The following is a 115,343-nucleotide window of genomic DNA, read 5'->3' as shown; positions in this document are numbered from 1 at the left end:
ATCTATACAAAACAGGCTTTTTTTGTGATAGGTAAGACATACATTTTCTAAAAGAAATAATTGTTTCAGAGCATAAAAAAAGATAGATGGTTTCCCATCTATCTCTTTGTTAATCTTTAATTTTTAATTGTCACAATGGCAGCTACGCCGTAATATACCGCTCTTGATAATTCTGCTTGTCCGGATATAGAAGCTGTAACAAGGGATCCACCACTTGCCGAAAAATATTTTGCAGCTTCTAACGGAATACCATCTTCTTTCACATCAATATGTGTTCCATCTTGCCAGTCTATTTTCTGCATTGTTGCTGAAAAGTCCCCAGTCACTTTACCAATTTCCTTACCATTCATCTCTAAAAATATCCATTCCCATTTTGTTAAACTTAGTACTTGTTTCAACTCTCCAATTTTCTTTCCATTTACACTATAAAATATATAGAAGTTACGCACGCCCATCTTCTTTTGAACACGCAGCAACCTTTCTCCCGATTGATTATATAAATAAAATTGTTGCTTATGTAGTCCCTTAAAAAGAAAAGAAAGTGCACCTTTCCATATACTTTGAATAACGGAATTATACTCTTCTTTTAAAAACCCTACTGCACTGCCATCTAATCCAAAGTACGTTATTACTTGAAATACCCCTACCTCTCTACGAACAACGAACTTTTGTTGTTCAAATAATCTAGAGCTCCCTATATTACAATTATCCTGTCTAAGCATTTTTGCTCTTCGTTTTTCTATAAAACTATATATTAGTAATCCAAACGCTGGTAGCAAAATACCTATTAATTTCAGAATTTCTTTATCTGAAGTGAATATTGTTCCTTTTTTATATTCCATAACTAATCCAATTACAACGATAATCCATACAATGATAGCTATAAACAAAGTTCGTTTCGCATTGCGTGCATGATGCTTATGTATACTCATAAACCTCCCCCTTTTCCATTTATTTCATTATCGCACCGCACATATATTTCCTCAATGCAAAAAAAACTATCCAAAAGGACAGTCTTTTACACTTCTATATTTCGTAACATCGTATAAATGTCGTTATTCACTTTACCAAATGATTTAATGTTATTTTGAATGTTAGATAATAAAACCACATATACACTACCATTTTTACTAAAACCATTTAAGCAATTCCAACCTGGCATTACACCGTGATTTGAATAGCTTCCTGGATCTACATACCAGCCAAATCCATAATCCTTTTTCACGGCTGTAAACATTTGATTATAACTCTCTTTTGAAATTAATTTTCCAGAAAAGAGTGCTTCATTAAATAAATATAAATCATGCGCGCTCGTATATATATCACCACAACCATATAGTTGTGACATGCTCGGAATATTAGGTGTTGTCATATTGTTATTCACTATTTTATAACCCGTTGATGGGAATCTTGTTTGTTCCAACGCTGTACCGAAACCAGAATGTTTCATACCCGCAGTCGCAAAAATATGTTGTTTTATATATTCTTCGAGCGACTGTCCACTTACCTTCTCAGCAATGTAAGCAAGTATAGAGTAGTTCGAATCTGAATACTTCCATTTCTCTCCTGGTCCTGCAATACGCTTTTGGTTTCCTATTCGTTTTATCAACTCTTCATGAGAAATATCTTCTTTTCCCTGCTCATACTCTGGAATCCCTGATGTATGTGTTAATAAATGTTTTAGCTGAATGCTATTACCTTGCGGAAAATCTGGAATATACTTTGCAACCGTATCCTCTACTTGCAACTTATTTTGATCTTTGAGTTGCATAATAGCCGTCGCTACAAATGCCTTTGAAATAGAGCCAATATAAAAGGTCGTCTCTGAATTATTCGGCACTTGCTTCTCTTTATTAGCCATGCCGTATCCTTTATTCACAAGAACTTTCCCATTCTTCACAATAACAGCTGTCCCACTAAATCCCATGCTCTGTAAATATTGATCCAATTGAGCGTTTTCATTAATTTCTTGAGGCGGTCCCTCAGCAGGTTTCTCTATAACTTGCGCCTGTTTTATCTGTTCTTCCTGTTCTTTTTGTTTTCTTTGTTTTTCAGCTTCTTGCCTTTTCACTTCTTCTATCTTTTTTATCTCTTCTTGCTTCTTCATTTCTGCTGCTGCTTTTAAAGTTTCCTCTTTTTTATTATGCGCAACAATTTTTGTATACATGAAATATACAAGTGAAAATAGTAGGACGAGAATGATTGTTCTTTTTATGTATACAATCGGACGACGTACTTTCCCATTAACAGTATTTTTTTCCTGATCCATGATTACCTTTTTCCCCTTATTTACCGATAATTTAATTCATCTACACAAGACTTTCTCCAAATCATTTCAATAGATTATAGACATTCCATTCTATGTCATCCCTACTTTATCACGCGCTGAACATATTACCAACCTATATGTATAAAAAAGAAAAAGAAAATTTACAAAAGTAAGATTCCCTTTAAAATTTCAACATAATAAAAGAGGATATCCTGTAAAAGACTGGTGTTATCAATCTTTTTGGATATCCTCTTATCTAACTATTTATACGTGTTTTTTCATATCATCGGCAACAGATTCAACATTTGTACCTACGATAACTTGTACACTTGTGTTACTTAATTTCATAACGCCTTTTGCACCTGCGCGTTTTAATGCTGGTTCATTTACTAAACCTGCATCTTTCACTTGTAAGCGTAAACGCGTTGCACAGTTATCAATAACTGTTAAGTTTTCTTTTCCGCCTAAAGCTGCTACGTAAGTTTCGCCAATTGAACCTGCAACTGGTGCATCACCCTCTTCAGCTAACTCATCGTCATCTTCACGACCAGGAGTTTTTAAGTCGAACTTCTTAATTAAGAAGTAGAATACTACGAAGTAAATTGCTGCGTAAATTAAACCGATTCCTGCTAGTAACACTGGTTTTGTTGCAATACCAAAGTTTAAGAAGTAATCAATTGCACCGGCACTAAATGTGAAACCATCGTGAATGCCAAGTGATGTTGTTACGAATAAAGATATACCTGTTAACACGGCATGAATACCATATAATAATGGTGATAAGAACATGAATGAGAATTCAATAGGTTCTGTAATACCAGTTAAGAATGAAGTTAATGCTAGGCCACCTAACATACCTGTAACCATTTTACGTTTTTCTGGTTTAGCAGCTGCAATCATTGCAAAACATGCTGCTGGTAAACCGAACATCATAACTGGGAAGAAACCAGTCATAAACATACCTGCTGTTTTATCCCCTGCAAGGAAGCGAGCGATATCACCATTTACAACATTACCTGCTGCATTTGTAAAGTCACCAAATACGAACCAGAAATATGTGTTCATTACATGGTGTAAACCGATTGGGATTAATAGACGGTTTAATAAACCAAATAGACCTGAACCAACTGCACCTAAATTAACAATTCCATGAGCTAATGCATCGATACCATTTTGAATTGCTGGCCAAATTTGTGCGAATAGAATTCCTAATATTAGCATTACAACCGATGTAACAATCGGAACAAAACGTTTTCCAGCAAAGAAACCTAACCATTCTGGAAGTTTAATTTTATGGAATTTATTATAAAGGAATCCTGCTATAACACCGACAATAATACCACCTAAAACTTTCATATCCACTTTAGTCGATAATTCGGCTGCCTTAGATACTTGTGTCATTGTATCTGCAAGCTTAGATGGATCTACATTTGCGCTATTTCCTATTAAATCTTGGACTTTACCTAATTTATCTTGTAATTCTGCAGTAGAATATCCCTTACTAAGTGCATCAATACTGTTTTTCATAACTAGATAACCAATTGCACCTGCAAGACCTGCTGCACCACTACCATCAACTGAAAGACCGATTGCAATACCAATTGCAAAAATAAGTGCTAAATTATCAAAAACCGCTGCGCCGGCCTGTGCCATAACAGGAATATTAAATACATCTGGTTGCCCTAAACGAAGCAATAATCCTGCTGCTGGTAGTACGGCGATTGGAAGCATTAACGCTTTACCAATACGTTGTAAAAACTGCAACATCTTAATTCCCCCTATCAAATTTATGAAATCGTTATCATTATAAGTACGCTTTAGAAAACGCTTTCTATTTACATAACCATAATAACATATAGTTGTATAGATGTGTAGTTTTTATTTCCGAACTTTTTATGGATAAATCTCCTATTTCCAAACTGTTATATAAAAGGAAAATTTTCCTTTTATAACACGGAATAATCGAAACTGAAGACTCACTATAGAACATTCAACTTTCGTTTTATCATTCCACTTTTTCATGTTATTATTTATTTCCGAGCATATCGGGAAAAGTAAACTTAGCTAATTCTAAATAGGAGCGTTGGTACTATGCAGTGCATTGAAACAAACAACTTACAGCAGTTGTTAGAACAAGTAAAACCATATACGAAAAAAGGAAAACTTGCTACTTATATCCCCGAACTAGGAAATGCAAATCCAAATGATCTAGGGATTGCCATTTTCCATAAAGAAACAGAATATATCCATGCTGGTAACTCACAAACACTATTTACTCTTCAAAGTATTTCTAAAGTAATTACACTTGCTCTTGCCCTTTTAGACCGTGGTGAAGAATATGTATTTTCTAAAGTTGGAATGGAACCAACTGGTGACCCATTTAATTCTATTATTAAGCTTGAAACAACAAGTTCTTCCAAGCCTCTTAATCCAATGATTAATGCGGGTGCATTAGCTATTACAAGTATGCTAGCTGGTAATGATAACGAGGAGAAGATGGAACGCATTCTTCAATTTGTGCGTGATATAACAGACAATCCTACTATTAGTTATTCTTCTAAAGTTGCCACTTCTGAATTAGAAACAGCTTACTTAAACCGTTCTCTTTGTTACTATATGAAACAAAATGGCATCATCGATAACGATATTGAAGAACTTATGGATTTATATACGCGTCAATGTGCAATTGAGGTTAACTGTATCGACCTAGCACGTATTGGTTTAATCTTTGCAATGGATGGATATGATCCTTATAAAAAGAAACAGATCATCCCTAAACATATTACGAAAATTTGTAAAACATTTATGGTTACTTGCGGGATGTATAATGAATCTGGTGAATTTGCAATTCGTGTTGGAATCCCTGCAAAAAGTGGTGTAGCGGGCGGCATTTTCGGCTGCGTAAAAGGCGAAATGGGAATCGGTATTTTCGGACCAGCTTTAGATGCAAACGGAAATAGTATCGCTGGTTTTAAAATTCTTGAATTACTTTCTGCCCAAGAAGGTTGGAGTATGTTTTAATTTAGAAGTTATCCTGCTATATTGGCAGGATTTTTTATTTCACAAAAAATCCGTTCTACTAGGCATCAACACAATTCAAAAAAACAGTAATAAAAGTTCTCTTTATTATGCATATTTGCTCCCCCCTCCTGAATAATATAGTACAACCTAGCGCTGTATGTGGAGGTGTAAAAGATGAAACTCATATTTCAAATGGAGAAACAACCTGTTCTCGAAAAAACAATTCTTCTTTTTATATTGAGTATTGTAGAAAGTTTGAAACTAAAAGTTGTTTCACTCGATGAATCTCACCGATACATATTCAATTTAGAAGTGCTTGAACTATTAATGGATCGGAATATCGATGATCAAGTATTAGAACTTATTCATTTCGGAATGGGACTTGAAGACATTTACCATGTACTTCCCGAAGAACTTGAGCATAGTATTGAAGAACTGAAATGGCTTTGTATTCAAGTTTTAAGTGAGTACAGTATGCATGATGAAGAATGTGCACAACTAATTGAAGATATACGCTAAAAAGCACCTATGCAGGTGCTTTTACTTTTTTAAACCTTTTTACACCAAAGATTTGTATAATACTTACAATCTTTCATTACCGTGAAAAGATTTCACGTCGATATATGCAATTTTTTAGTGTATTTCCAAGGAAATACTCGAATACTGTTTTCCCTATCCTTCTTACAACAATTGATCAATTCCAATAAGAATTAATAACACACCTGCAATTATAGTTGCCCATTTCCCTAAGTATTCAGCTAAAAATCTTTTACCAACATACGTAAAACCACTAATACAAATAAAACTAAAAACTCCAGAAATACATGCCGTAAGCCAAAGATTTAAATTTGTTACTCCAGCATCAAATCCACCTGCAATATTGTTTATGGACAATGCAACTCCTAAAACAATTGCTTCAGAAAAACTAATTGTTTTAGAACCATCAAAATCTGCTTTTTCTGGATCACGTAAAACCCCCATAAGTACACTACTATCTTTAGATTCTACGGTATCTTTTTGACTCAAGAAAGGCTGACATAAAATAAACACCCCGATTATTCCTAAAACGACTGCTCCAATAATGTTTGCTGTGAACTCTGAAATAAATAATGCGATCCAATTCCCAAAAAATCCAGCTAGTAAAGTAAATAAAAATCCAAAAAATGCGATGATAAAATTGTTAAGCCACGAAATTCGAATTTTACGAATGCCATATGCAATCCCAACACCTGCATTATCTAAATTAGACGCAATCCCGATTAAAAAAATTGAAAATAAACCTGCCGTACTCATCGTACAGTCACCCCTTTTCTCACTTTTCGTTGCATATTATGAAAATGTTGAGCAACTGTGCCTGTCTGTTTCATATACTTGTAATAAATGCTCAACATTTTTTCAACGATAGACAATAGAAAAGGAGTGCCTACATTATGCCCAATGGAAATCCAAATGAGCGGCTCGGTAAATTAATAAAGAAACTGTTAAAGGAGCGTGCTCTATCTATGCGCCAACTAGGAACACTTACAAATATTGATCCTGCAACAATTTCAAGAATAATTAATGGCAAACAACAACCGAAGCAAAACCATTTACAAAAATTCGCAAACTGTCTACAAGTTCCACCGCAATTATTACTTGATGAAATGTACCCTAACTCTCCACACATAAATAAGGAAAAAGCAGATATGTACACATCTCTCGATACAATTCAACAAACATTACAATCCTCTAACCTATTCGACTTCGAATACACAACAACTCGTGTAAAACAAGAACTTGAAAATTACGAGCGCTATGCTCAAACTACTGAAGGCGAAAAACGTATTCACGAGAGTTTCAAAAGTAAAATAGAACAAATTGATAGTGCTGGTCCTTTCATTGAGCAATTAACAAATATGTACCAACAATTTTGTACAGAAACCATTTCAACCGAAGAGCGTGCAATTATTGGCGGTGCCTTACTATATTTCATTTTATCAACAGACATTATCCCCGATTATCTTTTTCCAATCGGCTATTTAGATGATGCGATTGCCGTTGAATTAGCTAAAGAGAAATTAATTGAAATAAAACGAAAAACATAGAAAAATAAAGAACTATTTCAGTTGTTTATTTTCAACTCTGAAATAGTTCACTAAAAAAGCGTACAAGTACATACCTGTACAATTTCAATATACTAATCTATTTTTTTGTATGACACCATTCATATATGAACGCTGTTATTACTTTTGTAAATTCAATTAACTGCTCAACTTCAACTTTCTCATTTATTGAATGAGCTTCTTCTAATGTACCTGGTCCGTAAATAACAGCTGGAATGTTAAACTCACTAAACCATCCGCCATCAGTTACCGTTGCTGACATATCTAAAATTGCATTTTTAGATAAAATAGATTCATGTACTGAACTTAGCGTTTTGACAGCAACATGTTCGCTATCTACTTCTAAAGAAGGAAAAATTTCGCCACGATCCACAATCATTGATTCTCCGCCCCACTTAAATTGTGGTGGGTTCTCTCTTAACCATGGATCTGCTGCTGCCACTTTTCCTAAATACTCTTCTATTTCTTCTATTATTTGTTCATGCGTTTCATTTGGATAAAAATGTACGGTTATCCACAATCGGCACTCATCCGCAATAAATGCCGCATGACGTCCTCCTTCAATAACAGCTGGATTAATTGTTGTTGTTCCAGATGGATAGCCTTCATATGTTTTCATGACTGCCCAATGACGCTCTAATTCTTGTAAGCTTTGGACAATCTTCATCATTTTCTCAATTGCACTCGCTCCAAATAGACGTCCTCCAGCATGGATCATTTGTCTACGTGTTGCATCATGAAACGTTTGCGGGCTTTTCACTGTAATCCATCCAGTAATTACGCCGCCCTGCCCTTGCATATGTAAATTACTTGTATCAACTACTACTGCAAAATCAGCATCATAACCACGCTTACAACATTGAAGTGTCCCTGCTTCTCCTACTTCTTCGCCAATTACCGATTGAAAAATTAAATCTCCAGGCAATTCAATCCCCACTTCTTCTAAAAGCTGAATAGCAAATAAGGCTCCAGCTAGTCCACCTTTCATATCTGCCGCGCCTCTCCCAACTAACCAACCATCTTTTATAAACGGCTCAAACGGCTTTGTTTCCCACGGTTCGTCCTTTGATACTTCTGCAACATCTATATGTCCATTAATAATGAGACTTTTATGTGACTCACTTGCTGTCCCCTTTTTCACTCCAACAACATTCGGATCATTTGGATATACATCCCATTTATCAATACTAAAATTTCGTTTTTTTAGAAACTCCGCAACAAATTCTTGCGCCCCATTTGTATTTCTTGCTGGTGGTGCTGGTGTTTCAAAACGAATTAAAGTTTTTGTAAGTTCTAGTAGCTCCTCTTTTCGTAAATCAATCTGTTCTAATAGCTGTGAAACTTCTCGATTCATTGCTAATTCCCCTTTGCATACGTAGTATGTTTCCAGCTTTATTTTTACAAAAAAAGAGACTGTTTACAATCTTACAGTCTCCAAATTAATCACTATTATAAACTTTCTAATTCGGTTGTATTTGTCTTTTCAGTATGTTCTACTTTACTTCTCTTATTTCTAGTAGCACGATAAAACAGTAAACAAACAATCATAAATGGAATACCACAATACAATGCCATTCTTTGTTCTGGAATAAAAGCCATAGCTACAATTACTGTTAAATTTAACACTAAAGCAAGAATTGGAACAAATGGATACAGTGGTGTTTTAAATTTCAAATCCTTAATATCTCCCCCTTGCTTCACGTATGTCCTTCTAGCTAATAGGTTAGATAAAGCAATAGATGCCCAAACTAATATCGCTCCAAACCCAGCAATAGAAAGAAGCCATAAATAAACTGTATCTTCCGCATAAATACCTGATAGTAATGAGAGACACCCTACAAACGTACTTACAATCAATGCATAAATAGGAACACCGTTTTTAGATAACTTACCAAAAATCGGGCTAATCATTCCTTGATTAGACATAGACCATAGCATACGGGAAGTTGCATATAATCCTGAATTCGCAACTGATAGTACAGCTGTAATAATAACGAAATTTATAATATCAGCCGCATAAGGAATACCAATTTTATCAAATACAACTACGAATGGACTTTCTATCACTCCTGCTTGCTGCCAAGGAAATAGTCCCGCAAGAATAAAAATAGATAGTACAAAGAAAATAAGTATGCGCCAAACTGTATTATTAATTGCCTTCGGGATAGTTTTCTCTGGATTTTCACTCTCACCAGCTGCAATACCAACTAGTTCTGTTCCTTGGAAGGAAAAATTAACTGCAATCATCGTAATTAAAATGGCTGATAACCCATTTGGGAACAATCCACCATAATCAGTAAAGCTAGAAAACATCGGCGCTGGTTCATTTCCTTTCATATCTAAAAAACCAAACATTGCTGCCCCGCCCAAAATGATAAATGCAATAATTGTAATTACTTTAATACTTGCAAACCAGAATTCAACCTCCGCAAAACTTCTTGAAGATAACGCATTAATAACAAAGAGCAATACGGCAAACACTACGCACCAAATCCATGATGATACATCTGGAAACCAACGTTTCATTAATATACTAACTGCAATTAATTCAATGCCTATCGTAGCCGTCCAGTTTAGCCACGACATCCATCCCACTACATAACCCGCTGCAGGTGAAATATGTTTTGTAGCATATGTTTGATACGATCCTGCATCAGGCATCGCAACCGCTAACTCTCCAAGACAGAGCATCGTTAAATACATAACAAATCCACCGACAAGATACGCTACAATCGCTCCTCCAGGTCCAGCTTCATGAATTGTATAACTGGATCCTAAAAAAAGCCCAGTACCAATAACCCCTCCGAGTGCAATCATAAATATGTGCCGACTTTTCAATTCTCTTTTTAATCCCTGGTTTTGATCCATCATATAAATCCCCCCTTTTCACTTTGCAAACCCATTTAATGTAAGCGTTTTTAAAATTCTTCATAGTAAAAATAATTATTTAAAAGAGCAAAAATACATACTACTTATATTAATCACTACCTGTTATTAAAAGGTCATCCCTCACTGTTATTAATAGTTTTTGATCAGCGATAGCTTGTCCTTCTACCACTTCTAATGATTCGATATAACCACTGATTCCCACTTTAATTTCCACCTGCTGCTTATCTATTGTTTCAATTAACGCTAATTTTTCCCACTCATATACGTAAGAACTTTCAGTAACAAATAATTTCTCTACTTTCCCGTAACAAGGACTATACACGCCTTCTATAACCGTCTTCACTTTATAAATTCCTCCCTCTTATTAATTGAAACTGAAACGTTGCATACACTATAAAGATTCATAATCCCCCTACTCTTTAAATTTAGAGATCTTAACTACTATTCATGCAAAATACGTACCAACCTCAATACCTATGTAAAATTAGTATTTCTTACGAAAAAAATCTGCATAACCGCAAAAATTTTCTATCATTTGAAAATTTTTAAGAGAAAATAGCAAAAAAATTTTGCGATTTTATGAGAATTTTAATAAAATTATAAAAAGTCAGTCTTCATAGGGTATAACGAGGAGAAGATAATACATGCATACAGAAGAAATCAATTTTAAAAAGATTATTGAAATGAATGTGCTATACGAAACTTTACTCAATGAACTAGATATTGGGATCCATATTATTAATGAGGAAAGTAAAACGATTATCTATAACCGTAAAATGATGGAAATTGAATCAATGGATCGCTTAGATGTGCTAGATAAAAATCCTTTAGAAGTATTTGCATTTGAAGAAAATAAAAATAGTACTCTTATAGAGGCTTTAAAACTTGGAAAAACAAACAAAAATATAAAACAAACGTATTTTAACAATAAAGGACAAGAGATTACGACGATTAACGATACTTTTCCTATAATAGAAAATGGAAAAATTAAAGGCGCTATTGAAATTTCAAAAGAGATTAGTCATTTAAAGCAAACAATGAAAACGAACCTTTCTCGAAAACAAAATACTAAGTTTACCTTTGATCACATAATTGGTGATTCTAGAGCTATTCAATCGGTCATTACAGAAGCAAAGAGAGTAATACGTACGCCATCCTCCATACTTATCATCGGGGAAACAGGGACCGGTAAAGAGCTATTTGCGCAAAGCATCCATAATGAAAGCCAGCGTTCAACAAAACCATTTATTTCGCAAAACTGTGCCGCTATACCAGAAACCTTAATGGAAAGTTTACTATTTGGTACAAATCGAGGTGCTTTTACAGGAGCAATAGATAAACCTGGTTTATTTGAAGAGGCAAATGGGGGAACTTTGTTATTAGATGAAATCAACTCATTAAGCCCAGCACTTCAAGCTAAATTGCTACGGGCTATACAAGAAAAAACAATACGAAGAATCGGAGGCACACAAGAAAAAGAAATTGATGTTCGTATTATAGCAACTATTAATGAAGATCCTCTTGAAGCCATAGCACACAATCGATTAAGACAAGACTTATATTACCGATTAAGCGTTGTTACTTTATGTCTTCCACCTTTACGGGAACGAAAAGAAGATATTGCATATCTTGTTCAACACTTTATTGAAAAATACAATATCCAATTTGATCTTAGCGTAAAAGATGTAGATTTAAACGTAAATAACTTCTTCTATAAATACGATTGGCCTGGTAATGTGAGAGAACTAGAACATATAATTGAAGGCTCCATGAACTTAATAGAAGATGAAGATATCATTACAGCGTTCCATATGCCAACGCACTTTCGCGAACTAGCAAAAAAGGAACTGAATATGCAGACTCCGCTAACTAGTCACAATACTGATACGCCACAAACTTTAAAACGTATAATCGAAGAAGTGGAAAAGAAATATATCCATCAAATTCTTAAAGAAAATAAAGGTAATATCTCACAAGCCGCAAAATTTTTAGGATTGAGTAGACAAAACTTACAATATCGAATTAAAAAATTGCACTTACACATATGAAATGAATCTTTCTCCAAGTGTAAAGAAACTGGTAAAATATGTTATAATAAACGTATAATATGCTAGAAAGGGGCAATGTATATGAGTAATGATAAGAAGTTGAAGTTATTACACTACTTAGGTCTTTTCCCTACCATTCTATGTATAATGCTATTCATTGATATGAGCAGCTTTCCTCATGCAAAGCTCTTAGGCACAATTAGCGGCTCCTTTGCAGCTATTATGCTTGCTGCTTTTTGGAATTTGAAGCTACGTATGAAGAAAGAGAAATCTTCTTAATTTCAGAGTGCAAAAAAATCGAGCCTTATCAGCTCGATTTTTTTACTTATTATTAAAATTCAACATTCTCCAAATACAATCCACTCGCCTCAGCAAGACAATTAATTTGATTACGTTGTTTTTCCTCTAAAATGTTTGGAATTGCGTCCGCCTCTAATTGCCCTAATCCAACTTCAATTAATGCTCCAACAATTTTCCGCACCATGTTATGAAGGAATCCGTTACCACTTACTCTAATTTGTACAAATCCTGATTCTTCGGAAACATCAAGTGTATACACTTCTCGAACCATAGATTTTTTCTTAGACTTTGCATTTGAAAAGGCAGTGAAGTCATGTGAACCAACTAAATGTTTCGCAGCTTCTTTCATGCTTTTCACATTTAATTGTTTATTCACGTGCATGCTGTATTTACGCATAAATGGGTTCGTATGCTCTTCATTCCAAATTTTATAAAGATATGTTTTTGCTTTAGAATTGTAACGAGCATGGAAACGATCTGGTACTTCTTCTACACTCGTAATACTAATATCATTTGGTAAATATTGATTTAAATACTTTTTTACTTTATGTTCTACTAACTTCTCATCACTTTGAAAGTTAGCTACTTGATTCAAAGCGTGTACACCAGCATCCGTTCTACTACAGCCGATAATTTCAATTTCTTTTCCGACCATTTCAGATATTATACTTTCGATTTTCCCCTGAATCGTATTGTCATTATTACCAAGACGTTGCCACCCTTTATAACGCGCACCATCATATTGAATCGTCAATTTATAATTGTTCATTATATTCTCCTTACTTCCATTCGCTAAATAAAATATACCCTCACATAGCTCCTGCTTTGTGAGGGACATATCCTTATTGAATGTTACTTTCTAACAAGTTTCACTACATTTTCTACATGCGCAGTATGCGGGAACATATCAACTGGTTGTACATACTCCACTTCATAGCTCTCCATTAATGTTTCCACATCACGTGCTAATGAGGAAGGGTTACAAGACACGTAAACAACTTGTTTCGGTTTCACTTTTAAAATCGTTTCAAGTAATTTATCATCACAACCTGTACGCGGTGGGTCGACAACAATGACATCTGGACGCCAGCCTTCTTTTACCCACTTTGGTAACCATTGTTCCGCTTTACCAGCTTCATACTTTGCATTTGTGAATCCGTGGCGTTTTGCATTTTTCTTTGCATCTTCAATCGCTTCTGGAATTACATCCATACCACGTACTTCCGCTGCATCATTCGCAAGCCAAAGTCCAATCGTACCGACACCACAATACGCATCCACAATCTTCTCGTTTCCTGTTAAAGCAGCTGCTTTTTTCGCTTCATCGTATAAAACAACTGTTTGTTCTGGATTTAATTGGAAGAATGCGCGTGCTGATAATTCAAATGATAAATCACCTAGTGTTTCTTGAATTACTTCTTTTCCAGCTAATTTAAATGTTTTATCACCGAAAATAACAGATGTTTTACGCCAGTTTACGTTTTGCATAATTGATTTAACACTTGGCATTTGTTTTTGCACTTCTGCGATAAATTGATCTTTATTTGGTAATTCTTCTTTTGTTGTAATAAGTGTGACTTGCACTTCCCCTGTTTGAACTGCAGTACGTGTCACAATTGTGCGTACTAAACCTTTTTGTTTTTTCTCATTGTAAATAGAAACATTTAATTTTTCTAATATACGTCTTACAACTTTTGTCGCTTCATTCGTTGCTTTATGCTGAATCATGCAATGAGAAATATCAATTAACTGATGTGAGTTTTGCTTATATAACCCTGTAATAACCTTTTCGTCTTTACGCCCCACTTGCAATTGACTTTTATTACGATAATGCCATGGATTTTCCATACCAAGCGTCGGACGAATTTTCTCTTCCAGACTGTTATTCATGTACTTCTCAAATGCTTGTACAACGATATCACGCTTTTGATTTAATTGTTCTTTATAATCTAAATGCTGCAATTGACAGCCACCACACTCCTCATATACTGAACATGGTGCTTTCACACGATGTGGTGAGGATTTACGAACTTTTTTCACTTTCGCTTCAGCGAAGCCACGCTGAATTTTCGTTGCTTCAGCAACAACTTCTTCTCCTGGTAATGCCCCTGGAATGAAAACAACTTGTCTCTTAAAATAACCAACGCCTTCTCCGTTAATCCCAAGACGTTTAATTGTCACAGGAAACGTTTGACCAACTTCCAACTTACTCTCTTGTTGCTTTTGTATCATTATTACACCTCTACTCTATACTTTTCCATAAATATAACGCTGCATAACTGCAATATGGTTCACACTCTTGTTTCACTTTTTCTAAAAATGCATCATCAGGCTTATTATCTAATTGAAATACACCTTGCACTGCGCGCTGAATTCCAATGTCTGCTTTTGGAAACATATTTTTCCGACCAAGCCCAAACATTAAAAAGTTTTGCACTGTCCATGCTCCAATACCCCTTATTGGTAACAATTGTGCCGATACTTCTTCTTCTGTTTCGTTTTGTATCCTTGCTAAATCTAATTTACCGCCTACAATATGTTTTGCTAATCCTACTATATATTCGGCTTTTCGCTGACTAAACTTCTGCTCTCTCAATTCTTCTATTGAAATGTTTGCTACTCTTTCTGGTGTTGGGAAAAAGAAAACGCCGTTCTTCTCTGTCCCATATCGTTTTACAAATTGATCTGTTAGCACAGTAGCAAATTTCAAATTTATTTGTTGATGAATAATACAGCGAAGAAGACAAGCGAAATAATCAAATTCTAAAATAATTGGAGTATAAGCATATGTTTCAAATAGTGGACGTAATGATGTGTTTAAAAAATGATTTTGTATATTTTGAAACGGTTCATTCCAGTGAAAAATGGATTTCATTCGTTTCATTACTTTCTCTTGATCTCCTGCCTGACTAGAGATCCAAAACTGTGGATTTTGAACAGTACCAATCCCTTGCAAACGAACAACAATCTGTTCTTCGTCTATAAAAAGCGGGACATAAATTACTTTCTCGTCTAATTGAATAACGTTTAACGGGTCGAAAGATAAACGCTTTAGTACTTCCTCAAAATGGTACGGATATTCTAACGTAACATGTTCGCTCCACATACGTTTCCCCATCCTTTTTACACATCATTATAGCATGAGAAAACCGCAAGCATACATGCTTACGGTTGATTGCTTTTTACTAAATCATCTAGGCTTTTAAAATGATACCCTTTCTCGCGCAAATCATCAATGATTTTCGCAAGTGCTTCTGCATTATCTTTTGATATTGCATGAAGTAACAAAACAGATCCTGGATGAATCATAGTCATTACATTATTATGAGCGTATTGCCATCCTCTTTGCTGATCTACTTTCCAATCAAGAAATGCAAGCGACCAAAACACGTTATAATATCCCATGTCTTTCGTAAGCGCTAGCGTTCTTTCACTAAACACGCCTCGCGGAGGGCGTACATATTTCACTTCTTTTTGCCCAGTAACTTTTTTAATCTCTTCCGTTACGCTCGTTAATTCTTCACGAAGTTTTGCATCATTTACTGTTGTAAAATCTGGATGACTCCAAGAATGATTACCAATAATATGTCCTTCATTTTTCATTCTTAATAATAAATCTTTTTGTGTTTTTATATAATGTCCCGTCACAAAGAAAGTTGCTGGTACTTTTTTCTCCTTCAGTACATCTAAAATCTTTCCTGTATATCCATTTTCGTATCCATTATCAAATGTTAAATAAATATCTTTTTTCTTCGTATCTCCTAAATAAAACCCACCATTTTTTTGTAGTAATTCTGTATATAGTTTCCCTGCATCTGGCACCGTTTCATTTTTAGGACGTGGGATTCCCCAGTTATGTGGTGTATTCGTATAAGCAAATGTTGAAACTGGAACAAGTGCCATCATAATTGAAAAAATGAGACCTATATATAACCATTTATATTTCATAAATAGTCTCCTTTCCATATATAATCGTACCTGTAGTTTCTGTTTCCCTGCTTTCTTTCATGCTGAACATGTTTTTCTATATATACCAAAAAAATGCACCTCGAATAATTCGAGATGCACTTCTCTTTACTTAAATACAGGTTCTTTAAAGCTCGCCAATTTTTCAAGTGATGTTTTATCAACATCAGCATGTAGACTTTTACCATGAGAATCCATCGTTACAACTGCTTTAAAACCATCGATACGTAAATGCCACATTGCCTCTGGGATACCGAATTGTAAGAAATCAACATCTTTCACTTCTTTAATACATTCAGCATAATATTGCGCTGCACCACCAATTGCATTTAAGTACACACCACCGTGTTCTTCTAAAGCTGCTAATGTTTTAGCACCCATACCACCTTTACCAATTACAGCACGAATACCGAACTTTTTCATAATATCGCCTTGATATGGCTCTTCACGAATACTTGTCGTTGGACCTGCCGCTTTAATTTGCCAATTATCATTTTCATCTTTCACTACAACTGGACCACAATGATAAATAATTTGTCCCTTTAAATCTACTGGACAATCGTTATCCATTAAATGTTTATGAATCGCATCACGTCCTGTATACATCATGCCGTTAATTGTAACAACATCACCAACACGAAGTTCACGAATTTGCTCTTCTGTAATTGGAGCTTGTAATACGATTTCACGCTGCTCTGTTTGTTCTTGCGCAGTTTCTTGTTGAAGTGTATCTTCACCTTCCTGGTACAACCAATCCATAATTTCACCTGTTTCAGGATGAATTGTTACACCAAGACGACGATATGCCCAACAATTATACGCAACAGATACGTAGAAGCTCGCTGGCAAACGATTATATACTCCAATTTTGCAACCTAATAAAGTTGTTTCTCCGCCAAATCCCATCGTACCAATGCCAAGCTTATTCGCATTCTCTAATACATACTCTTCAAGCTTGTGTAATTCTGGAACTGGATTTACATCATCTAATGTACGGAATAATTGATTTTTTGCTAATTCGTAACCTGATGTGCGGTCTCCCCCGATACCGACGCCGATTACTCCTGCGCTACACCCTTGACCTTGCGCTTGATATACTGCATGAAGAAGGCATTTACGAATTCCTTCTAAATCACGCCCAGCTCGTCCAAGTCCTTCTATTTCACAAGGCAGGCTATATTGAATATTTTTATTCTCACAACCGCCGCCCTTTAAAATTAAACGTGCATCAATGTAATCTTTTTCCCATTGTTCAAACTTAATAACAGGTGTACCTGGTCCTAAATTGTTTCCGCTATTGTCTCCAAAAAGAGAATCAACAGAGTTTGGACGAAGTTTACCATCTTTTGTCGCCCGCTCAAGCGCACTATAGATAGCTTCCTTCAGTTTTAATTGATTCACACCAACTGGTGTATAAATTTTAAACGTTGGCATCCCTGTATCTTGGCAAATTGGCGAGATATTATCATCTGCCATTTTAATGTTATTCGTAATTGTGCCAAGTGCCATCGCCGAACGAGTTCCTGCATTTTCTCGTTCTTTCGCTTGTTGAATTGCGCGACGAACATCTTTCGGTAAGTTCGTTGACGTTTCAACAATTAGTTGATACATGCTTTCTTGAAGCTTTTCCATTGTTACTTCCCCCTCAATTGTGAACGCTACCAAAACGTTATGAAATGAAAATTCCATTGTTATACTCTTCAGCTGTTTATTTATTTCACGCCATTAAAGGTTAAATGAAATTTTTCACAATTTAATTATACCTTTTTTTCTATATTCCTTCTATTATCCGTACAGAAAAAGGCTGCCAATTTTGTAGTGGCAGCCTTTTTAATATATTATTCGTCTTTTTTAAATTGCTCACATTTCAGTTCTAATTCATCTAACATTGCAAGAAGACGATCTACATCCTCTAATTCTACCTCTTCTGGTTCAATCGTATCAATTACTTCAATGAACATATTTAAACGTTCTTTCAAATATACTAGTTGTGAATCTTTACCTTGAATTGCTTTTCCCATGAAGGCACTCTCCTTTTAATTCGAGTTGCTTTTATTATACCGCAAAAATGATTGCTATGGGCATGTAATTTCATCAATTTCGTCACAGTAATTCATTATAATGTAAACCCTCTCTCTTTTTTCACAAAAAAGTTTCACTTTATAAAAAGCACATATTCTTCTATTATAGAGAATGGACAAATTGTTATTTCAATAGTCAAAGGAGTATTTCATATGACGATATCACAAATAATGAAGCCGATTACTCCTTCTTACGATCCATGGGAAGCGTATATGGACCTTGAAGAGTACGGCAAACTACTATTAACAAACGTTGAGTTTACAACGACGACGTTATGCAATATGCGTTGCGAGCATTGCGCTGTTGGTTACACATTACAGCCGAAAGATCCAAACCCGCTTCCGATGGAGCTTTTATTAAAACGATTAGATGAGATTCCTCATTTACGTTCTTTAAGTATTACAGGCGGAGAACCTATGCTTTCAAAAAAATCCGTCGACAACTATGTAACACCACTCTTAAAATACGCCCATGAACGAGGCGTTCGCACTCAAATCAACTCAAACTTAACTATAGATTTAGCACGTTACGAACAAATTATTCCCTACTTAGATGTATTGCACATTTCACATAACTGGGGAACAATCGATGACTTCGTTGAAGGCGGATTTGCAATGATGGAGCGTAAGCCTACTTATGAACAGCGCGCTAAATTATTTGAAAGAATGATTACAAATAGTAAAGCTCTATCAGAGGCAGGTGTACTCGTATCAGCCGAAACTATGTTAAACAAACGAACTCTACCACATATTGAACATATTCACCGTCAAATCGTTGAAGAAATGGGCTGTAAACGTCATGAAGTTCACCCGATGTATCCGAGTGACTTCGCTAGCACACTTGAAATTTTAACAAAAGAAGAAATTCGAAATGCAGTTGAACATTTATTAGAGATCCGTGATGAAAATGTGTGGATGTTATTCGGAACATTACCTTTCTATGCATGTAGTGATAATGAACACGATTTAGCTACACTAAAGAAATTACATGAAAGTAAAAATGTAACTGTCCGCAATGATCCAGATGGTCGTTCTCGTTTGAACGTAAATATTTTCGATGGAAATATTATCGTGACCGACTTCGGTGATGTCCCGCTTCTAGGTAATGTACAAACAAATACACTACAAGAAGCTTACGACAAATGGTGTGACTCAAAAACAGCAAAATCATTAAGTTGCCATTGTCCTGCTGTGAAATGCCTTGGACCGAATGTTCTTGTAAAAAATAGCTACTATCCAAAAGAAGATTTCTTATCAAAAACATCAAACATTATGTTATAAATAAAAAACGTCAGCTTATAGGCTGACGTTTTTTATTTCATTGTGCATGCGATGAAGAAACAAATTTAAAAAATAAATGATCATGAATTGGAATAGCGGCTCCGATTCCTTGAGATGTAATATTTTTCACGACAAGCTTTTTTTGATTCCCTTTTAACACAAGGTAGACTTCTCCAAATGTTACTTTTCCTTTTTCATTTACTGCTGGTGTATACGCATATAAATATCCAAGTTGACTTGGACTAATATTATAAACACGCTCATGTCCGGTACCATAACCAATGGTTGTTTTAAATGAAAGTGGCAATTGTACTTTTTCAAGCGCTTTTAGAAGCATCATTTTTTTCACATCTGTAGTATCTTTCATATCTGCTGTTAAATCACCTTCGATTGTCTTTTGGGTTTCTTGCTTATAGCGAAGTGGGTATAAGCGATCCCCTCCGCGATTATCATATACATTTCGATTTACTTGCTTATATTCCCAATTAATCGATGTGTCTATTGACTCATAATTTAATGCCCATTGTCCTAAATAAATTTTCGCTCGGTACCCTACTGCAAGCGGTGCATTCGAAATTGTCGTTTCATTAAACATTCGAATTAAATCTGGGTTTTCAATTTTGATATTTGCTGTTTTCAATAGTTCTTGCGCAAACTTACTTGGCTGTAAACGCGGTAAATCTTGTGCATCATTTGGAAATGTATTATCCTTTGAAATATTTAAAACAGATGAAGGCATTTTTACTTCTACCGTTGTCTTTGCAAAACTACTGTTAGGAAATAATAAAATAAACGAGACCATGGTTGAAAGACATATGCTGTATACTCGTTTCACCTGTCTGGCTCCTTCCTATGTAAAGGTATATAAATTACTGTATTTAGTGTTTTCCCTCTGAAGCATTGTTATCCCTATTTTTCATAATAAATAAAAACCAATTCCCATAATGACATACGCAGCTAATAAAGTGCCTCCTTCAAACCAGTTTGTATCCCCATCATTTGAAATAGCAATAGTTAAGAAAACAGCTGTAATCATGGAAACAAGCTCTGGTATTGTAAATACTAACGGCATCTTTTGTGCAAAAAACATCGAAAGAAGTACTAAAACAGGAGCAACAAACATGGCGATTTGTAATGTAGAACCTACTGCAATTTCTACTGCGATATTTACTTTATTTTTATATGCCATAATAATCGCAGATGCATGTTCTGCTGCATTACCAACAATTGCAACGATAATAACCCCTATAAATAACTCTGACCAGCCAAACGACTTTGCGACCGTTTCAAAAGTATGTACGAGTGCCTCTGACACATAAGCAACTGCAAGTGTTGCTATCGCTAAAATGAGTAGCGCTTTACCTTTGGACCACTCTGGCTCTTCCTCATGCGCTACTTCATCACTTTTATGTTGATATACACCGCGGTGCGTAACTAACTTAAATAGCAATGCAGCAAGATACATAATGATCATGATAATAGAAACACCAATACTTAATTGATACGTCTTTCCAGCATCCATCTTCATTGAAAAAATCTCTGGAATAACAAAAGCTACGACAACAGCAAATATTAATAAAGCTGAATTATGTCTTGCATCATAAACATTGAAACTTTGTCTTTTATACTTAAGGCCACCTATAAAGAAGGATAACCCTCCTACCAGTAATAAGTTTCCAAGTACAGAACCAGTTAAGGAAGCTAAAACAACTTCTGTTAATCCTGCCTGGAGTGCATAAATTGAAATGATAAGTTCCACGGCATTACCGAAAGTTGCATTTAATAAACCACCTATCCGAGGCCCAGAAACAATTGCTAAACTTTCTGTCGCCCTCCCCATAAAACCAGCTAATGCAATAATAGTAATGCAGTATACAGCAAACATAATAGTTTGTGGCCAATGAAGTGTTTTTCCGATTACAGAAAGTGGTACACCTATAAGCGCTACTATGAGAAATATTTTATTAAACATGCTTTTCATCCTTCCATCGTATGTATTTCTCCTCGATATTATTATTATTCATCTCCTAACTTGTCCGATTTCATCACAATTACGTTTAAAAAATCGGATTGAAGAAAACAGTATGAAAGATATTTAAATTATCTTGTCCAGACAGAAAAAATTATGAATTATGAAAAGAGGCAAAAAATATGCACTTAAAAGAAAAAATCGCAACTATTATTCAAGGTCAACGCACTGGTGTATTATCTACTGTACGTAACGATAAGCCACATAGCGCCTTTATGATGTTTTTCCACGAAGATTTTGTACTATATGTTGCAACAGATCGAAATTCAAAAAAGATAACAGATATTGAAAAAAATCCCAATGTACATGTACTACTTGGACGTGAAGGAAAGAAATTAGATGAGGATTACATTGAAGTTGAAGGTATAGCTTCCATCGAAGAAGATCAAACATTAAAAAACAAATTTTGGACTAATAGCTTAAAACGCTGGTTACTCGGTGCGGAAGACCCTAATTACGTACTAATAAAAATCAATCCCGATACAATTTATTACATCGATAGTGCTGGTACGACCGAGCCTGAGTTTTTACGACTATAAAATAAAAACAAGCCCCCCTTAGGTGGGCTTGTTTTGTCGAAAGGTTCTTCTGAAAAAAACAATAAAATAGGTGGAACTTTCTAAAGATTCTGTTATATAATAGCAGTAACTTAAATAAACTGTATTAAAACAGATTGAGGGGAGAAATTAAAATTGATGAAAAGAGAAGAACGAAAAAACATGATTGAGTTTATTGAAAAGAAAAAAGGGATTGAACGTGACGAATTATTATTTATGACGGATGATGAAGTAGAGCATATTTATAATGTAACGTACTTTTTATATGAAGAAATAGCAGAGTAGTATAATAAACCCCCACCTTATTAAAAATATAGGGCGGGGGTTTATTTCGTTTTTATACATGAGAATGATTTTCATGTATAATAATGTAAGATTGGAGGAGTTTCACTATGAGTTCATGGCTATTATTCGCACTATTATCAGCAATTGCTGCTGCCCTCGTATCTATTTTCGGAAAGATTGGCTTAGATGGAATCGATGCCAACGTCGCAACAACGGTTCGCTCTATTATTATGGCATTATTTATGGTAGGAGTTATTATTATACAAGGTAAATTTCAAAATATCGGTGATGTCCTCCTAAATAAAAAAGCACTGCTATTTATCACATTAAGTGGAATCGCTGGTGCTTCGTCATGGCTATTTTATTTTCTTGCGTTAAAAACAGGAAAAGTTTCACAAGTAGCACCTATCGATAAATTAAGTGTAGTATTTTCCATTATTCTCGCGATGATTATATTAGGTGAAAAGTTAAACTTTATGACCGGTATTGGTGTAGTCTTTATTACAGCTGGTGTATTATTTATTGCTTTCAGCTAAAAAAACCGCTATTATTAGCGGTTTTTTCTTTTCCTTATGTAAATCCACACAATCAATATTACAATTGCCGAAACTAATAAAATCCATATTCCATAATGATGTAAACTATATTCAACAAAGCGCCACTTTTCTCCCAGTTTCCAACCTAAGCCAATAAAAACACTTATCCAAATTAGTGCACCACCGTAAGCATACAAACAAAATCGCCACAATGTTAAATTTGAAACTCCAGCAAAATATGCTGTTAAATGACGTACTCCCGGTATAAAGTAGCCAATCATTAAAAGAAATGGACCGTATTTTTCAAATAAAATATGTGTTTTTTCAATATGATGTTCCTTAATTCTAACTTTCGGACCATATTTTTTTAAAACAGGGAGCCCAAGTTTTAAACCTAATATGTAACTTAATGTAATGCCAAGCATTGCACCTGCCATTCCACTTAAAAAAGCAGCTGTTCCTGACATAACTCCTTTTGAAATGTTATATCCAATAAAAGTCAATAAAAACTCATCCGGTATAGGTAATCCAACAATCCCGCCAGCTAAAGCTATAATAATTCCAAAATATCCATAATGTGCGATTAACTCGCCAATATGTTGTTCCATTCGGAAGACACATCCTATACACGATCGTTATCCCATATTGTGCCCATTCTATCTTTAAGACAAACATGGTATACATATTCACTATACATTGTTTTTATAATGAACTCTACTTCTATTCCATTCCTTAAATAGAGATTTAATCGGTGGTTTTTTATCCATCCCTACTGATTATTGGCCTGAACCAATCGGGATTTTACGGGCAGCAGGTCTCCCACTTAACTTCCTTGCATTCGCTCAATTTTGGAGTAGGAGTCCTACTGCCTATAAATAGCGAGATAAAAAAATAAAAATTCATAGGCTTATTTTTTTGTTACAATAAAGGGAAGTTACTTTTTGCAACGGTTTAACTCTCAAGAAAAATGATATATCTAGCAAAAACATAGTTTGGTCTATATAATGCAACTTCTACCTATTAGAGTAACATGCACCCTTTTACATACAACATCATTTTTCTAAATTATACAGGGGGAACGAACATGACCATTGAAAAACAATTTATCCAAAAGATTTACTATAAAACATTTTTAACAGAAGACTCTTCCATTCCGGTAGCGGAAGTACTCGGTGAAGCATATATAAATGAATCAAAAAATGAATTCTCCAATATATCTAATATTCGCTTTGCACAAGGTGAAGTTTATTTTCAAACTAACGACTTTGAAGCCGCTATATTCAAATGGGAGAAAGTAAATAATGAACTTGCTCTCTGGGCTATGAAGAATATTGCAGATGCTTATTTCGAATTAGATTTCTTGCCAAAAGCAGAAGAAATTTATACATCTATCCAAACAGAAGATACAACCCTTACAATGGAAGTTTCCCTACAACTTCTTTCCCTTTATATAGAGCAAAATCGTTTAGGACTAGCATTTAAGACGATTAGCGAGGCTGTTGCATTTCAACCAGACTATCCAAATATTACTGCAATCGCTCGATCGTTCTATGAAAAACAAGAAGATTGGAATAATGCTATTGAACTCGCTGTTCAAGAAGGAATTCGAACAAAATCATTGCACTGGTTCGATACTTTAATCAATTATGTGAACAGAGGCTTTACTAAAAAAATTAAACCTGAGTATTTCTATGAATCTTTAAAAGCCTTATATACAATTGATCAAGTTCAATTTAAAGAGCTTGTTATCTCACTTTGGAACAGCTATGAAAATGAATCATTCCATCTCCCTTGGATTCAAACAATAAATCACCTATTCTTACATGTTGAAGTAGATGCTCATGACGATTGGAATGAAATTTCTACTCGCTATCAAGAGACGTACTTCGAATTGATTACTGGACAACATTTCATGCACGAATTACAAGGACTTGTACCAGATTTATTAACAAATTGGTTTAGTTTAATGAGAGCGGAAGATTCTTTACTTGTATCCGCAGCAGTATTAGCATGGAATGAAGTTTCACCGACAACTCTAGAATCATTACTCGTAAAAAGCGCAGGTGCCTTACTTTCAAATACATCAGCTCATGCAAATGTTGATATGGCAGACGTATCAGCATTATTTGAAACGATTGCTGTATGGGCTGAGAAGAATGATGTAGATTTAGGTCATCAATTCACACTACTTGTTCGTGAGTTATACGATTTAACTGTTACACAACTTCTAGTAGCAGGAGCTAGCGATTATGATAAATCAGCCTTTATTAACTCTATACTAGGAGAAAATATATTAAATGAGGCTATAACAACTTCAATTACATTTAAAGATGATAGTCAAACTGAAATAACTGAGCTTACAGAACTAGATATACGAAATATACCAAACTTTGACGAACTTCATAACATACTAGCGGTACCTTCTCAGTCAAAACTAGAAAGAAAATGTATTGAAGTTAAATTACCAAGTAGATTTTTACGAAAAAATAAGTTTTCATTCCTTGTCACACCTACTGTGCATGGACAACTTGACAAAAACAGCTCTCACTTTGAATACTTACAGGCAGCAGATAGTCTCATCTATGTCCTAAATTCAGCTTCACCATTACATGATGAAGAGCTCGATACATTATTATATATTCGTGAGCAAGTACCAAATTTACAAATTAAATTCGTCTTACAAACAATTGATACGAATACTAGTGAAAATATCACGAACAGCATTAAAAAGAAAATACTCGTACATTTCCCAGAAGCACACTTTTTCCCTTACTCTCCTTCACAAGAGAGTAGTGAACAGCTAGGTAACGTAACAGACTCTATTCTTTCTAACCTTACTAAGCGTAACGTGGAAAAAGAACGCATTGAAAAATTATTATGGTTTATCCAAAAAACAATTGCATACCTTGTAAATGAACGTGTGGAATTAGAAAATACGTTAGTGAAATCCGTTCGCTGGAATAAACATATTTTAGTAAAACTTGATGGTTTTATTAATAATCTTACTGCCATTCAAAAAGATAAAATTCGTTCTATTACAGAATCTTATCTCTTAACGAAAGAAGAGATTACGCAGGATATACATTCTCAAATTCCTGAATTGTTGCAGAGTTGCTCTGACCTCGTTCAAGAAGATAGTGATTTCAAACTGGTCCATGAAGAACTAAATGTAGCAATGAATGAAAGAATTCAAAAACATGTACAGCAAGTGCTTCTTCCTAAATTTACTGGGTCTATTCAAGAATGGATTGAAACTGCTCATAATGAATTCATTCAAGCTCAAGCTTATTTAGATGAAATGAGCGATACCTTTAATAAGCTCTATGAGGAAGAGCGTATTAAACTTCCTTGTGATTTCAAATTACTAGATGACTGGGATAGAGATGTTGCAAGAATGACGAATAGAATTACAGTAGCTAACATCAATATTTTATTACGCTTTACACCGACACAATTTTTCTTAAAGAGTGCAGGGAAATTATTCGGTAATATGCAAAAAAATCAATCTATGCTATCAAATAAATATAAACAATATATTGAAACAGAAGATTATACAGAAGTTGCTCAGATGATTTCAAAACAATTCTTCCTTCAATTTGAAGTATTTGAAGGTGCGCTAGAACGGGATATCATGATGTTCTTTAAAGACCCTCTTAGCATATTGAAACAAACCGTAGAAGCGGCCCAACTTGAAATACAAGAAGATGAGCAAACATTAACAAAGCTAAGAACAAACCCAGAAACTTATCATGATCCTTTAACACTCTTTAAATTGCAATTGTTACAACGAAAATTCATGTTAAATATCGACCAAAATAATGAACATATTGCTTCACAAGAAACAATAAATAAAACACCAACTGTTTAAATAAGAAAAACCAAGCAACTAATTCGCTTGGTTTTTCTTATTTTTAATCTACAATTTTCACATGTTCAAATGGATAATATATCGCCATGAACTTTCCTAATACTTCTGTTCTATCAATGAGCCCTAAACCGTTCCTACTATCCCTACTAACTAAACGATTATCTCCCATCACAAAAATTTTATTTTTAGGAATTGTAATCGGTCCAAAATCTTCAGTTAAATTGATAAGTAATTTTTCTGCCTGTTTTTTATTATTCTTTAAATACTCTTCATTTTTCACTTGATGATTAACATATAATTGATCATTCTTCATCTCAATTACATCTCCTGGTAATCCAATAACTCTCTTCACATAGAAATTATCTGTCTTCACGACAATAATATCCTCTCTCTCATAACTTTCAAATCTCTTTGCAAGTTTATTAATAATTACTTTATCTCCATCTTGTAACGTCGGCCTCATCGATGCTCCTTTTACAGTCGTAGGGAAAAACAAAAAGATTTTTGCCAAAAACACTAATAAACATGCAATTGCAATTATTTCAAAGAATTCACGCAAACATTTTTTCTTTTGCATCATTCCACCATCTCATCATCTTTTTATTTTTATTATAAGTACTCCGACTGGTTAATTTCCACAAAATTCTGAATTATAACATCAGAATATTACAAATATAAAAATAATAATCCCTATAAATTCACTATTTTTATATACTATGTTTTCCATCTATCAAACAGGACTTTTCCTATGAAATTTATACTTAGAAAGTATAAGATACTGCACAAATTAAACAAACAAATATAATAGCATAGCAATAAAAAAGATACTCTCAAAATAGTCTATCAACTATTTTTGAGAGTATCTTTTTATAATCCTACATATACAATACACATCTGCGCTGCGACATATGTAAACCAAATCCAAAGCGGTTCATACTTCAGTTTGCGCCCTCCGATATCTGTCACGCCGATAATAAAATCAGAAATCACAAACAGTAAACCACCAAGTGCTGGTATCCACCATATTCCTATATTCTCGTAATATAAGGCGAATGCAAAACATGCCATTCCTCCAACCCACAAACCGTAAATTAGAGCGCCTATTGTAAAAAGTTTGTCTTGTTTTTCATTTCGAATAAAGAAAAACCACCCTATAATTAGAAAGAGTCCGTATACGAATAAACCGATCCAAAAACCATTCCATGAAATACCTGTTTGTAAAAATGCTTTCACATAGAAACAATGTGCAAGAGCGAAAGTAACCATTCCTCCAATTAATCGATGACCAATTGGAATTAATCCTGCCATAAATAAATCCCCTACAGTTGATAAAGTCATACCGAGTGCAACCCACGTACTGTACTCAGCCGATGGATCTTGTAACCATATCCAAATTGCACTTCCTGTTAAAGAAAAACTAAGAATAAGACGAACTGCTAAAGGTAACGGCATATTATTTCTCGTTCTCTTCGTCTGTCCTATTGCATAAATTGCTCCCATTAAAAAAAGAATAATTTGCCCGACTAACACAATGTAAAGTACATTCATAATATGTTCTCCTCAATAAATGCTTTATTCTATCTTTTTTCGTTACATATATCACGTTCTCCTTTTTCTATGTAAAAAAAGAAGAACAATACTGTTCTTCCATTTTAATCGTTTTTCTGTTCTCTATGCTACTTGTTTTTCTTGCTCAACTTTCTTTTTAACCGGGTTACGATTTACTACAATAATTCCCGCTGCGACACATGCTAAACCAAATAGTACAAAGGAATGGATTGCTTCCCCTAAAATTAGACTTGATAGTAGCACACCAAACACTGGTATAAAGAACATATACATCGAGACTTTCCCTACTTTGTTATACTTCATAATTGTATTCCATATACAGAATCCGGCTGCTGATAAGAACGATAAATATAAGAGCATAAGTATTGCATGTAGATTAAATGTGAATGGCATCATTCCAACTTGAAATGCACCTATACATAGCAACCCAATTGATCCGAAAATCATCTGATATGCTGTCATATACCCAATATCTAATGTTTTACTACCTTCTTTCGCTAATATGTTTCCATACGAATACATCATGGCTGCCCCAAGAAGTAATAAGCTACCTATTCCAAAATGAAATGATAAACTTCCATCACTCGGTACATTCACTAAAATCACACCGCAAAAACCGATAGCTACTCCAATTACTTTTCGCCTATTTAGAGCATCATCTTTATATAAAAAGTGTGCGAGTAAAATTTGAAAGAATGATGATGTTCCTGAAATAATCGCTCCTTCAATTCCTGAGCTGTAACTCATTCCAATATAAAAACATATATATTGAAGAAAAGTTTGAAACAAGCCAATTTGAACTAACTGCTTTCCTGTTCCTTTTTTGAACTTCATATCTTTGCCTAACGCTTTAAAAAATAATAAGAGCATTACACCAGATAAGAAAAAGCGATAGCCAGCAAATAATATTTGTTCCCCGACTTCTTGTGGCTGAATTCCAAGTTCAGCATAGCTTAATTTAATAAAGGGAAATGCGCTTCCCCATAAAAATGTTGCTACTATTGCAGCAATAAACACGCCAATCGGATGGGTAAAAAATTTCTCTGTCTTCAACTTGATGTCTTCCTTTCCGACCTTTTTATGAACAATATTCATATATACCAAAGGAAATGCGAAAACACAAGTTTTCAGTTTATCCCGCTATTCGCCGGGCAGTAAAAGCCCGATTGGCGAGGGCTAATAATCAGCGTGGGATGAACAAAACCCCCACTAATTAAAGTTTCACTTTATACTAAAACAAAAACATATCATCTAAGAAAAACATATGCTATACTATAGAATAATTACAACATAATAACTATTAAAATCAGATTCAACAGAAATGCTGCTATCCATTATGGATGGCAGCTTTCGTCGTTTTATAGGGGTTTCGATTTTGATTCTTTTTCTCAATAAGAATTCGGAAGGAGCGAGTATTAATGAACGCAGAAGTAAAAACATTACAAGCACAAAAAGATATTTCTCATCCCTCTTTATGGGATACATTAAAGAAACATTATGAACTTATATTTGCAATCACATCTGGTATTTTTATTTTAGCTGGTTGGTTATTCACAAAAAATGATGCAATAAGTGCAGGTATTACTTTCTATATCCTTGCTTATGTAATTGGAGGATTTGCAAAAGCGAAAGAAGGTATTGAAGACACAATTGAAGAGAAAGAGCTAAATGTTGAAATGCTCATGATTTTTGCAGCTATCGGTGCCGCAGTTATCGGTTACTGGGCAGAAGGTGCTATTTTAATCTTCATCTTTGCATTAAGCGGTGCAATGGAATCTTATACATTAAGTAAAAGCCAAAAAGAAATTTCAGCGCTTCTTAATCTACAACCGGAAGAAGCATTACGTATTTCAACTGGAACCGAGGAACGTATTCCAGTTGGACAATTACAAATTAACGATATTATTTTAATTAAGCCAGGTGAGCGTGTTCCTGCTGATGGCACAATTCATAATGGTGAAACAAATATTGATGAAGCAGCTATTACAGGAGAACCTATTCCGAATGAGAAAAAATTCGGCGATGAAGTATTTGCCGGCACTGTAAATTTACGTGGTGCTATCGAAGTTAAAATTACGAAGCCGAGCGATCAAACATTATTCCAAAAGATTATTCGTCTCGTTCAAAGTGCACAAAGCGAAAAATCACCATCACAACTATTCATCGAAAAATTTGAAGGAACATACGTAAAAGGTGTGCTGCTCGTTGTTGCGCTTATGATGTTCGTTCCTCATTTCTTACTTGATTGGAGTTGGAATGAAACGTTTTATCGCGCTATGATCTTACTTGTAGTCGCTTCTCCTTGTGCTCTAGTTGCAGCTATTACACCAGCAACTTTATCAGCAATTTCAAACGGAGCGAGAAACGGTATTCTCTTTAAAGGTGGTATTCATTTAGAACGTCTAGCTTCAGTAAAGGCGATTGCCTTTGATAAAACGGGAACATTAACACAAGGAAAACCTACTGTAACAGATGTATATGTTCGAGAAGGCATAGCAGAAAGTGAAGTACTTTCTATTACAGCAGCGATTGAAAGTCACTCTACACACCCTTTAGCAGAAGCGATTGTTAAATATGCAAAACATGCTTACGACATTACGATAAAAAAACCAGAAAACGTTGAAGATGTAACTGGTTTTGGATTAAAAGGAATATTAGAAAACAAAGCTTATAAAATTGGTAAAGCTGATTTTATCGGAGAAGAAATAAAAACATTTCATAATGGCATTTCTGCTTCACTTGAAAAAGAGGGGAAAACTGTCGTTTATATTAGTGATGAGGATGGTATTCTTGGACTGATTGCTTTAAAAGATACCCTTCGCCAAGAAACGATAGCGGCTATTCGTGATTTGCAAAGCATTGGTGTCGAAGCAATCATGATTACTGGTGATAATGAAGAAACAGCAAAAGCAATTGCCAATGAAAGTAATATAAAAGAATATTACGCATCATGTTTACCGGAAACAAAAGTTGAAACGATAAAGCAGTTAAAAGAAAAGTACGGCATAGTCGCCATGGTTGGAGATGGTATAAACGATGCACCTGCCCTCGCTACTGCTAGTATTGGTGTTGCAATGGGTGAAGGAACAGACGTGGCATTAGAGACTGCAGACGTTGTTCTTATGAAAAACGAATTATCTCGTCTCTCTCAAGCAATCCGTTTATCAAAACGAATGAACCGTATTGTGAAGCAAAACGTTATCTTCTCTTTAGCTGTCATTGCAATGCTGATTTGTTCAAATTTTTTACAGTTTTTAGCGCTTCCCTTCGGTGTTATTGGACATGAAGGAAGTACCATTCTTGTAATTTTGAATGGCTTACGATTATTAAAAGGAAATAATTAAAACGGGTCCCTCATAAAGGACCCGCTTTTTTTAATGGTAGCTATTGTGACCGTTCGCACTGCTGCTCGTTTTATGCTTTGGATGCGAACTGCTCTTTTGTTTGTTATTTTTATTATTGTGGTTCTTTTTATTATTACTCATGAAATATCCCCCCTGTTCCCTTTTATTATGGAACAAGAGCTCATTTTTCATTACGGGAATTATTGTCACCCGTTCTATAATGATGGAGTAAACCATTAATTTCACCGCCAAGTAAAATTACCCATCCAGTTAAGTAAAACCATAACATTAAAATAATAATACCACCGAGACCACCATATGTATTAGCGTAATTTGCAAATTTATCTACATAATAGGCAAATGAGTACGATACCACAATCCATCCTATAGTAGCAAATAACGCCCCTGAAACAACTTCTCTTCTCTTTAACTTACGATCAGGCGCAAATGTATATAAAAAGCTAAACAAAGCGATTAAAACGAAGAAACTTGCTACTAAACGTGTAATGCTCCAAACATAAGAAAAACTATCCGATAAACCAATTGCTTTAAACACGGCTGCCCCAATCACTTGTCCAAATACTGGGACGATTAGTGCAAACACGATCATAAAAATTATTGCTAACGTGAACACGATAGATAAAGCTCTTGTTTTAATAAAGGAGCGTGTTTCTGTTACATCATACGCGCGGTTAAAAGCATTCATAACCGCATTAACACCATTTGAGGCAAACCATAACATCGATAATAGACCAAATGATAATAAACCACCATTTTGCTGATTTACAACTTTATCTACATTTACCTCAATTAAGTTCATCGCATCATCTGGTACATAAACCTCTAATAAACTAAGCACATCCTCTGTTTGAATGGGAATAAAGCCAAGAAGCGTAATTAAGAAAACAAGCCCAGGGAAAATCGCAAGCAAGAAGAAATAAGCGAGCTGTGCTGCTAAGCCCGCTACATCATCGCGCATCGTCCGGTCATATAAATCTTTCCCAAACGAAAAAGTGCGATTTCTTTTTGCTTTTTCTAGAAATTTTCTCATATTTTTTAGACGCTTTTCTTCTCTTCTTTATTTTGCTTTAGCTCAATGTATGCTTCAGTTTTTTTTTCCTCTGCATTTGAGTCCTTCATAAATAATTCACGCGCTTCTTTCATACCACCATCTTCAGCTACCACTGGCTCTTCTTCTGCTTTAAGCTCATCTACCTTTGGAGATACAGCTTGAATTTCAATCGTTTCCGGCTTTTCTACTGGCACAATCTTTTTCTTACTAAACATTTCTTTCGTTTCTTTTAACGTTTCTACAACAGACGGCGTCAATTTTTTAATTTCTGCTACTTTCGCTTTCACTACATTGAAATCAGCAAGTTCGCGTCCTTTATCTGTAACAGTTTGCACTTTTTCTTTTATCTTCGCATTTTCACCAATCTCAATCATCTTTGTTTTTGCTTTTTCTGCCGTATTTTTTACTTTTTCACGGTTTTCTTTCTTTAACATAGATACAGCTACACCTGCAGCTACACCAATCGCAATGTTTCGAGCAATATTATTTTTCTTTGCCATATTCCTTCACCCTTTCATTTCTTATATTAGAAAGTATTACTTTCTAAGCTTCCTCATATTCCTTGTTCATTTCGAATGAAAGCTAATAGCTTTACACACCCTTCTGTTACAAGGTCATACACTTCTTGGAAGTTCCCTGTAAAGTAAGGGTCAGGAACGTCTGTCCAGCCACCGTCTGGAACAAAATCGGACAGCCTACCAATATAGCCTCCAGTTTTACCAAAACTTTTTAAATCCGCTATATTCTTGTTGTCCATGGCAATAATATAATCAAACTTTGTTAAGTCTTCTTTTTCTACTTGCCGTGCTTTAATTCCTTCAAAAGAGACTTCATTTTCTTTTAAAATTTTTTGTGTTCCTTTATGTGGTGGATGACCAATATGCCAATCTCCAGTTCCTGCAGAATCAATGACAATTTTCTCTTCGAGTCCCTCTTTTACGACAAAATCTCGAAAAATTGCTTCTGCCATTGGAGAACGACAAATGTTCCCAAGACAAACAAACAATACTCGGACCATATTTTTGTTTCTTCCCTTCTTGGTGCATTTCTTAATATATATCTATAGTATAAGCAACCAATTATTAATTATAAAGGAAATCCCTACTAATTTAATAGGATTGAAAAGTTTCATTAACGAAAATGATAAAAAAATGTTAAGATAACCTTATGTTATTTTAAAGGGGGACACTTCGGTGGATTTATCCGTGAAATCAGAAGCAAACGTTGAATATATGGTAGAAGCTATTAAAGAAAAATTACGCATGGTTAATGCTGGAGCAATGAGAGCTGCTAGTTTTAACGAAGAAATGTACGAGGACTTACGTGACATTTATGAGCATGTTATGAAACGTGAAACATTCAGTATTAGTGAAATGCAAGCTATTACTGAGGAACTAGGTACATTAATTAAAAAATAACAAAGAGCCTCACGTATGCGAGGCTCTTTTAATTTCAACAAATTCATGACAACTCTTCTCTTTTCCTCATCACATTCTAAAATACTGTACAATGAAAGTAGAATCTCACCTTAGATTTTTTCTCCATACATACTACTCTAAAAAAATTGCCACACTACCATTGCTAACTGCTTTTACTGGGGGTGCTTACTTATGAGCAATTGGTACAGTAAGACGAAAAATCAAACATTAATCGACCTAGAAACAAATGAACAACACGGTTTAACAGATGAAATCGTAAATGAACGTTTAAAGCAATATGGTTATAATGAATTAGCTACCAAACAAAAACGTACTTTATGGCAACGCGTTTTCGCCCAAATTAATGACGTCCTCGTATATGTCCTTATTATCGCTGCCCTTATTTCTGCCTTTGTAGGTGAATGGGCTGATGCAAGTATTATCGCGCTCGTTGTAGTTTTAAATGCCGTTATCGGTGTAATCCAAGAATCGAAAGCAGAACAGGCTTTAGAAGCATTGAAAAAGATGGCAACACCTAAAGCTATCGTAAAGCGAGATGGTGAACTAAAAGAAATTCCATCTGAGCACGTCGTTCCAGGTGATATCGTTATGCTTGATGCTGGGCGGTATATCCCCTGCGATTTACGCCTTATCGAAACTGCAAATTTAAAAGTTGAAGAATCTGCTCTAACTGGTGAATCCGTCCCTGTCGATAAAGATGCAGTCTACCACCCTTCCATGCAAAGTGATGAGCAAGTACCATTAGGCGATCAAAAAAACATGGCATTTATGTCGACGTTAGTAACGTATGGACGTGGCGCTGGTGTTGCTGTTGAAACTGGGATGAACTCACAAATTGGCAAGATTGCTACCCTTTTACATGAAGCAGACGATGATATGACACCACTTCAAAAAAGCTTAGCACAAGTAGGAAAATATTTAGGTTTTGTCGCTGTAGCTATTTGCGCTATTATGTTTCTCATCGGTTTTTTACAAGGACGAGATACTTTGGAAATGTTTATGACTGCAATTAGTTTAGCTGTTGCAGCCATTCCAGAAGGCTTACCAGCTATCGTTTCCATCGTTCTTGCCATTGGTGTTCAGCGTATGATTAAACAAAACGTTATCATTCGTAAACTACCAGCTGTTGAAGCTCTCGGTTCTGTCACAATTATTTGTTCAGATAAAACAGGTACATTAACTCAAAATAAAATGACCGTTACTCACTTTTATAGTGATCGCACATACGACCAGCTAGAAAATTTGAATATAAATAATGATGTACACCGTCTATTATTAGAAAATATGGTTTTATGCAACGATGCCTCTTACAGTACCGACTCACAAACAGGGGATCCTACAGAAATTGCCCTTCTTGTTGCCGGAAGCTCTTTTAACATTCAAAAAGATCATTTAGAAAATAAACATGAACGTGTTAACGAATTACCTTTCGAGTCTGATCGTAAAATGATGTCAACTGTACATACGTACGATGAAAGCTACTATAGCATGACGAAAGGTGCAATTGATAAACTTTTACCTCACTGTACCCATATCTTTATAAATAATAAAATTGAGATCTTAACAGATTCTGATAAAAATCAAATATTAGAAGCTGCCGGGTCAATGTCACAAGAAGCCTTAAGAGTACTTTCATTCGCATATAAAAGATACGATTCAAACGATGTGAATATAAATCACCTCGAAGAAAATCTTATCTTTATCGGTCTTGTCGGTATGATTGATCCACCACGCACAGAAGTAAAAGATTCAATTACAGAATGTCAAAAAGCTGGTATTCGCACAGTTATGATTACTGGTGATCATAAGGATACCGCCTTTGCAATTGCCAAAGAACTTGGTATTGCTGAAGAAAAATCTGAAATTATGATTGGAACTGAATTAGATACCATTTCAGATACAGAACTAGCAAGTAAAATTAATCACTTAAATGTATTCGCTAGGGTCTCTCCAGAACATAAAGTGAAGATTGTAAAAGCATTACGTGCTGAAGGAAATATCGTTTCCATGACTGGTGACGGTGTAAATGATGCTCCTTCTTTAAAGCAAGCAGATGTTGGAGTAGCAATGGGAATTACAGGAACAGATGTCGCAAAAGGCGCAGCAGATGTAGTTTTAACAGATGATAACTTCTCATCTATTGTGAAAGCTGTTGAAGAAGGAAGAAATATTTATCGTAATATTAAAAAGTCTATTCTCTTCCTACTTTCTTGTAATTTCGGCGAAATTATAGCTCTCTTTTTAGCTATTTTACTCGGCTGGGCAACACCACTACGCCCTATCCACATTTTATGGGTAAATTTAATTACAGATACACTACCTGCATTATCACTCGGTGTTGATCCTGAAGATCCAGATGTGATGAAGGAAAAACCACGACATGCGAAAGAAAGCTTATTTAGCGGCAGCGTTCCTTTTCTTATTTTCAATGGGGTTGTAATTGGACTTCTTACTTTAACAGCCTTTATCGTTGGGGCAAAGCTCTATACAGGAGATACAAATTTATTTCCTCTCTTCCCAGAGCAAATTGATGAAGACGCGCTATTACACGCTCAAACGATGGCATTTGTCGTTCTTAGTTTCTCTCAACTCGTTCATTCATTTAACTTACGTTCAAGAACGAAATCAATTTTTTCAATTGGGATATTTACAAATAAATATTTAGTCTTCTCACTTCTAATCGGTGTTCTTATGCAAGTGTGTATTATCTCCATCCCACATCTTGCCAATATATTTGGTGTGCATGCATTAACAATGCGAGATTGGGGATTTGTTCTCTTGTTAAGTATCATTCCGCTTGTTGTGAATGAAATCATTAAATTAGTTAAGAGAAACTAAAAGGCAATGAGGACTGTTCCTCATTGCCTTTTCTTTATCCTTGTAATTCTTTTTTGATGTTCTCTGTTAATGTAGCCATGCGCTTGCGGCTTTCTTCACGCTCACGTTTATTTTGCTCTTCAATTTGTTGTGTTTCTTGCATACCTCTTGAAATAATGTTCCAAGTTTCCTCAAGTGTTTCCATCTTAATACTAGAAGAACCTGATAATCTCGCTACTTCCACACTTTGAGTTGCGATATTTTGTGCATTTTTCTTAAGTAATTCATTTGTACGGCGATCAAGTTCAGCCATAGAGTCCGCAACAAGCTTTTGACGTTTCGCATTTACCGCTTGAATGATACCATTTTTAAAGATAGGAATCGTTGTAATAAATGCTGTATTGATTTTACCGATTAATTTATTGTTACCGCGTTGAATCATACGAATTTGTGGTGCCGTTAATAGAGCAACCATACGTGCTTTTTCTAAATCATCAATACGTTGTTCTAAAATTTCAACAGAGTTTTTAAGCGATTCTAATTCAATACCCGCTAACTGATCATTATTACGTATGCGCTCTTCGTACATCGGAACTAACTCTGTATTTAAACGCTCTAATAACATTTCCCCTGCTACTACGTATTTTTCTAAGTCTAAATAATACTTTAAGTTTTGCTCATATAAACCATCTAACGTACCAATTGATTTTTTCATTTCATCTTGATACTTCGTAATTTCTACGTATACTTTATCCATTTCGCGACCCATCGTCTGATACTTACTAAAGATTTGTTCAATCATTTTATCTGCTTTTTTGAACATACGTGAGAAGAAACCACTTTTCTCTTCCGCAAAGTCTTTACTATCAAATCTGTCCATAATTTTACCAAGCTGTTTTAATAATTCACCAGAGTCTTCTACTTTCGATAAAGACATTGTATGTAAAATTTGATCAGCGAAACGTGAAATTTCCATAGAAGGTTCTTTTCCGAGTTCAATTAATTCTAATTGATCTTTAATGTCTACTGCGTTATAAATACGTTGCACTTCTGCATCTTGTCTAAGTTGCAAGCGAACATCTTGTGCGGTTTGCTCATTCAATTCTGTTTTCGAATCTAGTACGACTGGGTTATTCATATGGTATTCTCCCTTTCCTTATAAAAATGGACGAAATAGTCCTTTTATTGTTTGTGATAAATTTTTATAGGCTGATGAACCATGAAATTCAAGATCGAAATTAACTTCTTCAAGCCAATGTGAATCAAATGCTCCTGATTGAATATACGGTTCAATATCGTTTCTCCCCGTTGGATTAAAGTGGAATACATCTACTCCAATTTGATTTAAAAATAGTAATAACACAGCATCAGAACGACTTAATTCTCCGCTCTTCTCATTATTAAATATAACAATTTTCGGTACTTCTTGCGAATAATCAAATTTCTCAAGCTGCTCTAAAATGTTCGGTGGTATTTGAGAGAGTTGTGCGAAAACATACAGCGCTACATCTTGTTTCGTCTCTTTCGCAATTGGTTTACACATTTCACTTTCGCACGTATGGATGATTGCTTCTGCAATACCATGTTGTAATCCTTCTGGTAAACGCTTATGCGGCCACCAATGGCTGTTCATAATTAAATCCGGATGTAACTTCCCTGCGCGGTCCAATGCATCTCGATAATGATATTGGAAATTCGCTTTTTGTTCTTTCGTGAACGGGAATGTATTAATCAAGAAACTGTTATCAAATGATGTAACAGCCTTTAGTCGCTGAAAATATTCTTTATCATTCTTTGAAACACCTGATATTTTTGCAAATAAAGAAGGAATATAAATATGCTTATTTTCAACAAAGAATGTTGGGCGTACAAATGCCTTTTCTTTCGTAATTAAAAAGAGTTCATCGTACGTCGTTTTGAGCGTACGGGCTACAGGTGTATACGAACGGAATTGCCACGGTTTGTATAATAATGAATTATCGTGGTGAAGTACTTGCTCGATTTCTTTTGAAGCTTGATAAGCTACTGTTGCGACGCGTTCACGACGCCGATCAGGAAATGGTTCCAATGAAATACGGCCTGAATGAGATACGACAAAGGTCTTTCCTTCCTCATCTACACTCTCAAATCCATCTTTTCCTTCTGGGTGATAATAAAGCACATCACAGCCGAGCATAATAAGAAAGTATAAGAAATATATACGACTCTCCGTCGCATCACCGTACCAAACGATACGTGGCATTTGTTTCTTATAATTAATCGTAGAGAACCACTTCGCTACGTAATTTTCACTTAATTTAATCATATCGATTAAGAAACGCCGGAATCCTTCTGTTTTTAAAGATTGATTATGTTGTTTCTCATACAATTTCAATACAGAAATAAACGTCGTATGTATATAATGCTGTAAATCAGGATTGTCTACTTGCGGTAATAGTTGTTTTCCAGACAAATGTGCTACAAGCCTATTTACTGTAAGTCCATTCGGCGCTTCTTGATGTAATGCAAAAACTTCTTGAATATGGCGCAGTTTTTCGGGATCAATCACCTTATTTAAATTTTGTTCATGCAAAACCTCGATCCCTTTTGCTTCATTATAATCAAATAGTTCATTGAAATATTCATCTACATCATTCGGAACACCAAGAATGCGACTTGCTATATAACTAAATTTCATCTCATTCTCTGTCAGTTCATATTGTGGACGTTTTTCTAAAAGCGCTTCAAATTGCTTTAAATCTGATTCATCTTTTAATGCATATGGTTGAAGTGTAAAACGTGAAAACACAACAGTTCACCTCCAAAAACATTTACGTTTTTTATAAAGTCTCTCTTCTATTATAAACTATTTCTAGTTATAAAAAATGGGCGCTCGCATAACGAGCAAACCCATTTCAACTATTTATGTTCATTTTTAGTAGCTGCAACTTCTTCTTTAGCTTGTCCAGAATTCTTCATGTAGTGAAGTATAAACGTTGCTCCAAACGCTATAACTAAAATAATAAAGAACAGCGTATGACTTACCTCAATATGAATGACAGACAGTAGCATTTTTGCTGCAATAATTAAGATTAAAATATATGCTGTCGTTTCAAGTTCTGGAATACGCTCTAACAATTTTAAGAATACGCCAGCAATACCGCGCATCATTAAAATACCGAGCATTCCACCTAATAGTAAAATCCAAACTTCATTCGATACACCAAACGCAGCAAGTACACTATCTACAGAGAATGCGATATCCATTAATTCAACCATCGCAACCGTCCCCCAGAAAACACCGAACATTCTGAAGAGAATACTATTTTGGTTCATACCATGGGCTTCTTCTTCTGAAGTGCCTTTTCTTTTATCAATGAAATATTTAATTGACAGCCAAGCTAAGTAAAGCGCACCTAACACTTTTACCCATGCCAATTTAATTAAGAACATTCCGATTCCAATTGCAATAAAACGGAATACATAAGCTCCAATAAGTCCATAGAATAATGCTTTTTTTCGTTTTTCTTCTGGAAGATGTTTTACCATTACCGCTAACACAAGTGCATTGTCAGCAGATAATAACCCTTCAAGTACAACAAGTGTACCTATTAACCCCCAAGATACTGGATCTTGTAACACTTTAATCCACATGTCCAAGTCGAAAAACTGAGCATACGTATCAAGGATTCCTTGCAAAATACTCATCTTACCTTTATCCCCTATTCTTTGCTAGATTTATAGAAAGGTCAAAAAAAGGAAACGAATACCGTTTCCCTTCTTATGCATCCAAGCCATACGCTCTTACAAGCGCACCTAATCCACCTTGGAATCCACTTCCTACTGCACTAAACTTCCACTGTCCATTATGACGATATAATTCACAAAAGACAACTGCTGTTTCAATGGAGAAATCTTCCCCTAAATCAAAACGAAGAACTTCTTCGTTTGTTTCTTCATTTGCTAAACGCACGAATGCATTTGCAACCTGTCCAAAGTTTTGATTACGGCCTTCTCCATCATAAATTGTAACTGTAATAGCAATTTTATGAACATCTGCTGGAACCTTTTTCAAATCGACAACAAGTTGCTCATCATCACCGTCACCTGCACCTGTACGGTTATCTCCTGTATGTAAAACTGATTCACAAGGAGACTGTAAATTATTATAGAAAATAAAATCAGTTTCCTTCGTACATTTCCCGTTCGCATCTAATAAAAAGGCAGATGCATCTAAATCGAAATCAGATCCACCATCATAAGATTTAATATCCCATCCAAGACCAATTACTGCTCTTGATAAACCTGGGCTTGTTTTAGCTAAATCTATTTTCTGTCCTTTTTGCAATTGAATAACCATATATTTTCACCTCTATATTTTAATTTCAAAAAATATATCCATCAGTAAATACGCGTTTCACCGATGGATATATAAATCTATTACTCTACATCTAAACCAAAGTTATTACATAGAGAACCTAATCCACCTTGGAATCCACTTCCGATTGCATTGAATTTCCATTCACCTGCGTGACGGTATAATTCACTTACTACTACTGCAGTTTCAATAGAGAAATCTTCTCCTAAATCGTAACGAATTAATTCTGCATTCTTTTCTTCATCCATAATGCGTACGAAAGAGTTAGAAACTTGTCCGAAGTTTTGGCTACGGCCTTCTCCATCATAAATTGTGATTGTGAAGCAAATTCGCTCGATATGTGCAGGAACATTTTTTAAGTCTATTTTAATTGTTTCATCGTCGCCTTCACCTGCACCTGTACGGTTATCTCCTAAATGCTCTACAGCACCATTCGCACCTTTTGGATTATTATAGAAGACGAAATCCTCTGCTCCTGAAACTTTACCGTTAGCACCTACTAAGAAGATACTAACATCTAAATCGAAATCGCTTTGTCCGTCATAACGATTCGTATCCCAACCAAGTCCTACAAGAACTTTCGAAAGACCTGGATTTGTTTTTGTTAAGTCTACCTTTTGTCCTTTTTTCAATGAAATTGATGCCATATACAATTCCTCCTTGGTTTATCTTATTGGTAACGTGATACAATCTCACTTAAGTTTTTATCTTGTGTTCCTTCTCCAACTGCTGAAAACTTCCATTCGTTTCCGTCTCGATACATTTCCCCTGCAATTAAAGTCATTTTGCCAGCGTAATTATCTGACAAGTTATAACGTGCTAATTCTTCACCTGTTTGTGGGTTTTGAATACGAATATATGCATTGCGAATCATCCCAAAATCTTGACGACGATTTACACAGTCATAAATATTTACAACGAATACTAAACGATTAATACGGCTCGGAACTTTATGTAATTCTACGAAAATTGTTTCGTCGTCACCAGCGCCTTCACCTGTTAAATTATCTCCTGAATGAATGATACTACCACAAGTAGAAAGTTTGTTGCCGAAGTAAACTAGATCATTTTTGTTTAAAAAACGATCCCCTTCTAACATAACAACAGATGCATCACAATCTACACTTGGTTTACTTCCAAATAAAGAAGACAGAAACCCACCTGATTGCCCAATTGGATCCCAGCCTAAGCCAACCTGCAGTTTCGCTACTCTCGGTTGTCCTTTTGTTAAATCAATCTTTTGTCCTTTTTCTAAAATAATAGGCATGAAGTTTCTTCCTTTCTACAAAGCATTTTCCAAATCGGAAAACATTGTATTCTCCTCTTATATTGTAGCATTATTTATCTAATGAGAAAAAGGATAAATTCTCAATTATATGAAAACAGATACTATATTTATTTATACTGATGTAATAAGTGGTAAATAGAACCAATCATTCCTGCACAATTGCCGCTTTGCGCAAGTTTAATCTCACAATTACTATAAATATCTTGATTTAAGTATGTTCCTATCTCTTCCTTCACTTCATTTAAAAAATCATCTCCTCTTTCAGTAATTCCCCCACCAATAATAATCATTTTCGGATTAAAAATATAAGCAAGGTTACTAATTCCAATCGCCAAATGTTTAAAGAAAATCTTCACGGCTTGAATAACACTGCTATCACCCTTATCATATAATTCGAAAATTGTTTTACCATCCCACTCCTTTTCACCTTTATATCTTCGTACGAGATGAATTAATCCCGAAATTGAGGCAACCTCCTCAAAAGTATTCCCTTCTATTAACATGCTCCCCCATTCCCCAGCGCCAAACGAATGTCCACGGTATAACTCCCCATTTATAACAATTGCTCCACCAATGCCCGTTCCAAGCGTAAGCATAATAAAATCGCTTTCTCCCCTCCCTGTACCTTTCCATTTCTCGCCTAAGGCCGCACAATTAACATCATTTTCAATAGATACAGGAACTTTTAATACTTCTTGTAGTCTCTCAACAATAGAAATATTAGCATAACGCGGAATATGATCCACACCTCCCGTTATAACTCCTTTATCAATATCAACAATTCCCGCTGTACTAATACCAATTCCGGAAATAGTATGTTCAGTCATTAACTTTTTTGATAAATATATAAGCTTTTGAACAATTTGTTCCCCGCCCAAGTGAATTTCTGTTGGGACCTTTTTATGTATTAGTACTACCCCTATTTCTGAAACAATTCCATATTTAATTTGCGTACCACCAATATCAAATGCAATATACTCTTTCATCCGTTACCACTTCCTCTACTATTATGAGTGTAAATTCTCCATCACTCTACTATATTCACATTAACTCTTTTCTCCCTTTAGAAATACACCTCCTTTTTCTTATGAAGTGGACTTGTTCAGTGCCCTCCCTTTTTCTATATATAGTTTTTTTGCATAAAACTCTTTTTCCTATGAAATATTACAAAGGGGTGTATTTTAGATGGAACAATAATTTTTTCTTCAGGAGGAAAACAATGACAAAAATCTTCATTTTAGCATCAACACTTTCTTTATCCTTTTTTAGCGGCTTAAATATTGGTAATGCTGCAACTGAAAACTTCAATCCAATAACAAACGCTATTGTACAAAATAACGATAATTTAGCAGAAGGTAATTCAAAAGATAATAATAAACCTCCAGGAAACAATGGTTCTCAGGACGATAGTGGTTCTGACGGCAATGGTTCTGGTGGCAACGGTTCTGGTGGCAACGGTTCTGGTGGCAATGGCTCTGGTGGCAGTGGTTCTGGTGGCAACGGTTCTGACGGCAATGGTTCTGGTGGCAACGGTTCTGGTGGCAGTGGTTCTGGTGGCAGTGGTTCTGGTGGCAGTGGTTCTGGTGGCAATGGCTCTGGTGGCAGTGGTTCTGGTGGCAACGGTTCTGACGGCAATGGTTCTGGTGGCAACGGTTCTGGTGGCAACGGTTCTGGTGGCAGTGGTTCTGGTGGCAGTGGTTCTGGTGGCAACGGTTCTGACGGCAGTGGCTCTGGTGGCAGTGGTTCTGGTGGTAACGGTTCTGACGGCAATGGCTCTGGTGGTAGTGGCTCTGGTGGTAACGGTTCTGGTGGCAACGGTTCTGACGGCAATGGTTCTGGTGGCAACGGTTCTGGTGGCAACGGTTCTGGTGGCAACGGTTCTGGTGGCAGTGGTTCTGGCGGCAGTGGTTCTGGTGGCAACGGTTCTGGTGGCAACGGTTCTGGTGGCAACGGTTCTGGTGGCAGTGGTTCTGGTGGCAGTGGTTCTGGCGGCAACGGTTCTGGCGGCAACGGTTCTGGTGGCAACGGTTCTGGTGGCAGTGGTTCTGGCGGCAACGGTTCTGGCGGCAACGGTTCTGGTGGCAACGGTTCTGGTGGCAGTGGTTCTGGTGGCAGTGGTTCTGGTGGCAGTGGCTCTCAGGGAGGCAACCGTGTTAAAGGCGACAGCAGTTCTCAAGGTGGCAATGGCTCTCAGGGAGGCAACCGTGTTAAAGGCGATAGCGGCTCTCAAAGCGGTAACGCAAAAGATAATGCAACAAAACAAGGCAATAAATTGCCTAATACTGCAACGCATTATCCTGCATCTATTTTAATTGGTCTTTCGACATTCCTAATTGGTGTGTTACTATTTATTCGTCGTAAAAACGCAAAATAAAAAAATCATCCTTCCATCTAAAAATACATGAAACAGATTATAAAGTGAAACTTTAATCAGTGGGGATTTTGTTCATCCCCCACTGATTATTAACCTTCACCAATCGGGCTTTTACGGGCAGCAGGGCTCCCACCTAACTTCTTTGCTCCAGCCGAATTTTGAAGTGGGAGTTTTACTGCCTGACAAATAGCGGGATAAAACTAAAAAGGACTTTGATTGCATTTTATTATGCAATCAAAGTCCTTTTTGCCATCTAGTAGAAAGAGCATTAATACGCTTTTCCCCAATACACCATCTGCTTCGCTTTTTTACTACAGCAAATACATTCGTCAGCTAAACTTTCTTGTTCGAACGGAATACAACGTGAAGATACTCCAACTTCTTCTTTTAATTTTTCTTCACAAGCTAGTTCTCCACACCACATCGCTTTAATAAATCCTTGCTTTTCATCAGCCGCTTTTTTCATCTCTTCGAAATTCGTCACACTATACGTATTCTCATCGCGAAATACTTTTGCTTTGCTAAATAAAGAATGGTGAATTTCCTCAAGTAGTACTGGAATGCGTTCTTCTAATTGATCCATTGATATAAACTCTTTTTCTTTCGTATCTCGCCTTACAAGTACAACTTGATTCTTTTCAATATCCTTTGGACCAACTTCTAATCTAATTGGAACACCCTTCATTTCATACTCATTAAATTTCCAGCCAGGTGTTTTATTGCTAGCATCTATTTTTACACGTGCAACCTTCTGAATACGTCCTTGCAACTCTGTTGCTTTTTCTAATACACCTTCTTTGTGCTGAGCAATAGGAACGATAACAACTTGTACTGGAGCGACTTTTGGCGGCATTACAAGTCCGTTATTATCGCTATGAACCATAATAAGTCCACCTATCATTCTTGTTGATACACCCCAAGATGTTTGATGTACGTATTGCCATTTACCGTTACGGTCTAAAAACTTAATATCAAATGCTTCAGAGAAATTCGTTCCAAAGTTATGAGATGTTCCTGTTTGAAGTGCTTTTCCATCATGCATTAAACTTTCAATCGTATAAGTTGCCTTCGCTCCTGCAAACTTTTCTTTTTCTGTTTTTTGCCCTTTAATAACCGGAATCGCTAAATACTCTTCACAAAAAGCAGCATATAGATTTAAAATATTTAATGTTTCAATTTGAGATTCTTCTGCCGTTTCATGAATCGTATGACCTTCTTGCCATAAAAATTCAGTTGTACGAAGGAATGGTCTCGTCGTCTTCTCCCAACGAACTACTGAACACCACTGGTTATATAACTTTGGTAAATCATTATATGATTGAACAATTTTTGAAAAATGCTCACAGAATAGAGTTTCAGATGTAGGACGTATACAAAGTCTTTCCGCCAATTTCTCATCTCCGCCATGAGTAACCCATGCTACTTCAGGAGCAAATCCTTCAACATGATCTTTCTCTTTTTGTAATAAACTCTCTGGAATAAACATTGGCATGTACACATTTTCATGACCAGATTCTTTTAATTTTTCATCCATCACTTTCTGCATATTTTCCCATAATGCATAACCGTATGGACGTAAAATCATACAACCTTTCACACTTGAATAATCAACAAGCTCCGCTTTTTTTACAATATCGGTATACCACTGAGCAAAGTCTTCTTCCATTTTCGTAATGGCTTGTACTTGTTCTTTTACCATAGTTATTCTTCCTCCTTTAGAAAATAGAAAAAGCCCGCGTCCCCAAATAGGGACCGAGCTTTGTCGGCGTTACCACCCTGATTCATACACAAAAAAATTGAGTATGCTCTCTTTTTGATAACGGGAATTTCCCGCTGCATATGCAGAACTCAAAGGTAGGTTCCATATCGCCTCTTTAAGAATCTTCCAGCCAAAAGGATTCTCTCTCTGCCAAAAGGTAAGACATGTACTATTCCTTTTTCATCGTTATAACAAAATAAATTTGTTGAATATCATAATATAAATTTTATTTCAAAACAAGAGCCAATTTTCTTATTTTTATACATTATTTTCAATTATCACTGTTTTATACGTAACTTTTCCGAACTATTTTTACAAGTTGATGAGCAACCATACCAATTAGTGTACCAATTAAAACGAAGAAACAAATAAATCCGTATCCCATTCCTTCCCAACCACCAATAGCGATCATTGTTACAGGAAAGAAAGCTAAACAAAGAAGTACTAAACTAAGTGCAAATATAATATCAAACTGTTTGTCTGGAAAACGTTTCTTTAGTAAATATGACATAAAAAATACAAGGAGAACGGTGACTCCACCAATGATGTAAAAGATACCAAATCCATCTAGCCAATCCATAGTATTCCCTCCTTCCATTCATTCCCTTATACTTATTATATGTTTAATTTTTCTGAAAATAAATAACGAAATTTTATTCAAAAATATATTTTTATTACCAGGTATTAATAGTAATATATAAGAATAGGTTTTATATAATCAGGAGGGAAACTTTATGGATAAAGCATTAACAAATCGCGTCATTATTTTATCTTTTGACTGCTTATCAGCTTTAGATTTTCCTATATTACAAAAACTACCTAATTTCCAAACTTTAATAAAAAGGGGCGCAATTGCGAAAAAAGTGGAGCCAATTTATCCTTCTGTAACATATCCAAGCCACTCAACAATCGTAACCGGTAATTATCCTAATAAGCATGGCGTTGTCAGCAATACATTACTTCAACCAGGACGTGAGTCACCCGATTGGCATTGGTACCGAAAGTCCATTAACGGGACAACTTTATATGATGAAGCACGCAAAGCAAATTTAACGACAGCAGCCCTTCTATGGCCTGTTACTGGAAGAGCAAATATCGATTACAATTTACCAGAAATTTTTCCAAATAGACCGTGGCAAAATCAAATTTTAGTTTCATTATTTAGCGGTAGCCCGCTATATCAATTAGATTTAAATCGTCGTTTCGGCCATATACGAAATGGATTGTCACAGCCTGAGCTTGATAATTTCGTCCTTGCTTCTGCCGTACATACAATTCAGACGAAAAAGCCTAATGTTATGTTTGTACATTTTACTGATTTAGATACTCAAAGACATTACCATGGCTTCGAGTCTGAGGAAACAGTAGCTGCAATCCACAGACACGACGAACGCCTCGGAAAAATTATCCATACATTAAAAGAAAGTGGTATATACGAAGAAAGTACAATTATTGCACTTGGTGACCATAGCGCTTTAAGTGAAAACAAAGCAATCCAATTAAATGTCCTATTCTGTCAAAAAGGGCTTATATCCGTAAATAAACGTGGAAAAATACACGATTGGAAAGCTTATTGCCAAAGCTGTGATGGATCTGCCTACGTACATGTAAAGGATAAAAATGATACTGAAACGATTAAAGAGATTCAACTTCTTCTTGAAGAGCTTCTTCAGGATAAACAAAATGGAATTGAATTTATTCTGCACGATGAAGATGCAAAAGAACGTGGCGCTGATGGTAATTGCTTATTTATGCTAGAGGCCATGGAAGGTTATTACTTCATTGAAAATTATACAGGTGATTTCATAAAAGAAATTAATAAAGAAGATGTTAATTCTAGTAAGAAATATACATTTGGAACACATGGATATTCCCCAACAAAACCTAACTATGAAACAATTTTTATGGCTGCTGGGAAAGGCATTCAAAGCGGCGTTACAATTCCGTATATGAGACTGATTGATGAAGGTCCGACTATCGCTAGGTTACTCGGTTTGCACTTAGGTGAAACAGACGGCGCAATTGTAGAGGATTTACTTCAATTGTAAAGAACTGTGTATATATGTAAAAGTTATGTAAAAATCATCACTGTTTCTCTTTTTATAATTTTTATTTTTGTACACTGTTAGTAGAACAAATTTAAGGGGGAACATTATATGAAAAAAATGTCCAGACAAGAAAAAAGCTGGATATTGTACGATTGGGCGAACTCGGTATATTCGCTCGTCATTACAACTGCATTATTTCCAATTTACTTTAAAGCAGCTGCAAAAGAAGCTGGACTATCTGGCGCAACTTCAACAGCCTATTGGGGATATGCAAACTCGGTCGCTACACTTTTAATTTCTATACTCGCTCCTATTCTCGGCACAGTTGCTGATTATAAGGGATTTAAAAAACGATTTTTCACATTCTTCTTTGGACTCGGTATCGTATTTACAAGTATGCTAGCAATTGTTCCAACATCTCAGTGGTACTTATTACTAGGATGCTATATGCTCGCATTAGTTGGCTTTGCTGGAGCAAATATTTTTTATGATGCATTTCTAGTAGATGTTACCTCTGGAGATAGAATGGACCGAATTTCTACGCGAGGTTTTGCATTAGGTTACATTGGGAGCACAATTCCTTTTATCGGTTGTATTGCTCTTATTATTCTTGCTCAAAAAGGAACTATCCCCTTATCAGTCGGAATTGCTAGTCAAATTTCCTTTGCAATAACAGCTCTTTGGTGGGGACTATTTACGATACCAATGCTAAAAAATGTAGAGCAAACACACTATATTGAACGTCATCCAAGACCAATTGCAATGAGCTTCAAGCGCCTTGCTAATACGTTTAAAAATATTAAAGAATATAAAACTGTATTTATGTTCCTAATAGCTTACTTTTTCTACATTGATGGGGTAGATACAATTATCACTATGTCTACTGCTTACGGAACAGATCTCGGTATTAGTGCAACCAATCTATTAATCATCTTATTTGTAACACAAATTGTCGCTTGTCCATTTGCTTTATTATATGGAAAACTATCGGAAACATTTACCGGTAAAAAAATGCTATATGTCGGCATTATCATTTATATCATTATTTGCACATATGCTTATTTCTTAAAAACGACGTTTGATTTCTGGATTTTAGCAATGTTAGTTGCTACTTCTCAGGGCGGGATTCAAGCACTTAGCCGTTCTTATTTCGCAAAACTAGTACCGAAAGAATCTGCAAATGAATTCTTCGGATTTTATAATATCTTTGGTAAATTCGCAGCAATTATGGGTCCGGTATTAGTAGGTGTCACAACACAATTAACAGGAAAAACAAACGCTGGTGTCCTTAGTATTATTGTCCTATTTATTATCGGTGGATTCTTATTAACTAGAGTACCTGAAAATGATACGTCCGTTACACCACCTAATCCGAAAACTAAAACAATATAAGAGAAAGATCCCCTTCACACAAGAAGGGGATCTTTCTCTTATATTTTTAACGATAACGCCCTACAATTAAAAACTCTAAAGCTTGTACAAAAATAGTTTATCGACAGTTGTTCCTAATACTTCTGCTAACCGGAATGCTAGTGCTAAGCTTGGATCATATTTATTATTCTCAATTGCATTTATCGTCTGTCTTGATACGTTACACTTATCCGCTAATGCACCTTGTGAAATATTATTTGCAGTGCGCAATTCATAGATTTGATTTTTCACACCGTTTCTCCTAACCTGTAAAATCGTTTTTACATCATCAGTATATAGTTGGGGCATGTCATTGTCAAAAGATTGCCACAAGAAAAGGGAGCAATTCTGCTCCCTTACAATAGCTATTTCGAAACTAATCAATTCGTCATTTCCTCTCGATTCACAATATCTTCTTTCTTTATTTGCATACGTAAAACCGGACCTATCGCAAATAAAATAAGTGCCATTGCTATACAAAATACAGTAACTAGTGAGGTCATCTCCTTCAATCCTCCAGCTAGTGAAGTTCCAATTAACATTGCCCCCATGAACAGTGGTAAAATCGTTCCATTTACTCTGCCAATCATATTTTCTGGTACAAGTTGAATCATAAGCGTACCGACAACGATATTGACACAGGCTAAACAAATACCTGTTCCAAATCTCATGAAACTAGTAATCCAAAATGATGTAGATAACCCTTCTACTAAAAATGACATCGCTAATATGCTCATACCGAATACAAACATCTTTTTCGGATTCACTTTTGAAGCGAAAACTGCAGCAACAATACCACCAATTAACATACCGATTCCATCAGCTGCGGCTAAATATTGAACGGCTTCTTTTTCCATTCCAAGCCGTTCTATTACAAGAAACACTTCTAATGGATTCGTTAGTCCAACAGCTAAGCCCATAATGGTGAAAGTGATCGTAATCATACGTAAATTTTTCGTATGAAGAACGTATTTCCAACCTTCTTTTATATCATTTTTTAATGAACCTCTCGCCACTTGCTCTTGTTCCACCCATTTTGGTAAAAATGAAAGAGCGATAGCAGATAACAAAAATAAAATAATTAAGCTATATAGTGACGTAAATAAACCAAGTTGTGTGTACACAAGCGATCCTACCACTGGTCCAAAAATCATAAATAGCGACTGTAATGTTTGATTAAATGCAATCGCATTTGCTACCTGTTCTTCTTTTACATAGCGTTTAAATATACGCGAAGATGATGGCTGAGAAAACTGACCTACAATCGCGGAAATGAGTGTTGCAAAAAATATAGCCTGCCAATAATCCAGCTTTAACAACAAGACAATTCCTACAATAGACAGTACACTTAATACATCTCCAGCAACCATCGTTCTTTTCGGATTCCAGCGATCAGCTAGCGCCCCACCGATAAACGAGAAAATAAAAATAGGTGCATATTCCATAACCGATAATAAAGAAACTGAAACTGGATCATTATTCGTTCGCTCCATTATGAAATACAAAAGAGCCATATTTCTGATCCAAATTGCAAATTGTTGTAAAATATCAGATGCCATAACGAGCATAAATGCTCGGTTTTTAAATAAAGCGTTCATTTTCATTCCCCTTTCATAAACCGACCGTTCGGTCTAATTTATTTTGTAAGAAAAGCAACTGACCTATTATTCAGCTGCCATTCCTTTTAACAATACATCTATTGCCTTTTTATAAATACGTTTCAGCTCTTTATAATCTAACTCGTAGTAAAGTACTCCAAGCCCCGATAATAATCCATTCACAATATACATAAGATCACGCGTATCATCTTCTTGAAACTCTCCAGACTGTATACCTGCTTCAATTAATTTCTCAACCATAACATATGATTCTCTAGTTAAAGCTAACAGTTCATCCAGAATTTCTTTACTTACAACTTGGCTCATAGAGAATTCCTCTATTGCATTTGAAATGGGTTGCTGTATGTCCTCTACATAATATTCCGCGAGACCATATAGTTTTTCAGTACTAGTACTATACAACTTCTCTTTTTCATTCCATTTTTCAAGCCAATCATACGTATGCTGTTTCACTACAAATAAAAATAATTCTTCTTTACTTTTAAAGTGATAATAAATGCTTCCTTTACTTCTCTCTGTAATTTCACAAATCTCTTCCATAGATGTAGCTGCATAGCCCTTCTGTGAAAACAGACTTTCTGCTTTATAGGCAATTTCTTTCTTTATCTCTTCTGCGCTTCTTCTCATATTCACACCTCTTTAAACCGACCGTTCAGTCTAATAATAACAAATAAAAAACCTCTATCGCAAGAGGCTATACTCCTTATTTAAGAAAACGTACTTTCAAACCACATTCGAATCATATGTATTATTCCAAATTTAAATCCTCATTTAGTAAGAAATACGGTTCCCTTTTCATTTCCCCTAGCATGTTAAAAATATTTAATCAAACGTTTGTTTAACTGTTTTTATGCATATGTAAGCCAACTAATCAAACGTTTGTTTAAAAAGAAATACGCCCCCTATAAGGCGTATTCTCATCAATCACCACCGCAGCTACCTCCACTATCTCCACCAAAAGAACCTCCGCAATCATGTGAACCGCCATCGTGCGAGCTATCATTATCCGATCCAGCAAAGAAAAATAATGGTGATGAGCTGTTGGATGAATTATGAATGTTATTTTGTTTTGTAAGATTTACCTTCTTTTTGTTTGATCGAACTGCTGTTACGATCGTTCCAACTACAACAAATAATAGTATGACAATAATAAATTCCATATAAAAGCCTCCCTTAATCTTCGAATAATTGAATGGTTCTCTCTAAATTTTCAAGTGAAATGAAGCGCGATTCACGAAGGATCTCTTTTCCATTATAAAATAATAAAACTGTTGGCCCTGTAAATACTGCATATCGCCCCGCAATCTCTTGCATGTCTTGTAGTAATATTTCTACTTTCTCTACGTAATCATAATTCTCTAATACGCAATTTACTTTTCTTAACATAACATCACAAACACCACAATTTTCCGTTTTAATAAACAGCAGTACTAATTGTTGTCCTTCAATATATGTCGCTAATTCTTCTATCGTTTCAAATATATTCATCTTATCCCTCTTAGCGTAATTTACGAAATACTTTACCCTGATACATACGAAAAGCTGAACTATCTTTAATCTTTCTCTTTTCCATTACCTGCTGAAAACGCAGCGTTTTTGCTGTTAACTCTTCTTGTAATTCTTTTCTCTCTACTTCATCATAACAGCACGCAATTAAGTCTTCTATTTTTAATATATCTTTTTGTAGTTCCATTTCTGGTGGAATCATACCTGCATTTTTCAAGATTTTATAACTCATTCTAAGTTCTGGAGGTACCATTGAAAGGTCTTCTAATTGTAGTGGTTTTCCTTTCCCCGGAATATGATCGAGATCACCATTCCGTATTGCTTGTCGAATTTTTTCTTCAGCAATGTTCAAAAAGACATCCACACCATTCGCTCCTTTACATATTTTTACTATTATTTTACATGATATTTTCTCATCTTGCTACGCTATTAAAAATTGACTTTATACAATTTTTTCTCAAATTTAATTACAAGGAGTCTTTTCCTCCCTAATCAATATTTTATTTTCATGTGTAGTCTGTATTAGAGCCATTTAATATTGAGAAAATCTTTGTGAATCCAATAAAGCGTTTACACCAAATCTTGCATTTGCTACGATTTAATCACCCCCAGCTCCCTTGTATAGACTTCGTGATGTCTGATCATTTTTATCTAGACTTTTCATACGTCTAGATTCACTTTGGTTTATTGGCGCATGCCTTTAAATATATCTTTTATTTTGAAAGGAGAAATGACTATGAGATCAAAAAAATTCACGCTGCTATTACTATCCCTACTACTTTTCTTACCTCTTTTTCTCACAAACTTTATTACTCCAAATTTCGCATTAGCAGATTCACCAAAGCAAGGTCAAAAAATTGTTGGGTATTTTCCTTCATGGGGCGTTTACGGACGTAATTATCAAGTTGCAGACATTGATGCATCAAAGCTAACTCATTTAAACTATGCTTTCGCTGATATTTGCTGGAATGGAAAACATGGAAACCCTTCTACTCACCCCGATAATCCAAATAAACAAACGTGGAACTGTAAAGAATCTGGTGTACCACTGCAAAATAAAGAGGTCCCTAATGGCACTCTCGTACTCGGTGAACCATGGGCTGATGTCACAAAATCTTATCCGGGATCGGGTACAACTTGGGAAGATTGTGATAAATATGCCCGCTGTGGAAATTTCGGAGAACTGAAACGATTAAAAGCTAAGTATCCTCACTTAAAAACAATTATTTCAGTTGGTGGCTGGACTTGGTCTAACCGCTTTTCTGATATGGCCGCTGATGAAAAAACAAGAAAAGTGTTCGCTGAATCTACAGTAGCTTTTCTTCGCGAATATGGATTTGACGGCGTTGATTTAGACTGGGAATACCCGGGTGTTGAAACGATTCCTGGTGGTAGTTATCGTCCTGAAGATAAACAAAACTTCACCCTTCTGCTTCAAGATGTTCGAAATGCATTAACGAAAGCTGGTGCAGAAGATGGTAAACAATATTTACTAACAATCGCGTCAGGTGCAAGCCAACGTTATGCGGATCATACAGAGCTAAAGAAGATTTCTCAAATACTGGATTGGATTAATATTATGACATACGATTTCCACGGTGGATGGGAAGCTACTTCTAACCATAATGCTGCACTATACAAAGATCCAAATGACCCCGCAGCGGATACGAAATTTTACGTAGATGGTGCGATAGACATTTATACAAATGAAGGGGTTCCAGCGGATAAACTCGTATTAGGTGTACCTTTTTACGGACGTGGATGGAAAAGTTGCGGAAAAGAAAATAATGGGCAATACCAACCTTGTAAACCAGGTAGTGACGGAAAGCTCGCTTCTAAAGGTACTTGGGATGATTATTCTACCGGTGACACAGGTGTGTACGATTATGGTGATTTAGCATCTAATTATGTGAATAAAAATGGTTTTGTTCGCGGATGGAACGATGTAGCGAAAGTACCTTATTTATATAATGCGACTACAGGAACCTTTATTAGCTATGATGACAATGAATCTATGAAATATAAAACAGACTATATAAAGACAAAGGGTTTAAGTGGCGCAATGTTTTGGGAACTAAGCGGGGATTGCCGTACAAGTCCAAAATATAGTTGTAGTGGACCAAAATTACTTGATACGCTAGTAAAAGAATTACTTGGTGGACCTATTACTCAAAAAGATACTGAACCACCAACAAACGTAAAAAATATTGCTGTTACAAATAAAAATTCAAACTCAGTTCAATTAAACTGGACTGCATCTACTGATAACGTAGGCGTTACTGAATATGAAATTACTGCCGGAGAAGAGAAATGGAGTACAACAACAAATAGCATTACAATTAAAAACTTGAAACCTAATACAGAATACACATTTTCAGGATTAGCAAAAGATGCTGCAGGTAACAAATCACAACCTACTTCTATTCTTATAAAAACAGATGATGCTAACACAACACCTCCTGGTGGAAATGGCAATGCTACCTTTTCAGTCACTTCAAATTGGGGAAGTGGTTACAACTTCTCAATTATAATTAAAAATAGCGGAACGACCCCTATTAAAAACTGGAAATTAGAATTTGATTATAACGGCAATTTAACACAAGTTTGGGATTCTAAAATTAGTAGTAAAATAAATAATCATTACGTAATTACGAATGCAGGATGGAATGGTGAAATTCCTCCTGGTGGATCAGTTACAATCGGAGGGGCAGGAACAGGCAATCCCGCCGAACTTGTAAATGCATCCATTAACGAAAACTAAACGTAACCTCCATTAATTATTTCACTAAAGTTTGAATTTAGGTTTGAGTGCTCTATCCTAAATTCAAACTTTTAATTTTATGAAAAATCACAATTTATATTATAATAACCTATTATAATTATATTTAGTTTCTAATATGAAGTTCGCGTGAAGTTCATCTGAATTTTACATGAATTTCCTTTAAGTTCTATTGTCTTCCCATACTAATCACATTATCCTTTACATATAGGAATCATTTCCATTCCATTTCAAACTATCTATATATATAAAAAAGATAGTAGCCTATTAGGGAAAGGCATCTAGTATTATTATAAATATAACCAAAGAAAAAGAACTCTTATGGTGCGCTTATAAGCGCACCATAAGAGTTCTTTTTCATACAATTCTCATTTGAGAGTTCTCGAAAATCATGTTAATCACAAAGAAAAGGCATTAACTCATAAAAGCTAATGCCTTTTCTTTGTGATTATTGTTAAACGTTCCATTTTTCGATATTCCATATTTTCGTTATCCATGCTTCATAGAAAGAGGGCTCATGTGAAACAATTAAAACTGTACCTTTATATTGTTTTAACGCTTCCTGTAAATCCGTCTTAGTCTCTGTATCCAAATGGTTAGTTGGTTCATCTAAAATTAAAACATTGCTTTTAGTTACGATAAGTTCGCATAATCGTACTTTTGTTTGTTCTCCTCCACTTAATAACTGGATAGGTTTTAATACATGTTCTTCTTTCAATCCGCACTTTGCTAATGCTTGTCGGATTTCTTTTTTTGTCATATCTGGTCTCCCTGCCCATACTCTTTCTAGTGCAGTTATTTCTGAGGAAAATTCCTCTTGTGCAAAATAAGCGGGTTTTACTCGTTCCCCAACAGAAACTGAGCCGCCTAACGGTTTTATTTGTCCTAGTAATGTTTTTAACATTGTTGTTTTTCCAATCCCATTATGACCAATAATCGCAATCTTTTCCCCTTTTTTCACTTGAAAATCCAATTCCGGAAATAACGGTTCACCATAACCAATTTTCAGTTTCTCTACCTGTAATATACGACTCACTGGCTCAGTATAAACATTAAAATCAAAACGGGCGCGAGGTACATCGTTAACCTTTTCAACCTTTTTCATTTTCTCTAATACTTTTTCACGACTTTTCGCTTGTTTCGCTTTACGAATTTTATTTTTTTGAATAAAACCCTCTAAATGTACAATTTCTTTTTGTTGTTTCGTATACGCCGCTTGTAATTGTTTCCTTTGTAATTGATAACTTTGCAAAAAGGTTTCATAATCTCCCGCATAGCGCTTAACCTTTCGTTCTTCTAGATGATAAATAACATTCGTAATATTGTTCAAAAATATTTCATCATGCGAAATGATAATATAAGCTTTTTCATACATTTGTAAATATGATTGCAACCATTCTATATGTGCTGTATCTAAATAGTTAGTTGGCTCATCTAATAATAAAACATCCGCTTTTTCTAAAAGGAGTTTCCCAAGTAACAACTTTGTCCGCTGACCACCACTTAACTTTGAAACATCCTTTTCTAATCCTATTTCAAACAAGCCTAAGCCTGTTGCTACTTCCTCAATTTCTGTATGAATTTGATAAAAATTAGAATTCTCCAATATAGTTTGTAACTCTCCATACCTTACTAACAATTTCGCTACTTCTCCTGCTCCAGCCATCTCTTCTGTAAGTTTTAACATGTCACGTTCCAACTCATACAGGTTAGAAAACGCACTTTGCAAGTATTCTTCAATTGTTATGCCTTCTTGTAAATCTATATGCTGTTGCAAAAAGCCAATCTTCACATGTGGAAACCATTCAATTTTCCCATCATCATGTATAAGTTCTCCCGTTAACAAGCGTAATAATGTTGATTTTCCAATTCCATTTTTCCCTACTAGCCCAACATGTTCGCCCTTTAATAATCGAAAGCACGTATTATATAAAATGGTTTTCTCACCATATGAATGACTTACATTTTCTACTGTTAATATACTCATCTTTTCTCTCTCCTTTTCTTATGATCCATAAGCTAAATAGAGAGAACAACAGTATAAAGCCTTATTTAGTTATACATATAAAAATGGGTAAGGTGAATACACCTTACCCATTACATATTATCGTAAGAAAGGATTAAGGTTCTTTACCTGCTGTCTTCAATTTAGCTTCATCTTTAAAAATGGGCAGACTTCTCCCGTATCAAGCTAAAACCATTTGAAGAACAGTTGATAAAGTCATTTTATCCTTTCACTCCTTTAACGTTTGTTATATTAAGAGTATAAATCACTCTGTTATATTCTATTCTCTACTTTTTCTTTTGTTCCTTCTTCCAATTTATCCGATGTTAATGAACCCACTATTTCCCCTATAGATTTCATCTTTCTCCTTCAATAGAAAAAAGCCTCTTAACAGCAATTATACAAAAAACTGTTAAAAGACTTTTTTCTATTTTTTCATGTAAGGAGCCAATACTCTTAAAATTTCTTCCTTATCCTTCTTTAACTCAAGAGATGTTAACATATCCATCGTTCGCGGCCTAGGTAATTCCACTTGGACCTCGCCAACTATTGATGCTGGTCTTTGAGATAAAATAAATACGCGATCAGAAAGTAAAATTGCCTCATCTAAGTCATGTGTAACCATAACAATTGTTTGCTTTTCTTGATGCCAAGAATTTAAAAGCCAACTGTGTACTTCCATTTTTGTAAATGCATCTAATTTTCCAAAAGGCTCATCCAGCAGCATAATTGGCTTTTCACATAAATACGTACGAAGGAAACTAATTCTTTGACGCATTCCACCTGATAACTCATCTGGATAATGATCTGCGTATTCATCTAGCTCAAATTGCTTTAATGCTTCCATTCCTTCTGTCAGCCTTTGTCTTTTAGGCTTCCCTTCGATTTCCAATGGAAGAACGATATTTTGCAAAGCCGATCGCCACGGTAGTAATAAATCTTGTTGCGGCATATAACTAACAACATCTTGTTTTTTTACATACTCCTCGTTATAAAACACTTCTCCGCTCGTTGGCTCTTCAACACTTGCAATCATATTTAATAATGTACTTTTTCCACAACCACTCGGACCTACAAAAGAGACAAACTCTCCCTCTTGTATAGACGCACTAATATTTGCTAATACATTCTTTCCATCGAAAGCTTTTACAATATCTTTTATTTGTAATCCACTCATTTTTCACTTGGAAGGAATTCATTTGTAAAGGCATCTTTTACATCGATTTTCTTTTTAATAACTTTGTTGTCATATAAGAAATTCATGTAATTCGTCCAAATCTCTTCCTTCTGTACTCCCCACGCTTTTGCATCATCTTGATACTTTGTACTTAACCACTTTTGGCTTTCTTGTACTAATTCTTTATTCACATCTGGAACAGCTTTAATTAAAATATCCGCAGCTTCTTTCGGTTCTTTAATTGCAAAATCATAACCTTCTGTCGTTGCCGTCATAAATTTTTTCACAAAATCTTTATCTTGCTTCGTATGTTTTTCACTTGTAATAATAACAGGACTATAGAAATCAAGCGCTGGATCTAAGTCTTTTACCATAATTGTATTTAACTCTTTTCCTTGACGCTTCGCTTCAATTCCATCCCATCCATAATAAATCCATTCAAAGTCTGCATCACGACCGATTGATTTAAAGAAATCTGTTTGTCCAAGAATAATTTTTTCAACTTTATTAAAATCAGCTTGATGTTTCTCCATAATCGTCTTTAACGTCGCTTCTTCTGCTGGTCCCCCCCAGCCGCCATAACGTTTACCTTCAAAATCTTTCGGTGACGTCATATTATCTTTTTTTAGAGATGCAAAAGCAGAGGTATTATGCTGAATAATTGCACCAACAGAAACAACTGGGATTCCTTCAACACGAGCTAATGTTACATTTTCTTGTGCGCTTATCGCAAAGTCTGCTTTCCCAGAAGCAATCATCTGCTCTGCCGTTACATTATCACCAGGCTGGATAATTTCTACATCAAGCCCTTGCTTTTTGTAATAATCTTTCGTTTGCGCTACATATAAGCCAGTATGATTCGTATTTGGAAACCAATCTAAAACGACTTTTACTTTTTTATCTTTACTTGAACTTTCTTCTTTCTTCGCCGGATTACATCCAGCAACAGTTACTGCTAATAATGCAGCTAACATAATTTTTAAACCTTTTTTCATTTTCTGCCGCCCTTTCTGTATATCCATGGTGCTGTTATTCTTGCCATAAATTCAACAATAAAGTACAGACATAATGTCACCATGACGATAATCGCTGCAACACCAAATACTCGAGCCGTTAAAAAGGATTTTGTTGCTCTTGTAAGCATAACTCCTAATCCTTCGCTGGCACCAAGCCATTCCCCAATAATCGCCCCCATCACACTATATGTAACAGCAATTTTTAAACCTGAGAAGAAGTATGGGAGTACTGCTGGAAACTTTACTTTCTGGTAAACTTGCCATTTCGTTGCCTTCATTGTTTGTAACAGTTTCAGCATATTTTTATCTACCGTTTGGAAACCTTCTAAAATGCTAAGCGCAATTGGGAAGAAACAAACAAGAATAACAACCATTACTTTTGGCAACATTCCGTATCCAAACCAAATAATAAATAATGGTGCGAGCACAACGATTGGAATTGTTTGCGAAATAACGAGCAATGGATTCATTAAAATCCGAAATAAAGGGATGACATCCATAATGATAGCAATACTCGTCCCAAGTAAAATTGCAAAAAACAACCCAATTATTACTTCCTGTAACGTTTGCACTGTATTCGGTAATAGTAAATCTTTCATTCCAATTAACTCTTGCACAATTGCAGACGGCTTCGGTAAAATCCACGGCTCAATTTTAAATAATGAAACAGATCCTTCCCATATAGCAATGAGAAGGATAAGCCAAATTGTTGTGATTATTTTAGATCGCTTCTGGTTTTGCATATTCATCACGGTACTTCCAAACTTTTTCGTCAATCGTTACACCTGTACTTGGACGATAGTGAATTTTAATAGAAGTGATTACTTCTTCTGCTCCAGCATCGACGCAAGCTTGTTGCGCGCGTTTAATGACGTCAAGAAGTACATCTAATTCTCCTTCCAACGTTGTTTCCATTGCCCCTACTTCATAACGAACTCCCGACTGTTGTACAACTTCAATTGCTTTATCAACAACGGAATACACATCTTTGTTCTTCGCTTGTGGTACTACTGAAAATGAAATTGTAACTTGTTGTGACATAATAAAATCCCCCTTACAAAATATGGTTTCAAAAAAAGAAAAGGCTTTCCTACCATGTAGGAAAGCCTTGTATACAAGTTATTCTATAATAACTTATGCTACATCACTTTAAAGTAACTCCCTACGCTGGCATTATCCAGATCAGGTTGAGGGTCGATGTATACTTACATCCTCTCAGCCAATTGGCTCCCCGGTTCTTAATTCGTTTTCATTGTAGCATGATTTATTTTATTGAACAAACAAAAGCATGCATAATCACTTCATTTAACTTTTGAATTCCCCAATTAACTCTTGTAACTCCTGTGAAAGCCAACTTAAAGAACTAGCTAATTCAGCAATATCTTGTACAGACATTTCCTGTTCTTTCATACTTTCTTGAACATTACTACTACTATTCGCATACTTATTTGCGATAAGTGATAGTTCATTTACAACACGAACAATATTTTGGCTATTTTGCAATATATCACTTGAATTGCTAGAAACAGCTCTAACTTGATTGGTAACAGTTTGTGCTGATTTCGAAATTTTTTCAAAGAAAGCACCACTACTTTCAACAAGTTTAATTCCTGATTCTACTTCTTTTGAAGCTTTTTGCATTGAAACAACAGCTTCTTCCGTTCCAGCTTGTGTTTCCCCAATTAATTTTGCTATATCTTTTGCTGATGCTTCCGTCTGCTCTGCTAATTTACGCACTTCATCAGCAACAACGGCAAATCCCTCTCCAGTTTCCTCAGCACGTGAAGCTTCAATAGTAGCATGTAAAGCTAGCGAATTAGTTTGATTTGAAATACCTGTAATTTCAGTTACAATATCACTAATTTCTTTTGATCTTGCTTCCAAAGAATAAATAATAGAAGATAAATCTTGTACTGCATTTTGTATTATGTTCATTTGATTAATCGCCTGTTTAATAACACCATTTCCTTTTCCTGAATGATGCTCTATACCTTCAGACTCTTTCGCCATTTGTTTTGCAGCATTCGTTATCTCTTCCATCTTATCTTCCATTTCATATACAATACCTAAATACTGTGGTACTGAAGTTTCTTGTGACTGGGCGCCAGCTCTTAACTCAACCATAGAACTTACGATTTCTTGAACTGCCATGCTATTCTCTTTCGTACTCACTGACAATTCTTTTGAAGATGAGGAAACCTGTTCTGCTGTCTGCTTCACTTTATCTATAATTCCTTTAAACTTCTCGATAGTATTATTAAAATACGCATTAATAATACCAATATCATCTGGTCTTTCCTCTAATTTAATACTTAAATCACCTTCACCGACTTTGCGCAACCCTTCACGTAAATCCCGCAATGGAGCAAGTGCGTTACGTACGATTAAGAATTGAATAACAGTTGCAATTAAAACAGAAATACAAATAAACATTAAACCTTGTATAATGAATTTTCCCTTTGTAATAGGAACAATAGAGGCATCTACATCGGCTGCAACAATTGCCACAATATTATCTTCTCCATCTTTAATTGGCTCTAATATCGTTACCCATGATCCTAATGCGTCTTCATATACTACTGTCATGTTTGCTTTTTTCGTGCTCATTACCTTATCATATGCTTTCATCCAAAGATCTGGTTGTTTATAATAGTCCCCTGGCTTTACTTCAACAACATTTGCTAAGTCTGTAGACAAGTCGACGATTTGTAACTCACCTTTTTCATTTTCTTTTGCTCCAACAATATACGTTTGTCCAACACTGTTCAATTCTTCCGTTGATTCATCTAATTTCTCTGTTAACTTCTCTCTCTTTTCTCTTTCTGCCGTTGGATCTTTTGCAACATCTCTCACTATTTCTGCGTCTAATTTATGTAATACCGTATCTCCTGTTTCAAAAGAATGCCTTTCAAATATAGACATCATACTATTTTGAAACATGTTAAAACTTAACGCCCCCATACTACCAACAAGCGTCAAAATAACTAATACAGTTAACAATACATTTTTTTGAAGAAATGATAGCTTGTGCCAATACTTTCCCATTAACATCACCTTTCTAAATTAACTTAGTATAAAGTAAAACTATTAAAATATAAACCTCATCAATAAATGATAACAATTCTCATTTGTTTACAAATAAAAAAAAGACCAATGAAAAAGCATTGGTCAAAACCAACCCTATCCGTCCGGTAACTGGCTAGCATAGTCATTTGACCTTAGCCCCTGTAGTTTTGCGCCCTCATGTTTCCATCAGTTTGCCTTTCTCGCTGAACGAGTTGAACGATATGGGAGTTCTATGAGAATTTAAATATTCTCTTTCAAAGATTACAACATAAAAATTAAAATGTCCACTTATTTAGAGATTTAAATATAAAGTTTTAATGTATTATTTTTTCGAAATAATTTAACAAAGTTCGTGAATGTTACATTTCTTGTGTTATATAATAAAAAACGTATACAACACAAGGATTATTCCGGATATTAATTTAATTTTCTTTCAAATTAAATTATTCGAATATATCTTAACTTACGAATTTCGGAGGTAGTTTATCATGTTTTGGCTACAATTTCTTACGTTACTACTCTGCATTTTTATTGGTGCACGCTTAGGCGGAGTTGGTCTAGGAGTAATGGGTGGCGTTGGTATGGCAATACTTGTTTTCGTCTTCCACTTACAACCTACAGCCCCTCCTATTGATGTAATGCTTATGATTTTAGCAGTAATTACAGCTGCCGGTGCTTTGCAAGCTGCTGGAGGAATGGATTATCTTGTCCATCTCGCCGAAAAAGCATTACGAAAAAACCCAAAACGCATTACATTCTTTGCTCCTATTGTTACTTATTTATTCACGCTATGCGCGGGAACTGGTCATGTCGCTTATTCTGTACTTCCCGTTATCGCCGAAGTATCTCGCGAATCAGGAATTAGACCTGAACGACCAATGTCAATTGCCGTTATCGCTTCCCAGCAGGCAATTACAGCTAGTCCAATATCGGCTGCAACAGTTGCACTTTTAGCAATGTTAGCCGACTATAAAATCACCTTGTTAGATATTTTAAAAGTTAGTATCCCTTCTACTTTTATTGCTTGTATGGTAGCTGCATTCGTTGCTAGTAAAATGGGAAAAGAATTAAATGAAGACCCTGAATACTTGAAGCGATTAAAAGAGGGAATGATCCCTAAACTTGAAGAGAAAAAAGAATTTGCGGGTGTAAAAGGCGCTAAATTATCAGTTATCCTTTTCCTAGTAGGAACTTTCCTTGTCGTACTTCTTGGTTCATTTGAAGCCCTTCGTCCGGGATGGATGGTTGATGGGAAGTTAGCTCGTCTTTCCATGCCAAACACAATTGAAATGGTCATGTTAACCATTGCTGCTCTTATTATTATTTTCTGTAAACCAAATGTGGAAAGCATTGTAACTGGTAACGTCTTTAAAGCAGGCGCAACAGCAGTTGTTGCTATTTTTGGTATCGCTTGGATGGGAGATACTTTCTTCAACGGAAACTTAAATATAATTCAAGGATCAATTCAACACTTAGTGACAAGTGCACCATGGCTATTTGCTATTGCACTATTCATTCTATCTATTTTACTGTATAGCCAAGCAGCAACAGTTCGTGCTTTAGTGCCACTCGGACTATCACTTGGTATTCCGCCGGCATTACTTATTGCGATGTTCCCTGCAGTAAATGGATATTTCTTCATTCCAAACTACGGGACAATCGTTGCTGCAATTAACTTTGACCGTACTGGTACAACAGGAATTGGTAAATATGTTTTAAATCATAGCTTTATGATTCCTGGCCTAATCGCAACATTCACTTCTATCGGAATTGGAATGCTCTTAATTTCAATTATGTTTTAAATAAAGTGAAACTTTAATCAGTGGGGGGGTTTGTTCATCCCCCACTGATTATTAGCCCGCACCAATCGGGCTTTTACGGGCAGTTGATCTCCCACCTAACCTCTTTGTTAAAGCCGAATTTTGAGGTAGGAGTTTTACTGCCCGGCGAATAGCGGGATAAAAGCACAAACCTACAATTTTAAAGGGTTTGTGCTTTTTTAATCAAACGTTTGTTTAAAAAAATTGAAACTTTAATCAGTGGGTTTTGTTCACCCCCCCACTGATTATTAGCCCGCACCAATCGGGCTTTTACCGGCGTAAGACTCCCACAAATAGCAGGATAAACGAAACAACTCATTTTGCGACTCTACAAACTCTTATTTACTTCCTCAACTAATTTCTTCGTACCTTCATACGCAGATTCCGCTAAGCTAATCGCTGAAATAACTGAAACACCATCCGCACCCGCTTCTATAACAGAAGCTGTATTTTCAATTGTAATCCCACCAATCCCAACGATCGGTATTGTAATCTCTTGTTCCCTAAAATACTTTAGACCTTCCGTTCCTTGAACCGCTTTTGTATCTTTTTTCGTACTCGTCGGGAAAATTGGACCAACTCCTAAATAATCAGCTCCATTTTCAATCGCCCAGCGTGCTTCTTCAATTGTATGTGTAGATACACCAACAATTTTATCACCCATTTTTTCACGAACAGAAGTAATTCCTTCATCATCTTGTCCAACATGCACGCCATCTGCATCTAACTCGAGGGCTAGTTCCACATCATCATTTACGATGAATGGTACACCGTACTCCTTGCAAAGCGCTTGTAGTTCTTTCGCAAAATCAATACGTTTCTCTCCCGTTAAAGCCCCTTCTCCCTTTTCACGAAGTTGAAAAATTGTTATACCACCTTCTAGTGCATCTCTCAATACTTGTAGTGGCTCCTTCGTACAATTGTTACTTCCCATAATAAAATATACTGGTAATAACCTAGACATTTCAGCCTTTGTAATACGCGGCATCTAGTTCCTCTCCTTACTGTATAACCTCAATCTTTCCATACTTCTCAATATCATCTGAAGTTGTATTCGCTAACTGATTTAAAAATTCAATTTGAAAGCTTCCTGGTCCATTCTCTACTGTTTTCGAAGCCGCTACTTCTGCTGCTACTCCATAGAATGTTAATGCGGCTACTGCTGCCTTTACATAATCCTTTTCTACCGCTACAAATGCTCCTATTACAGAAGTTAGTAAACAACCAGTTCCCGTAACTTTCGTTAAAATAGGATGGCCATTTCGAATAAGAATAGTTCGCTCTCCATCTGTAACAACATCTTCTTGTCCAGTAATTATCGCAACTGTATTTAATTCATCCGCTGCCTGTTTTGCAATATTTACAACATTACCGTTTCCAGTACCAGCATCTACACCTTTAATTTCCCATTTCTCATTAATAACGTTAGCTATTTCAGCCGCATTTCCGCGGATAACAGCTAAATCGATTTCAGCTGGAATATATCTCGCAACTTCTGTTCGATAAGAAGTTGCTCCTGCCCCAACTGGATCAAACAATACTGGTACATCATTCTTATTTGCTGATTTACCAGCAAGTAACATCGCTTCTACCTCTTCAGGACGAAGTGTACCCATATTTAAAACAAGGGCTCCCGCAATGCTAGCCATTTCTGCTACTTCTTCTTTTGCATACGCCATTACAGGTGATGCTCCTAATGCTAACAAACCGTTTGCTGTAAAATTTGTTACAACAACATTTGTAATATTATGCACGAGTGGATTAGACTCTCTCACCAAATCCACTACTTTACTAATTTCTTTCATATTCATCCTTTTCATCTCCTAACTATAGTAATGGGAGATACACAAAAAGGCACTTTGCGCGTACGCAAAGTGCCTGAACATGTGCTTTTACACTCTCCCTACGCTGGCATTATCCAACAGGTTCAAATGGTCAATGACGGACTAGTCATACTCTCAGTTTGCATCCACAAACTCCCATGTGTTTATTATTCATCTACTTCAAAGTCTACTCTTATTCTAGTAAAATAACAAGTTCTTTACTTTTATAGAATGATAGAGATCAGAACTCTCCTGGTTCAACCATTCTTCGCCTTTATATAAGTAAAACTCTCACACGTATATTTCACCACAAATAACTCAAACCGTCAGCAAGACTGAATCGAACAAAGATGTATGCTATATTTAACGTATGGAAATTTGAAAGGATGTTTTTAAATATGGCAAAAAGTATTGTAATTGCTGAAAAACCTTCTGTTGCACGTGATATCGCACGTGTACTGAAATGTGATAAAAAAGGGAACGGCTATCTTGAAGGTAGTAAATATATTGTTACTTGGGCTTTAGGTCATCTCGTTACATTAGCTGATCCAGAAAGCTATGATGTGAAATATAAACAGTGGAATTTAGAAGATTTACCAATGCTACCGGAGCGTTTAAAACTAACCGTTATTAAACAAACAGGGAAACAGTTTAACGCTGTAAAAAGTCAGCTTCTTAGAAAAGATGTAAATGAAATCATTATAGCTACTGACGCCGGTCGTGAGGGCGAGTTGGTCGCACGCTGGATTATCGATAAAGTTAAAATGCAGAAACCGATTAAACGTCTATGGATTTCATCTGTTACCGATAAAGCAATTAAAGATGGCTTCGCAAATTTAAAACCAGGAAAAGCATATGACAATCTATACGCTTCAGCTGTCGCACGTTCAGAGGCTGACTGGTATATCGGACTTAATGCGACTCGAGCATTAACTACTCGCTTTAATGCCCAACTAAATTGTGGTCGTGTTCAAACACCTACTGTAGCCATGATTGCAAGCCGTGAAGATGAAATCAAACATTTCAAAGCTCAAACTTACTATGGTATCGAAGCTCAAACAGCTGAGAGATTAAAGCTAACTTGGCAAGATACAAAAGGAAATAGCCGTAGCTTTAATAAAGAAAAAACTGATGCAATCGTGAACAAAATTAGTAAACAAAATGCTACTGTTGTAGACATTGATAAAAAACAAAAGAAATCGTTCGCTCCTGGTCTTTACGATTTAACTGAGCTACAACGTGATGCGAATAAAATATTTGGTTACTCTGCGAAAGAAACATTAAACATTATGCAAAAATTATATGAACAGCATAAAGTTTTAACGTACCCTCGTACAGATTCACGCTATATTTCATCTGATATTGTCGGAACACTTCCAGAGCGTCTGAAGGCTTGCGGAGTTGGAGAATACCGTCCTTTAGCACATAAAGTATTGCAGAAACCTGTAAAATCTAATAAATCATTTGTTGATGATAGTAAAGTAAGTGATCATCACGCAATTATTCCAACAGAGAGCTATGTAAACTTCTCAGCTTTCACAGATAAAGAACGTAAAATTTATGACTTAGTTGTAAAACGTTTCTTAGCTGTTTTATTCCCGGCCTTTGAATATGAACAACTAACATTGCGCACGAAAATTGGTGACGAAACGTTCATCGCACGCGGAAAAACGATTTTACATGCTGGTTGGAAAGAGGTTTATGAAAATCGATTTGAAGATGATGATGCAAGCGATGATGTAAAAGAACAAATCTTACCTCGCATCGAAAAAGGCGATACATTAAACATAAAACTAATTGTCCAAACATCAGGTCAAACGAAAGCACCTGCACGTTTTAATGAAGCAACATTACTTTCAGCGATGGAAAACCCAACAAAATACATGGATACGCAAAACAAACAACTTGCTGACACGTTAAAGTCAACTGGTGGATTAGGTACTGTAGCTACACGAGCTGATATTATCGACAAGTTATTCAATTCGTTCTTGCTTGAAAAACGTGGTAAAGATATTCACATTACTTCAAAAGGCCGTCAGTTACTTGATTTAGTGCCAGAAGAACTGAAATCTCCTACACTAACTGGTGAATGGGAGCAAAAGTTAGAAGCTATCGCTAAAGGAAAATTAAAGAAAGAAGTATTCATTTCAGAAATGAAGAACTATACGAAAGAAATTGTTGCTGAAATTAAATCGAGTGATAAGAAATATAAACACGACAACATTTCAACGAAGTCTTGTCCAGACTGTGGTAAACCAATGTTAGAAGTAAACGGTAAAAAAGGTAAAATGCTTGTATGCCAAGATCGCGAATGTGGTCACCGTAAAAATGTATCCCGCACTACAAATGCACGCTGTCCTCAGTGTAAAAAGAAACTAGAACTTCGTGGTGAAGGAGCAGGCCAAATTTTCGCATGTAAATGTGGCTATCGTGAGAAACTTTCTACATTCCAAGAGAGACGTAAAAAAGAATCCGGCAGCAAAGCTGATAAACGCGACGTTCAAAAATATATGAAACAGCAGAACAAAGAAGAAGAACCATTAAACAATCCATTCGCAGAAGCATTAAAGAAATTAAAATTTGATTAAACAAAAAGGTTCCTACCACTATCGGTAGGAACCTTTTTATTAATGAATGATTTTACTTCCTTTTGCATTCTCAACGAATTTTTCACTTGATTTGTTAATTGGTGTTTTCAGTAATAACGCAGCAACAATCATAACTACTACGAAAACACTTAACACAAGTAAATCTCTAGTTACTATATCCCAAAGCATTCCGCCAACTGTTTCACGAATTGCACTAATTGCATATGTGAATGGTAAGAACGGATAAATTGCTTGGAAGAACGGTGGTGTCATTTGAATTGGGAATGTTCCGCCTGATCCCGCTACTTGCAGTACAAGTAAAATGATCGCCATCGATTTCCCAACGTTTCCGAAAATAGAAACGAGTGAGTATACGATACAAACAAAGACTCCCCCAATAAATAAACTAAATAACACAAACCAGAACTTATCGACTACGTACGTACCGAGTAAGAATATATCTCCCATTGATACGATAAACGCTTGTGAAAGACCTATCGTTAAGAATGTTAATAAACGTCCGAAGTAAACTTCATGGCTCTTATAATTCGCGCCCTCTTCGTGTACTTCTACCGTTAATAATGAAACCATTAATAATGCGCCTACCCATAATGCAAGCACTGTATAGAATGGTGACATTGCTGAACCGTAGTTCGGCATTGCAAATAATTTATTCTCTTTTAAATTTACTGGATTTGCAAAGTAGTCACTTTGCTTTTCAACATCATTCTTTAATAAGCGTATGATGTCTTTTATATCCTCTTCAGATTCAAAATCACGAATTTTATCTGCTAATTCTTTAATCTTTTTCTCAGTCTCCGGCATTTCAGCTTTAATGTCTGCTAATTTCTTTCTACCGTCTACTAAGCCTTTTGATGAATCTTCTAGTAATTTTTTAACATCTGGAAGCTTTTTGTCTGCATCATTTAAAATTTGAGTTGTATTTTTCGACATCTCTTTTGTACGAGCAATTGCTGTATTAAAGTTAGGTACAATTTCTGAATCATACGTCGATAATACATCTGTTAATTGAGCTGATCCGCCCTTCGCAGCGTTGTTAATACTTTCAATTACATCTTTTGTAGGTTTTTGGCCATTGTTAAGAAGTGTAATCCCCTTATTCGTTGCCTCTACACCTTTTTGTAAGCTGCTTTTCGCTTTGTTTAATTTTGTAATTCCATTATTAAGGTTTTTATCACTATTTACATCCGCTAAAACCTTATTTGTACTTTCTAGAACTGGAATCATATCATCAATCAAACCAATTCCAGATTGGAATTGACCATTTAAGCTATTTAAAGCTACTTTCGTTGAATCTAAACCGTTAACACCTCTATTTTGTACATCTTCTTTCGCTTTTTGTAAATCTGCTTTTGCACCTTCAAGGCCATTTTTTGCTTTATCGTAATCTGCTTTTGCATTGTCATATGCTGCATTTGCATCAACTTTAGCTTGATCTACTGTACTAACTGCTTTTTGATAATCTGCTACAAATGTTTCATTATAATCTTTTTCAGCTCGATCGATTAAAGCATTTGTTTCATTTAGTTTCTGATTGATTCCATCTCGCACATCTTGTTTTACTTCTTGACCTGTGCTAATCAAATCATTTAAACGTTTAAATCGATTATTTAAATCTTGTTGTCCATCTTTAATAGCTGTTAAATGCTCTTTTCTTGTTTTAAAGAAATTTTGCCCAAACTCAGTTTGAGCTCCTTGCTCTAAACGAGCCATAACATCAATTACATAAGAGAGATTGTCAATATGCGTTTGAAGATTATTAGATATAGTTGAAATATTTTTCTTAGCTATCTCTGGGTCAACGCTCCCATTTTGCAATCCATCCATAACACTTTGTGCATAAGCTGTTCCTGCACGGGATGAACTTAAAACATTATTGACTGTTTGATTAATATTTTGCGCTATATTTTTATAACCATCACTATTCAACTTAGAAAGGTCCGGTCTTGCAGGGAATTCAGGTAATCCATTCATTCCAGACAAATCAGGAATATTTAAGTCTACACCTGGATTCATTAAAAAGTCAGTAAATGCAGCTGCACTATCCATAACGCCTTTTGCTACTACTAAATCATTTCTTATCGTTCCTGGAGCATTCTTTAATGTTTGATCTTGTCTTGCAAAGAACTTATCTAAATTTGCCAACGCTTCTTGCCCATCATTTATTACACTCTCTACAACAGGTAGATCTTCTTGTGCTACTTTCACGATATCTTCCGCTCGAGTTGCATCATCTAACGCCTTATCCATAAGTGTATTCATTTCTGGGAACTGCGCTTCTAATTTAAATACAAGATCTTTTACTTTCTCGATGCTTGGTAAGTTAGTTTCTAAATCGATTCCAAGGTCATTGAAGATTTTAAAAATCTCACCGTTTGCTGTTTTAACAAAGTTTTTACTAACCTCTTCTGTAAGACCCGATGCACCTTTAGCTGTAATTTTCGGTGCAATCGCATTTACTTTTTCATTTACATAGTAATCAAGTTCTGGTTTCTGTGGATTTTCATTCAAGACCGTTGCAATCTTTTCAGAAAAATCTTTTGGAATAGTAATACTTGCGGAATAATCTCCACGCTCTACTCCATAAATTGCTTGCTTTTCATCAACAAACTTCCACCCGAAATTTTTGTCCTTCTTAAGTGAATCTACAATTTCTTCCCCGATGTTAATATCTTTCCCTCTTAAATTTGATCCAACATCTTGGTTAGAAACTGCAATTTGGATTCCTTTCGTATTTCCGTAAGGATCCCAAGAAGCTTTAATGTTAAACCATGCATATAACGATGGTAAAATCATTAACCCTAAAACAATAACAATTGCAGCCCAATGTTTGGCTACATTCCGTAAATCTGTCTTATAAATACGCCAAATCTGTTTCATATAAGCAATCACCTAATTATATATTTTTCTTTCTTTAGAAAATGATACATACATTTTGCAATTATATCACTTTCTACATCGTGGATTAAACGAAAACATACTATTTTTCCCATTAAATATTTCACTTACTTCATTATATAACGAAGTAAAAAAAGTATGCATACAAAATGACCAAATTAGTTTTACATTCAATAATAACAAATATATAGGAAATGTCATAAAAAATACAAGTATTTTCTCTTGGGAATACTTGTATTTATCAAAAAACCCTCCCAGCTTTTCATTATCTGTGAGGGTTTCTTCTATTATATATCTAATTGTACTTCTACACCGAAATGATCAGAAATTACATTTCGATTTGTTCCATTAAAAATGACTTTTGAAGAATTAACTGTTTTACTTTGATTGCTTAATATTAGGTCGATTCGTAAGTTTTGTTTATTTTCATCCCAACCAGCAATCTCTCCTTGGACAGTTGTTCCTTCATCCTTCTCTATCGCTAGTTCATATGTGTCATATAAACTTTTTTGCATCGTATACTCATAACCCTCTCCTTCCAAACGAGCATTGTTATTAAAATCACCCATTAAGAAGGAAAGTTCATTGCTATTTACACGCTCCATTAAACGATCAACTTGGTCTTTGAATGATTCTTCTTCATCATTCCACCAACCAAAATGGCAAGAATAAAACGTTATATTCTTATCATTATAAGCAATTGTTGCACTTACAATTTTGCGTGTTTTCCAATACGTTGTATCCTTATTTTCTGAGACAAAGAACGTATCTTCCTTTACAATGTTGTGCTTTGTTATAATTGCTAATCCTTCTTCGTACACATCATATCCAATATGAGAGAAATCCCAAATAATATTGTATTCTTTTACATTTAATGCTCTTAACTCTTCTAGCAGTAAAAGTCCAAAATTATCTTTTTTCTTGTTACCGCATACATTTTCAGCTTGTATAGACTGACTTACTTCTTGCAATGCGATCACATCATAATCTTCTTCTTGAATTGCTTTAGCAAGATACTTTATTTTTTCAATTTGATTCTCTTCTTGCCAAGAGTGACAATTTAAAGTTAGCAATTTCATATTATTACGCACCTAACATATCTTGAATATCTGACTTTAATACGTCAGCTTTCGGGCCATATACTGCTTGTACACCTTTATCTTTTACAATAAGTCCTAAAGCACCATTTTGTTTCCATTTTGCTTCTGGTGCAACGGCATCTAAATCTTTTACTGTTACACGTAAACGTGTCATACAAGCATCTACGTCAGCAATATTATCTTTTCCGCCCAATAAATCAATAACTTTTGTTGCTAATGAACCATCTTGTACATTTCCTGTTCCTTCTGTTGACTCATCTTCATTATCAATATAGTTTCCTGCACGCCCTGGCGTTGGTAAATTGAATTTTTTAATTAAGAAGTTGAATAACGTAAAGTTAAGGCCGAAGAACACTAATGAAACAATGACAAAGTTGATTAAGTCTCTCGTTAAACCTGCATTGATCATCATTGGTGTACGTGTAATTAACTCAATAAATCCAAATGCATGAACACGTAAATTAATTAAATCCGCTAATGCGAATGCAAGTCCTGTTGTAATTGCATACACAACATATAATACTGGTGCAATAAACATGAACATGAATTCAATTGGTTCTGTTACACCTGTTAAGAATACTGCTAATGCAGCTGATAAGAACATTGGTTTATATTTTGCACGTTTTTCTTTATCAACATTACGGAACATCGCAAACGCAATCCCCATTAACGCTGCCGTTGAGCCGATAACTTGTCCAGCTTTGAAACGAGCTGGTACAACGTTATTTAATAAATCGTTATATGCTTTCGTATCTCCATTTGCTAATAAGTTATTTAAATCTGTAATCCATGCAAGCCATAACGGATCTTGTCCCGCTACAATTTGTCCAACCTTTGAGCCAGTTAACATCGTATATGTTCCGCCTAGCTCTGTGTAGTTCATCGGAATTGTTAACATATGATGTAATCCAAATGGTAATAATAAACGTTCTAACGTTCCATATACAAACGGTGCAATAACTGGTGCACTATCTTTAGATGCTGCAATCCAGCGACCAAATTCATTTAATCCACTTTGGATAAATGGCCATACAAGTGATAATACAATCGCAGTGACTGTAGACCAAACAATTACAACGAATGGTACGAATCGTTTTCCATTAAAGAATGCTAATGCCTGTGGCAGTTTATTATAATTGTAGTATTTGTTATATAAAGTAGCTCCTAAGAAACCTGTGATAATCCCTACGAAAACTCCCATGTTTAATGCTGGTGCACCAAGTACAGAAGTAAAGTAATCTTTTACAAGTAAATCTCCTGCTAAAAATGAAGAAACTGTCGCTTTTGAATCCGTTAACATTTGAGCGTTTACGCCAAATATAGCTCCTGTAATTCTGTTTGTTAAAACGAATGCTAATAGTGCTGCAAATGCACCACCCGCTCGATCCTTCGCCCAAGATCCCCCAATTGCTACTGCGAATAAGATGTGTAGATTTGTAATAATTGCCCAACCGATGTCTTCCATTACTCGAGCAATGGTATGAACTGCGTTAACATCCCCAGCAGACATCCCAATTAACTTACCGATGGAAATCATTAAACCAGCTGCTGGCATTACAGCTACAACAACTAGTAACGCTTTCCCGAACTTTTGCCAAAAATCAAAAGACGTAATTTTCATCTGTTTTTCCTCCCCTTTATTTATAACAACATAATGATTTAAATTATAATTTCTGTTTCTCTTATGAAAACGATTCCTTATGTTTCTTTTTCTCTTTACGCAACCGTTTTCATAAATCTATTTTAATAAAAGCGTTTTCACATTGCAATAGAAATTTATTTTTTTTCATAAAAAAAGATGCTCAAAGAGCATCCTTTTTCATTATAAAATGCGATAAACCCTTGTTTCATAAGGTTTCAACGTGATTGTAGTTATTTGTTCATGTTCCGCAACTTCATAGTTATTTAAAAGCAAACGTTTGCGTTCTAATGCAAATAAACTCTCATTATACACAGATTCCTCTTTTGAGATATTACTAATTACAATGACTTTTTCATCCTGTAGCGTACGTGTATATGCATAAATTTGTGGATCGTCTTCTAATAGTAAATCGTACGTACCGTAGTTCAGTACATCGTGCTCTTTTTTCAAGGCAATCATTTTCTTATAGAAATTGAAAATAGACTTTTCTTCATTTTTTTGCTTTTCAACATTAATTTCTTTGTAATTTGGATTCATGCTAAACCAAGGTGTACTTGTTGTGAAGCCAGCATTCATTTCATCGTTCCACTGCATAGGTGTACGTGAATTATCGCGGCAAGAAGCCCATATAATTTCCATCATATCTTGATGTGATACGCCCTCTGCAATTTTCTCACGATATAAATTTTTAATTGCTACATCATCGTAATCTTCAATATTTGGGAACTGAACATTTGTCATACCAATTTCTTGTCCTTGATAAATAAACGGTGTGCCGTGCATAAAGAAATACATCGCTCCTAAAGCCGTTGCACTTTCACGCCAATATTCTTTATCATTTCCCCAAGTAGACACAATACGTGGCTTATCATGATTTTCAATATATAAAGCATTCCATCCCTTATTTTCTAAACCTTTTTGCCACTTTGTTAATACTTTTTTCAACTCAACAACATCAAGATCTTTCTTCTTTTCTGCATCCCATAAGCTTAAATGCTCAAATTGGAATACCATATTGAATTTACCATTCTCTTCTCCAACCCAAAGATCAGCATCTTCAACTTTCACACCATTTGCTTCTCCAACAGTCATAATATCGTATTTAGCAAATGTGTTTTCTTTTAATTCTTCTAGTAATGGCTGAATACCATTTACATTCATATGTTTGTCAAAAGAAGGCACATACTTTAACCCTTTTGGGTTTGGCATATCCTTGAGGCCATCTTCTTTTTTTATATGACTAATCGCATCGACGCGGAAACCATCAATACCTTTATCAAGCCACCAATTAACAGTATCATATAAAACTTCACGAACTTCTTTATTCTCCCAGTTCAAATCTGGTTGTTTACGCGAGAATAAATGTAAATAATATTGCTCTGTCACTTCATCATATTCCCATGCAGAACCATTAAAGATACTTTCCCAATTGTTTGGTTCCGCGCCGTCTTTACCATCCTGCCAAATATACCAATCACGCTTCGGATTGTCTTTAGAAGAACTTGATTCAATAAACCATGGATGTTCATCACTTGTATGATTAATAACTAAATCAATAATAAGCTTCATGTCACGCTTATGAACTTCATCTAGTAGCATATCAAAATCTTCCATCGTACCAAATTCATCCATAATATCTTGATAGTCACTAATATCATAACCATTATCGTCATTAGGTGATTTATACATTGGACAAATCCAAATTACATCTATACCTAAATCTTTTAAATAATCCAGCTTTGCAATAATCCCCTGTAAATCTCCAATACCATCACCATTTGAATCCATAAAGCTACGTGGATAAATTTGATAAGCGACAGCTTCTTTCCACCATGTCTTATTCATACTAATTCTCTCCTTTTGCATCCCATCGGATTTTTTATGCAAACGTTTTCGTAACACTATCATAACAAAATATGAATAGTTTGCAACTGTTTTCATTGAACTCTATGTAGTTTCCTTATTCTTATGCCTTATTTATTTCTCACAAAGATAAAGTGAAACTTTAATCGTTAAGGAGATGTCCATTCCCCGCTGATTATTAGCCCTTACCAATCGAGCTTTTACGAGCAGCCCTATCTTCTTTGTTTCAGCCGGATTGTCTTACTGATCGCAAATAACGGGATAAATCTAACCCTTCTCTTCTTCTCGTCCATGCGTGTTAAATACACTCTTCATATACTAATACAAGCTCATATTATTTCAGAAAGGAGATATAAATTGAAACAAACAAAATTAACTGGTCGTATCGTCGTTCCCTCGGATCCTAGGTATGACATAGCCCGAATAAATTTAAATTTAAGCATTCCAAAATTTCCTTGTATTATTGTTTTTTGTCAAAATAAAAATGATGTGTGTAACGCCTTAAAATGGGCACGTGAGCGTCATATACCATTTCGCTTAAGAAGTGGACGACATAGCTACGAAAATTTCTCTCTTTTAAATGGCGGGCTTATTATTGATGTGAGTGAAATGAAGCAAATTACGGTTAGTACAGAAAAATTAACAGCAACAATTGAAGCGGGTGCAAATCTTGGCACTGTGTATAAAGAACTTTGGAAATATGGTGTTACAATACCAGCTGGCACAAGTGCAAGTGTCGGAATTGTGGGGTTAACACTCGGCGGTGGCATTGGCATGCTTTCACGCTTATTTGGACTAACATGTGATCAATTAGTAGAAGTCGAAATGGTACAAGCGTGCGGGAAATTTGGTGCAAAAATCATTCGTGCAAATGAACAAGAAAACCCTAACCTATTTTGGGCATGCCGTGGCGGTGGCGGTGGAAATTTCGGGATTATTACTTCCTTAACCTTTCGAGTCCACCCTATTAAAAACGTATCAATTTTCTCACTTACATGGGAATGGAAAGACTTTGTTGCTGCCTTTCAAGCTTGGCAAAACTGGGCACCTTATATAGATGAACGTCTCACTTCATCAATTGAATTATTCTCTAAACAACGAAATAAAATCGAGGTGAAAGGTGAATTTGTCGGCTCTCCTTCTGAACTCTATCATCTATTATCTCCTCTTCTTGAAACTGGTAATCCTTCTCTCTTTATAGATGAAGTCCCGTATATAAAGGCTGTTCAATTCTTTAATAGCGGCAATATTCCTGAAAAATTCAAACGCTCTGGTTCCTACGTATATAAACCTATCCCTCTTAAAGGTATTCAAATCTTACAATATTTTCTTTCTCATGCACCAAATAAAGATGCGAGTATTTGGCACCAATCACTCGTAGGTGCTGTAGAAAACATTTCGCCTAATGAAACAGCTTATTTCCACCGCAAGGCAATTATTGCTCAAGAATATATTACTTCTTGGAAATGCAACGATGAAGAAAACCGAAATATACGCTGGGTTAAAGATTTACGGGAAAGCTTAGATCCTTACACACTGGGAGACTATGTCAATTGGCCCGATATCGACATAAAAAATTGGCAAACTAGTTATTATGGCTCTAATTTTCAAAGGTTGCGTAAAGTGAAGACAGCATATGATCCTTGTAATGTTTTTCGTTTTCAACAAAGTATTCCTCCTTTCCATATGTAAAAAGGAAGAACAGAATTCTGTTCTTCCTTTTTACATTGAAAATCGTTCAATGGTTTGTTTCAAGTCCGCTGCTTGCTTCTCTAAATCCTTTAATAATTGATCGATTACTACCATATTTTTAGATTGTTGCAACGTCACACGTGCCACTTCTTGTGAACCAGCTGATGTTTCCTCAGCAATTGCTGCTACAGCCTTCGTCTGTGCTCCTGTTTGATGAATGTGACTCACTTGCTCGTTCATATAGCTACTAATTTGCTTAGTTGCATCGGCAACTTCCATAATGCTTGATGACATTTCTTTTAAAATTAATTCAGTAGCTTCTCCTCGTTTTGCCTCTTCTTTAGCTGTTTTCACTTGCTCCGTCATTTTCAATGCGACTTGTTGCACTTCCTCTTGCATATTTCGTAATAACTGCGATATATTTCTTGCAGAATGATCGCTTTCATCAGCAAGTTTACGTACTTCTTCAGCTACAACTGCAAAGCCCCTTCCATGCTCTCCAGCACGAGCTGCCTCAATAGAAGCATTTAATGCTAATAAATTCGTTTGACTAGCAATCTCACTCACAACAGAAACAATATGTTCTACTTGTTTCATTCGTTCTTCTAACTTCTGTACATTTTGCATCGAATCTTCATTCTCTTTTGCCAATGTTTGAATGCCTTGAATTAAAGAAGTAAAGACACGTGTACTTTGTCCTAAAGCTTGAACCATTTCTAAAGACAATTCGTCGGACTTTTTTGCTTTTTCTTCTACTTCACTCGCAATAGAGGTTGTTGTATCGACAGTTGAAACAATCGCCTGAATGGAAGCTGCTGATTGCTCGGCGCCAGAAGAAATCTCTGCAAGAGTTTCAGACACACCGCGTGCTTGCTTTGTCGCTTCCCCTGTTTGTCTTCTAATTTGCTGAACTTGATTATTTGTATACGAAAATGTAGTATCAATATTTTTTACCATACCTCTTAAGTTCTCGAGCATCATATTAAATGCAACACTTAAAGATTTAATCTCATCATCTACTTTTGGCAACGGGACATCTTCACGAATATCACCATCAGCCGCTTTCCTTGCTGCTTCTTCCAACTTTCGAAGTGGTTTAATTAAAAATATTGCTGCCCCATACGCTAAAATTCCAGACCATACTACACCTAATAACATAACGATAATATTATAAACAGTTTGACTTACATAACTTTGAAAATAATCATATATAACGTAAATAAAAAATAAACTTGTTGAATATGTAATTAAAGCTAAAACTGTAGTGAATAGCATAAGTTGTGTACGTAAGCCAAAGGAAAATGTCTTCCTTTCTTTTTCCATCTCTTCTTTCCCCCTTCTTATAAGCAATATAAGTGCTACCTATATATTATTATCCATATTTTCGTTATAGAAAGATATAGAGATTTTAAAAATCATAATTCCCTTGAATATCAAATTCCGTCAAAAAAATAAAGGATTCTGACAATTTATGACTAATAACAGAAATAAGGGGCAACATTTGTAAAATATATTTTTGACTGGGGGTTTTGTATGATTCAAGTTCGAAATCTAGTAAAATCATTTGGCTCACTTGATGTTTTAAAAGGAATTGATTTAGAAGTAAAAGAAAAAGAAGTTGTTGTTTTAATCGGTGCCAGTGGTTCCGGCAAAAGTACATTACTTCGCTGTCTTAACTTTTTAGAAATGTACGATGAAGGTGAAATTCACTTACAAGGTGAACGAATTGATCCGAAGCATTCAAATTTAAACAAAGTCCGTGAAAATGTCGGTATGGTTTTTCAACACTTTAACCTCTTTCCTCATATGACCTCACTAGAAAACATCATAGAAGCACCTATTCACGTAAAAAAATTGGAGACAGCAGACGCGAAGGATGTTGGGAATCAACTCCTACAAAAAGTCGGCCTACAAGATAAGGCGGATGTAACTCCTCACCTACTTTCAGGTGGTCAAAAACAACGCGTTGCGATTGCACGAGCTCTTGCTATGAACCCTAAAATTATGCTATTTGATGAACCTACCTCAGCCTTAGACCCTGAACTTGTTGGAGAAGTATTGCAAGTTATGAAAGAACTTGCTGAAGAAGGAATGACCATGATTATTGTTACTCATGAAATGAATTTCGCAAGAGATGTAGCTGATCGCGTCATATTTATGGATGACGGAAAGATTGTAGAGGACGCTCCGCCAGCACAATTCTTTTCAGCTCCATCACATGAACGAGCAAAACAATTTTTACGCAACGTTTTATAATGTAACTTCTGTTTCAAATGAAAAGAAATACATCCATACGGTGCACAACTAATTGTCCAAATAAAATATCTCAGTAACATACTTAAAACCATCCGTATGATCAATATATAGGAGGGGTTTTATGAAAAGAAAACTATTAACCATTGTTGCGAGTATTACATTATGTACATCCTTCATACTAGGAGCCTGTAGTAAGGAAAGTGCTACTACTTCTTCAAATGGTGAAAAAGAATTTCGTTATGCGATGAGTGGATTATATAAACCTTTTAACTATAAAGAAAATGACGGAAAGCTTGCCGGTTTTGATGTGGAAATTGGTGAGGCACTTGCGAAAAAAATGAATATGAAACCCACTCCTATTACAAATCCATGGGAAACGCTAATTCAAGGTCTACAATCGAAAAAATATGATGCTATATTGGGCAGTATGGCAATTACAGAAGAACGCTTAAAAGCTGTTAGTTTCTCCAATCCTTATTATCGCTCTGGTGCCCAAATTTTTGTGGCTAAAAAGAATACATCTATCTCTTCTCCAGAAGATTTGAAAGGTAAGAAAATTGGGGTTGTAAAAGCTAGTACCTTTAAAGACCTTGTTGCAAAACATACAGATCAAATCACAGAATATGATAGCGATATTACTGCACTTATGGACTTAGAGCCTGGACGTATTGATGCAGTAATCACTGATCAAATGGTCGGTTTACGTATGATCAAAGAAGGTAAATCAAATATAAAAGAAGCTGGAAAACCATTAAATCTTGATGAAATGGGAATTGCTATTCGTAAAGATGATAAAGAAATGGTTGAGAAAGTAAATAAAGCTTTAGATGAAATCATTAAAGATGGTACGTATGAAAAGATCAGTAAAAAATGGTTTGGGCGTAATATTCTTGGAGACGAGGCAAAAACAAAGTAAGTTAGCCATTTAGAGATTTCATAAATCATGCCCCACTTTGTATGTGGGGCACTTCATTCACTACTAAAATCCATACAATATGAGGTGACACATATGTTTGAAATTTTTATCTCTACCTATCCCACACTCTTAAAGGCTACTATTGTCACATTACAATTAACATTAACATCCCTATTACTCGGTTCACTAATTGGATTACTAGTCGCTTTCTTTCGAATCTCTAACAATAAGGTTTTAAATAGTATTGCTCATGTATATATCGCCATTATTCGTGGTACACCTTTAATTGTTCAAATTGCCATTCTCTATTTCGGTATTACATCGATTATTGTCTTCACTCCTTTTTGGGCAGGAGCAATTGCTTTAGCAATCCATAACGGTGCATATATTACTGAAATTTTCCGCGGATCCATTCAGTCCGTTGATCGTGGACAATTGGAAGCTGCTCGCTCTTTAGGGATGCCTTACCCTTTAGCGATGCGCCGGATTATATTACCACAAGCATTTCGTCTGTCTCTTCCCCCTCTAGGGAACCAATTTATTATTGGATTAAAAGATTCTTCACTTGTCGCTTATGTAGGAATGTCCGAATTATGGGGATCCGGTTTATCAATTGCCGCAGGTAACTTCCAGCAATTAGATACATATATCATTGTTGGTGTATACTATCTCGCACTAGTTCTTCTATTTACTTATCTTGTCAGTCTTCTAGAAAAACGACTACAACGAAAAGAAAATAACTCTGTCCAGGTCAAGACGAAGAACAAGAAAGAAGTCTCTTTATAACAAAAAGCAAGCTCTAAGAGAGCTTGCTTTTTCATCGTAAGATATGTCTATTATTGATTTACTTTTTTTATAGTCTCTTTTTCCTCTATATGTTCCTCACGATATGAAATATTATGAGGATCCAATCCATTTCCTAAAGAACCATAGAAATGCTCCCTATGCGGATCAACTAATTCACTTCCGTGATAATACACACGTGGTGTATTCCAAAGTGCTGCCAAAGCTTTTGTCATCGGCATTTCGTGATAGCGTTCCGGCCACATTTCTTTAATTTTATCTTTTACTAATGGATAGTATTTAGAACTCATAGCAGGAAACAGATGATGTTCTGTATGGTATGAGAAATTGAAATGTAAAACGTCTACCCAGCGCGGTACTGTTACTGATAAACAGTTTGCTAAAGGATCATTTACTGGAACAATAGGATTTAAGCGGTGATTTGTTGCGATATACGCCATTACAATAAAGTTAGCAATTAACAACGGAATCACGTATGCAAAGAACCACTTTGTAGGTCCCATAATAAACAATAAACTAATCCAAACTGTCCAGGGCAAAAGAAGTTGAAGCCATACAGATTTTTGATTGGATGACTTAAATTCTTTTATAAAATGAAAGAACATTCGAGTCGAATGTAACGTAAATTGAATTGTTAGTGACAGGAAACTAAAGAATGAACGTACATGAAGAGGCATGCGATATACCCAGCTCAAAAACTTACTCTTTTTCAGTTTCTCAAATGTCGGCCATGCATCTGGATCATTCTCTTCATGCTGTGTGTGAACATGATGCGTTGCATTATGCCACTTTCTCCAAAGTTTTGGGCCAGTTGATAATGGCATAAATGCTATCGCACCTAAAAAATCACGAAGCCATGCCTTTCTTACAACTGTTCCATGTAAAATTTCATGTCCTAAAAATCCAAGTGAAGCAAAACATAATCCAAGAACAATTGCAATTCCTAGATTTGCCCACACATTCAATTCAAATACACCGATCGTTATTAAACCAGCCAATGCCACAAGTAAATAAGCCAGTCCACCAAATAATCGATTAGGAACTGGTTTAAATGCTTTTTTCGGCAAATGTGGTGCTACACGTGCTGCATACCACCCAAACGTATGAAGCTCCTTCATCCTTTTGCCCCTTTCTTATGCCGCGCCCCGCGCAACTTGCATATATCAATTCTTGCTTCCAGATTGATTTTACTACGTGATCCAAAAAGCATTTATCATAAGGAAAATATACTCACTCTATCGTCACTTAATTTTCGCTTTTATTATCAATGAAAAACATTTCTCTTTTTACTCTCTATCAACCTTTCCACATGATGAATCATAACAATAGAATTTCTATATTGTCAACAACTTTTATGACCTAGTAATAAAAGTTGGTTATATTTTTATAATTATACTTTATTTCACTAAAGAAAAAGCATAGATTTCATAAGGCTTTATCAGGTATATATACATATCCACTTAAACAACATAGACTCTATCTTATTCAAGAACTCTCTATGTAATCAACAAATGGAATCACTTGAATTTAGCTTTATATAAATCCTACTTCTTCATACTGCCCCAATAAAATAATTATATTAAAATATTTTTTCTTTCATTTAGTAAGAATAGAACGCTACGAAAACAACATACATGAATTCCATATAATATGGAAATATTAAAAGGAAAATTGTTCTAATTTGGAGGTTTTCAAAATGACAGATGACACATTTCCGCAGTTACCATCATCCTATTGGATTGAATCTACTCAATTTCCTACTTTTCCACATTTATCCGAAAATATAAAGACAGAAGTTGCTGTTATCGGAGCTGGTATTACAGGCATTACCACCGCCTATTTACTCGCTAAAGAAGGAATGAAAGTCGTTTTAATTGATTCTGGTTCTGTTTTAAATGGAACAACTGGGCATACAACCGCAAAAGTAACAGCTCAACATGATCTTATTTATGATGAATTAATAAACAATTTTGGTGTTGAAAAAGCCAGGCTTTACTACGAATCAAATAGTAAAGCTCTACAATTCATAAACGAGACTGTACAAACATATAAAATCGACTGTAATTTCACAAATGAAGATTCGTATTTATATACAACTACCAATAATGGCCTGCGAAATTTAACGAAAGAATATGAAGCCTATCAAAAATTAAATATTCCTTGTGACTATGTTCAATCCCTGTCGATTCCTATTCCCGTACAATCTGCACTTGTGATGAAAAATCAAGCGCAATTCCATCCCCTCCTTTATTTAAAAACACTTTTAGAAAAGTTTGTGGAAATGGGTGGAAAAGTTTATGAGCAAACAACAGCTATTGATGTGGAAAAAGGAGATTATCCACAAGTTATTACAAAGGGTGACCATCGCATCACTTGTAAATATATTGTCTCTTGTTCACATTTTCCTTTTTATGATGCTAATAGCTTTTTCTTTACGCGAATGTACGCAGAACGCTCCTATGCCCTCGCAATAAAAGCAAAAACGGATTATCCAGGGGGCATGTATTTAAGTATCGATGATCCAAAACGCTCCATACGTTATACGACAAGCAATGGAGAAAAGTTGATATTGATTGGCGGAGAGAGCCATAAAACAGGCCAAGGAATTAATACGATGCTTCATTATGATGCACTATATTCCTTTGCTGAATCTACTTTTGGAGTAGATGAAATTCCTTATAGATGGTCAGCGCAAGATTTAATCACGCTAGATAAACTCCCTTATATCGGACATATTAACGAAAGGAATCCAAATATATTTGTGGCAACTGGATATCGTAAATGGGGAATGACGACTGGAACTGCAGCAGCTCATTTACTGAAGGACTCCATTCTAAAAGTCCACAGTCCATATAAAGAACTGTTTGCACCATCACGCTTTCATGCAAATCCGGATATAAAAACTTTCCTCTCTCAGAACATTGATGTTGCTAAACACTTAATTGAAGGAAAAATTGAAACCGCATTACGTAAGCCAGAAAATCTTGAAGTTGGCGAGGGTTCTGTTGTACATGTCAACGGTAAACGAGCAGGTGCTTATAAAGATAAAGAAGGAAAATTACATATCGTCGATACAACTTGCACACACCTCGGCTGTGAAGTTGAATGGAATAGCGGTGATTGTACTTGGGATTGCCCTTGTCACGGTTCCCGTTTTTCAATTGATGGGGATGTTATGGAAGGTCCAGCAGATCAACCATTAAAGCGAGTTGATAACGAATAAAAAAACAAAGAAGTTCAACGGGAATCCTGTTGAACTTTTTTATTTTTCATGACACCTTTTCATATAAATTTCGACATACGCAGGGAAATATTAACATTAAATAAAATAATATATTCATCTACAAATAAAAGGAGTGAATACTATGCAACCTTCTGCTCCACCTCATCTAGAATCTACAGAAACTATCTTTTCAAGTTCTATTACAAAACTTGTTGTTTTTATTTGTTGGCTAGCCATTCTAGCTGACGGATATGATTTAGGTATTTACGGCGCCGTTCTGCCAAAGCTCCTAGAAGACAAAAGCTGGGCACTATCACCAGCCCACGCTGGAACAATTGCCAGCTATGCTTTATTTGGGATGTTTATTGGTGCTATTCTAGTTGGAACCATTACAGATCTAATTGGACGAAAATGGACACTTATATGCTGTTTAGCCCTTTTTTCTATCACAATGGGCTTAGCTGCAATTGCTCCTTCTCCTGAATTATTTGGGTTATCTCGATTTATCGGAGGAATCGGATTAGGCGGTGTTATCCCAACGGCTTCAGCACTTACTGTTGAATATTCACCAAAAAAACGGCAATCTTTTATTTATGCTCTTATGTTTACCGGCTATCCTTTAGGTATCGTGTTAGGCGCTATTTTATCCATGTTTATGCTAGAAGATTTCGGATGGAGAATTATGTTTGGCATCGGAATGATTCCGCTACTCCTCATTCCTTTCATTATTCGTTATTTACCTGAGTCCATTCAATTTTTATTATCGCGAAATCGACAAGAAGAAGTGAATAAAATTCTTAATCGCTTTCAAATTGAATTCCATGTAAAAGATGAAATTCCTGAAACACCATCTAATATACAAAAGAAAAATGGATTTCTTACGTTATTCTCAAAAGATTACATAAAAGCAACACTACTTTTTTGGCTCACTTATATAATGGGAATGTTTTTAATATACGGTTTAAATACTTGGCTACCACAGATGATGCGCCAGGCAGGATACCCTCTTGGATCTAGTTTATCATTTCTACTTATACTAAATATTACTGCAGCTATCGGTGCATTATTTGCTGGGGCGATTGCCGATCGTATAGGAGCAAAAATTGTTATTAGTATCTCCTATCTTATGGCAGCCATATGTATTGGACTATTAACAATTAAACCATCTGTTACAATCATTTATCTTTTAATTGGTCTTGCTGGAATTGGATCAGTCGGTATTACTCAAACATTAAATGCTTATGTAACACAATACTTCCCATCACATATACGAGCTACCTCCTTAGGCTGGGGACTTGGACTTGGCCGAGTTGGTGCGATTGCTGGCCCTATTCTTGTCGGTATTATTATGACAATGCAATATGACTTGGCGTGGAATTTTTACTTATTCTCCTTTGCAGGTCTTATCGCAGCTATATCTGTTTTCTTTATTCCTACAAAATAAAGTGAAACTTTAATCAGCCCTCACCAATCGGGCGTTTACGGGCAGTTGACCTCCCACCTAACTTCTTCGCTCCAGCCAAATCTTGAGGTGGGAGTCTTACTGCCCGTTAATGCGGGATAAAAAAGAGCACAAACTCACTTGTGCTCTTTTTCATATACTTCAAACAACATATTTCGAAATAATGTATTCAAACTCTCAATATCAATCCCTAATCCCTTTTCAATCCCTTTCACGTATTGCTGATAATAATCAATTTGTTCTTCTAAAAATTGATTTAACGCCTGAACTTTCAATCCAACATCTAATTCCGTACCTGCTTTTTTCTTTACTAACAACTTCTCAATCTCATTCAATACACTACGTTCTATAGATAGTTCTATAAGTAATCGGTCAAATTCTACTGGAGGTAATGTCCCTTTCTCTTCTAGCCACTGACAAGCTAAAATAGGACGTAATACATAAAAGTACTTTTTCAACTTTACATTTTCACCTTGCAAAAATTCACGATAATTTTTTGAAGCCATATGTAAGTAATGATATATCGTTGCTTTTGGATCAAAATTCTTTTCACTCTTTTGCTGAAGCTGCTCTGGAAAGTTAGAGTTTTTCGAATAAAAAATTGGTGATCGAATCCACTCAAGTAAAGCTGGATTTGACTTCGCGAATAGTTGCAATGCCTTTTTAATATCCCAACCACTTATGTCTAAATCATCACTAATTGGATATTCGATTACATCACGCTTATCATGGATTGATAAATACCATTCTACAGGGTGTATATAAACAAACCTAACATCATAATCACTATCTTTCGATGGAAACCCCCACGCCCGACTCCCTGATTCCACAGCGAATAAAATTTTCACACCATTCTCTTTTTCAATTCGCTCTAGTTCTAATTCAATTTTCTCTCTCATTTCATACCATCTCCATTTTTTGATTATTTCCCTGGGAATTCGACAAATATACGACTAATTTTACTATATACCAAAACAGCTGTCAGACAATTTCTGACAGCTCAATAAAGCACTTATTTTTTCTTTTCAATTACAGTAGCAGTAATTCGTTCAAACTCTTTTTGAATTTCCTCTTTATATGCATCCACTTTTGAAAAATCCATAGCAGCAATATAAATTCGTTCTAATTTATCACGAACTGATTTTGCTTTTGCTAAGAAAGACATCGCCTCATTCATTTTTGCTTTATATTGAATGGAAACGTCACGAATTTCTGTAGCATACTTCTCATCCGTCCCTGGTTTAACAATAAGAGCATACATATCTATAATCTCATCACCTTCGCGACTTGGAAAATATTCATGTGGTGCGGTACTATCAAAAATTGCAAATCCTAATTCTCTTACGATAACCATATCAAGACTATTCGGGTCAAATCCGCAATGATATACTTCAACGTCAAAACCTTTTTCTTCTGCTGCCTTCGATAACTTTTTAAGCATTGTTGATTTTCCAGAACCCGGGCGTCCTTTTATAAAATAACGATGTGGTAATCCTTCTGTTAAATTAGGAACAAAATCAACTGCTCCTTTCGGTGTAGCAGCTCCTAAAAAACGATGTTTCACAATCGATTGTTCTCCCTTTTTATCTGCAAATAATTTCTGAATTAGCTGTTCTGTTAGTTCATTTGCTTTATTAAAATCAATGTTATTAATATATATTTTCTCCCACTCATCATGTATAACTAACGCCTCTTTAAAACATCCGTAAGCAGATTTGAAAGCCTTGCCCGCTTCTAATACAAACCTTTCAATTTCTAACTTCTGCTTTCTTAATTTATCTGAGTCCCAAGCAACTCCTAAATTTATATACTCTTCAATAACTCCTGGCATTTTCGGCTCAATAACATGCGGTGATGTTCCATCAACAATTCCTACTTTTAATTTCGGAATAATCACCCCATCAACTGACTTATTATCAGAAGAACAATGCAAAAGTTCAATATCATATCCTTTTTCAACCCATTCACGACCTATTGCCTTAATTAAAGAAGATTTTCCCGTTCCTGGGCCTCCCTTTAAAATAAACAACCTGTCTAGCCCCTTCAAATTCTCTTCGTATAAGCTATGAAATCCTCTAGCTGTATTTCCACCGGCATAATAATTTAATACATTCCCTGTCACTGCACTCACTCCTTCGCAACAGTCTACTTACATAAGCTACAATATGCGAGCAACTTTATTTGGGTGAACACCTAATTTGTATTGCGCGAAAAAAGGAAATGAATTACAATTTAAATATCACGAATATTCCGAATTTAAAATCGAATAAACCTTTATCAAGAGAGGCAGAGGGACCGGTCCTTTGAAGCCCAGCAACCTCAGTTTATGCAAACTGAATAGGTGCTAATTCCTGCAAAATGCATTGCATTTTGGAAGATAAAACTCAACTAGTATGTAAAGCTCATCTTTCTTGATTATGAAGGATGGGCTTTTTATTATTTGAAAAAAATATATTGGAGGTATGTAAAATGAAAGTAATTGATCTATCACAAACGTTTGAAAATAATATGTCTCAATTTCCTGGAACACCAAAAATCCAACTAGAAGCCATTACAAGCGTTGAAGAAACAGGTTATCAAGTTACGAATTTTCATTCTGTCGTTCATGTTGGTACGCATTGTGATGCGCCTGCTCATTTCATTTCAGGCGCAACCACTATTGATCAATTACCCCTAAATCAATTTGTAGGCGAAGCTGTTCTTATCGATGTGACTCATGTTCAAGAGCGAAAATTACCTAAGGAAGTATTACATACTGTCGACATAAAAGAAGGCGATATTGTCATTTTCCATTCCAATCTATCTAATAAATGGAATACCGAAGCTTATGAGAAAGAAGCGTTTTATCTTTCCGAAGAATTAGCTGAAGAACTAGTTCAATTAAAAGTAAAATCTGTCGGTTTAGATTTTATTTCTCCTGATGAGGTAACGACAGAAACATCACCGATTCATCACATACTGCTAGGAAATAATATTTACTTAATTGAAAACTTAACAAACTTAGATGCCATTAAAGCGAAACGATTCTTTTTCTCAGCAGCACCTTTAAAAATTAAAAATAGTGACGGTGCTTTCGCAAGGGCATTCGCTGTTATTTTTTAAACATGGTCTACAAAAAAAGCAAAGATCACTTTTGACCTTTGCTTTTATATTTTTTATTTAAGTTAAAAAAGAATTGCTCCACCCTTGGTCGTATCCAAGCTAAATAATCTTTATCTTTCTTCTTTGTACAAGCTATCTCTTCTCCATCTACCATTTCGACAAGTTCTAGCTCTAACAGTTGCCTCGTAAATGCTACCATATTTACTTCTTCTGCTGGATATTCTTCTTTTAATTTCTCCTCAATTTCTCCCAATAAAAAACCGTCACGCATCATTGCTAGTGCATCAATCCAAAGTGGCGGCATTTCATATGTCTCTCCTGTAATCGTATCTTTTACAATATAGTTCTTTTGCTCTTTTCGAAATTGAATCGTGTGTAAACATACAGTCGAATTTAATGTTAATTCCATCATACCACCCCTTTCATCATATCTGCATAGAAAAAAGGATGCGCGTGCACCCCTTCTTTTCTTTTCATAACACTACTGAACCGTTACATGAGCTAAAAGCTCTATGTCGATATTTTCCTCCATTATAAACGAAGTTTTTTATAAAAAAAACCCTTCTTGAAACATTTTATAAAATGTTTATATTTACACAACAAGAACACTTTTCTGAAAAGTAATTTCGTCTAATGCACTACACTGTTGGTAAATAAATTTCCACTTTCGTTCCTATCCCCATACTACTTTCAATCGCGATACTCCCTTGATGTTCTTCAATAATTTTATATGTAATCATTAATCCAAGACCTGTACCATTCTCTTTTGTTGTATAAAAAGCTTTTCCGATCTTTTCTATTTTCTCATTTTCTATCCCAAGACCTTGATCTTCAACAGAAATACACAAGTTCTCTCCAGCTTTTTCATATGCCAGAATCCGAATATTCCCGCCTCCTGGCATCGATTCAATTCCATTTTTGATGATGTTTAACAACACTTGTTTTAATTGCTTATCATCACCATTTATAACGGGTAAATTTCCATCTACTTGCAAATTAAATTTCACTTTATATTGAGTCGCATAGCTTTCCATTAACTGTACAACATATAAAAGGATTTCCCCTATATTACACCATTCATAATTTGTTGGTTTCGGTTTTCCTAATAACATCAATTCACTAACAAACCCATTAATTCTCTCAATTTCTTGCAGCATAATCTCATAGCTCATCGTATCTTCAGGATTTCTTTCTTTTTGAATTTGTGTAAATCCTTTTAAAGCTGTTAATGGATTTCGAATTTCATGAGCGATTGTTGTAGACATAGTCCCAATAACCGCTAAATTTTCTGTCTCTTTCATACTGTTCATCATCTCAACAACTGTCCTTACATAAGATTGAAATCTCTTTAATAAAGAATGCGAAATGATGAAAAAGAATATACATAATACAAGCGGAATCACAACTTTTACATCTTGTAATATCAAAGTAAAAAATACATATTTTCCAATTACACTACAGGAAACGAAATAAAAATATTTTCTGTTCACGAAAATCGGTGCAAATAGAATTAAAAATATTTCAACCATATTTCCATTTTCAAAAACACGATCACTGTGTAAATAAATCATTAAGTTATTAATAAGATCAATAAGCATGTACCCAATTAAAAATAAGTATTTCACAAAATGTACATAACCTTGTTTTTGAAGATATATTGAAATAGGAAATAAAGATATTACTAATATATATACACCTATTCCCATACCACCTTCTGGCCACCCTACCCTTGCTTCATTAATATTCATAGCGGGATAAACAAAACAATAGATAACGTCATATAAAAAGAATATAATATAGAATAATAATATAAATACTTTTAAAGCTTCTCTTTCTTCATAAATCAAGCTCTTGTATTTGTTCATATAAAAACTCCCCTTGATCGATACAAAAAAACATTTCCACTGTTATCTACTTAAATTATAAGTATGAAATTGCTTTCAGGGCAATATGTAACCTTATAATACTAAAAGGAAGGAGATCTCTCCTTCCTTTTAGTCACAACTTATATCCATCTTACCCTATCATTTAGCAATCCATCTGTAAAATTATTATGTCCTACTACAAAATCCTTCATATATAAATTTAAATATTCCCCATACTTACTTTCAGTATTTAATAATAATTCTTCTACATAATAAGCGCCTTGTCCAAAAGTATCTAACAGTAAACTACATAAGCCAGCATAAATTCCACACCCTACTTGGAAGTACGTCGCATTTGTTTTATATTTTTGAAAAACTTGGCTACTATTCATTACATTATACATGTATGTCTCATTATGTTCATAAACGAGTAACACACCGACTAAATCTTCTCCTATAATATCATCTTCTGCTGGATTAAATACTTTACGATTCCAATTCCATAAATCTTCCACTTTATCTAAGTTCTGTCTAATTAAGTTTGTTGTATACTCATTGATCCGATAAAGAAAACCCACTTCCATATTAAAGGATTTCCCTAAAATTAAAACTTCTTCATGTGGCATTAAGCAACCATAAAATTCTTTTTCACCTAACTTTACTTTATACTCTGAAGCATATACATCCTCATAAAAGTAAAGTGGACGATGATGACTCATATACATAGGATAACTCCATATCGCTTCATCAAGAAAACGCTCGACTGCCCATGATGCATAAAGTGTATGAGGTTTTATAAGCTCTTTATCATTCAAAAATGAATTATCATGTTCTACAATATAGCATGCTCGCGGCTTTTCATTTGGACGTTCTTTCATAAGCTCAACAACCATCCATTGAACAACACCAGGATTCATACCTGAGCCTATAATCGCTCTTGTATTTGTAAATGTTTCTTTCTCCTTCTCAAACCTCGTATACCTTTCCGTAAGCTGAAAACCAAGTAAACTATCGTCTTGATCTACTGCCTCATTTTCCAAAGCCGAATTAATATAACAAATGCCAAGGTCATTACAACAACTCAGTACCCTAATTGTATCTGCACCTGAAACATCAATAACAACCTTCGTTCTTTTTTCCTTTAAATGATGTTTAAATTTGACTACATCTTGAAGGTTTATTTCATATAAAAAAAATTGCTCTTTCAAATTTGGAAACAACTCATCATAATAACTTTTATCTTTTTGTTTTATATCCACTAAATGGAAGTTCACATTCTTTATCACTTCATAAATTGGATCTTTTTCATTTACTACCGCTTGATTCAAAATTGCTAACACTGCTTTTGCTGCTCCACCAGCACTGCCAAGTAATGTAATCGAAAACGAATCTGGAAACTGCTCCACAAACAAAACCCCTTTAATAAAGTAGTTGAGCAGCACTTCCTCAAAAGTGAGTTGAATACACAAAAAGGTAGCTCGTACACCTTTAGTACAAGATTGCCCCTTCAAAGATCACACTAACATACCTATATGATATTCAATTCATTTCCCCCTCATATCCAAATCGAATTAAACAAATAGGCTCGACCTTTTCTTCCCTATATATAAAAGAAAAAGCCAGCCCTTTCAACTAGTCTACGGACAATGGACAGATTTTACATGTTGAATATTCACATACATTTTTGCATCACGTGCTTTTAATATTTCAATATGCCCTTCATCAATTTTCGCCATCTTTCCGATTTTGTTAGATTCTTCACCTAAATCAAACACCATAATTTTCCCAGACATTTTAATAAGCTGTTCTTCGAACGTTCTCGCTAAAGTAATATTTAATGGATTTACGGGGAGTTCATTTTTATTGAGGGAATAAGGGACTTGGTTCTCTTTATAAGGAATTAGCCATTTCAAATGCTTTAAAGATATATATACCGTTTTATAAACTGGACTATAAAAAACAATATAATCGTTCATTACACTTGTAACATAACCGTGTATCGGAACATTTCCTGCCACATAAATTTCTGTAAAAATCCCTTTAGATGTGATTAATACTTTTCTCAAAGAAATTGAAGGTGATTCCCTCTTAATTACAGAGTCCACACCAGGCTTTAATATTTCTTCATCATGCTCTCTTAAAAATTTATAATATTGGATATGGTATAAAGATATATATACATAGTCTTGTCCATTGTAAAGAACAACAATATCATTCCCTACATCAATTAATATACCTCTAAACTTTCTTTCACCGATTAATTTAACGTATATATTTTCCCCAATGTTCTTGTTTAACTCATTCATCTATATCCTCCTTTCTATGAAATTGCGCTTTTCTGTCTTCCATTTCAAAAAAATAATCAGGGGCAATGTTCCGTCTTTTAATAGTAAGAATTCTTTTTCATATACCGCGAAATTATTGCAGCAAAATATGAAATCGTTCTTCACTTTCAATCATAATGCCCCTTTTATTTATTAAACATTATTCTTCTTCATTCTTTTTGTTTTTAACTATTTGACTCACACTCTTAATATGAGAATTAATTATATAAATGACCTCATCACCGTTTACTAGTGTAATACTTCCATCATGTATATCACTTAATAAACCTTCCACACACTCTGGTCCACCACGATTAATCTTTATCCATTTATACTTCAAGTCATTTAATACATCTAAAAAAGTATCTTCATCAGCATAGAAATATGAACCATATTCTCCCGGTGCTTCTTTCACTTTCCTAACTAGACTCTTCACATGTTTCAACTGGTAATATACTAATTCTCCAAGAGGCAATTGTAGTGTAAGGTAATCTTTTCCTAATGATACGAGTACACCTACTCTACTTTCTGGTCCGCGAAGATTTACTTTTACATTTTCACCGACTAAACCTTTAATTTGATCACAGCATAATACACTCTCCAATTTTGTACCCTCCTTTCTTATTATCTTCCTCTACTTGATTGTCTTTGTGCACGAGCGCGACTTGAATTATTACTGTTTTCATTACTTTTCTCATCGCTACTCTCATCACTATTCTCTCCACTTACTGGTGCATTATAATTAACACTCTTAATATGAGATAGTGCAATTAATACCACTTCTTCTTTTATAATTAACGTTACATAATCGCAAGAAACGTCTTGTAAAATACCTTCAACTTTCTCTGGACCACCACGATTAATTTTCACCCAGCGGTATTTGAAGCCTTGAAGTAGTGTTTCAAAGTCTTCTGCACTGTCTTCTTCCGACCATACAGAATCACCTATCCCACCATCTTTCGTATTTTTTGTAATGCTTTTCAGATGGCGAAGCTGGTAGTAATGGTACTCTCCTTTTTCATTCTGTAATACGACGTAGTCCGTACATACTGACACTATTATTCCTTTTTGAGATTCCGGTCCACCTCTGTTTACTCTTACATAAGATCCAATTAATTCTTTCAAAAAATCCCAATGAAATAAACTCACGAGAAAACCCCTTCCATTAATTTATAAGCTTTTGCACTGATAGTATATGTATCTGTACAGGTTATGTTCGCTATGTTTGTCCCCGCTATGAAAAAATATGCTTTTAACTAATAGTACTAATCCCTATAAAATCTTCTTTCCCTTAAAGTAACTCTAGGATTTCGGATGACTTTTTCATCCCTTAATATAAAAATCCCCCGTATTAAGATACATTTCTGCATATCTTAATACGGGGGATTTTTATAAATTTAATCTTCGTCTTTAACATCCATATCTTCTGGAATTGGTTCATTTAATATTTCTTCCACTAACTGCTTATATTTCTCCATTTGTTCTAAATGTGTATTAAACTGTTCCTTATTTATTAAATATTGCTCTCCATCAAACAATGCACGAACTTTCTTTTGCTGAATTAAGTCTTCAACATACGATTTTGGTAATTTCAAATACTCCGCAGCCTCTTCTATTGTTATATACAATGTGTTCATTCCTTTATTATTTTTTCATATACATAATGTATCTTACTTTATTTTTGTAAACAAATAAAAAAGATTTTGTAAATACAAATTAAAAAGCAGGTAGATGCATTCCATATATTGTATAATAGTATAGTAAGTATTTTTTTAAATATAGAATGGTATTACCCATTTACACAAAGGAGAGTTAACATATGGCTACTCGTCACATCATTACAATGTTAGAAAAAACATTACGAGTTGAAACAGAAAACACAATTTCTCATCTATCTAAGTCTTTATCCGATCGTATTCTTTCACAAAGTGCAGCAGTACATGAAAATAATTGTTATCATACGATTGGTGAATGGTACAAAAATCATTTCTTATTCCAACAAGATGATTTCCTTTGGGCTAAATACGTTTTCTATGATGCATATTGTGAAGCTATAAAAAAACAAGGCAATCTTACAAAACGCGTTCGTCAAATATTAGAATTATTAGCTCGACAACATGGAAAACAATATATTGTTTCTATACAAAATATCCCATTTCCTAATGCACAGGAAAAAGGGACAGCATAATTTAATAATGGTCCGCACAAACCAACTATAGATTCATTGTTTCCTGGAAATATTTACAAATAAAATGTTCAAGTCTTTGTGTTCCCTTTTTATAGAAATACATTCATATGACATGAACTAATGAAAACGGTGTCATGAAAATGATTGAAAATATAGTAAACAGGAAAAACCCCATTTGTATCTCTCGTCCATAGAAATAGAGATGTAAATGGGGGTATACTTGTTCCTTTATTATTTCATCATCTGCTTAATCAATTCTCGATTTCTCTTCTTAAATACTTCATTATGGGAAGAAACCATTCCGTACTCACTTGCATCAGGTTGAATAAATTGTTTCGCTTTATTCACAGCATTTCCAGCATCTTGGAATGCCCCTGCAATTAAATGTAATTTTCCGTCATGCTTTAAAATATCTCCAGCGGCATATAATCCGTCTACCGAGGACTCACTATTTGCATTCCCTGCAATATAATAATTATCAATAATAGCAACATCTAGCTCACTATTTTCTAATAATGTTATATCGCGTTCATATCCATGATTAATAATAACTTCATCGATAGATAAATGAGAAACTTCTCCAGTTTCATGATTTGTTAATTCTACATATTCAATCGCTTCATGGTTATCACCAGCAATTAATTTTGTAATCGATGTATTAAAGAAACATTCTGCTGAACTGTTCATAAGTTGTTTTACTTGTGCTTCATGACCAGATAATTCTTCTTTTCTATATGTTAAATAAACTTTTTTCGCGATTGGTTCTAATTCGTTCGCCCAATCAATTGCGGAGTTCCCTCCGCCTGAAATAATTACCGTTTTATCTTTGAAACGTTTTAACGATTTAACTGTATAATTTAAATTTGAGACTTCGAATCTCTCAGCACCTTCAATTGATAACTTTTGTGGATTCAATATACCACTCCCAGTTGCGACGATCACTGTTTTTGAAAAATGTTCTTCCCCAGAGCTTGTTTTCAACGTAAAAATGCCATCCTGATTACGAATAATTGATTCTATTTTTGTATTCAATACAACTTCAGGCTGAAATGTTAATCCTTGTTGTACAAGTTGCTCAATTAATTTCTCACCAGTGACCGGTAATAATCCGCCAATATCCCAAATCATTTTCTCCGGATAAACATGTATTTTTCCACCTAACTGTGGTTGAAATTCTATTATTTTCGTTTTCATCTCTCTTAGTCCACTATAAAAAGCTGAATAAAGCCCTGCAGGTCCTCCGCCTATCACAGTTACATCAAACAATTCTTCTTGATTCATTCGTGTCACTCCTCAGCTACTAATAATTGATTATCATTCTCAATAAAATATAACTTGTTTTTATAAATTTTACAATCAAAATCACTATTGACAATACACCTATATAAAATTATAGTATTTAAAGAATCAATAGTGATAATCATTATCAATTTGTTAATTATTAGCAACTGTGAGATTACATCTTCTTCTATTACTATGGTGAATACTACATGGTAAAATCTCAAGTTCAAGATTGTTAATAAGACTTTTGTATTACCACTAACTTTTCAAAAAATCAAAGCTAAACAATTTATTGTATATCACATATCATCTATCAAAAGGAGAAAGACGATGAAAAAATTATTTATTTCACTAACAGTTCTGTTCGTCCTTGTTATGAGTGCTTGTAGCAACGGTTCAACAGACAAGAAGAACGACGCAAAAGGTAAGAAATCAGAAACAATTACATACCAATCTGAAAATGGTAAAGTAGAAGTTCCAGCAAATCCACAACGTGTTGTTGTCCTATCATCATTCGCTGGTAACGTAATGTCATTAGGGGTAAATCTTGTTGGGGTAGATTCATGGTCTAAACAAAACCCACGTTTCGATAGCAAACTGAAAAATGTCGCTGAAGTATCAGATGAAAATGTTGAAAAGATTGCAGAATTAAATCCAGATTTAATCATTGGTTTATCAAATATTAAAAATGTTGATAAGCTAAAGAAAATCGCTCCTACTGTAACATACACTTACGGAAAAGTTGATTACTTAACACAACACTTAGAAATCGGTAAATTATTAAATAAAGAAAAAGAAGCAAAAACTTGGGTTGATGATTTCAAGAAACGCGCACAAACAGCTGGAAAAGACATTAAAGCGAAGATTGGTGAAGATGCAACAGTTTCTGTTGTTGAAAACTTCAACAAACAGCTTTACGTATACGGCGAAAACTGGGGCCGCGGAACAGAAATTCTTTACCAAGAAATGAAATTAAAAATGCCTGAAAAAGTAAAAGAAAAAGCTTTAAAGGAAGGATACTACGCATTATCTACTGAGGTATTACCTGAGTTTGCTGGTGATTACTTAATCGTAAGTAAAAACAAAGATACTGATAACTCATTCCAAGAGACAGAATCATATAAAAACATTCCAGCAGTAAAAAATAATCGTGTATATGAAGCAAACATGATGGAATTCTATTTCAATGATCCACTTACATTAGATTTCCAACTAGACTTCTTCAAGAAGAGCTTTCTTGGTCAATAATACAAACATGAGGAATTCTTAATTTAAGAATTCCTCTTCCTTTATTCTATGAAAAGAAAAGATGTGAAACGAATGAAAAAAGAGCAAGACAACCTACGTTCCAACGCTTTTACATACAAATTAATTTTGAGTATCATTGCATTCTTTCTTATTTTTATGTTTGCAATGGTGTTAGGCGCTGCAGATACTTCTATAAAAGACGTATGGTTAGCACTTACTTCCTCTGCTAAAGGAGATAAGCTATCCATCCTTCGTGAAATACGTTTACCACGTGAAGTTGCTGCTATTTTTGTAGGGGCTGGACTCGCTGTTTCTGGTGCAATTATGCAAGGATTAACGCGAAACCCACTTGCCGATCCTGGATTACTTGGCCTAACTGGTGGCGCAAATGCTGCACTTGCACTAACACTTGCCTTCAATCCTTCTATAAGCTACCTTTACTTAACACTAGCTTGCTTTATCGGTGCTGCAATTGGCGCTATTATGGTATTTGGAATTGGCATGGTGAAAAAGGGCGGACTTTCCCCTCTTCGAATTGTATTAGCTGGTGCTGCTGTTTCAGCATTTCTACTTGCAATCTCAGAAGGTGTTGGCATTTACTTTAAAATTTCACAAGATGTATCAATGTGGACGGCTGGGGGCGTAATTGGAACGAGTTGGAGCCAATTAAAAATTATTATTCCGGTTATTTCAATAAGTATATTTATCGCTATCTTACTTGCAAAGAAATTAACAGTTCTTAGTTTCAGTGAAGAAGTTGCTGTTGGACTCGGTCAAAAGATTATCGTCATTAAAACAATTTTATTTATCATTATTATCTTGCTTGCAGGTGCTTCTGTAGCGCTTGTCGGAAACATGGCATTTATCGGCTTAATGATACCTCATATGGTTCGTCCAATCGTTGGACCAGATTACCGTTTTGTTATACCGATGTCAGCGATCGCTGGTGCTTCCTTTATGCTGCTCGCAGATACAATCGGACGTACAATTAACGCTCCGTATGAAACACCAGTTGCTGCAATCGTCGCAATTGTAGGATTACCATTCTTCCTATTTATTGTACGTAAAGGAGGAAGAACTTTCTCATGATGCAATCTATTCTAAAGAAACAACGCCTTATCATACTTGCATTACTCATACTTACCATCACAACAATTGTAATTGGAATGGGACTCGGTTCTGCCGCTCTCTCCTATGACAGATTAATCCCAACACTTATGGGACAAGGTTCATTTAAAGAAGAATTCGTTTTATATTCTTTAAGGCTACCTAGAATCGTCATTACATTATTAGCCGGTATGGCACTCGCTTTATCAGGTGCTATATTACAAGGTATTACCCGAAACGATTTAGCTGAACCTGGTATTCTCGGCATTAACGCTGGTGCTGGTGTTGCAGTTTCTGTTTTCTTTCTATACTTCCCGATAGACGTAGGTTCATTTCTTTACCTACTACCAGTCGTTGGATTTATCGGTGCGTTTCTAACAGCTGTTCTAATTTACGTATTTTCATATAGCAAATCCACAGGCCTTCAGCCAATAAGATTAACATTAACCGGCATCGGTTTTTCCTTTGCACTATCTGGCGCGATGATTGTACTTATTTCATCTGCAGATCGTATGAAAGTAGACTTTATCGCTAAATGGATTGCCGGAAACATTTGGGGAGATGACTGGACATTTGTTTTAGCAATGCTTCCTTGGCTAATCGTATTAATCCCATTTGTTTTCTATAAGGCAAATAGATTAAATATACTAGCATTAAACGAGCCAGTAGCAATCGGTGTTGGAATTGAAATTGAAAAAGAACGAAGATACTTATTAATCGCAGCCGTTGCACTTGCTGCCGCTGCTGTTTCCGTAACAGGAGGCATTAGCTTTATCGGACTTATGGCTCCTCACATCGCCAAATCTTTAGTAGGTCCAAGGCATCAAATATTCATCCCTATCGCCGTTTTAATCGGCGGATGGTTATTACTACTAGCGGATACAATTGGACGAAATATCGTCGAACCTAGCGGTATTCCAGCTGGTATTGTCGTTGCTTTAATTGGTGCACCTTACTTTATGTATTTGTTATTGAAGAAGGCATAGAGAAACACCCTCAAGATTTTTTTCTTGAGGGTGTTTTCATTTCATTTTACTGCTGCCCATACCCTTCAAACTTCTTCGCCAAATTCTCCATCTCGTCTTCTGGCAGTAATTTCGGTTCTCCGACACTTTTCGTTTGATAATAAATTTGAGCACAAAACTCTATTTCTTCTGCAATAGTAAACGCCATTTTTATATTATTCGCTCCGGCCATTAAACCATGGTTCGCAAGTAAAACTGCACGGCGATCAATCATGCCCTCGAAAGCAGCCTCTGCTAATTGCTCCGTACCAAATGTTTCATATGGTGCACAGCGTACATTCGGGCCTGCGAAAGCAATTAAATATGATACAGCAGGAAGTTCCCATCCTAATGATGCGATTGTCTTCGCATAAGGAGAATGTGTATGTACAAGCGCATTTATATCTTCACGATTTCTATAATAGATAAGGTGCATATCTAATTCGCTTGATGGTTTTCTCTCTCCTTCTATCACTTCACCATCTAAATTCAATATAACTACATCTTCAGGCGTCGTTTCATAATAATCTAGACCACTTGGGCTAATTGCAACAAGACCTTGTTCACGATTGAAAATACTAATATTACCGCCAGTCCCCTTTGTTAAACCACTAGAAATCATTTTCTTTCCGTACGCTACAACTTCTTCTCTTTCTTTTTGCAGTAACATATACATCCCCCTAGTAAGAAACTTATGATGACTATTTTTCTAAAAACTATCTACTTATTGAAATAACTTTTTTAAATTCTCCATAAACGGTGCTCTCACAATTCCTTTTTCCGTAATAATCGCTGTTACATTTTCATATGGCGTGACATCAAATGCCGGATTGTATACTTTACTTTCTTGAGGAGCAGAGTATTGTCCGAAACGATTGATCACTTCAGAAGCATCCCTTTCTTCAATTGGAATTTCTTTTCCTGTCAGTGTTTTCAAATCAATTGTCGGCGTTGGTGCTGCTACATAAAACGGAATGTTATAATATTTAGCCAAAATCGAAACACCTAATGTTCCAATTTTATTTGCTACATCCCCGTTTGCTGCTACACGATCACATCCAACGATTACTGCATCGATTTTCCCTTGTGACATGACCATTGCCGCCATATTATCTGTAATGACCGTTACATCAATTCCCGCTCGCTGCAGCTCTAATGCCGTTAACGTTGAACCTTGTAATCTAGGGCGTGTTTCATCGGAATAAATTTTTAAGTCCCATCCTTTTTCTTTCGCTAAGTACATTGGAGCTGTCGCAGTTCCATACTTAGTCGTTGCTAATGCACCTGCATTACAATGCGTTAATACCCCCATGCCATCATGGAATAATGTTAATGCATGTTCTCCAATTTGACGGTTAATTTCTTCATCTTCTCTATGAATCTCTTTTGCTTCTTCTAATAATCTATCTTTCAACTGCGCAATTGATAAGTGAGCATTCTCTTTCGCGACACTTTCCATTCTTTCAAGCGCCCAAAATAAATTTACTGCCGTCGGTCTTGATGTCGCTAAGTATGCACATACCTTTTTTACTTCCGCTATGAATTCTTCCGCCGAACTTTCCGCAACTTCCTTTACTCCTAAATACACACCGTAGGCTGCTGAAACACCTATTGCCGGCGCTCCTCGTACTTTCATTACTTGAATCGCATCCCACACACCCTCAGCCGTTTTAAAAGATTCATAGACTACTTCGTTCGGTAATACCGTTTGATCCAATAACACTAAAGCATCATCTTTCCACTGAATTGGTATTAATTGCTCTGCCATCATCTTCTCCCCTTATTTCGCACTATGCATTGACTGTTTTTTTAACGTTTCTACAAAGCTGCTACCTGTTTTATATTGATTCGCTTGTAAAATAAACTTCTTCGCTGTCTGAAGACAAATTCGCTCCGCTCTAGCACGCGCCTCTTCATTCTCAATACAAGTCATATCCTTTACCTTCGCTAGACCAACAATACGACGAATTAACTCAAGACCCGTCACTGCAGCTGTATCCTCTAATACAGATTGTAAATAAACTCGGTTAAAGCCTTCTTCCTTCGCCATAATCTCTGTCACATGAATATCCCAAGCATCTAAAAACTTCTTCTTAAATAAATCAATTACATCTATCATGGTAGATTCTATCCAGTTCATATATGTATCTTTCTCAATACCAGATTGCATCACTGCATCTGCATTCACCCATGCAAACATTAAATTCGCCATTATATTCCCAACGTCATATCCCATAGGTCCATAAAAAGCAAATTCAGGATCAATAACCTTTGTAGAATCACCTTTTACAAAAACAGAACCAGTATGTAAATCACCGTGAAGTAGCGCTTGTGCATTCGTCATAAACGAAAACTTAAGTTTTGCTACTTCCATACGAAGCTCTTTATCACTATAAATATGCTCCCTAATCCATCCTTCATTTAATTGAAACAATTCGTTGCGTTTATTATGGTTTGTGAATGGCTCTGAATATACGAGGTCCTCTGTAATCTCACATAACTCAGGATTTATATAATTCTTCACGAGTTCCTTCTTCTCTTTATGATTCATTACAACATCTGATGTTAATAGAAGGGTATTTACCATAAAAGTAGTTAAATCATCAGCAAGCCTCGGAAACATTTGATGATTTATGAGTGCTGTACGCAATATTGTGTGATCTGATAAATCTTCCATCACGCAACAATTCATCACACTATCAAACAAATATACATTTGGCACGAGTCCAGATGCTAACTCTCCTTCTAATCGCAAAACATCTGATTCTATACGGATTCGATTCGTCGACAACTTAAACTCATCTGAAATACGCGCTGTATCCCCAGCTTGCTTTACAATGACAGAAATGTTCTTCTGTTCATCCCAAACGTGGAACACATAATTTAAATTACCATCACCTATTTCTTTACACTTTAGCCCCTTTGCATGCTCGAACTTAGGTAATTTCTCTTGCACATATGCAATCACATCTTTAGCTTCCATTAAAAAATACTTCGTGAACTTAGACATGGTTTCCCCTCCACACTAAATGTAAACGTTTTCTAAAAGCCGTAAAAAATAATAGACTGAAACTTTTTCAATCTATACTATATCTTCTCTATTGCAATACATATCTCGCTTTTATTATATCTTGTTAGAAATGAGCGTCAATATTTCTATTTCTCATTGCAATATACTTCTTATTATATATATTTATGATGACAATAATTGTTCACAAAGATTCCGATACATTTTGTTTTATTTATTGCACAATTCTTTGTAAAATAGAAGTAAGCAGTTCCTTTTCAAATCCACAACTTCTAAGAAATATTTCCTTCCTAAGAATTTATACTTACACCATGTCTCTAACATACACACTACTCTTTCAAACACTCATTGAAAATTTATGACTTGAAAATTACCTTTTAATTCCCTAGCAGCCTTAATTGAGAATAAATATTAATTAAATTGGTATAAAGTTGGTTTATTCTCTTGACAAAATAACCACTTCTATATGATAATTAATATCGAATTAGAATTATTATAGTTAATTAAAAAATATATTTTATGAGCAAACTAATTTCCGATGCTCAAAACCAACCTTTAGGAGGAATTTTAATATGTTATTAATCGGCACAGAAGTAAAACCGTTTAAAGCTAATGCTTACCATAATGGAGAATTTATCCAAGTTACTGACGAAAGTTTAAAAGGAAAATGGAGCGTAGTTTGTTTCTATCCAGCAGACTTCACATTCGTTTGTCCAACTGAACTTGAAGACTTACAAAACCAATACGCAACTCTAAAAGACTTAGGCGTTGAAGTATACTCTGTATCTACAGACACTCACTTCACTCACAAAGCATGGCATGATAGCTCAGAAACTATCGGCAAAATCGAATACATTATGATTGGTGACCCAACTCGCACAATCACTACAAACTTCAACGTTTTAATGGAAGAAGAAGGTCTTGCTGCTCGTGGTACATTCATCATCGATCCAGACGGCGTTATCCAATCTATGGAAATCAATGCTGACGGTATCGGCCGTGACGCAAGCATCCTTGTTAACAAAATTAAAGCAGCTCAATACGTACGTAACAACCCAGGTGAAGTTTGCCCAGCTAAATGGCAAGAGGGTTCTGCAACACTTAAACCAAGCCTTGACCTTGTAGGCAAAATCTAAGGAGTTCGATCAAAATGATACTAGATGCAGATATAAAAACACAACTATCCCAATACCTTCAGTTAATGGAGAACGATATTTTACTTAAAGTAAGCGCAGGAGACGATAACGTATCTAAAGATATGTTATCTCTAGTAGATGAATTAGCTACTATGTCATCTAAGATTACAGTAGAAAAAGTTGAACTAGAGAGAACACCAAGCTTTAGCGTAAATCGCCCTGGTGAAGACACTGGTGTCGTATTCGCTGGTATTCCATTAGGACACGAATTTACTTCATTAGTGTTAGCTTTACTACAAGTTAGTGGACGTGCTCCAAAAGTTGAACAAAAATTAATCGATCAAATCAAAAACATTCAAGGCGAATATCATTTTGAATCTTATATCAGCCTAAGTTGTCATAACTGTCCTGATGTTGTACAAGCTCTTAACGTGATGAGCGTTCTAAACTCTGGTATTACACATACTATGATTGATGGCGCTGCATTTAAAGAGGAAGTAGAAAGTAAAGACATCATGGCAGTACCAACTGTTTACCTAAATGGCGAATCTTTCGGAAGCGGTCGTATGACACTTGAAGAAATTTTAGCTAAAATGGGTAACGGTCCAGATGCATCAGAGCTTTCTGATAAAGATCCATACGATGTTCTTGTTGTTGGTGGCGGCCCAGCTGGTGCAAGTGCAGCAATTTATGCAGCACGTAAAGGCATCCGCACTGGTATCGTTGCTGAGCGCTTCGGTGGTCAAGTAATGGATACTATGGGTATTGAGAACTTCATCAGCGTAAAACGCACTGAAGGTCCTAAGCTAGTAGCAAGCCTTGAAGAGCACGTAAAAGAATACGACATCGATGTAATGAATCTACAACGTGCGAAACGTTTAGAGAAAAAAGAACTTATTGAAGTGGAACTTGAAAACGGCGCTATTCTGAAAAGTAAGAGCGTAATCGTTTCAACAGGTGCTCGCTGGCGTAATGTTGGCGTACCGGGTGAAGCTGAGTTCAAAAACAAAGGTGTAGCATACTGCCCACACTGTGACGGTCCATTATTCATCGGAAAAGATGTAGCGGTTATCGGCGGTGGTAACTCTGGTATTGAAGCAGCTATCGACTTAGCAGGTATTGTTAAGCACGTAACTGTTCTTGAATTCATGCCAGAATTAAAAGCTGATGCTGTATTACAAGAACGTCTTAACAGCTTACCAAACGTAACTGTTCTGAAAAACGTTCAAACGAAAGAAATCACTGGTACTGATAAAGTAAACGGTATTTCTTACATCGATCGTGAAACTGAAGAAGTACACCATGTTGAATTACAAGGTGTATTCGTTCAAATCGGTCTTGTGCCAAACACAGACTGGTTAGGCGAAACAGTTGAACGCGTTCGCGGTGAAATCGTAACAGACAAGCACGGCGCTACAAACGTACCAGGAGTGTTTGGTGCAGGTGACTGTACAAATAATCCGTACAAACAAATCATCATCTCTATGGGTTCAGGTGCGAATGCAGCTTTAGGTGCATTTGATTACTTAATCCGTAACTAATTATATAAACGTGAGTAAAAGACGCGCTACCTATTGGTAGCGCGTCTTTTTTATTACATTGTATGTAAATGGTCGTCAAATGCCTTCCAACATATTAAATCATACGGTGGTTCTATATCTAATACTACATTTATATCTTCTGCTGCTACTTGTATTCTTTTGGCCGGGGTATCTCTTTTTCCTGAAGAATAAATAGCAAGCTTAATTATTTCCTGCTTTCCATCTTCATAAATCCTTTTCTTTAAGTCTAATTGGTCAATTTGTTCTTTTGAAGGAATCTCTTTCCCTTCCCAATCACACATTTCAAATAGAGGATATCGATCCCCGTACCATTCCTCAATAATCTCAATGACTTTAAGAATAATATAATTCCCCGATACTAATTCGTAACTAACAGCATCGCCTGCTTTTAAAGAAGTATTCGCTATAAATCTCTTCGGTACTTTTTTAGCTTGTGGCTGCGGAGAATGTAACTGTTCTCTAAGTTTATTTAACACTACTTCACGTTTTCTCTGTAATTTAGGTTCATCCTCCCAGCGGGATAAATCTGCACCACTCTCTATTATTTGCAATGCCTCAAGTTTAACATTCTCTTGAAGTCTTCCTAACTTCCATTGTATGCAAGCAAATGCTAGCCAAAAAACAATAATCTCTTCATCATCTAGTTCAGTCTGGTATTCCTCAATTACAATCCTACTTGCTTCTTCATTTGAATATTCATTTCCTAACAAATCCTTATAAATTAACTGAATATCTTTAGCAATATCATCTGACAATATCGCTACTCCCCAAGCCCCCATACATTAACGCTCCAATCTATACACTAAAAATCTCTCATTCCCATTCTTCTCATAAGCACCCGGCAATCTAACCTCTCGCTTCAATTCAAACGCAGTCTGGTTCTCTAAGAAGAAAATATAATCTTCAGAAGGATAGTATAAAATAATATCCACTTCCCTCTCTATTTCCTCTACCGAAAGCAAAATGTTATTTACTACATTCATAAACACTTGGACAGAAAATGGATTGAAGAAATAAAACCGGTTATCACGTGGATCAATCTCATATTCCTGTGCTAAACAACATTCAAACCGAATTTTATCTTTACTGTTTCTCACTTTTCGCGCATAACGATCACGATTATCCATTGCTTCTTTATAAAACTCTTCATTCATTTCAATCCCAACGGCCGAAGCACCACACTTATGGTGCATGTAAAAATTCAATCTCCCTTTTCCGCACCCAAAGTCTACAATTCGATCGCTACTTGTTATTTCATATTGATTCAATAACTCATCTAATCCGCTATATGGCGTCGGTTCATAACGGTGATAATGCATAGACTTATTAAATCCTTTTTGCTCGCCGACAGTTTTTATATTTAATACAGCATCGTAATATTGTTCGTTCATTCGTTTGCTCCTATTAAGAAATATTACTATTATTATACACCACGTACTGAATGCTCATTTTTATCAAATTAATTGGTACGTGAAATTATATTATCGCGAAATCGAATATATCGACTTAACAACAAATTCCTACAAAAAAAACAGGAGCTTTCTAGCCCCTGTCTTCTAATACTTTCAATACAGTTTGTTTCAATATTTCTACTCCATCCATTATACAGCTATGATCAAACTTCATATACGGATGGTGTAATCCAGGTTGTAAGTTCGCCCCTAGTCCAAGCATGACAGCTTTTAAATGGGGTCTTTTCACTGTATAGTAATGGAAATCATCGCTTCCTGTCGTATACAGTGGTCCAGTACATCCCTCTTCCCCGTACACTTCAAGAATGCCTTTCCGCATGAAACGCTCAGCTTCTTCTGACACTTCAGCTCCTGGTGCGAGATCAATCCACTCATAAGAAAGTTTAGATCCCATTGATTCAGCTGACTGAATTACTTGCTCTATTTTTCGCTTCAATTCATCTAGTAATATGTTATTTTCTGCTCTTACATCTAAACTAAAGTGCCCGTTACCTGGAATAATATTTAGATTATCACCACCAGCTTGGCATCTCGTCATCTTAACAGAATAAGACGTCTGCGGCGGTAACCATATATTTTTCAATCCAATATTGATCATCGAAATGACATCAATTGCATTTATACCTTGATGTGGGCGTGCCCCGTGTGCATCATCTCCATGAATCATCCCTTCTAAAAATGCTGCAGCTCCGTGACGAATAGATGGGGCTGCTTGTTTCAAAGGCAGTTCTTCAATCGGCCTTAAATGAACACCAAATAAGAAATCAGCATCATCCACGGCGCCCTTCTCTACCATCTTTAAGGAACCATTTCCTTTTTCCTCTGCCGGCTGAAAAATAAATCTAACAGTACCACTATCCCATCTCATATTTTTCAATTGTAAAATAAGGCCCATCACAATTGTCATATGAGCATCGTGGCCGCACGAGTGATTCGCTTTAAATTCTCCGTCTACTTCTTGCCATAGTGCATCCATATCAGCTCGAATCGCGATAACTGGATTCCCTCTTCCGATTTCAGCAATCACGCCAGGGCAATCATCAAATATTTTATATGAAATTCCTTCTTCTTTTAGAAAGTTAGTAATATAAGCTGTCGTTTCATATTCCTTCCAGCTTACTTCAGGGTTTTCATGTAAATGCTGAAAAATTTCAGTTAAACGCTCTTGTAGTTCTAATGTTTTCAAAGCTTCATTCTCCTTCCCCTAATTACAAACCATTCAGATTAATTATACTTATGAAAAACAGATGTTTTTATGAACATATTGAATTTTAAGAAAAAAGTCAATTGTTTATTTTTCAATACCGTTAATACCCGATTTCAACTCATCTTATAAAGATATCCATAAAAATAGAAGATTCGATATTTTCTGTTTTTATATTGACGCTTACATCTATTTTTAGTTATTATAACTTAATAACGTCTATTTTGCGACAATTCTAAAAATACAAACATACATAATGAGGAGGCAGTTTATGAAAAGAGAAATACCTTTTGGCATAGCAATAATCCCTATTATCATTACAGTTGCAGTTATGATGGTTACAATTGTTGTATTAGAACAAAGCCCTCACGTCCCACTTATTATCGGTACAACCGTTGCTTCGATCGTCGCTTGGCGGTACGGTTACAAATGGAATGACATTGAAGAATCGATGTATAAAGGAATTCGCCTTGCATTACCCGCTATCGTTATCATTATTCTTGTAGGTTTAACGATCGGTGCTTGGATTGGCGGCGGAATCGTCGCTACTATGATTTATTACGGCTTAAAACTTTTAACTCCATCACTATTTTTAGTTTCAATTACAATTATTTGTTCTATCGTTGCATTAGCAATCGGTAGCTCTTGGTCTACAATGGGAACAATCGGTGTTGCTGGAATGGGAATTGGCCTAAGTATGGGAATCCCAGCTCCAATGGTTGCTGGCGCTATAATTTCCGGTTCTTATTTTGGCGATAAAATGTCACCGCTTTCAGACACGACAAACTTAGCAGCTGGATTAACAAATACAGATTTATTCACACATATTCGTCATATGTTATTTACTACAATTCCAGGTTTAATTATTACTCTTATCGTCTATGCTTTCTTAGGAAGAAGCTTCGGCGATAACAATATCGATGCAAAAAGCATCGATCAAACGTTACAAGTATTGCAACAAAACTTTGTTATTTCGCCTTTCCTATTAATTATACCCGTAGTCGTTATGGTATTGGTCGCTAAAAAAGTCCCTGCTATACCAGCTATTCTCGTAGGTGTTATTTTAGGATTCTTATCACAAGTCTTTATTCAAGGTGGCTCTGTCTCATCAGCTGTCGGTGCACTCCAAAGTGGATTTGTCATAGACACTGGAAACAAGCTAGTAGATGAACTATTTAACCGTGGTGGCTTAAGCTCTATGATGAATACAGTTTCTATGACAATTGTCGCTATGACTTTCGGCGGAGTACTAGAACATACTGGCATTCTTCGCTCAATTGTAAATCAAATTTTAAAATTAGCGACATCATCAAAAGGACTTATCGCTTCTACCATCGCATCTTGCTTTGCAACGAATCTTACTTGCTCTGAACAATATATTTCGATTGTTGTTCCTTCAAGAATGTATGCAAATGCGTACACAGAAAAAGGACTACATTCTAAAAATTTATCCAGAGCATTAGAAGATGGTGGAACATTAACTTCTGTTTTCGTACCTTGGAATACATGTGGTGTATTTATACTCGCAACACTTGGAGTCGGTGCATTCGAATATGCTCCTTATGCTATATTGAATTTCATCGTACCTATTATCTCAATCATTTATGGTATAACTGGCTTCACAATTACGAAGCTATCTGATATTGAAAAAGCAGACCTACTGAAAAAACAAAAAGCACAACTAGAAGCTTAAAATTTTTGAAACGAATACAACGGTAAATTCAGCTCATATATTGCACGAGGGCGCCCTTGTTGATAGGGCATTTCCTCGCCGCAAATATTGGCATATCTGTAATCAACTAATTTCTTTAACAGCCTTTCCGTCGATCGCCGAGTCACTTGTAAGTACTCAGAAAGATCCGCCGCTGTAAATTTCAATGATGGATGCGATTGACTAAACTGAATAATTTTTGACAAGTTTGCAGGACTAAGCTTCGTTTCCTTCGCTATTTTCATTAATTCAGGATTATCGTTTTTTAAACTTTGTACTCTCTGTTCTTTCGGGAACGGACCAAATAATTCTTTATCACTTGTTAGTATATAAAAGCAGCTTTCTATCGGATTATTCTTTGCGAAACCTCGAGCGATTTTTGCATTTTGTTCCGCTTCATTTACTGTTTTTCCGTAACCAAATCCAATAGATACTGCGCCTTCTATATTCATAAATAAACGGTCTATCGTATTTGTTTTTATACTCAATTCAATATCACCACGAGTTGTATACAAAATAAAAGTCATTTCATCAACTTGTTTAAATGAACCACGTAATTCTTTTGAAATTACATTTAATTGTTCAAGCGAGCTTTCTTGTAACTCTATAAAGGATATAATACAAGCACCAACAGTAGCTGAATGGCTTTTTGCTAACTCAGCTTTTATTTTTGCATCTTTTAACCCATGTATAATTGATTGCGTTGGATCTATCATACGCTCTGAAGGAATCCCTATTTTTTGAAGTTCATCGTAGACAGCGTGAATACTAGTTAAAGCTAAATCAACCTCTCCAGATTGATATTTAGCTAAATGAAAATCAATGATTCTCTTAATTTCATCATTACTCCATAACATATTTTCATAATCCATCACTTGCGGCGTTTCTTGTAGACCGATGTCATGGAACACATTTGTAATAAACGAACGATCTACTAAATCAATTGAAATTTTATGAGGTTGAATACTTTGATGGTATATTATAGAAAGGAGTGAAGATGCGACAGTTGTCTCGTCTTGCTGCAAATATACACTTGGAATTGGTAATTGTTCTCTTATTTCTTTTGCCATATAATAAGGTAGGGCACCCGAGAAAAAGATAGCATCACAAGGTTTTAAACGCTTTAATAGTTCAGAAGATTCTGCCGGATGAAGGTAAATATATGGATCAATCTCTATTTCTTCTAGTTTATGAGCAATAGGTAAAAGATTCTCCATAAATTCTTTTGAACCGACAACTGCAATTTTTATCATCATTTTCTCTAACTCCTTATCATTAATTAACGACTATTTAACGTCAACTATATCAAATGTACAAAACCATTGTAAACAGGAAGGGGTCTTTATTCAATGAAAATTACAGCTATTCATCTTTACGCAATTCGTTTACCACTTCGCGATCCGTTTGTTATTAGTTATGGTTCTTATTCTGATATGCCTTCTATTATCGTCAAAATGGAAACAGATGAAGGCATTATCGGTTACGGTGAAGGCGTTGCTGATGATCACGTTACAGGTGAATCATGGGAAAGTACTTTCCATGTTTTAAAACATACACTAGCTCCTGCTCTAATTGGGAAAAATCCAATGAATATCGAAAAAATACACGATATGATGGACAATACAATTTATGGTATTCCTACTGCGAAAGCTGCGATTGATATCGCTTGTTTTGATATAATGGGCAAAAAATTAAATCAACCTGTATATCAATTAATTGGCGGACGCTATCATGAAGAGTTTCCTGTCACTCACGTCTTAAGTATCGCCGATCCAGAAAATATGGCTGAGGAAGCTGCCTCTATGATTAAGAAAGGTTACCAATCTTTCAAAATGAAAGTCGGCACGAATGTAAAAGAAGATGTAAAACGAATTGAAGCTGTACGTGAACGTGTAGGAAATGATATCGCGATTCGTGTTGATGTAAACCAAGGCTGGAAAAATAGCGCAAACACATTAACAGCACTTCGTTCATTAGGACATTTAAACATTGACTGGATTGAACAACCTGTTGTAGCGGATGATATTGATGCAATGGCTCATATTCGTTCGAAAACAGATCTTCCGCTTATGATTGATGAAGGACTAAAAGGCTCTCGTGAAATGCGCCAAATTATTAAATTAGACGCAGCTGATAAAGTGAATATAAAACTAATGAAATGCGGCGGCATATATCCAGCTGTAAAACTCGCTCATCAAGCTGAAATGGCAGGCATTGAATGCCAAGTTGGATCCATGGTCGAATCATCTGTTGCCTCTTCCGCAGGATTCCATGTCGCTTTCTCAAAAAAAATCATTACTAGCGTCGAGCTAACAGGACCATTAAAATTCACGAAAGACATCGGAAACTTACATTACGACGTACCATTTATTCGCTTAAACGAAAAGCCGGGACTCGGCATTGAAATAAACGAAAATACATTACAAGAATTAACCGTCTTTCAAGACGTTGTACGCTAAAGGAGGACTAACACATGACGATTCTTTACGAAGGAAAATTAAAACAAAACAACGATTCATTTCACGTTACATTACTATCTTTAGAACATATGGAACAAATTTTATCATTACAAAACGTTATAGTTGAAGCGCTAGAAGATAAAGGTCGTTTACAACCACTCTCGCTAGAAGAATTTCAATACATTCTAGAAGGAAACGGCATGATGATCGGGGCGTTTATACAAAACGAGCTCATCGCATTTCGTGCCCTACTAGTCCCTCCTATCGACGATGAACATTTAGGGCTTGATATTGGTCTACCAGAAAGTCAGCTACACCGCGTCATCTATCAAGAAATCTCAAACGTTCATCCAAACTGTCGAGGAAATGGCATGCAAAAAATATTAGCCACAGTCATCATGGATGAATTACAAAAAGAAGACAGCCAGTACGACTATGTTTGTTGCACCGTTGCACCTTTTAACATTCCAAGTTTAAAAGATAAATTTGCGCAAGGGATGGAAATTGCTGCACTGAAGGAGAAGTATGGCGGTAGTATGCGGTATGTTTTTGTGAAGGAATTGCGTAAGGACACAGAAAGAGATTGGACGAATGTTAAAAGTGTTCCGATGAGTGATGTTAGTGAAAAGCAAGCGTTACTTTCAGAGGGGTATCGTGGGTATGCGAT

103 protein-coding genes, 1 pseudogene, 4 riboswitches and 1 other annotated feature (1 of these 109 cut by a window edge) are annotated in these 115,343 nt (G+C 35.4%); of the genes and pseudogenes, 35 read left to right on the top strand and 69 right to left on the bottom strand.

Annotated features, from left to right (window positions below; translation table 11 throughout):
- Positions 1 to 116: 116 nt before the first annotated feature.
- The 3 genes from MHH59_RS02455 to nagE form a co-directional block, all read right to left on the bottom strand.
- The gene (locus tag MHH59_RS02455; RefSeq protein ID WP_002029609.1) at positions 117 to 932 is read right to left on the bottom strand and encodes a hypothetical protein; all 816 of its coding nucleotides are present in this window, start codon (positions 930 to 932) and stop codon (positions 117 to 119) included.
- Positions 933 to 1,018: 86 nt separating this feature from the next.
- Complete coding sequence (locus MHH59_RS02450; RefSeq protein ID WP_002010295.1) at positions 1,019 to 2,269, bottom strand: serine hydrolase domain-containing protein; 1,251 nt, start codon at positions 2,267 to 2,269, stop codon at positions 1,019 to 1,021.
- A gap of 264 nt (positions 2,270 to 2,533) precedes the next feature.
- Complete coding sequence (gene nagE, locus MHH59_RS02445) at positions 2,534 to 4,036, bottom strand: N-acetylglucosamine-specific PTS transporter subunit IIBC (RefSeq protein WP_003187209.1); 1,503 nt, start codon at positions 4,034 to 4,036, stop codon at positions 2,534 to 2,536.
- 324 nt (positions 4,037 to 4,360) lie between these two features.
- On the opposite strand from nagE, the gene glsA reads away from it, so the two are divergent.
- Together glsA and MHH59_RS02430 are read left to right on the top strand one after the other, a co-directional pair.
- Positions 4,361 to 5,290, top strand: a complete 930-nt coding sequence (gene glsA, locus MHH59_RS02435; RefSeq protein WP_002029606.1) for a glutaminase A — start codon at positions 4,361 to 4,363, stop codon at positions 5,288 to 5,290.
- 174 nt (positions 5,291 to 5,464) lie between these two features.
- Positions 5,465 to 5,809, top strand: a complete 345-nt coding sequence (locus MHH59_RS02430) for a DUF3969 family protein (RefSeq protein WP_002125038.1) — start codon at positions 5,465 to 5,467, stop codon at positions 5,807 to 5,809.
- Between the two features lie 162 nt (positions 5,810 to 5,971).
- On the opposite strand, the gene ytaF is transcribed toward MHH59_RS02430, so the two are convergent.
- Positions 5,972 to 6,583 carry a sporulation membrane protein YtaF gene (ytaF, locus tag MHH59_RS02425; RefSeq protein ID WP_002125037.1) on the bottom strand — a complete coding sequence of 204 codons (612 nt, stop codon included), beginning with the start codon at positions 6,581 to 6,583 and terminating at the stop codon, positions 5,972 to 5,974.
- A gap of 137 nt (positions 6,584 to 6,720) precedes the next feature.
- Here ytaF and MHH59_RS02420 point away from each other — a divergent pair, with 137 nt between their 5' ends.
- The gene (locus tag MHH59_RS02420) at positions 6,721 to 7,374 is read left to right on the top strand and encodes a helix-turn-helix domain-containing protein (RefSeq protein WP_002029602.1); all 654 of its coding nucleotides are present in this window, start codon (positions 6,721 to 6,723) and stop codon (positions 7,372 to 7,374) included.
- 97 nt (positions 7,375 to 7,471) lie between these two features.
- Here MHH59_RS02420 and MHH59_RS02415 read toward each other — a convergent pair whose 3' ends face one another.
- The 3 genes from MHH59_RS02415 to MHH59_RS02405 all read right to left on the bottom strand — a co-directional run bounded on the left by MHH59_RS02415 (position 7,472) and on the right by MHH59_RS02405 (position 10,624).
- A complete protein-coding gene (locus tag MHH59_RS02415) occupies positions 7,472 to 8,746 on the bottom strand; it encodes an acetylornithine deacetylase (protein WP_002169222.1) in 1,275 nt (424 codons plus the stop codon).
- Positions 8,747 to 8,841: 95 nt separating this feature from the next.
- The gene (locus MHH59_RS02410; RefSeq protein WP_002125032.1) at positions 8,842 to 10,263 is read right to left on the bottom strand and encodes an amino acid permease; all 1,422 of its coding nucleotides are present in this window, start codon (positions 10,261 to 10,263) and stop codon (positions 8,842 to 8,844) included.
- A gap of 106 nt (positions 10,264 to 10,369) precedes the next feature.
- On the bottom strand, positions 10,370 to 10,624 hold the full coding sequence (locus MHH59_RS02405; RefSeq protein WP_002010281.1) for a biotin/lipoyl-containing protein: 255 nt from the start codon (positions 10,622 to 10,624) through the stop codon (positions 10,370 to 10,372).
- A 301-nt stretch (positions 10,625 to 10,925) separates the two neighbouring features.
- On the opposite strand from MHH59_RS02405, the gene MHH59_RS02400 reads away from it, so the two are divergent.
- Together MHH59_RS02400 and MHH59_RS02395 are read left to right on the top strand one after the other, a co-directional pair.
- The gene (locus MHH59_RS02400; protein ID WP_002186862.1) at positions 10,926 to 12,329 is read left to right on the top strand and encodes a sigma-54 interaction domain-containing protein; all 1,404 of its coding nucleotides are present in this window, start codon (positions 10,926 to 10,928) and stop codon (positions 12,327 to 12,329) included.
- An 81-nt stretch (positions 12,330 to 12,410) separates the two neighbouring features.
- On the top strand, positions 12,411 to 12,608 hold the full coding sequence (locus MHH59_RS02395; protein ID WP_002140273.1) for a hypothetical protein: 198 nt from the start codon (positions 12,411 to 12,413) through the stop codon (positions 12,606 to 12,608).
- 52 nt (positions 12,609 to 12,660) lie between these two features.
- Here the strand turns inward: MHH59_RS02395 and truA are convergent, their stop codons facing one another.
- From truA to MHH59_RS02365, 6 genes are all read right to left on the bottom strand, one after another.
- The gene (truA, locus tag MHH59_RS02390; protein ID WP_002125027.1) at positions 12,661 to 13,398 is read right to left on the bottom strand and encodes a tRNA pseudouridine(38-40) synthase TruA; all 738 of its coding nucleotides are present in this window, start codon (positions 13,396 to 13,398) and stop codon (positions 12,661 to 12,663) included.
- Positions 13,399 to 13,481: 83 nt separating this feature from the next.
- On the bottom strand, positions 13,482 to 14,861 hold the full coding sequence (gene rlmD / locus MHH59_RS02385; RefSeq protein WP_002029595.1) for a 23S rRNA (uracil(1939)-C(5))-methyltransferase RlmD: 1,380 nt from the start codon (positions 14,859 to 14,861) through the stop codon (positions 13,482 to 13,484).
- A gap of 10 nt (positions 14,862 to 14,871) precedes the next feature.
- A complete protein-coding gene (locus MHH59_RS02380) occupies positions 14,872 to 15,735 on the bottom strand; it encodes a DNA-3-methyladenine glycosylase family protein (protein WP_050000837.1) in 864 nt (287 codons plus the stop codon).
- A gap of 59 nt (positions 15,736 to 15,794) precedes the next feature.
- Entirely contained in the window at positions 15,795 to 16,577 is a 783-nt protein-coding gene (gene pdaA / locus MHH59_RS02375; RefSeq protein WP_002029593.1) for a delta-lactam-biosynthetic de-N-acetylase, read from the bottom strand.
- A gap of 126 nt (positions 16,578 to 16,703) precedes the next feature.
- Entirely contained in the window at positions 16,704 to 18,227 is a 1,524-nt protein-coding gene (fumA, locus tag MHH59_RS02370; protein WP_087973957.1) for a class I fumarate hydratase, read from the bottom strand.
- Between the two features lie 206 nt (positions 18,228 to 18,433).
- Complete coding sequence (locus tag MHH59_RS02365; protein WP_002010264.1) at positions 18,434 to 18,616, bottom strand: SE1561 family protein; 183 nt, start codon at positions 18,614 to 18,616, stop codon at positions 18,434 to 18,436.
- 213 nt (positions 18,617 to 18,829) lie between these two features.
- Here MHH59_RS02365 and yfkAB point away from each other — a divergent pair, with 213 nt between their 5' ends.
- On the top strand, positions 18,830 to 19,957 hold the full coding sequence (gene yfkAB / locus MHH59_RS02360; protein WP_002125019.1) for a radical SAM/CxCxxxxC motif protein YfkAB: 1,128 nt from the start codon (positions 18,830 to 18,832) through the stop codon (positions 19,955 to 19,957).
- Positions 19,958 to 19,994: 37 nt separating this feature from the next.
- Here the strand turns inward: yfkAB and MHH59_RS02355 are convergent, their stop codons facing one another.
- Both MHH59_RS02355 and cax read right to left on the bottom strand, forming a co-directional pair.
- Positions 19,995 to 20,792, bottom strand: coding sequence for a YfkD famly protein (locus tag MHH59_RS02355; protein WP_002125017.1), 798 nt, complete (start codon positions 20,790 to 20,792; stop codon positions 19,995 to 19,997).
- Positions 20,793 to 20,873: 81 nt separating this feature from the next.
- Complete coding sequence (gene cax, locus MHH59_RS02350) at positions 20,874 to 21,929, bottom strand: calcium/proton exchanger (RefSeq protein ID WP_002191840.1); 1,056 nt, start codon at positions 21,927 to 21,929, stop codon at positions 20,874 to 20,876.
- 179 nt (positions 21,930 to 22,108) lie between these two features.
- Between cax and MHH59_RS02345 the strand changes: the two genes are divergently transcribed.
- The 3 genes from MHH59_RS02345 to MHH59_RS02335 all read left to right on the top strand — a co-directional run bounded on the left by MHH59_RS02345 (position 22,109) and on the right by MHH59_RS02335 (position 23,364).
- Positions 22,109 to 22,525: a pyridoxamine 5'-phosphate oxidase family protein gene (locus tag MHH59_RS02345; RefSeq protein ID WP_002140268.1), complete on the top strand. Its 417-nt coding sequence runs from the start codon at positions 22,109 to 22,111 to the stop codon at positions 22,523 to 22,525.
- Between the two features lie 156 nt (positions 22,526 to 22,681).
- Positions 22,682 to 22,828: a BH0509 family protein gene (locus MHH59_RS02340; protein ID WP_000817786.1), complete on the top strand. Its 147-nt coding sequence runs from the start codon at positions 22,682 to 22,684 to the stop codon at positions 22,826 to 22,828.
- Positions 22,829 to 22,935: 107 nt separating this feature from the next.
- Positions 22,936 to 23,364 (top strand): EamA family transporter, encoded by a 429-nt coding sequence (locus tag MHH59_RS02335; RefSeq protein ID WP_002029573.1) that lies wholly within the window; start codon positions 22,936 to 22,938, stop codon positions 23,362 to 23,364.
- A gap of 14 nt (positions 23,365 to 23,378) precedes the next feature.
- On the opposite strand, the gene MHH59_RS02330 is transcribed toward MHH59_RS02335, so the two are convergent.
- Positions 23,379 to 23,972: a DedA family protein gene (locus tag MHH59_RS02330; RefSeq protein ID WP_002029574.1), complete on the bottom strand. Its 594-nt coding sequence runs from the start codon at positions 23,970 to 23,972 to the stop codon at positions 23,379 to 23,381.
- A gap of 476 nt (positions 23,973 to 24,448) precedes the next feature.
- Here MHH59_RS02330 and MHH59_RS02325 point away from each other — a divergent pair, with 476 nt between their 5' ends.
- Complete coding sequence (locus tag MHH59_RS02325) at positions 24,449 to 27,232, top strand: tetratricopeptide repeat protein (RefSeq protein WP_050000835.1); 2,784 nt, start codon at positions 24,449 to 24,451, stop codon at positions 27,230 to 27,232.
- A 43-nt stretch (positions 27,233 to 27,275) separates the two neighbouring features.
- On the opposite strand, the gene lepB is transcribed toward MHH59_RS02325, so the two are convergent.
- The 3 genes from lepB to MHH59_RS02310 all read right to left on the bottom strand — a co-directional run bounded on the left by lepB (position 27,276) and on the right by MHH59_RS02310 (position 29,854).
- Positions 27,276 to 27,812: a signal peptidase I gene (gene lepB, locus MHH59_RS02320; protein ID WP_002029576.1), complete on the bottom strand. Its 537-nt coding sequence runs from the start codon at positions 27,810 to 27,812 to the stop codon at positions 27,276 to 27,278.
- A gap of 287 nt (positions 27,813 to 28,099) precedes the next feature.
- Positions 28,100 to 28,780 carry a lysoplasmalogenase gene (locus MHH59_RS02315; protein WP_002029577.1) on the bottom strand — a complete coding sequence of 227 codons (681 nt, stop codon included), beginning with the start codon at positions 28,778 to 28,780 and terminating at the stop codon, positions 28,100 to 28,102.
- Between the two features lie 123 nt (positions 28,781 to 28,903).
- Entirely contained in the window at positions 28,904 to 29,854 is a 951-nt protein-coding gene (locus MHH59_RS02310) for a DMT family transporter (RefSeq protein WP_002186856.1), read from the bottom strand.
- Between the two features lie 365 nt (positions 29,855 to 30,219).
- Here MHH59_RS02310 and MHH59_RS02305 point away from each other — a divergent pair, with 365 nt between their 5' ends.
- The gene (locus tag MHH59_RS02305; protein WP_002169232.1) at positions 30,220 to 32,145 is read left to right on the top strand and encodes a heavy metal translocating P-type ATPase; all 1,926 of its coding nucleotides are present in this window, start codon (positions 30,220 to 30,222) and stop codon (positions 32,143 to 32,145) included.
- 181 nt (positions 32,146 to 32,326) lie between these two features.
- Here the strand turns inward: MHH59_RS02305 and MHH59_RS02300 are convergent, their stop codons facing one another.
- Genes MHH59_RS02300 through MHH59_RS02290 form a run of 3 tightly spaced genes read right to left on the bottom strand, consistent with a single transcriptional unit; the run spans position 32,327 to position 34,235 of the window.
- Complete coding sequence (locus tag MHH59_RS02300; protein WP_002125008.1) at positions 32,327 to 33,196, bottom strand: YihY/virulence factor BrkB family protein; 870 nt, start codon at positions 33,194 to 33,196, stop codon at positions 32,327 to 32,329.
- A 5-nt stretch (positions 33,197 to 33,201) separates the two neighbouring features.
- A complete protein-coding gene (locus MHH59_RS02295; RefSeq protein ID WP_002125007.1) occupies positions 33,202 to 33,717 on the bottom strand; it encodes a DUF4075 domain-containing protein in 516 nt (171 codons plus the stop codon).
- 53 nt (positions 33,718 to 33,770) lie between these two features.
- Complete coding sequence (locus MHH59_RS02290) at positions 33,771 to 34,235, bottom strand: low molecular weight protein-tyrosine-phosphatase (RefSeq protein WP_002125006.1); 465 nt, start codon at positions 34,233 to 34,235, stop codon at positions 33,771 to 33,773.
- 175 nt (positions 34,236 to 34,410) lie between these two features.
- On the opposite strand from MHH59_RS02290, the gene MHH59_RS02285 reads away from it, so the two are divergent.
- Both MHH59_RS02285 and MHH59_RS02280 read left to right on the top strand, forming a co-directional pair.
- A complete protein-coding gene (locus MHH59_RS02285) occupies positions 34,411 to 34,635 on the top strand; it encodes a DUF1128 domain-containing protein (protein WP_002010236.1) in 225 nt (74 codons plus the stop codon).
- A gap of 192 nt (positions 34,636 to 34,827) precedes the next feature.
- Positions 34,828 to 37,494, top strand: coding sequence for a cation-translocating P-type ATPase (locus tag MHH59_RS02280; protein ID WP_078178184.1), 2,667 nt, complete (start codon positions 34,828 to 34,830; stop codon positions 37,492 to 37,494).
- Positions 37,495 to 37,528: 34 nt separating this feature from the next.
- Here the strand turns inward: MHH59_RS02280 and MHH59_RS02275 are convergent, their stop codons facing one another.
- The 7 genes from MHH59_RS02275 to MHH59_RS02245 form a co-directional block, all read right to left on the bottom strand.
- Positions 37,529 to 38,611, bottom strand: coding sequence for a toxic anion resistance protein (locus MHH59_RS02275; protein WP_002029585.1), 1,083 nt, complete (start codon positions 38,609 to 38,611; stop codon positions 37,529 to 37,531).
- Positions 38,612 to 38,629: 18 nt separating this feature from the next.
- The gene (locus tag MHH59_RS02270; protein ID WP_002125002.1) at positions 38,630 to 40,261 is read right to left on the bottom strand and encodes a YceG family protein; all 1,632 of its coding nucleotides are present in this window, start codon (positions 40,259 to 40,261) and stop codon (positions 38,630 to 38,632) included.
- A 110-nt stretch (positions 40,262 to 40,371) separates the two neighbouring features.
- Positions 40,372 to 41,160, bottom strand: a complete 789-nt coding sequence (locus MHH59_RS02265; protein ID WP_201055453.1) for a TerC family protein — start codon at positions 41,158 to 41,160, stop codon at positions 40,372 to 40,374.
- Positions 41,161 to 41,233: 73 nt separating this feature from the next.
- Positions 41,234 to 41,812: a TerD family protein gene (locus tag MHH59_RS02260; protein ID WP_002010227.1), complete on the bottom strand. Its 579-nt coding sequence runs from the start codon at positions 41,810 to 41,812 to the stop codon at positions 41,234 to 41,236.
- Positions 41,813 to 41,892: 80 nt separating this feature from the next.
- Positions 41,893 to 42,477, bottom strand: a complete 585-nt coding sequence (locus tag MHH59_RS02255; RefSeq protein WP_002124998.1) for a TerD family protein — start codon at positions 42,475 to 42,477, stop codon at positions 41,893 to 41,895.
- Between the two features lie 23 nt (positions 42,478 to 42,500).
- Positions 42,501 to 43,097: a TerD family protein gene (locus MHH59_RS02250; protein ID WP_002029589.1), complete on the bottom strand. Its 597-nt coding sequence runs from the start codon at positions 43,095 to 43,097 to the stop codon at positions 42,501 to 42,503.
- A 128-nt stretch (positions 43,098 to 43,225) separates the two neighbouring features.
- Positions 43,226 to 44,104 carry an ROK family protein gene (locus MHH59_RS02245; protein WP_002124997.1) on the bottom strand — a complete coding sequence of 293 codons (879 nt, stop codon included), beginning with the start codon at positions 44,102 to 44,104 and terminating at the stop codon, positions 43,226 to 43,228.
- A gap of 233 nt (positions 44,105 to 44,337) precedes the next feature.
- Here MHH59_RS02245 and MHH59_RS02240 point away from each other — a divergent pair, with 233 nt between their 5' ends.
- Positions 44,338 to 45,492 carry a cell wall anchor protein gene (locus MHH59_RS02240; RefSeq protein WP_340850794.1) on the top strand — a complete coding sequence of 385 codons (1,155 nt, stop codon included), beginning with the start codon at positions 44,338 to 44,340 and terminating at the stop codon, positions 45,490 to 45,492.
- Between the two features lie 268 nt (positions 45,493 to 45,760).
- Here the strand turns inward: MHH59_RS02240 and proS are convergent, their stop codons facing one another.
- Both proS and MHH59_RS02230 read right to left on the bottom strand, forming a co-directional pair.
- A complete protein-coding gene (proS, locus tag MHH59_RS02235) occupies positions 45,761 to 47,191 on the bottom strand; it encodes a proline--tRNA ligase (RefSeq protein ID WP_002124994.1) in 1,431 nt (476 codons plus the stop codon).
- Between the two features lie 45 nt (positions 47,192 to 47,236).
- Positions 47,237 to 47,444: a binding site (T-box leader), on the bottom strand.
- Positions 47,445 to 47,537: 93 nt separating this feature from the next.
- Complete coding sequence (locus MHH59_RS02230; protein WP_002124993.1) at positions 47,538 to 47,831, bottom strand: YesK-like family protein; 294 nt, start codon at positions 47,829 to 47,831, stop codon at positions 47,538 to 47,540.
- Positions 47,832 to 47,985: 154 nt separating this feature from the next.
- Between MHH59_RS02230 and MHH59_RS02225 the strand changes: the two genes are divergently transcribed.
- Entirely contained in the window at positions 47,986 to 49,299 is a 1,314-nt protein-coding gene (locus MHH59_RS02225) for an alkaline phosphatase family protein (protein WP_002124992.1), read from the top strand.
- 108 nt (positions 49,300 to 49,407) lie between these two features.
- The gene (locus MHH59_RS02220; RefSeq protein WP_002169236.1) at positions 49,408 to 50,691 is read left to right on the top strand and encodes an MFS transporter; all 1,284 of its coding nucleotides are present in this window, start codon (positions 49,408 to 49,410) and stop codon (positions 50,689 to 50,691) included.
- Between the two features lie 75 nt (positions 50,692 to 50,766).
- Here the strand turns inward: MHH59_RS02220 and MHH59_RS02215 are convergent, their stop codons facing one another.
- The 6 genes from MHH59_RS02215 to MHH59_RS02185 all read right to left on the bottom strand — a co-directional run bounded on the left by MHH59_RS02215 (position 50,767) and on the right by MHH59_RS02185 (position 54,198).
- Positions 50,767 to 51,018, bottom strand: a complete 252-nt coding sequence (locus MHH59_RS02215) for a helix-turn-helix transcriptional regulator (RefSeq protein ID WP_003187029.1) — start codon at positions 51,016 to 51,018, stop codon at positions 50,767 to 50,769.
- A 71-nt stretch (positions 51,019 to 51,089) separates the two neighbouring features.
- Positions 51,090 to 52,307: an MFS transporter gene (locus MHH59_RS02210; RefSeq protein WP_002124988.1), complete on the bottom strand. Its 1,218-nt coding sequence runs from the start codon at positions 52,305 to 52,307 to the stop codon at positions 51,090 to 51,092.
- A gap of 66 nt (positions 52,308 to 52,373) precedes the next feature.
- Positions 52,374 to 52,955 carry a TetR/AcrR family transcriptional regulator gene (locus tag MHH59_RS02205; protein WP_002124986.1) on the bottom strand — a complete coding sequence of 194 codons (582 nt, stop codon included), beginning with the start codon at positions 52,953 to 52,955 and terminating at the stop codon, positions 52,374 to 52,376.
- 293 nt (positions 52,956 to 53,248) lie between these two features.
- The gene (locus MHH59_RS02195) at positions 53,249 to 53,488 is read right to left on the bottom strand and encodes a hypothetical protein (protein WP_063226365.1); all 240 of its coding nucleotides are present in this window, start codon (positions 53,486 to 53,488) and stop codon (positions 53,249 to 53,251) included.
- A gap of 13 nt (positions 53,489 to 53,501) precedes the next feature.
- The gene (locus MHH59_RS02190) at positions 53,502 to 53,816 is read right to left on the bottom strand and encodes a thioredoxin family protein (RefSeq protein WP_201055447.1); all 315 of its coding nucleotides are present in this window, start codon (positions 53,814 to 53,816) and stop codon (positions 53,502 to 53,504) included.
- Between the two features lie 10 nt (positions 53,817 to 53,826).
- Complete coding sequence (locus MHH59_RS02185) at positions 53,827 to 54,198, bottom strand: DnaJ family domain-containing protein (protein ID WP_002010200.1); 372 nt, start codon at positions 54,196 to 54,198, stop codon at positions 53,827 to 53,829.
- A 372-nt stretch (positions 54,199 to 54,570) separates the two neighbouring features.
- Here MHH59_RS02185 and MHH59_RS02180 point away from each other — a divergent pair, with 372 nt between their 5' ends.
- Positions 54,571 to 56,595 carry a glycosyl hydrolase family 18 protein gene (locus MHH59_RS02180; protein ID WP_078175995.1) on the top strand — a complete coding sequence of 675 codons (2,025 nt, stop codon included), beginning with the start codon at positions 54,571 to 54,573 and terminating at the stop codon, positions 56,593 to 56,595.
- 472 nt (positions 56,596 to 57,067) lie between these two features.
- Here MHH59_RS02180 and MHH59_RS02175 read toward each other — a convergent pair whose 3' ends face one another.
- The 6 genes from MHH59_RS02175 to MHH59_RS02150 all read right to left on the bottom strand — a co-directional run bounded on the left by MHH59_RS02175 (position 57,068) and on the right by MHH59_RS02150 (position 63,856).
- Positions 57,068 to 58,600 carry an ABC-F family ATP-binding cassette domain-containing protein gene (locus tag MHH59_RS02175; protein WP_201055445.1) on the bottom strand — a complete coding sequence of 511 codons (1,533 nt, stop codon included), beginning with the start codon at positions 58,598 to 58,600 and terminating at the stop codon, positions 57,068 to 57,070.
- Positions 58,601 to 59,045: 445 nt separating this feature from the next.
- Positions 59,046 to 59,795, bottom strand: a complete 750-nt coding sequence (locus tag MHH59_RS02170; protein ID WP_002124980.1) for an ABC transporter ATP-binding protein — start codon at positions 59,793 to 59,795, stop codon at positions 59,046 to 59,048.
- Positions 59,792 to 60,790, bottom strand: a complete 999-nt coding sequence (locus MHH59_RS02165) for an ABC transporter substrate-binding protein (protein ID WP_002124979.1) — start codon at positions 60,788 to 60,790, stop codon at positions 59,792 to 59,794. The genes MHH59_RS02170 and MHH59_RS02165 overlap by 4 nt, the downstream gene beginning before the upstream one ends.
- Positions 60,787 to 61,560 carry an ABC transporter permease gene (locus MHH59_RS02160; RefSeq protein WP_002091231.1) on the bottom strand — a complete coding sequence of 258 codons (774 nt, stop codon included), beginning with the start codon at positions 61,558 to 61,560 and terminating at the stop codon, positions 60,787 to 60,789. Before MHH59_RS02160 ends, MHH59_RS02165 begins: the two co-directional genes overlap by 4 nt.
- Positions 61,532 to 61,852 carry an MTH1187 family thiamine-binding protein gene (locus MHH59_RS02155; protein WP_000082898.1) on the bottom strand — a complete coding sequence of 107 codons (321 nt, stop codon included), beginning with the start codon at positions 61,850 to 61,852 and terminating at the stop codon, positions 61,532 to 61,534. The genes MHH59_RS02160 and MHH59_RS02155 overlap by 29 nt, the downstream gene beginning before the upstream one ends.
- Positions 61,853 to 61,953: 101 nt before the next feature.
- A riboswitch (TPP riboswitch) is annotated at positions 61,954 to 62,055 on the bottom strand.
- Between the two features lie 61 nt (positions 62,056 to 62,116).
- A complete protein-coding gene (locus MHH59_RS02150) occupies positions 62,117 to 63,856 on the bottom strand; it encodes a methyl-accepting chemotaxis protein (protein ID WP_016121405.1) in 1,740 nt (579 codons plus the stop codon).
- 142 nt (positions 63,857 to 63,998) lie between these two features.
- A riboswitch (cyclic di-GMP riboswitch) is annotated at positions 63,999 to 64,083 on the bottom strand.
- A 282-nt stretch (positions 64,084 to 64,365) separates the two neighbouring features.
- Here MHH59_RS02150 and MHH59_RS02145 point away from each other — a divergent pair.
- Complete coding sequence (locus MHH59_RS02145) at positions 64,366 to 65,679, top strand: anaerobic C4-dicarboxylate transporter family protein (protein ID WP_088266035.1); 1,314 nt, start codon at positions 64,366 to 64,368, stop codon at positions 65,677 to 65,679.
- A 346-nt stretch (positions 65,680 to 66,025) separates the two neighbouring features.
- On the opposite strand, the gene thiE is transcribed toward MHH59_RS02145, so the two are convergent.
- Together thiE and thiM are read right to left on the bottom strand one after the other, a co-directional pair.
- Positions 66,026 to 66,685 carry a thiamine phosphate synthase gene (gene thiE / locus MHH59_RS02140; protein WP_340850788.1) on the bottom strand — a complete coding sequence of 220 codons (660 nt, stop codon included), beginning with the start codon at positions 66,683 to 66,685 and terminating at the stop codon, positions 66,026 to 66,028.
- Positions 66,686 to 66,698: 13 nt separating this feature from the next.
- A complete protein-coding gene (thiM, locus tag MHH59_RS02135; protein WP_002091241.1) occupies positions 66,699 to 67,508 on the bottom strand; it encodes a hydroxyethylthiazole kinase in 810 nt (269 codons plus the stop codon).
- 72 nt (positions 67,509 to 67,580) lie between these two features.
- Positions 67,581 to 67,690: riboswitch (TPP riboswitch) on the bottom strand.
- Between the two features lie 228 nt (positions 67,691 to 67,918).
- Between thiM and topB the strand changes: the two genes are divergently transcribed.
- Complete coding sequence (gene topB / locus MHH59_RS02130; protein ID WP_002124971.1) at positions 67,919 to 70,108, top strand: DNA topoisomerase III; 2,190 nt, start codon at positions 67,919 to 67,921, stop codon at positions 70,106 to 70,108.
- A 39-nt stretch (positions 70,109 to 70,147) separates the two neighbouring features.
- Here the strand turns inward: topB and MHH59_RS02125 are convergent, their stop codons facing one another.
- From MHH59_RS02125 to MHH59_RS02110, 4 genes are all read right to left on the bottom strand, one after another.
- Entirely contained in the window at positions 70,148 to 73,009 is a 2,862-nt protein-coding gene (locus tag MHH59_RS02125; protein WP_340850786.1) for a YhgE/Pip domain-containing protein, read from the bottom strand.
- A 305-nt stretch (positions 73,010 to 73,314) separates the two neighbouring features.
- The gene (locus MHH59_RS02120) at positions 73,315 to 74,106 is read right to left on the bottom strand and encodes an endonuclease/exonuclease/phosphatase family protein (protein ID WP_340850785.1); all 792 of its coding nucleotides are present in this window, start codon (positions 74,104 to 74,106) and stop codon (positions 73,315 to 73,317) included.
- A 4-nt stretch (positions 74,107 to 74,110) separates the two neighbouring features.
- Entirely contained in the window at positions 74,111 to 75,748 is a 1,638-nt protein-coding gene (locus tag MHH59_RS02115) for a PTS transporter subunit IIBC (protein ID WP_002016687.1), read from the bottom strand.
- Positions 75,749 to 75,949: 201 nt separating this feature from the next.
- The gene (locus MHH59_RS02110) at positions 75,950 to 77,614 is read right to left on the bottom strand and encodes a glycoside hydrolase family 13 protein (protein ID WP_002167020.1); all 1,665 of its coding nucleotides are present in this window, start codon (positions 77,612 to 77,614) and stop codon (positions 75,950 to 75,952) included.
- 375 nt (positions 77,615 to 77,989) lie between these two features.
- Here MHH59_RS02110 and MHH59_RS02105 point away from each other — a divergent pair, with 375 nt between their 5' ends.
- A complete protein-coding gene (locus MHH59_RS02105) occupies positions 77,990 to 79,324 on the top strand; it encodes an FAD-binding oxidoreductase (RefSeq protein ID WP_340850783.1) in 1,335 nt (444 codons plus the stop codon).
- A 30-nt stretch (positions 79,325 to 79,354) separates the two neighbouring features.
- On the opposite strand, the gene MHH59_RS02100 is transcribed toward MHH59_RS02105, so the two are convergent.
- Together MHH59_RS02100 and MHH59_RS30770 are read right to left on the bottom strand one after the other, a co-directional pair.
- Positions 79,355 to 80,281 carry a methyl-accepting chemotaxis protein gene (locus MHH59_RS02100; RefSeq protein ID WP_407060706.1) on the bottom strand — a complete coding sequence of 309 codons (927 nt, stop codon included), beginning with the start codon at positions 80,279 to 80,281 and terminating at the stop codon, positions 79,355 to 79,357.
- A 15-nt stretch (positions 80,282 to 80,296) separates the two neighbouring features.
- Positions 80,297 to 80,482: pseudogene (locus MHH59_RS30770) on the bottom strand (HAMP domain-containing protein); the annotation flags it as partial.
- A 375-nt stretch (positions 80,483 to 80,857) separates the two neighbouring features.
- Between MHH59_RS30770 and MHH59_RS02095 the strand changes: the two are divergent.
- The 3 genes from MHH59_RS02095 to MHH59_RS02085 all read left to right on the top strand — a co-directional run bounded on the left by MHH59_RS02095 (position 80,858) and on the right by MHH59_RS02085 (position 83,282).
- A complete protein-coding gene (locus tag MHH59_RS02095) occupies positions 80,858 to 81,580 on the top strand; it encodes an amino acid ABC transporter ATP-binding protein (RefSeq protein WP_002029539.1) in 723 nt (240 codons plus the stop codon).
- A gap of 121 nt (positions 81,581 to 81,701) precedes the next feature.
- Entirely contained in the window at positions 81,702 to 82,496 is a 795-nt protein-coding gene (locus MHH59_RS02090) for an ABC transporter substrate-binding protein (protein ID WP_002091263.1), read from the top strand.
- A 93-nt stretch (positions 82,497 to 82,589) separates the two neighbouring features.
- On the top strand, positions 82,590 to 83,282 hold the full coding sequence (locus MHH59_RS02085) for an amino acid ABC transporter permease (protein WP_002169270.1): 693 nt from the start codon (positions 82,590 to 82,592) through the stop codon (positions 83,280 to 83,282).
- Between the two features lie 50 nt (positions 83,283 to 83,332).
- Here MHH59_RS02085 and MHH59_RS02080 read toward each other — a convergent pair whose 3' ends face one another.
- Positions 83,333 to 84,418: a fatty acid desaturase family protein gene (locus MHH59_RS02080; protein WP_002091268.1), complete on the bottom strand. Its 1,086-nt coding sequence runs from the start codon at positions 84,416 to 84,418 to the stop codon at positions 83,333 to 83,335.
- Positions 84,419 to 84,996: 578 nt separating this feature from the next.
- Between MHH59_RS02080 and MHH59_RS02075 the strand changes: the two genes are divergently transcribed.
- Both MHH59_RS02075 and MHH59_RS02070 read left to right on the top strand, forming a co-directional pair.
- Positions 84,997 to 86,523, top strand: coding sequence for an FAD-dependent oxidoreductase (locus tag MHH59_RS02075; protein ID WP_002016701.1), 1,527 nt, complete (start codon positions 84,997 to 84,999; stop codon positions 86,521 to 86,523).
- 142 nt (positions 86,524 to 86,665) lie between these two features.
- Positions 86,666 to 87,967: an MFS transporter gene (locus MHH59_RS02070; RefSeq protein WP_340850781.1), complete on the top strand. Its 1,302-nt coding sequence runs from the start codon at positions 86,666 to 86,668 to the stop codon at positions 87,965 to 87,967.
- Between the two features lie 134 nt (positions 87,968 to 88,101).
- Here the strand turns inward: MHH59_RS02070 and MHH59_RS02065 are convergent, their stop codons facing one another.
- Positions 88,102 to 88,884: a nucleotidyltransferase domain-containing protein gene (locus MHH59_RS02065; RefSeq protein WP_016121400.1), complete on the bottom strand. Its 783-nt coding sequence runs from the start codon at positions 88,882 to 88,884 to the stop codon at positions 88,102 to 88,104.
- A gap of 113 nt (positions 88,885 to 88,997) precedes the next feature.
- On the bottom strand, positions 88,998 to 90,107 hold the full coding sequence (locus tag MHH59_RS02060) for a PRK06851 family protein (RefSeq protein ID WP_215550766.1): 1,110 nt from the start codon (positions 90,105 to 90,107) through the stop codon (positions 88,998 to 89,000).
- Between the two features lie 149 nt (positions 90,108 to 90,256).
- Positions 90,257 to 90,369: riboswitch (SAM riboswitch) on the top strand.
- A gap of 85 nt (positions 90,370 to 90,454) precedes the next feature.
- On the opposite strand from MHH59_RS02060, the gene MHH59_RS02055 reads away from it, so the two are divergent.
- Positions 90,455 to 91,087 (top strand): cyclase family protein, encoded by a 633-nt coding sequence (locus tag MHH59_RS02055; protein ID WP_002091277.1) that lies wholly within the window; start codon positions 90,455 to 90,457, stop codon positions 91,085 to 91,087.
- A gap of 25 nt (positions 91,088 to 91,112) precedes the next feature.
- Here MHH59_RS02055 and MHH59_RS02050 read toward each other — a convergent pair whose 3' ends face one another.
- The 7 genes from MHH59_RS02050 to MHH59_RS02020 form a co-directional block, all read right to left on the bottom strand.
- The gene (locus tag MHH59_RS02050; RefSeq protein WP_033708170.1) at positions 91,113 to 91,496 is read right to left on the bottom strand and encodes a hypothetical protein; all 384 of its coding nucleotides are present in this window, start codon (positions 91,494 to 91,496) and stop codon (positions 91,113 to 91,115) included.
- 229 nt (positions 91,497 to 91,725) lie between these two features.
- Entirely contained in the window at positions 91,726 to 92,952 is a 1,227-nt protein-coding gene (locus MHH59_RS02045; RefSeq protein WP_016121398.1) for an ATP-binding protein, read from the bottom strand.
- 140 nt (positions 92,953 to 93,092) lie between these two features.
- The gene (locus MHH59_RS02040) at positions 93,093 to 94,358 is read right to left on the bottom strand and encodes a hypothetical protein (RefSeq protein ID WP_002016709.1); all 1,266 of its coding nucleotides are present in this window, start codon (positions 94,356 to 94,358) and stop codon (positions 93,093 to 93,095) included.
- A gap of 231 nt (positions 94,359 to 94,589) precedes the next feature.
- The gene (locus tag MHH59_RS02035; protein WP_002029528.1) at positions 94,590 to 95,258 is read right to left on the bottom strand and encodes a hypothetical protein; all 669 of its coding nucleotides are present in this window, start codon (positions 95,256 to 95,258) and stop codon (positions 94,590 to 94,592) included.
- Between the two features lie 178 nt (positions 95,259 to 95,436).
- Complete coding sequence (locus MHH59_RS02030) at positions 95,437 to 95,880, bottom strand: hypothetical protein (RefSeq protein ID WP_002029527.1); 444 nt, start codon at positions 95,878 to 95,880, stop codon at positions 95,437 to 95,439.
- A 20-nt stretch (positions 95,881 to 95,900) separates the two neighbouring features.
- Positions 95,901 to 96,425 (bottom strand): hypothetical protein, encoded by a 525-nt coding sequence (locus MHH59_RS02025; protein ID WP_002029525.1) that lies wholly within the window; start codon positions 96,423 to 96,425, stop codon positions 95,901 to 95,903.
- A 248-nt stretch (positions 96,426 to 96,673) separates the two neighbouring features.
- On the bottom strand, positions 96,674 to 96,913 hold the full coding sequence (locus MHH59_RS02020) for a helix-turn-helix domain-containing protein (protein WP_002010190.1): 240 nt from the start codon (positions 96,911 to 96,913) through the stop codon (positions 96,674 to 96,676).
- 182 nt (positions 96,914 to 97,095) lie between these two features.
- Between MHH59_RS02020 and MHH59_RS02015 the strand changes: the two genes are divergently transcribed.
- Entirely contained in the window at positions 97,096 to 97,464 is a 369-nt protein-coding gene (locus MHH59_RS02015) for a hypothetical protein (RefSeq protein WP_098632960.1), read from the top strand.
- 231 nt (positions 97,465 to 97,695) lie between these two features.
- Here MHH59_RS02015 and MHH59_RS02010 read toward each other — a convergent pair whose 3' ends face one another.
- Positions 97,696 to 98,745, bottom strand: a complete 1,050-nt coding sequence (locus tag MHH59_RS02010; protein ID WP_144513488.1) for an NAD(P)/FAD-dependent oxidoreductase — start codon at positions 98,743 to 98,745, stop codon at positions 97,696 to 97,698.
- Between the two features lie 330 nt (positions 98,746 to 99,075).
- On the opposite strand from MHH59_RS02010, the gene MHH59_RS02005 reads away from it, so the two are divergent.
- The 3 genes from MHH59_RS02005 to MHH59_RS01995 are packed head-to-tail and all read left to right on the top strand — an operon-like array spanning position 99,076 to position 102,086.
- Positions 99,076 to 99,993 (top strand): iron-hydroxamate ABC transporter substrate-binding protein, encoded by a 918-nt coding sequence (locus MHH59_RS02005; RefSeq protein WP_000732562.1) that lies wholly within the window; start codon positions 99,076 to 99,078, stop codon positions 99,991 to 99,993.
- Between the two features lie 48 nt (positions 99,994 to 100,041).
- Positions 100,042 to 101,082 carry a FecCD family ABC transporter permease gene (locus MHH59_RS02000; protein ID WP_002124938.1) on the top strand — a complete coding sequence of 347 codons (1,041 nt, stop codon included), beginning with the start codon at positions 100,042 to 100,044 and terminating at the stop codon, positions 101,080 to 101,082.
- Positions 101,079 to 102,086, top strand: a complete 1,008-nt coding sequence (locus tag MHH59_RS01995; protein WP_016121392.1) for a FecCD family ABC transporter permease — start codon at positions 101,079 to 101,081, stop codon at positions 102,084 to 102,086. Before MHH59_RS02000 ends, MHH59_RS01995 begins: the two co-directional genes overlap by 4 nt.
- Before the next feature lie 46 nt (positions 102,087 to 102,132).
- On the opposite strand, the gene MHH59_RS01990 is transcribed toward MHH59_RS01995, so the two are convergent.
- From MHH59_RS01990 to mtnK, 3 genes are read right to left on the bottom strand one after another with little or no spacing between them, the layout of a single operon-like run.
- Positions 102,133 to 102,774, bottom strand: a complete 642-nt coding sequence (locus tag MHH59_RS01990; protein WP_002029515.1) for an L-fuculose-phosphate aldolase — start codon at positions 102,772 to 102,774, stop codon at positions 102,133 to 102,135.
- Between the two features lie 54 nt (positions 102,775 to 102,828).
- Entirely contained in the window at positions 102,829 to 103,872 is a 1,044-nt protein-coding gene (gene mtnA / locus MHH59_RS01985) for an S-methyl-5-thioribose-1-phosphate isomerase (protein WP_002124936.1), read from the bottom strand.
- Positions 103,873 to 103,884: 12 nt separating this feature from the next.
- A complete protein-coding gene (mtnK, locus tag MHH59_RS01980) occupies positions 103,885 to 105,114 on the bottom strand; it encodes an S-methyl-5-thioribose kinase (protein ID WP_340850780.1) in 1,230 nt (409 codons plus the stop codon).
- Between the two features lie 590 nt (positions 105,115 to 105,704).
- Between mtnK and ahpC the strand changes: the two genes are divergently transcribed.
- Positions 105,705 to 106,268, top strand: a complete 564-nt coding sequence (gene ahpC, locus MHH59_RS01975) for an alkyl hydroperoxide reductase subunit C (RefSeq protein WP_000924420.1) — start codon at positions 105,705 to 105,707, stop codon at positions 106,266 to 106,268.
- Positions 106,269 to 106,282: 14 nt separating this feature from the next.
- A complete protein-coding gene (gene ahpF / locus MHH59_RS01970; RefSeq protein WP_002124933.1) occupies positions 106,283 to 107,809 on the top strand; it encodes an alkyl hydroperoxide reductase subunit F in 1,527 nt (508 codons plus the stop codon).
- A gap of 53 nt (positions 107,810 to 107,862) precedes the next feature.
- Here ahpF and MHH59_RS01965 read toward each other — a convergent pair whose 3' ends face one another.
- The 3 genes from MHH59_RS01965 to MHH59_RS01955 all read right to left on the bottom strand — a co-directional run bounded on the left by MHH59_RS01965 (position 107,863) and on the right by MHH59_RS01955 (position 110,488).
- Positions 107,863 to 108,609, bottom strand: coding sequence for a hypothetical protein (locus MHH59_RS01965; RefSeq protein WP_340850779.1), 747 nt, complete (start codon positions 108,607 to 108,609; stop codon positions 107,863 to 107,865).
- A gap of 3 nt (positions 108,610 to 108,612) precedes the next feature.
- Positions 108,613 to 109,221 carry an SAM-dependent methyltransferase gene (locus MHH59_RS01960; protein ID WP_002124931.1) on the bottom strand — a complete coding sequence of 203 codons (609 nt, stop codon included), beginning with the start codon at positions 109,219 to 109,221 and terminating at the stop codon, positions 108,613 to 108,615.
- A gap of 151 nt (positions 109,222 to 109,372) precedes the next feature.
- Positions 109,373 to 110,488 carry a M20 peptidase aminoacylase family protein gene (locus tag MHH59_RS01955; RefSeq protein WP_002124929.1) on the bottom strand — a complete coding sequence of 372 codons (1,116 nt, stop codon included), beginning with the start codon at positions 110,486 to 110,488 and terminating at the stop codon, positions 109,373 to 109,375.
- Between the two features lie 289 nt (positions 110,489 to 110,777).
- On the opposite strand from MHH59_RS01955, the gene nhaC reads away from it, so the two are divergent.
- Positions 110,778 to 112,199, top strand: a complete 1,422-nt coding sequence (nhaC, locus tag MHH59_RS01950; protein WP_002010164.1) for a Na+/H+ antiporter NhaC — start codon at positions 110,778 to 110,780, stop codon at positions 112,197 to 112,199.
- Here the strand turns inward: nhaC and MHH59_RS01945 are convergent.
- Positions 112,196 to 113,473, bottom strand: coding sequence for a hypothetical protein (locus MHH59_RS01945; protein ID WP_002124924.1), 1,278 nt, complete (start codon positions 113,471 to 113,473; stop codon positions 112,196 to 112,198). The genes nhaC and MHH59_RS01945 overlap by 4 nt on opposite strands.
- 93 nt (positions 113,474 to 113,566) lie before the next feature.
- Here MHH59_RS01945 and MHH59_RS01940 point away from each other — a divergent pair, with 93 nt between their 5' ends.
- Complete coding sequence (locus MHH59_RS01940; RefSeq protein ID WP_078422304.1) at positions 113,567 to 114,676, top strand: mandelate racemase/muconate lactonizing enzyme family protein; 1,110 nt, start codon at positions 113,567 to 113,569, stop codon at positions 114,674 to 114,676.
- A gap of 14 nt (positions 114,677 to 114,690) precedes the next feature.
- Positions 114,691 to 115,343, top strand: partial view of a hypothetical protein gene (locus MHH59_RS01935; protein WP_002124919.1) — the 5' portion only. It continues 43 nt past the right edge of the window; 653 of the gene's 696 nt are visible here — the first part of the coding sequence; it begins with the start codon at positions 114,691 to 114,693; the stop codon falls past the right edge of the window.

It is taken from the genome of Bacillus sp. FSL E2-0195, assembly GCF_038003645.1.
GTDB lineage: Bacteria > Bacillota > Bacilli > Bacillales > Bacillaceae_G > Bacillus_A > Bacillus_A mycoides.
Note: the sequence above shows the minus strand (reverse complement) of the source record. Positions and strands in the feature narration are given on the sequence as shown.

Coding starts and splice junctions, on each gene's coding strand:
- MHH59_RS01995 (WP_016121392.1), top strand. CDS start 101,079: ATGATGCAATCTATTCTAAAGAAACAACGCCTTATCATACTTGCATTA.
- MHH59_RS02210 (WP_002124988.1), bottom strand. CDS start 52,307: ATGAACGCTTTATTTAAAAACCGAGCATTTATGCTCGTTATGGCATCT.
- MHH59_RS02300 (WP_002125008.1), bottom strand. CDS start 33,196: ATGAGAAAATTTCTAGAAAAAGCAAAAAGAAATCGCACTTTTTCGTTT.
- fumA (WP_087973957.1), bottom strand. CDS start 18,227: ATGGAAAAGCTTCAAGAAAGCATGTATCAACTAATTGTTGAAACGTCA.
- MHH59_RS02275 (WP_002029585.1), bottom strand. CDS start 38,611: ATGAATAACCCAGTCGTACTAGATTCGAAAACAGAATTGAATGAGCAA.
- mtnA (WP_002124936.1), bottom strand. CDS start 103,872: ATGGCAGAGCAATTAATACCAATTCAGTGGAAAGATGATGCTTTAGTG.
- MHH59_RS02365 (WP_002010264.1), bottom strand. CDS start 18,616: ATGGGAAAAGCAATTCAAGGTAAAGATTCACAACTAGTATATTTGAAA.
- MHH59_RS02115 (WP_002016687.1), bottom strand. CDS start 75,748: ATGAAAATTACGTCTTTTGATTTTTGGCAAAAGTTCGGGAAAGCGTTA.
- MHH59_RS01965 (WP_340850779.1), bottom strand. CDS start 108,609: ATGGGGGCTTGGGGAGTAGCGATATTGTCAGATGATATTGCTAAAGAT.
- ahpF (WP_002124933.1), top strand. CDS start 106,283: ATGATACTAGATGCAGATATAAAAACACAACTATCCCAATACCTTCAG.
- yfkAB (WP_002125019.1), top strand. CDS start 18,830: ATGACGATATCACAAATAATGAAGCCGATTACTCCTTCTTACGATCCA.
- MHH59_RS02045 (WP_016121398.1), bottom strand. CDS start 92,952: ATGAACAAATACAAGAGCTTGATTTATGAAGAAAGAGAAGCTTTAAAA.
- nhaC (WP_002010164.1), top strand. CDS start 110,778: ATGAAAAGAGAAATACCTTTTGGCATAGCAATAATCCCTATTATCATT.
- MHH59_RS02380 (WP_050000837.1), bottom strand. CDS start 15,735: ATGTGGAGCGAACATGTTACGTTAGAATATCCGTACCATTTTGAGGAA.
- MHH59_RS02245 (WP_002124997.1), bottom strand. CDS start 44,104: ATGAAAGAGTATATTGCATTTGATATTGGTGGTACGCAAATTAAATAT.
- MHH59_RS02065 (WP_016121400.1), bottom strand. CDS start 88,884: ATGAGAGAGAAAATTGAATTAGAACTAGAGCGAATTGAAAAAGAGAAT.
- MHH59_RS02150 (WP_016121405.1), bottom strand. CDS start 63,856: ATGGGAAAGTATTGGCACAAGCTATCATTTCTTCAAAAAAATGTATTG.
- MHH59_RS02220 (WP_002169236.1), top strand. CDS start 49,408: ATGAAAAAAATGTCCAGACAAGAAAAAAGCTGGATATTGTACGATTGG.
- topB (WP_002124971.1), top strand. CDS start 67,919: ATGGCAAAAAGTATTGTAATTGCTGAAAAACCTTCTGTTGCACGTGAT.
- MHH59_RS01940 (WP_078422304.1), top strand. CDS start 113,567: ATGAAAATTACAGCTATTCATCTTTACGCAATTCGTTTACCACTTCGC.
- MHH59_RS02455 (WP_002029609.1), bottom strand. CDS start 932: ATGAGTATACATAAGCATCATGCACGCAATGCGAAACGAACTTTGTTT.
- cax (WP_002191840.1), bottom strand. CDS start 21,929: ATGTTTAATAAAATATTTCTCATAGTAGCGCTTATAGGTGTACCACTT.
- MHH59_RS01960 (WP_002124931.1), bottom strand. CDS start 109,221: ATGAACGAACAATATTACGATGCTGTATTAAATATAAAAACTGTCGGC.
- MHH59_RS02430 (WP_002125038.1), top strand. CDS start 5,465: ATGAAACTCATATTTCAAATGGAGAAACAACCTGTTCTCGAAAAAACA.
- MHH59_RS02010 (WP_144513488.1), bottom strand. CDS start 98,745: ATGAATCAAGAAGAATTGTTTGATGTAACTGTGATAGGCGGAGGACCT.
- MHH59_RS02190 (WP_201055447.1), bottom strand. CDS start 53,816: ATGAATATATTTGAAACGATAGAAGAATTAGCGACATATATTGAAGGA.
- MHH59_RS02160 (WP_002091231.1), bottom strand. CDS start 61,560: ATGAATATGCAAAACCAGAAGCGATCTAAAATAATCACAACAATTTGG.
- MHH59_RS02215 (WP_003187029.1), bottom strand. CDS start 51,018: ATGCCCCAACTATATACTGATGATGTAAAAACGATTTTACAGGTTAGG.
- MHH59_RS02280 (WP_078178184.1), top strand. CDS start 34,828: ATGAGCAATTGGTACAGTAAGACGAAAAATCAAACATTAATCGACCTA.
- MHH59_RS02345 (WP_002140268.1), top strand. CDS start 22,109: ATGCACTTAAAAGAAAAAATCGCAACTATTATTCAAGGTCAACGCACT.
- truA (WP_002125027.1), bottom strand. CDS start 13,398: ATGAACAATTATAAATTGACGATTCAATATGATGGTGCGCGTTATAAA.
- MHH59_RS02080 (WP_002091268.1), bottom strand. CDS start 84,418: ATGAAGGAGCTTCATACGTTTGGGTGGTATGCAGCACGTGTAGCACCA.
- pdaA (WP_002029593.1), bottom strand. CDS start 16,577: ATGAAATATAAATGGTTATATATAGGTCTCATTTTTTCAATTATGATG.
- MHH59_RS02225 (WP_002124992.1), top strand. CDS start 47,986: ATGGATAAAGCATTAACAAATCGCGTCATTATTTTATCTTTTGACTGC.
- MHH59_RS02000 (WP_002124938.1), top strand. CDS start 100,042: ATGAAAAGAAAAGATGTGAAACGAATGAAAAAAGAGCAAGACAACCTA.
- MHH59_RS02315 (WP_002029577.1), bottom strand. CDS start 28,780: ATGAATGTACTTTACATTGTGTTAGTCGGGCAAATTATTCTTTTTTTA.
- MHH59_RS02240 (WP_340850794.1), top strand. CDS start 44,338: ATGACAAAAATCTTCATTTTAGCATCAACACTTTCTTTATCCTTTTTT.
- MHH59_RS01945 (WP_002124924.1), bottom strand. CDS start 113,473: ATGATGATAAAAATTGCAGTTGTCGGTTCAAAAGAATTTATGGAGAAT.
- MHH59_RS02165 (WP_002124979.1), bottom strand. CDS start 60,790: ATGAAAAAAGGTTTAAAAATTATGTTAGCTGCATTATTAGCAGTAACT.
- MHH59_RS02070 (WP_340850781.1), top strand. CDS start 86,666: ATGCAACCTTCTGCTCCACCTCATCTAGAATCTACAGAAACTATCTTT.
- MHH59_RS02395 (WP_002140273.1), top strand. CDS start 12,411: ATGAGTAATGATAAGAAGTTGAAGTTATTACACTACTTAGGTCTTTTC.
- MHH59_RS02015 (WP_098632960.1), top strand. CDS start 97,096: ATGGCTACTCGTCACATCATTACAATGTTAGAAAAAACATTACGAGTT.
- proS (WP_002124994.1), bottom strand. CDS start 47,191: ATGGTAAAAGAACAAGTACAAGCCATTACGAAAATGGAAGAAGACTTT.
- MHH59_RS02055 (WP_002091277.1), top strand. CDS start 90,455: ATGAAAGTAATTGATCTATCACAAACGTTTGAAAATAATATGTCTCAA.
- MHH59_RS02450 (WP_002010295.1), bottom strand. CDS start 2,269: ATGGATCAGGAAAAAAATACTGTTAATGGGAAAGTACGTCGTCCGATT.
- MHH59_RS02100 (WP_407060706.1), bottom strand. CDS start 80,281: ATGGTAAAAAATATTGATACTACATTTTCGTATACAAATAATCAAGTT.
- MHH59_RS02145 (WP_088266035.1), top strand. CDS start 64,366: ATGTTTTGGCTACAATTTCTTACGTTACTACTCTGCATTTTTATTGGT.
- MHH59_RS02330 (WP_002029574.1), bottom strand. CDS start 23,972: ATGGAACAACATATTGGCGAGTTAATCGCACATTATGGATATTTTGGA.
- MHH59_RS02005 (WP_000732562.1), top strand. CDS start 99,076: ATGAAAAAATTATTTATTTCACTAACAGTTCTGTTCGTCCTTGTTATG.
- MHH59_RS02255 (WP_002124998.1), bottom strand. CDS start 42,477: ATGGCATCAATTTCATTGAAAAAAGGACAAAAGGTAGACTTAACAAAA.
- MHH59_RS02075 (WP_002016701.1), top strand. CDS start 84,997: ATGACAGATGACACATTTCCGCAGTTACCATCATCCTATTGGATTGAA.
- glsA (WP_002029606.1), top strand. CDS start 4,361: ATGCAGTGCATTGAAACAAACAACTTACAGCAGTTGTTAGAACAAGTA.
- MHH59_RS02205 (WP_002124986.1), bottom strand. CDS start 52,955: ATGAGAAGAAGCGCAGAAGAGATAAAGAAAGAAATTGCCTATAAAGCA.
- thiE (WP_340850788.1), bottom strand. CDS start 66,685: ATGCCGCGTATTACAAAGGCTGAAATGTCTAGGTTATTACCAGTATAT.
- MHH59_RS02335 (WP_002029573.1), top strand. CDS start 22,936: ATGAGTTCATGGCTATTATTCGCACTATTATCAGCAATTGCTGCTGCC.
- MHH59_RS02265 (WP_201055453.1), bottom strand. CDS start 41,160: ATGAGTATTTTGCAAGGAATCCTTGATACGTATGCTCAGTTTTTCGAC.
- MHH59_RS02325 (WP_050000835.1), top strand. CDS start 24,449: ATGACCATTGAAAAACAATTTATCCAAAAGATTTACTATAAAACATTT.
- MHH59_RS02290 (WP_002125006.1), bottom strand. CDS start 34,235: ATGGTCCGAGTATTGTTTGTTTGTCTTGGGAACATTTGTCGTTCTCCA.
- MHH59_RS02020 (WP_002010190.1), bottom strand. CDS start 96,913: ATGAACACATTGTATATAACAATAGAAGAGGCTGCGGAGTATTTGAAA.
- MHH59_RS02195 (WP_063226365.1), bottom strand. CDS start 53,488: ATGGAATTTATTATTGTCATACTATTATTTGTTGTAGTTGGAACGATC.
- MHH59_RS02250 (WP_002029589.1), bottom strand. CDS start 43,097: ATGCCTATTATTTTAGAAAAAGGACAAAAGATTGATTTAACAAAAGGA.
- MHH59_RS02035 (WP_002029528.1), bottom strand. CDS start 95,258: ATGAATGAGTTAAACAAGAACATTGGGGAAAATATATACGTTAAATTA.
- MHH59_RS02230 (WP_002124993.1), bottom strand. CDS start 47,831: ATGGATTGGCTAGATGGATTTGGTATCTTTTACATCATTGGTGGAGTC.
- MHH59_RS02110 (WP_002167020.1), bottom strand. CDS start 77,614: ATGAATAAGACATGGTGGAAAGAAGCTGTCGCTTATCAAATTTATCCA.
- MHH59_RS02420 (WP_002029602.1), top strand. CDS start 6,721: ATGCCCAATGGAAATCCAAATGAGCGGCTCGGTAAATTAATAAAGAAA.
- MHH59_RS02410 (WP_002125032.1), bottom strand. CDS start 10,263: ATGATGGATCAAAACCAGGGATTAAAAAGAGAATTGAAAAGTCGGCAC.
- nagE (WP_003187209.1), bottom strand. CDS start 4,036: ATGTTGCAGTTTTTACAACGTATTGGTAAAGCGTTAATGCTTCCAATC.
- MHH59_RS02295 (WP_002125007.1), bottom strand. CDS start 33,717: ATGGCAAAGAAAAATAATATTGCTCGAAACATTGCGATTGGTGTAGCT.
- ahpC (WP_000924420.1), top strand. CDS start 105,705: ATGTTATTAATCGGCACAGAAGTAAAACCGTTTAAAGCTAATGCTTAC.
- MHH59_RS02260 (WP_002010227.1), bottom strand. CDS start 41,812: ATGGTTATTCAATTGCAAAAAGGACAGAAAATAGATTTAGCTAAAACA.
- MHH59_RS02120 (WP_340850785.1), bottom strand. CDS start 74,106: ATGAAATTGCTAACTTTAAATTGTCACTCTTGGCAAGAAGAGAATCAA.
- MHH59_RS02340 (WP_000817786.1), top strand. CDS start 22,682: ATGAAAAGAGAAGAACGAAAAAACATGATTGAGTTTATTGAAAAGAAA.
- MHH59_RS02400 (WP_002186862.1), top strand. CDS start 10,926: ATGCATACAGAAGAAATCAATTTTAAAAAGATTATTGAAATGAATGTG.
- ytaF (WP_002125037.1), bottom strand. CDS start 6,583: ATGAGTACGGCAGGTTTATTTTCAATTTTTTTAATCGGGATTGCGTCT.
- MHH59_RS02170 (WP_002124980.1), bottom strand. CDS start 59,795: ATGAGTGGATTACAAATAAAAGATATTGTAAAAGCTTTCGATGGAAAG.
- MHH59_RS01990 (WP_002029515.1), bottom strand. CDS start 102,774: ATGTTACTGCAAAAAGAAAGAGAAGAAGTTGTAGCGTACGGAAAGAAA.
- MHH59_RS02125 (WP_340850786.1), bottom strand. CDS start 73,009: ATGAAACAGATTTGGCGTATTTATAAGACAGATTTACGGAATGTAGCC.
- MHH59_RS02180 (WP_078175995.1), top strand. CDS start 54,571: ATGAGATCAAAAAAATTCACGCTGCTATTACTATCCCTACTACTTTTC.
- mtnK (WP_340850780.1), bottom strand. CDS start 105,114: ATGTCTAAGTTCACGAAGTATTTTTTAATGGAAGCTAAAGATGTGATT.
- MHH59_RS02085 (WP_002169270.1), top strand. CDS start 82,590: ATGTTTGAAATTTTTATCTCTACCTATCCCACACTCTTAAAGGCTACT.
- MHH59_RS02095 (WP_002029539.1), top strand. CDS start 80,858: ATGATTCAAGTTCGAAATCTAGTAAAATCATTTGGCTCACTTGATGTT.
- MHH59_RS02155 (WP_000082898.1), bottom strand. CDS start 61,852: ATGTCACAACAAGTTACAATTTCATTTTCAGTAGTACCACAAGCGAAG.
- MHH59_RS02305 (WP_002169232.1), top strand. CDS start 30,220: ATGAACGCAGAAGTAAAAACATTACAAGCACAAAAAGATATTTCTCAT.
- MHH59_RS02090 (WP_002091263.1), top strand. CDS start 81,702: ATGAAAAGAAAACTATTAACCATTGTTGCGAGTATTACATTATGTACA.
- lepB (WP_002029576.1), bottom strand. CDS start 27,812: ATGATGCAAAAGAAAAAATGTTTGCGTGAATTCTTTGAAATAATTGCA.
- MHH59_RS02175 (WP_201055445.1), bottom strand. CDS start 58,600: ATGAGTATATTAACAGTAGAAAATGTAAGTCATTCATATGGTGAGAAA.
- MHH59_RS02050 (WP_033708170.1), bottom strand. CDS start 91,496: ATGGAATTAACATTAAATTCGACTGTATGTTTACACACGATTCAATTT.
- MHH59_RS02415 (WP_002169222.1), bottom strand. CDS start 8,746: ATGAATCGAGAAGTTTCACAGCTATTAGAACAGATTGATTTACGAAAA.
- rlmD (WP_002029595.1), bottom strand. CDS start 14,861: ATGATACAAAAGCAACAAGAGAGTAAGTTGGAAGTTGGTCAAACGTTT.
- thiM (WP_002091241.1), bottom strand. CDS start 67,508: ATGAATATGAAAGAAATTAGTAAAGTAGTGGATTTGGTGAGAGAGTCT.